Below are 105,124 nucleotides of genomic sequence, written 5' to 3' on the forward strand. Positions count from 1 at the left end.
TCAGGCCATCCTGCCAGAGGGTTTATTGTTGCTGGAGTAGTCCGGTAGCGATGCGTTTTAACAGGTCGTTGAAAATCTATCTGCGTTGCCGAATACCGCGTCAAAAACAGGCTCACAGCCAAAGGCTGAACGTGCTTTAGCACGGCCCCGAAGGGGCGAGCGGAGCGAGTCAAATGCTCATTTAGTTCACTAAACTCCGCTTTTTCGCCTGTTTTTTCCTTGTCTCGGCTGCCTCGATAACGTTTTTCAACAGCCTGCTAATGGATAGTCTCAACCTGCGGTGCACTTTCTCTGTTGTTCTCCTGCTGAGCCTGCCACAGCCCCGCATAGCGTCCTTTGCGAGAAAGCAGCTCGTTATGTGTGCCCTGTTCAACCAGGTGGCCATTTTCCATCACCACAATCAGGTCGGCGTCGGCGATGGTTGAAAGTCTATGAGCGATGGCCAGGCTGGTGATGCCAACAGATATTTCACGCAGTGCCTGCATGATGCTTTGCTCTGAATGGCTATCGAGGGATGAGGTGGCTTCATCAAAAACCAGAATAGATGGTCGCTTGAGAATTGCGCGGGCAATAGCAATGCGCTGTTTTTCACCTCCACTCAGCTTAAGCCCCCGTTCACCCACCAATGTGTCCAAACCCAGAGGAAGTTGCTGAATGAAGTGCTGTAGATGGGCTAAGCGCACCGCTTCCATTATTTCAGCATCACTGGCCTCTGTGTTGCCATAGCGAATATTGTCTTTGATGCTGGCATTAAATAGCACCGTATCCTGTGGCACGATGCCAATGGCGCCTCGCAGACTGTGTTGTGTCACTTCTCTAATGTCCTGACCATCTATCAGGATGGCCCCGGCGTTGACGTCATAAAAGCGAAACAGCAGTCGCACAAGGGTTGATTTGCCGGAGCCGCTGCTACCAACGACAGCTAACTTTTTACCCGCCTGAAGAGTGAAGCTTATGTTCTGCAGAATGCTTCGCTCTGCGGTATAGGCAAACTCTACATTTCTGAACTCCACGGTGCCGGCCTGCACAGCGAGAGGCTTGGCCATCGGTTTGTCCATAATGGCGGGGCGTTGATCGAGCAGGTCAAACATACGTTCTATGTTGACCATCGCGCCACGCATTTCCCTATAGACAAATCCCAGCAGATTGAGGGGAAGGAACAGCTGCATCATAAATGCATTAATCAGGACAAAATCGCCGATGGTCATCGCACCCTGTCGTACATAGTTGGCGGCGAGCAACAACATTGATGTCATTGCAATGGCAACGATGAGCGCCTGACCACCATTCAGAACAAACAGTGACAGGCGGTTCTGCCGTCGGGCTGTTTCCCAGCGCTGCAGGTCGAGGTCATAGTGACGTGTTTCGTACTCTTCATTGGTAAAGTACTTCACCGTCTCATAGTTCAGCAGGCTGTCAACGGCCCGGGCATTGGACTCTGAGTCTGCTTTGTTGGCTGCACGAAGATACTGCGTACGCCAGTGTGTAGCCATGACCGAGAAGCTGATATAGGCAACTACGGCAGCCAGGGTGATCAGGGCGAAACTGGTTTGATAATGCAACAGCAGTACGCCTGTCACCATGGCGATCTCGAACAAGGTCGGCAAAATATTGAAGACCATAAAGCGCATGACAAAGCTAATACCCGATGTGCCTCGCTCAATATCACGCGAAAGTGCCCCTGTGCTGCGACTGAGATGAAAGCCAAGGTCAAGGTTATGGAGATGTTTGAATACATCCAGACCTATCTGGTGCATCGCTTGTTCAGTCACACGGCCGAAGAGTACATCCCTTACTTCACCAAACAAGGTGTTGGCCAGTCGTACCAGACCGTAAGCAAGCAAAAGGCCCAGGGGAAAATAGGCCAGGTCAGGCTGGGAAGTGCTCCCGGCCAGGGCGTCAACGACATGCTTGAGCACGAAAGGCATGTACACACTGGCCAGCTTGGCTGCAATAAGGCAGGTCAGCGCCAAAGCAATACGGCCCTTGAAGCGCATAAGGTAGGGCCAGAGCTTTCTCATTGCCCGAAGGCTGAAAGCTACATCTTCATTGTCAGAAAAGCTGTGTCGTGAACGCATGGGAAAGTGTCGTGAATAGCTGAGGAGTGATGCACCCATCAGGCATAGTTGATTGATTGAATAGCGCCTATGCTATGAATGGTACTCATAATAAAGATAGCAAGCAGAGTAGACCTATGTTTATTTCCGAGCGAATCGGCTATTGGCTGGCGAGGTACTTGTCCAAACCCCGTGATGAAGCAGTCAATATCGCCACCAGCCGTCCTGAGTTACTGCGTAAGACGTTGCGTAAGGGTGATGTGCTACTGGTGGAAGGGACCAGCAGAATCAGCACCACCATCAAGTATCTGACTCAGTCTACGTGGTCGCATGCTGCGCTTTATATTGGCAAGGAGGAAGCCACCGCCATCCACAGTGCTTCCACATCCGCTGATTACTCCGGCGAATTGCCTGTGTTGATCGAGGCTGATGTACTGGAGGGTGTCAGGGTAGTACCGCTGAGCATGTACTCGCATCTGCACACACGGATTTGTAGGCCTGTGGGGTTGAGCGCTGAAGAGATCGATGAAGTGGTGCGTTTTGCCCGCAGCAGAATAGGCCAGCACTATGATCTGAAGAATATTTTCGATCTGGCACGTTATCTGGTTACCGTCCCACCTATTCCGACCTACTGGCGGCGATATTTTCTGCAACTGGGTAGTGGTGATCCCACCAAGGCCATCTGTTCTTCCCTGATTGCTCAGGCATTCCAGAGTATGAATTATCCCATCCTGCCACGTGTCTCCAAGATCACCTGGCAGGACAAACGCGGCAGGGTAAGGACCGAGGAGGTGCTTCACCGACGGGATCCCAGTCTTTATGTGCCGCGCGATTTTGACGTTTCACCTTACTTCAGAGTAGTGAAGCCCGCCATAGAGCAAGGGTTTGATCCACACAACCTGACCTGGGCGCGTTCTGAGCAGGGTGATCGTCCTCTGCCTGAGTTTGATCTGGAAAACTGACTTTGCTCGGAAGGTTTCGTCAGTCCTTTATTAATTCTGCTGAAACATTGGCTGTAGCCTGATAAGGCTGATGCCTGATCCGAAGCGTCAGCAACTGATTTCCAATCAGGCTCAAAAGGACCAGTGTCATGCCGCACCATTGAACAGGGCTGAACACTTCGCCCGCCAGCACCTGGCCCAGCGTGACGGCAGTCACTGGGCTCATCAAGCCAAGAAACGCCAGTTGAGTGGTCGTTAGCCTGGTTATCTGACTGAACCAGATGAAATAGGCCAGCCCCGTATTCATCACTGCAAGCCACAGTGCACCAAGAGTGACCGATGAGGTAAAGGTCGGCGGCTGGCCCTCAAATACCAAAGCCATAATCAGCAGGACCACACCCCCTCCCGTCAATTGCAGACCTGTGTAGGTGTGTACGCCCATATCACTGGGTTTTCCCCACTCTTTACTCAGGAATGTGCCCAACGCCAGTGAAGAACAGGACAGCAGCGCAGCAACAAGGCCGACAGGATCAAGGTGTGTGGTCGGTGCAAGCACCAGCAAACCGATACCGGGGATGGCCAGCAGCGCAATAATCAGCTGGGCAGGGCGAGGCTGCTGCCCTTTGGCGATCCACATCAACATGATGGCCTGTACGGGCATGGTTGCGCCCAGTGTGGCGGCAATGCCCCCGGGCAGGCGGTAGGTTGCAATAAAAAGCAGGGCAAAAAACAGCCCGACGTTGAGCACACCAGCAGTCATAATTCGCAGCAGCCATTTCGCTGAAGGAATGCGTGCCGTCAGTAGCATCAGTAAACCGATGGGAAGTGCCCTGAGAGTGGCTGTCCACAAGGGCATATCGGCAGGCATCAGATGTTGAGCAACGAGGTAGGTAGTTCCCCATAGAACAGGGGCCATGGCTGCGAGTAGAATAGCGTTCATTGTCTGCAGGCTAATAATCTTAACGTTGAGACGAATGCTAACGGCAGATATTCTTTTTATCAAGAATCTTAATGTGAAGATAAATATGCAGGAAGATCATATTGACGCCATTCTGGCGCAGTGGGCTGAAGAGCGTCCTGACGTCAATGTTGCATCAATGGGCATTCTCGGGCGTATCTCACGCATTTCGGCCTTGTCAGACAGGGCAGTCAAAGATAACCACGGTCGCTATCAGCTGCACCCCGGTGAGTTTGATGTGCTCGCGACACTCCGTCGCAGTGGTGCGCCATATCAGCTCACACCAACAGCCCTCTTTAAAAGCGCACTGCTGACCTCCGGAGCCATGACTAATCGTCTGGATAAGCTGGAGAGAGCCGGGTTGGTCGAGCGTACGATGGATCCTGCTGACCGGCGTAGCTTGCTGGTCAGGCTGACCGGCTCAGGTATCGAGCTGATTGATGAGGTGTTGCTGAGCCATGTAAGTACACAGCGAACCCTGCTATCAGGCCTGTCTGAAGAAGAGCAGTCACAGCTGGCTGCATTGTTGCGTAAATGGTTGATAGCACTTGAAGGCAGTGATCCCCACTGCAGTAAGTAATAAGTAAGTTGTTTGAGGTACGTTCTATGTTTATCCATGTGGAGTCCACTCCTACGGAAGAAGACCGCGAGTGGGTCCATCAGCGCCTGATTGATTTTAATCGTGCGCGTTTTGAAGTCAGTCAGAGTTTTCCGGTGGCGGTTTTTGTTGATGACGATGACGGCGTACGCCAGGGTGGGTTAACGGGCAGGACATTTGGCAACTGGCTAATGATCGAATATTTCTGGCTGGCCGAAGATACGCGTGGTCAGGGATATGGCAGCAAGTTGCTGGCAGCATTGGAGCAAGAGGCTATCCAGCGGGGATGCCGCTTTGCCATGCTTGATACACTCGACTTTCAGGCCAAGCCATTCTATGAGAAGCAAGGGTATCGTGTGGTATACACCATGGATGCCTATCCTCAGCTGGGCAAGCGTCATTACATGGTTAAAGAGTTTGCTGTAGAGGGTGCTTGCTAGTTACACAAGTGATGACATCGCTCCTTAGCATGCGCTGACGATCAGAGTGGAATAAGGACTCACCCGTTCTGGAGCTTCCGTTGCCCAGCCTGAAGCGTGACAGCAGCAATGGCTGCTCATGTTTTAACGCTTGGTATTTTAATATTTAAACGATATCGTTTAGATATTGTGATTTAAATGAATGTATAACGGAGCGATGTAATGCTTAGGATGATTGATTTACGCAGCGATACCGTAACGCGTCCTACCGAGGCGGTGCGCCAGGTAATGGCCAAAGCGGATGTCGGCGATGATGTGTACGGCGAAGATCCCAGCATCATTCGTCTGGAAGCCAGGGTGGCAGCCATGCTGGGCAAGGAGCAGGGGTTGTATGTTGCTTCTGGTGTGCAGAGCAACCTGCTTGCGTTGTTGTGCCACTGTCAGCGTGGAGACGAATACATCGTCGGGCAGGATTATCACACCTATAAATACGAAGGGGGCGGTGCGGCCGTGTTAGGCAGCATCCAGCCTCAGCCAGTTCAGGTGGAGGCAGACGGCTCCCTTGATCTGCAGCGAGTCGAGTCCGTCATCAAGCCCAAGGATCTGCACTTTGCCCGCTCCAGGCTGCTGTCACTGGAAAACACCCACGGAGGCAAAGTGATTGGGCTCGACTATCTCAGTCAGGCGCGTGCGCTGAGTGACCGCCGTCAACTAGGGCTGCATCTGGATGGTGCGCGGATGATGAATGCGGCTGTTGCGCTCCAGTGTGAAGCGATTGATATCGCTACATATTTTGACTCTGTCTCCCTTTGTCTGTCGAAAGGTTTGGGAGCGCCTGTCGGGTCTGTGCTGTCTGGTAGCAAGGACTTCATCGAGGAAGCCAGACACTGGCGGAAAATGCTCGGTGGCGGGATGCGTCAGGCCGGTATTCTGGCTGCTGCAGGGGAATATGTGCTGGATCATCATGTTACTCGACTGGCTGATGACCATGCTCATGCGCAGCAACTTGCAGAGGGGCTGGGTGAGCTGGAGGGCGTCAGTTTGCACGGTGTGGCAACCAACATTCTCTACATCGGCTTTGACCGTCATGATCCTCAAGTTGTGGCTGCTGCGTTGAAAGAGAAGCATATTCTGATCAGCCCGGCGGCTAAAACACGACTGGTGACCCATTTAGATGTGCATGCGGAGGATGTTCCCTATGTGGTGCAATGCTTCGCTGAAGTGATGGCAAGTCTGGCTGTATGAGTCGTTCGTACCTGACACGTGGCAATATGCGGTGGAAGTAGTGTCTACAGAAACCGCGGTGCTGTGGTGGGTCTACATCATAGAGGCTGCTGACGGCAGCCTCTATACCGGTATCACCAATCATTTATTACGGCGCTGGTTGGCCCACTGTCAGGGGAAGGGGGCCAAGTATCTTCGTTCGCGCCCTCCCAAATGTCTCGTCTATGTGGAGCTTCAACCTGACCGCTCCATGGCCAGCAAGAGGGAGGCTGCTATCAAGCGCCTGACCCGGCAGCAGAAGCTGACGCTTATCCAAAGTGGTCTCACACGATAAGCAACCTTGCTGTTTAGATGCCGTTACCCTGCGCATTGCTGGTGGTCTGGGCTATACTTGGCGCCATCCTTTCTCAAATATCCTGTGCACATGCCCATCTTTGATATTGAATCCGTACGCCGCGACTTTCCGTTGATCGTTAACGAAACTCTGGAAGGTCGGGTGTATCTGGATAATGCCGCGACCAGCCAGAAGCCCAAGTGTGTTCTGGATACCATCAACCACTATTACGCTCAGCAGAATGCCAATGTGCATCGTGCTTCCCATCACTTGTCCACGCAGGCAACGCTGGCTTATGAAGAGGCGAGGGAAACTGTCAGGCACTTTCTCAACGCACGCAGTCGTGAAGAAATTGTCTGGACCAGTGGCGCGACGGCAGCCATCAATCTTGTAGCGAATAGCTACGGGCGCCGTTTCCTTCAGCCGGGTGACGAAATTCTGCTCAGTGAATGTGAGCATCACAGCAATATTGTCCCCTGGCAGTTACTGGCTGAAGAGCGCGGACTCACCCTGCGTTATATCCCTGTCTTGCCTACTGGCGAACTGGATCTGTCCGAGCTTCCCACCTTGCTTAATGAGCGAACCAAGCTGGTTGCTCTGGCCCATGTATCAAACTCACTGGGTATGCCAATGCCTGTTGAGCGGGTGATCGCAGCTGCCAAGCGGTATCGGGCGCGGGTGCTGATTGACGGCTCTCAGGCAGTGGCGCATGACAATGTGGATGTGCAGGCGCTGGATTGCGATTTTTATGTGTTCTCGGGGCACAAGGTGTTCGGGCCGAGTGGTATCGGCGTTCTTTACGGCAAGTACGAGTTGCTGGAAATCATGCCTCCCTGGCAGGGCGGCGGGGAGATGATCGAACAGGTTTCCAAACGCGGCGCGACCTTCACCCTGCCACCTCTGCGTTTTGAAGCGGGTACTCCGCATATTGCTGGTGCGATAGGTCTGGCCAGTGCACTGCGTTATCTGTCGACGCTGGATCGTCAGGCGGCCGCTGAATATGAGCGTTATCTGCTGAACGGCATGGAGCGTCTCTGTGCCGATATTCCGGGCTTTCAGCTGGTCGGCGGTCAGGGGAGAACCAGTATCATGTCCTTTCTGGTGAAGGGAATGCACCCGCAGGACATAGGCACACTGATGGATATGCAGGGTATTGCCGTCCGGGTCGGTCATCACTGTGCGATGCCTATGATGGAGGCGCTGGGTCTGTCAGGTACGATTCGTGCTTCTTTGGCTTTCTACAATAACCTTGATGATGTTGAGCGCTTTGTCGATGCCTTGCGCAAGGCCGTAACGGAGTTCTGAAGATGCAGCAGGTCATTACTTTCCCCGAGCTGGTCACCATCATGGAGCAGCATCCCATCAGCATTGCCAGTCGTGATGACGTGCTGGGCGGTGTCTATGCAGCTCAGGGGTGGGAAGGGCGCTATCGGGAGTTGATGAGGCTCGGGCGCGACTTGCCTGCGTTGCCGGAAGAGCTGTACGAGTATTCCTGTCCCGTCAAAGGCTGTGAAAGTGAAGTGCGGTTGCTGTTGGGAATCACGCCAGAAGGAGGTTTCTGGTGCTGGGCGCATAGTGAGGCGCGCATTATCAGTGGCCTGATTGCATTACTGCTCGGACAGGTTAACGGCCTCAGCGCCGCACAGGTCTGCGGGCTGCATCTCGAAGCGGAAATGGAAGAGCTGGGGTTGATGCGTCATCTGAGTCCATCCCGTGGGAACGGTCTGAAAGCCATCATTAACGCTATTCAAAGCCATGCCTGCTGTTTGAGCCAGCAGGCATGAGGCAGTGTTACTGAGCCGTCTTGCTCGCCAGTTTGTTCAGGATGCGAGACACGGCGACCATACCAAAGGTCGATGTCACGACAGTGGCGGCGCCGAAACCGCTGGCACAATCCAGTTTTACCGGTCCCTCTTCTGTTGAAGGTTTCTGCAGGCAGACGCTGCCGTCCGCCTGCGGGTATTTCAGTTGCTCGGTGGAATAGACGCAGTCGATACCGAATTTGGCTTTCGGGCCTTTCGGAAAACCATATTGCTTGCGCAGCTGATTGCGTACACGTGCTGCCAGCGGGTCATGCGTCGTTTTGGTCAGGTCGGTAATACTGATTTGCGTGGGGTCGATCTGACCTCCGGCACCGCCAGTGGTAATTACAGCGATCTTGTTACGTTTGCAGTAGTTCAGCAGTGCAGCCTTGGCGCGTACGCTGTCGATGGCATCCAGCACATAGTCCAGTGACGTCGGCAGACACTCTGTCAGGTTGTCTTCACCGATAAAGTCTTCAATCACATTAACCCGGCATTCCGGATTGATCGTCTTTACCCGCTCCGCCATGGCATTCACCTTGATCTTGCCGATCTGGCCGTCCAGAGCATGAATCTGGCGGTTGACATTGCTGATGCAGATATCGTCCAGATCGATCAGCGTCAGCTGGCCGATACCGCTTCTGGCCAGTGCCTCCACCGCCCAGGACCCGACACCGCCAATGCCAATCACGCAGACGTGACTGTTATGAAAGTACTCCAGCGCCGCACGGCCATAGAGGCGGGCGATTCCGCCGAAGCGTAACAGGTAGTTTTCACTGAGGGGGGAAACGTCTGACATGGTTCGAGGTCTTGCGTGGATTCAGATTGAGACAGGCGCGTGAGCTTAACGAAAATCGCCTACTGATTAAAGCTGAAACGGCCCCGGCAAACGCTTCAGGCATCAGTTTGGCTCACTGATCTGATATTAATAAATCTTATGAAGTGCCTCGTTGTATCAGGGTATAGTGTCGCTCGTAGTCCATATCGAAGATTGCATGCAATCAAGCCTGCGTGTGAGTACTCGAGTGCAACATCAGAGAGTCAACGGCCCATCATGAGAACCAGTACACTTCGTGCAGACATTCTGCTGCTTATTACCGCCGCTATCTGGGGTACGGCATTCGTTGCCCAGCGCGTAGGAATGGAGCATCTTCAGCCTTTTACCTTTAACTTTGCCCGCTTTCTGTTAGGGGGGCTGTCTCTGCTGCCTCTGGTTTTCTGGTTCAGCCGCAAGCGCGCAAAGACTGAGCAGGAGTCTGCTAACCTGGGGTTTCTGTTGCTGGGTGGGATTGCTGCTGGTCTGATTCTGTTTGCTGGCTCTTCTCTACAACAGGTGGGCTTGCTTTATACCACCGCAGGCAAGGCAGGATTCATTACCGGCTTATACCTGATCTTCGTGCCCATTCTTGGGCTGTTCCTCAGCCATAAAACCGGTGCAAATACCTGGTTAGGCGCGGCGCTGGCGCTGGTTGGCTTGTACTTCTTAAGTGTGACCGAGGATTTCACGCTGGCTTACGGCGATGCACTGGAGTTAATCGGCGCAGTATTCTGGGCGGGCCATGTACTGATCATCGGCTGGCTGAGTCGTCGTACCGATCCGCTGGCATTGAGTGTGGTGCAGTTGTTTACCTGTATGTTACTTAGCCTGGCGACAGCACTGGTGACCGAGGATATCCAGCTATCTGCCATCAAAGAGGCCTGGTTCCCCATCGTCTATGCGGGTCTGTTTTCAGTGGGTGTTGCCTACACGTTGCAGATTATTGGCCAGAAAGAAGCACCACCCGCACATGCGGCAATTATCCTCAGTGGTGAGGCTGTATTCGCCGTTCTGGGTGGCTGGCTGTTGCTGGACGAGTCGCTGGGCATGCGGGAACTGGCAGGTTGTGCGCTGATGCTGGCGGGCATGTTGTTGTCACAGTTTACCTTTCGCTGGCTGCGTCGGCGCCAGCAGGGTGCTGTTGCCTAGCTCATATCTTTTGTAACCTGATCCCAGGGCCAGCTAAATGCTGGCCTCGTTGTCTTACCGTCCCCTCACTGTTTTCTGTTTGCTTCTTTCATGTGAATCTTCCACGTATATCCTGTTTTTGCCTTCTCATGGGGCAGAATTTTGTCATGGCATAAAAAATGCTTATTCGTGGTGCGAAATATCAAATAAGCGAGTCCACACGTATGGGCTTGCGCATTTTGCCCTAGTCATGATCTTAACTGGTGCACCGTTGGTGGGTGTGGTGTTTTTATGCCCGATATTGGTGCTCCATTGGGAGAGGAAGAGCTGTGGAAGCCATTAATAGTGCTGTGGCCACTCTGGTTACCAGTACCAATACCTTGTTCATCTTACTAGGCGCCATCATGGTGCTGGCCATGCATGCCGGTTTTGCCTTCCTAGAGGTTGGAACAGTAAGGCATAAGAATCAGGTCAATGCGCTGGTCAAAATTATGACTGACTTTGGCTTTTCAACATTGGCCTACTTTTTCGTAGGCTACTGGATTGCCTACGGTGTGAATTTTTTCGACAGTGCCACCGTGCTGGCCGAGCACAATGGGTATGCTCTGGTTAAGTTTTTCTTTTTATTGACCTTTGCTGCTGCTATTCCCGCTATCGTTTCTGGTGGGGTGGCTGAACGGGCCAAATTCTGGCCCATGCTGATCTCTGCCATGTGTTGTGTAGGGCTGGTCTACCCGCTGTTTGAAGGCATCATCTGGAATGGTAACTGGGGGGTGCAACACTGGTTCGCGACCCAGTTTGGCGCATCTTTTCATGACTTCGCCGGTTCCGTTGTGGTGCATGCGGTGGGAGGCTGGATTGCGCTGGCGGCAGTCATGTTGCTGGGTAATCGAAAAGGACGTTATCGCGGTGACAGGCTGATAGCCTTCGCTCCCTCCAATATTCCTTTTCTGGCGCTGGGTGCGTGGATTCTGACCATTGGCTGGTTTGGCTTCAATGTCATGTCGGCACAAACCCTGGACGGCATCAGTGGTCTGGTAGCGGTAAATACACTGATGGCAATGGTTGGCGGGATTATCACGTCTTCGCTTGCAGGTAAAAATGACCCCGGTTTCATTCATAACGGGCCACTGGCAGGGCTGGTTGCTGTCTGTGCGGGCTCTGATTTGATGCATCCGATTGGTGCGCTGGTGGTGGGGGGTATTGCTGGCTGGTTGTTCGTTTGGGTTTTCACTCTGGTGCAAAACCGCTGGCAGATTGATGACGTGCTGGGTGTGTGGCCTTTGCATGGTTTGTGTGGGGCCTGGGGAGGTATTGCGGCGGGCATTTTTGGCCAGCAGGCTCTAGGCGGACTAGGAGGGGTATCCCTGCTCACTCAGGTGCTGGGCACATTGCTGGGGCTGGCAATCGGGCTGGGTGGCGGCTTTATCGTTTATGGTCTGATGAAGAAGCTGGCGGGTATCAGATTGAGTGAAGAAGAAGAGTTTAACGGTGCCGATCTGTCCATTCACAAGATCAGTGCCAACAGTATTGAGTGATCCGGTTTCGTAAGTGCAATGCAACGCAGGCTCTGAGCCTGCGTTTTTGTTTCTGTTTGACTGAACCTGCAGGTTGAGGTTGTGCACGGTCGCTGGCGCTTTGTGCAATTGCGTAACCTTTGCTTGGAAAAGCGCCATTCTTTACCTATGTTTCCCCATGTCTTTCCAAAAAATGTGCGCGGCATGGCGCACAGTTATCGATTATGTCAACGCCAAGAGGATTGCAAAATGAGTAAACCATGGGTGCTGGTAACAGGCGCGGGTAGTGGCATTGGTCAGGGTATTTCTGAGGTGCTGGCCAGCAAGGGGTTTCCTGTTCTGGTGACGGATCTCAACGGCGAAGCCGCTGCAGCAGTCGCCGAAGGTATTGTTGCAAAGGGCGGCAAGGCAGAGAGCGGTACGCTGAACGTGGGTGATGCCGCAGCGATTGATGCCTTTGTCAGTCAGCTCAATCTGCCAGTCGGTGCCGTGGTTAACAATGCCGGTCTGCAACATGTGGCTAAGCTTGAAGAGTTTCCCCCAGAGCGCTGGGCGTTGCTGATTCAGGTCATGCTGACTGGGGCTGCCATGCTAACCCGGGCCTTGCTGCCCGGAATGCGTGAACGTGGCTATGGCAGGGTGATCAATATCGGCTCAATTCACTCTCTCGTGGGCTCACCATACAAAAGCGCCTATGTCGCTGCCAAGCATGGATTGCTCGGTTTCAGCAAAGTGATGGCGCTGGAGACCGCTGATACTGACATTACTGTGAACACCATCTGCCCGTCTTATGTGAAGACGCCATTGGTAGATAAGCAGATCGAAGCCCAGGCCAAAGAGAATGGCATCTCCCCGGAGGAAGTGGTTTCGGAAATCATGTTGAAGCCGATGCCCAAGGGGGTATTTATCAGTCTGGAAGAGTTGGCCGGTATTACCGAGTTCCTGATGAGTGATAGTGCTCGAAACATTACCGGTCAGGCAATCACGGTTGATGGTGGTTGGACTGTTCGATAACTAATTAATTTTAAGATGTCTTTCTGACTCTGCTTTCTCTTGATGTCCCCTAATAATCAATAAAATGGCCGCTTAATGCGGCCATTTTTGTTTCTCGCTCTCTAAAAATAATTTCGATCATTAAATATTAGTTGACATCTGTAAGGTGGCAACGGTAAGTTTTATTTAAATGGACGTTCAATCAAAAAAGAGGGTCGGTCATGCCAAAGCTCGGTATGCCGGAGATTCGTAAGCCTCAGCTTATCGATGCGACGCTGGAAGTGATTGGTGAAGTGGGGCTGGGTAAGACCACGGTAGCCATGATCAGTAAAAGAGCGGGAGTGTCCGCCGGCATCATCAACCACTACTTCGGTGGGAAGGATGGGCTGCTGAATCAGTCGATGCGAACCATCCTGCGCGAGTTGAATGATGGTGTGCGCGAGCGACGTGAGGCTTTGCCTGCTGACTGGCCTATCGAACGGGTTCGGGCCATTGTCGGTGGCAACTTTGATTCACGTCAGCTGGATCCGCGCGTCATGAAGACCTGGTTGGCATTCTGGGCGCAAGCCATGCACGACGAGGAGCTGGCAAGACTGCAGCGGGTTAACGAAAAGCGTCTGCTGTCCCATTTGCGCTACGAGTTGCGTAAGTGCCTGTCACGAGAACAGGCGCGGGAAGTAGCAACCGGCATTGCGGCGCTGATTGATGGCATCTGGTTGCGCGGTGCGTTGAGCGGTGGCGTAGAGCAGGCTGAAGCAGTGAAGTTGATTGACTCATTTATTCGGGGACAGTTGGGCTTGTGGCACAGCACCAGCCGGGTCCAGATAGCGTCCAACTATTAATTTACGATTTTAGTAACCCAAGATTATTGAGCTGATGACCATGTCTGATAAACAACCTCTGTTTCCACTTTCTGCAGGACAGCTGTTCATCAACGGTGAGCGTTGCATGGCAACGTCTGGCGAAACCTTTGAGTCCGTCAATCCCGCCAATGGTGAGCTGTTGGCCCTGGTACAGCAGGCTGCTGCTGAAGATGTGGAGCGTGCTGTTGCTGCGGCAGAGGCTGGCTTCAAGGTCTGGTCGGCCATGTCGGGCATGGCGCGCGGACGGATCCTGCTGCGTGCAGCGGCCATCATGCGTGAGCGTGCTGAAGAAATTGCCCGTCTGGAAGTCACCGATAACGGCAAACCATATCAGGAAGCAATTGCTGTCGACGTGCCTACCGGTGCGGATGTGATCGAGTATTACGCCGGTCTGGCAGGTGCCGTGCAGGGTGAGCATCAGCAGCTCAGCCCCAACCAGTTTTTCTATACCCGTCGTGAGCCACTGGGAGTATGCGCTGGCATTGGCGCCTGGAACTATCCATTCCAGATCGCATGCTGGAAGTCGGCTCCGGCGCTGGCTTGTGGAAATGCCATGATCTTCAAACCGTCAGAGGAAACCCCTCTGTCAGTGTTGCTGCTGGCCGACATCTATAAAGAAGCAGGACTGCCTGATGGCGTGTTCAACGTTATTCAGGGCGATTATCGCGCGGGACAGTATCTGTCACGCCATCCTCGCATCGCCAAAGTGTCTTTCACCGGTGAAAGTGGCACCGGCCGCAAAGTCATGGCAGATGCTGCTGCGTCACTGAAAGAAGTGACCATGGAGCTGGGTGGCAAGTCACCGCTGATTATTTTTGAAGACGCCAAACTGGCGAACGCCGTGACCGCAGCGCTGATGGCCAACTTCTATACTCAGGGCGAAGTGTGCACCCACGGTACCCGTGTCTTTGTTCATCGCAGTCTGTATGCCGATTTTGTAAGCGAAGTGGTCGAACGCACCAAGGCGTTGAAGATTGGTGACCCGCAGGATCCTGAGACGCAGATTGGCGCACTGGTTTCGGCCAAGCACATGGAAAAAGTGGTCAGCTACCTGGAGAAGGGCAAGGCGTCAGGCGCTACGCTGGCCGTGGGCGGCAATCGCGTTACTCGTGACGGGCTGGATAAAGGCTGCTTTGTCGAGCCAACGGTATTCACCGATTGCACCGATGACATGCCGCAGGTAACGGATGAAATCTTTGGTCCGGTGATGTCCGTGCTGGTCTTCGATGATGAAGAGGAAGTCATCCGTCGCGCTAATGGCACGCCTTATGGTCTGGCCGCAGGCATCTTCACTCAGGACCTGTCACGTGCTCATCGGGTGATTGCTCAGATCGAAGCCGGGATTTGCTGGATCAATACTTATGGTGGTTCGCCAGCGGAGATGCCTGTCGGTGGTTACAAGCAGTCTGGTATCGGCAGAGAAAACGGAATGCAGACCATTCACCACTACACCCAGCTGAAAAGTGTGCTGGTTGAGCTGGGTGATGTCGAAGGCCCTTACTAATTCTGGTTGTCCAGGCGGGCTAACCAAACACGATTGCAACGAGGCAAGACCATGACCAAGGCGAGCGCCTACGACTACATCATCATCGGCACCGGCTCTGCGGGATGTGTGCTGGCTAACCGACTCAGCGAAGACAGCGATTCCAGGGTGCTGGTACTGGAAGCCGGGCGTCGGGATGACACCTGGAAAATCCATATGCCAGCTGCCCTGACGTACAACCTGATGGATAAGAAGTACAACTGGTACTACAGCACTGAGGAACAGAAGCATCTTAATAACCGCAAGATGTACTGGCCACGCGGCAAGGTGTGGGGTGGTGGTTCTGCACTGAACGCCATGGTTTATATCCGTGGCCATGCGTTTGACTATGATCGTTGGGTCCAGGAAGGCGCCGAAGGCTGGAGCTATGCCGAGATTCTGCCGTACTTCCGTAAAGCGGAAACCCGTCAAGTGGGTGGCAATGCCTATCACGGTGACAGCGGCCCGTTGCACGTGCATACCGGTGATTTCCCCAACCCCCTGTTTAGTGCCTTTATTGACGCAGGCAAGCAGGCGGGCTACCCCTACACCGAAGATATGAATGGCTATCAGCAGGAAGGTTTCGGCGTGATGGACATGACCATCCGTGACGGCAAGCGCTGGAGTACAGCACAGGCCTATCTGCGTCCGGCGCTGGAACGCCCCAATCTGACGGCGGAAGTGGGGGCGCATGTCACCCGCATTCTGTTCGAGGGGCAACGTGCAGTGGGGGTCGAATACATTCAGGATGGCCAGACGGTGCAAGTGCGTGCCGAACGGGAAGTCATCCTCAGCGGCGGTGCCATCAATTCGCCCCAGACCTTGCTGTTGTCTGGTGTTGGCCCGGCTGACGAGCTGCAGGCGCTGGGGATCAAGGTAGTCGCAGATCGCCCAGGAGTGGGGCAGAACCTGCAGGATCACCTCGAGATCTACATCCAGCAGGCCTGTAAAAAGCCGATCACCCTGTTTGATTCCACCAAGATGCACAAGCAGGTGGCGTGGGGCGTCGAGTGGTTCCTGACCAAGAAAGGCTGGTGCTCAACCACCCATCTCGAAGCCGGTGGTTTCATCCGTACCGAAGCCGGTGTTAAGCATCCCGATATCCAGTATCACTTCCTGCCCGGCCTGGTGAATGATCACGGTCGGGATCAGGGAGATTGTCATGCGTTTCAGGCGCACGTAGGGCCGATGCGTCCTACCAGCCGCGGCTATATCAAGCTGCGCTCGGCCGATCCGTTTGAATACCCTGAAATTCAGCCAAACTATCTGGAAACGGAGCGTGATCTCTGGGAAATGCGGCAGAGCATCAAGCTGACCCGTGAGATTTTCGCCCAGTCAGCGCTGGATAACTTCCGTGGTCATGAAATCCAGCCCGGAGAAAAGGTGCAGTCGGATGCCGAAATCGACGACTTTATTCGTCGCCGTGCAGACAGTGCCTACCATCCTTCATGTTCCTGCAAGATGGGCAGCGCTAATGATCCGATGGCCGTCGTTGATAGCAACGGCAAGGTGTTTGGTGTTGAAGGGCTGCGCGTGGTGGATGCTTCCATCATGCCCAGTATTGTCAGCGGTAACCTCAATGCGCCCACCATCATGATGGCGGAAAAGCTGTCTGACGCTATTCGCGGACGTAAGCCACTGCCGCCCAGTGATGCGCCGGTATGGGTTCATCCGCACTGGCAAACCGAGCAGCGCTGAGGATATGAAACACTGACTTTGAAGAATGTCGTGAGCATGTCCGCCAGCGGAGGTGCTCCGGCCTGTGCGACAGCGCAGAGCAGGACGGGGAGCAGTGCAAGGCATGGCTGCTACCCGGGTAGTAATCCGGTTGCGCAGCTTGCTGCGCCACTGGCGATAACAACGAATAACAAATAATCAGCTACTAACTGACAACCCCCTGATCAAGATAGAGAAAATGAGCTTGCCCTCTCAGTCGCCGCGACAGCGGCGCACCGAAAGGGACTGAGTCACTTCATACTTGGACCCGCCTGATGCGGATGTCCAGGGCTTACCCAGAGCTGTCTGCTGGCGTGTGGCGTCACAGACAGGAGCAACCAAGTAGAAGGACATCGATATGGCAAAAGCACTCGTCAATCTCACTCTGGCTGTCGGCCTTTCGGCAGTTGCAAGCGTTAGTCTCGCTGCAGGTTCCTGCGAAAAGGTACGTTTTTCAGATGTTGGATGGACTGACATCACCTCAACCACAGCGCTGGCCAGCGAAGTGCTGACCGGTATGGGCTATTCGCCCACCACTCAGCTGCTGTCGGTTCCCGTGACCTATACCTCACTGGCCAACAAGGATATCGATGTATTCCTGGGCAACTGGATGCCAACCATGGAAGGGGACATCAAGAAGTATCTGGATGCCGGTACCGTGGTCAGTCTCAAGGCCAACCTGCACGGCGCCAAATACACCCTGGCGGTACCCAAATACGTCTATGACGCAGGGGTGACCAGCTTTGCGGATATCGCCAAGAATGCCGACAAGTTCCAGGGCAAGATTTACGGTATTGAGCCAGGCAACGACGGTAACCGCCTGATTCAGGACATGATCAAGAAAGATGCCTTTGGCATGAAGGACATGGAGCTGGTTGAGTCCAGTGAAGCGGGCATGATGTCGCAGGTGGCTCGTGCGGTCCAGCGCAAGCAGTGGATTGTATTCCTTGGCTGGGAGCCGCATCCCATGAACAGCAAGTTTGAAATGGCTTACCTGTCTGGTGGTGATGACTACTTCGGTCCGGACTTCGGTGGTGCGACGGTATACACCAACGTGCGTAAGGACTATGCCGCCGACTGTCCCAACCTCGGCAAGTTCTTCAACAACCTGGACTTCAGCCTGAAGATGGAAAACGAAGTCATGGGCTCCATCCTTGATGACAACATGCAGCCCAATAATGCGGCGCAGTTGTGGCTGCAGAATAACCCGGATGTGCTGAACAAGTGGCTGGAAGGTGTAACGACCCTGGATGGCAAACCTGCTCTGCCCGCTGTTAAAGCCTATCTTGGCCTGTAATTTAGATTGGAATTGAGGTGTCCGCATGGACTGGCTAACTGGTCATAAACTCCCGTTGGGTCACTGGATTGAAAACGTCGTCAATTGGCTGATTGCCAACGGATCGAGCTTTTTTGATGCAGTTTCCTGGTTACTTGAGGGCGTGATCATGGGCCTGGTGGGAGTGCTTAATGCATTCCCGCCACTCGCCCTGGTCGCAATCGTTGGTGTCTTTGCCTGGTGGCTGCAGCGCCGTGTTGTTCTGACAATTTTTGTAGTGGCATCCTTGTTGCTTATCCTCAATCTGGGGTACTGGCGCGAGATGCTCGATACGCTGGTGATGGTGCTGATGGCAACCTTCCTGTCGGTGTTGATTGGTATACCTATCGGTATTGCCGCTGCTCACCGGCCATGGATGTATCAGTTCCTGCGTCCGATTCTGGACCTGATGCAGACCATTCCCACGTTCGTTTACCTGATTCCTACTCTGATCCTGTTTGGTCTGGGGGTGGTGCCAGGTCTGATCTCGACCATTATCTTCGCGATACCCGCGCCGATTCGCCTGACCTATCTGGGTATCAGCAAGGTGCCTGGTGAGTTGCTGGAAGCGGGTAAGGCATTTGGTGCCACACCAATGAAGCTGCTGTTCCGTGTTGAGCTGCCTGCGGCGATGCCCAGCATCACTGCCGGAGTGACACAGTGCATCATGCTGTCATTATCGATGGTGGTGGTTGCGGCGCTGGTAGGAGCTGATGGTCTCGGCAAGCCAGTGGTGCGTGCACTGAATACGGTCAACGTTTCGCAAGGCTTTGAAGCTGGTCTGGCAATCGTATTGCTGGCCATCATTCTGGATCGTCTATGCCGTCGACCCGGAGCATCGGAGGAGTAAGCATGGCTACAGTGGAAATTCGTGATCTGGATGTCATTTTCGGCAAGAACAAGGCTGAAACCCTGAAGCTGATGGATCAGGGGCTTAGCCGCTCCGAGATTCGCAAGCGCAATGGTGATGTGGTCGGGGTAAAAGGCGCCACCATCAGTGTCGAGTCAGGTGAGATATGTGTACTGATGGGCTTGTCTGGCTCAGGCAAGTCCAGTCTGCTGCGCACGGTCAATGGGTTGAACGACATTGCGCGTGGGGAGTTGTGGGTTGAGGATGGCGATCGTCGTGTCAACGTCGCCAGCTGTGATGAGGCGACCTTGCGTCACCTGCGCACTCACCGTGTTTCCATGGTGTTCCAGAAGTTCGCTCTGATGCCCTGGCTGACGGTGGCGGAGAACGTCGCCTTTGGTCTGGAAATGCAGGGTATGAGCCGCAAGGAATGGACCAAGCAGGTGGAGGAGAAACTGGAGCTGGTCGGGCTGTTTGAGTGGCGAAACCTCAAACCCAATGAGCTGTCCGGTGGTATGCAGCAGCGCGTTGGCCTTGCCCGTGCGTTCACTATGGATACCGACATCCTGCTGATGGATGAGCCTTTCTCGGCGCTGGATCCGCTGATTCGCAGCCAGTTGCAGGATGAGCTGATCACCCTGCAGAAGCGCCTGAACAAGACCATTCTGTTCGTCAGCCATGATCTGGATGAGGCGCTTAAAATCGGTACTCACATTGCCATTATGGAATCTGCACAGATCGTCCAGGCGGGTGCGCCTGAGGACATCGTCCTGCATCCCAGCAATGACTATGTGAAGAACTTCGTTGCTCATACCAATCCGCTGAAAGTGCTCAAGGGCAAGAGCCTGATGACACCGCTGGATCGTCTGGCCGAAGATCCGGTTAGTCATCAGATCGACATCGGCTCTGCTATGTGTCTGGTCAAGAACGAGCAGGGCAAGATTGTTGCCCTGAAGAGTCATACAGCCACGGTGCCTTTTACCGACTGGCAGTGTAACGGCAGTATGGACGACATCCAGAAAGGGATGGCGGTGATGGCGCCTGCTGAAATAGGCATGCGCGAAGCCATGGAGATTCGCTATCGCACAGGCCTGCCGGTCTGCCTCGAGCAAGAGGGTAACTGTGTTGGTGTGCTGACGGATGAGGATTATTACGAAGCGCTGATTTGATCCGGGTCAGGCAAGGGACGTGTCACCTTTGCCTGCAGGATGCTCATGGGTGGTGCTGCAAAGGCCAGTGGGAAGATGGCGCCCACTGGCCTTTGTTTTATCTGTTTATGCGTTACGGGTCGCGAGATAGCGCTCGATAGTATCGACGATGGTTTGTGTGGAGGGATCAATCTCGAGATTGATCTTGTCACCAGCCTTGGCTGAGCCAAAGGTCGTGACGCCCAGCGTCTCAGGAATCAGGAATACAAAAAAGCCCTTCTCGGTAAGCCCGGCGATAGTCAGGCTGCAACCATTCAGTGCAATGTAACCTTTGTCCATCAGATACTTGCGATAGACATCAGGCACTTCAAAAGTGAGCTTGCAGTTGTCGGGGAAGTCTTCACGGGCACTGATGACGGCCAGATCGTGAATATGCCCGGAGGTCTGATGGCCGCCTATTTCATCGCCAATGCGCGCCGCGCGTTCAAAGTTGGCGACGCTGCCGACATCCAGCTCGCCCAGATTGGTTATGCGGAGGGTTGAGGCAATCACATCAAAGTGTGCGTCATTGCCGTGAATTTCAGTTGCTGTCAGGCAGGTGCCGTTGATCGCCACGCTGGCGCCGGGTACCAGTCCAGCTGTTTTGCCCTCAGGAAAACTCAGTACCAACGTACAGAACTCTTCTTTGCGAATCAGGCTTTTAACCTTGATCAGGCCTTGCACTATACCGGTGAACATGGAGACTGCTCCGTCAGAAATTGAGTGCCGACATGATAGGGCAAAGGGCGAAATGAATGTAGCCTGGAGCAGGCAGCGACCGACGTCGTCGGGCTGCCTGAGTGGCGAATGGAAGGGGTTGAGTTACATGGCAACGAAGCCGGGTGTCTGGGTAACGCGTTCAATCCAAGCTTGGATGGCCGGATAGCGACTCATATCAAAACCGCCTTCATGGGCGATATGGGTGTAAGCAAACAGCGCATTGTCGGCAATGCTGTAGTGGGAATTGACCAGATACAGGCTCTTTTCCAGCTGGCGCTCCATGATATCGAGGGCTTTGTAGCCCTTTTCCTGCAGCGTTGGTAGTTCTGCGCGGCGAGCATCGTCTGCCCCCAGAAACTTGTTGATAAAGCGAGCGGGGGCCAGATAGGGCATATGGCTGCTCTGCTCGAAGAACATCCATTCCATGACCTTGGCGTGAGGGAAAGCCGGATCAGGCCAGTAGTGTGTACCGCGGGCAAGAAAGGTCAGGATGGCGTTGGACTCATACAGATATTCCCCCGGTGCTATCTCCAGTACAGGCACCTTGCCACAGGGGTTCTTGGCGAGAAATTCAGGAGTACGGTTGTCGCCGTTGCGGATATCGACTTCCACCCAGCGGTAGGCAATGCCTTCCTGTTCCAGCATCAGTTTGACCTTGTAGCTGTGGCCGGAGGCAGACATACCATAGAGAGTCATCATAGTTGCAATCCTTCGTTATTGTTCTTGCTGGTTGATCGGAGCAACCCCGTTGTATTTGCCCCGATGCGTTCTAACTGTGGGCTATAGATTGATTCTTTTCCAGTTCAGCCTATGCTTGTCCGCTTTCTTTAGCGGTCGGCCAAGAGGCAAAGAGTAAAAAGTGAATCAAGTGACCATGCCGCCTCATTCAGCAGGTCGTATTCTCCTGGCTCCCATGGAGGGGCTGGTTGACCACATCATGCGCGATATGCTGACGCAGATTGGCGGTATTGATGAGTGCGTGACTGAGTTTTTGCGCATTACTGATCAGTTACTGCCTGTAAAGGTGTTCAAGCGTATATGCCCCGAGATTGATAATGCGTGGCGTACGCCGGCCGGTACACCGGTGGTGTTGCAGTTACTGGGAAGTGATGCCGACTGGATGGCAGAAAATGCCCAGCGGGCCGCCCGTTTGGGTGCACCAGCGCTGGATATCAATTTTGGTTGCCCTGCCAAAACAGTTAACCGGCATCGTGGTGGTGCGGTGCTGCTTGAAGAGCCTGAGACACTTTTTGCCATTGTCCGGGCAGTGCGCCAGGCAGTGCCAGATAGCATTCCTGTGACGGCGAAAATGCGTCTGGGTTACAAGGACCGCTCGCTGTTAATGGAGAATGCCAAAGCCATTGAAGAGGCTGGGGCAAGTCAGCTGGTGATTCATGCGCGCACCAAGGTTGAAGGGTACAAGCCACCTGCACACTGGCAGGAGATTGAGCCTGTCCGGCAGCAGTTGGCTATTCCTGTGGTAGCGAATGGCGATGTCTGTACGGTGGAGGATTATCATGCCTGCCGTCTGGCAAGTGGTTGTCAGGATGTCATGATTGGTCGTGGACTGGTGGCACAACCCTGGCTGGCGCTACAGATTCGTGCGTCCTTGAGTGGACAGGAGAGGGCGGCACCGCTGCTGGTAGAGGTAGCACCCTGGCTGGAGTGGTTTCTGCAGCGAAATCAGCAATTAATGCTCAGCAAGTTTGCACCCGGTCGGGTCAAGCAATGGCTGAAAATGCTGGCTGGAGCCATGCCTGATTTACGTCAGTGGGTGGAGTTGCTGCAGTCTGAGCGTGACCCGGAGCGTTTTGCCGAGCGTGTGCACGCCGTAGTGCAGGAGTTGTCGGCAGCAAGCTAGGCAGATGGCGATGGCTGCTTACAGAAGCAGCCATCGCGAATCTCCATGCCATCGGGCGAGTCTTAGGTTAGCGCATTGAACTGCAGCATAGCGTCGGTTTTGGCGCGAATAATCCGATGCCGAATTTCGTTCAGCATCTGCAGTAGCAGGTCGCTGTGCCACTCATAGGGTGTCCGCTCTTCTGCAGCAATGAGCGCCGACTCCAAATCTTCAAGAACGTAATTGAGCGTGGGGTGCTTGGCATGCTCACGGATGTCTTGCAGGGTAGCAACTCCCTCGCCGGGCCAGACGCATTGCCCCCATTCGATCAGCTTTAGTTTGGCCAGCTTGGGTTGGTTCGCATGGCATAGTAGCGCCAGTTCTTCGTAAATTTCGCTTTCGTTGGCGATCTGCTTCTTTTCTTCCTGTTGCTGCTGCAGCTGATCCAGATAGCCTTCCAGACGATGTACCTTCCGACTTAACCACCAGGCGCGACCTGCCACCAGCAGGGCAAGCATTAACGCCAGTGCTGCCAGTGCAGGCCACAACAGGCTGGAGGGGTTTGCTGTTGGCTGATTGCTCTGCAGTGGGATCTCGGTGGTTTGTCCGTCAACACCGGGTGGAGCAAGACGGGTTGTGATAGCACCTGAGGTGGTGTCAGTGTTCTGATCACTTGCTGTGGCAGCTCCCGGCGTCTGAACGTCTGCTGTCTGCGCTGGCAGGGGCAGGTTATCCATGGCAGAGGTGTTGATATTCCACCAGTTCAGTTGCCAGTCGGGCAGGGTGAAACGTCCCGGTTTGTTAAAGGTAAACCGTTGCACGACACTCAGGGTCGATTCAATGCCATCAGTGCTGGTGATGTCGTTGTGGCTGGCAATGCCCTGATCAATGGTGACGCCATCAATTTGCGGTAGGGGCGGCAATTGCAAGCTGGCGGAAGGTAAACCGCTTATCTTGATATTGAGTGTCCGTTCGCGACGATCACCAGGTTTCAGATTGGTGAGAGGTTGATTCCAGCTGGCATCCATCTGCAGGTCGTAGGCTGGGTTCAGTGGGCTGGCTGCCGCTTCCTGCAAATTGAAGTTATGCGGTGCGGTTGAAAGTGATGCTGTTTGGGCGTTGCCATCTTCGGTCTGAACGTTGCCCACAAAGTTGAAGGCAGGCAGGGTGTAAGTGCCCGCGGTATCGATATAAAGCAGGTAATTGCGCTGTACATGGCGAATTTTGCGTCCATCCAGCGTCTCGTCCACAAAGGGAGCAGGATTGTTCAGCTCCACCAGTCTTGCATCGCCAAGATCAGGAGGGATGATGCGAGCTGCAGGCAGCAGAGAGCCCTGATGGTTCAAATGCAGCATGACTTTTATCGGCATGCCGGGCATCAGATGAGGAGGCTCTTTGAATTCGATATCGAAGGAAGCCAGCGGTACAGCCGGAGCAGTGGTGGTTTTTCTGGTCTCCTTGTTTTCGCTGAGCGCGGCCTGCTGTTCTTCGGTCAGTGCCGCATCTTCAGGCTTATTGGCATCGGAGCTACCGTCGCTGCTGTCACTATTCCCATTGCTGTCGGCGTAATAGCCACCGGTCTGTTGTACCGAGTCACCGTTATCAGAACTGGTCGTGCCAGTGACTTCATTGCCAAAGGTCACGGAGGCGGAGGCATTAACATTCAGCTGCAGCGACTCGCTGCTTTCATTGCCAACTTTAATGGGAGGGATATTGAGCGCACCGGTCTGGCGCGGCTTAAGTTGCACCTGCCAGCGTGTCGTCTTCTGCATGCTGTTATTGGCATAACGAAAGACGCTGTTAGCCCGGCTACCGAGCACATCGAAATCACGGTTCAGCGAAGCGAGTTGTGGTGGCTGATCAACGACGGCACCACTGACCATCAACGTCAAAGTAACGGTTTCACCCAGGCGGACATTGGACTGCGCCAGCTCTGCTGTCACTTCCGCGAATGCTGAGGCTGAAAACATCCAGATGCCAGAGGCGAACAGCAAAGCCTTACGAGACATCGACTTCGTCCTTCCCAAACACATGTACCGGCATCTTACTGAATGCGGCCGCCGCTGGGTAGCATCGCAACTCATTCGATTCAGCCGATAACCTGGGTACGAAATAAAGGTAGATATTGAAGGTCGGGCAGGGCAGTAGAGCGCTATGGTCCATCGATTGGCAAGGTGGAATCGAAGTGGGGTAATTTTGAGGCGGCTGGGTATAATAGCCGCGCCTTAGAGAGGAGGGGTTATGGTGTATTCGTTGGTGCGTCCGTTACTGTTCAAACTGTCTGCTGAAACAGCACATGAATTGACACTGGAGTGGCTGGCTGCTGCGGCTCGCCTGGGTTTGACTCGGCTGTGCGCAGACACGGATGCCAGCAAACCTGTACAAGTAATGGGGCTGCGTTTCCCTAATCGCGTCGGTTTGGCTGCCGGACTTGATAAAAATGGTGCGTGCATTGATGGGCTGGCTGCCCTGGGTTTTGGCTTTCTGGAGATTGGCACTGTCACTCCTCGTCCTCAGGCAGGCAACCCCAAGCCCAGACTGTTCAGGCTGCCAGAGCGACAAGCCATCATTAACCGCATGGGCTTCAACAATCACGGTGTTGAACAGCTGATCCGTAATGTAAAGTCGTCCTCATTTGACGGAATTCTGGGTATCAATATTGGTAAGAACGCCGTCACCCCAGTGGAGAATGCGCTGGATGACTACCTGCTGTGTCTGAATGCGGTCTATGCCCATGCCAGCTATATCACGGTCAATATTTCTTCTCCCAATACGCCCGGGCTACGTACGTTGCAATATGGCGAGTCTTTGAAAGCGCTGCTCGGTCCCTTGCATGAGCGGCGTCTGCAGCTTGCGGCGGAAGTGGGGCGCAATGTGCCGATTGCTGTGAAAATAGCGCCCGATATGACGGCCGATGAATTCCGGATGGTCGCTGATACGCTGGTCGAGTCAGGAATGGATGCTGTCATTGCCACCAATACAACCCTATCGCGCGATGCTGTGGCGGGTGTGCGTCATGGTAACGAAGCAGGTGGACTGAGTGGACTGCCGGTTCGTGAGGCCTCGACCCAGGCCATTCATGTCCTGAGTGAGCACCTGAAAGGGGCGATACCTATCATCGGTGTGGGCGGCATCCTCGAAGGTAATGATGCACTGGAAAAGATTCAGGCAGGTGCAAGCCTGGTGCAGCTGTATTCAGGTTTAATTTACCGTGGACCTGCACTGGTGCGTGAGTGTGTTGATACATTGAACGCGGTGGCGGTCTGATAGCGAAAGCGCAGCCGCAAGCGTAATTTCGTCAAACTGTAGATACAAAAACGCCAGCTAAACAGCTGGCGTTTTTGTATCACTAGTATCTGCTGTTACAGATCAGAGCGCATTGGCCTGTGCATCGGCATTGCCGATATAGCTGGCCGGAGTCATGGCTTTCAGATCGGTCTTGACCTGCTCTGGCAGCTCCAGCCCATCGATAAAGGCTTGCATGGCAGCCTGATCGATCACCTTGCCGCGAGTCAGGGCCTTGAGTTTTTCATAGGGCTCAGGGATGCCATAGCGACGCATTACGGTCTGTACGGCTTCGCCCAGTACTTCCCAGCTGTTGTTCAGGTCATCGTTCAGACGCTGAGCATTCATTTCCAGCTTGCTGATGCCTTTCAGACTGGCTTCATAAGCAATCAAACTGTGGCCCATGCCTACGCCGAGATTGCGCAAGACGGTGGAGTCAGTCAGATCACGCTGCCAGCGAGAGATGGGGAGCTTGCTGGCGAGATGCTGAAATACGGCGTTAGCGATGCCCAGATTGCCTTCGGAGTTTTCGAAGTCGATAGGGTTAACCTTGTGCGGCATGGTGGAAGAACCCACCTCACCGGCAATGGTGCGCTGCTTGAAGTAACCAAGGGAGATATAGCCCCAGACGTCACGATCAAAATCAATCAGGATGGTATTGAAACGCGCGATGGCATCGAACAGTTCGGCAATGTAGTCATGCGGTTCAATCTGGGTGGTATAAGGGTTGAAGGTAATGCCAAGGCTTTCGACAAAAGTCTGGGCGTTGGCTTGCCAGTCAACCTCAGGATAGGCAGCCAGATGAGCGTTGTAGTTGCCTACCGCTCCGTTGATCTTGCCCAGGAATTCGATTTTACCGATCTGCTCAACCTGGCGATGCAGGCGATAAGCCACGTTAGCCATTTCCTTGCCGAGGGTAGTCGGCGAGGCTGTTTGGCCATGAGTACGAGACAGCATTGGCTGGGTGGCGTACTGTTGAGCCAGTTTGCTTACCGCATCAACAATCTGCTGCATTGAAGGCAGCAGCACTTTGTCGCGACCTTCCTGCAACATCAACGCATGTGACAGGTTGTTGATATCTTCGGACGTGCAGGCGAAGTGAACGAACTCGCTGATCGCGTTCAGTTCTGGTACGTCTTGCAGTTTTTCCTTGATGAAATATTCGACAGCTTTGACATCGTGGTTAGTGGTACGTTCGATGTCTTTGATGCGCTGAGCGTCTTCCAGACCAAAGCTGTCAACCAGGCGATCCAGAAACGCATTAGCTTCTGTGCTCAGTGGTTTGACTTCGTTGATCTGTGGATGACTGGCAAGGCGTTGTAGCCAGCGAATTTCTACAGTAACCCGAAAACGGATCAGGCCGTATTCACTGAAAATGGCGCGGAATGGTGCTGTTTTGCTACCGTAGCGGCCATCAATGGGCGATACAGCGGTGAGGGCGGATAATTCCATCAGAGCGTCTCGCAGCTTCCTGATTGATGATTTAGAGGAGGCGGCATTATAGCGGAACTTTGCCTGCGTGGCTCAACTAAATGGGGGCTGGGTATGCTGTCAGGGGCTGTGTGACGGTAGCCAGCACTGAGGCTGGCTACCGATATTTACAGGATGACTAGTAATGGCTACCTTGCAGTTTTTTGCAGGCATCAAGCAGTTTGCTGCGAGAGAATATGAGTTGCCAGCGGCGGCCGCCCAGCTGGCGCCACTGGCGTGCCGCTCTGATACCTGCCAGAAGCAAGGCACGAATGCGGTTAACGTTCTGACTGTCGCGAAGGTTCGCCGGATTACCAGCCACCTGAATACGGAATGTAAAGGTACTGAGCGTATCCTGATAAAGCCCCGCAAGAGCAGCTAGCACATTGGCATGGCAGTACTTCTCTCTGGCGCTCTGTGCTTCATCGTCAGCAAAGAAGCTCGCTTGACGTTCAATGTCTGGCATTTTGGATGCAATAGCACCGAGCATGTCCCCGCGTTTATCCAGCTTGCGCTCAAGATGTAGCAGGCTGATGGCATAGCGGATAATGTCCCGGTTCTGATCAGTATCCTTTTCGAGCATGGCACGCAGTTCTCGTAAGCCGGGGGCCAGCGAAAAATGTAACTCATCGTAATCGCCATACACATCGCAGGCCTTGTCTGGATTCATCACAAACAGGCTGCCGATTGAGGTCTCGAAGGGGCCGGGAGAAAACGAGTTACGCTTGGCAATATCATCAACCAGTCTTGCAACCTGAAAGACGGCAGCCAGGGCCATCGCCTGGGACTCATAGGGCGTTGCCATGGATTACTGGTCCTGATTACTGAAAGTGAACTCGATGACACCCCCGCCTAGGCAGCGGTCATCACTATAGAACACAACAGACTGGCCGGGAGTTACTGCACGCTGAGGCTGATCAAAAGAGACTCTGTAGCCTACGCCGTCTGGATGGCGCTCTATTACGCACTCCTGGTCAGGTTGACGATAACGGGTCTTGGCTTTGCAGCGGTAGGGAAGCTCTGGGCCCTGACCATCAATCCAATAGATTCTGCTGGCATCCAGACCTTGGCTAAACAGCAGTGGATGATCAGACCCTTGAGTCACTACGAGTACATTTCGCTCCAGATCTTTTTGAGCAACATACCAGGGGGCGTCACCAAAATCTTTCAGGCCGCCGATCCCCAAGCCCTGTCGCTGGCCAAGAGTGTGGTACATCAAGCCCTGATGTTGGCCAAGAACCTGGCCCTCGGGCGTTTCAATGTTGCCAGGTTGTGCTGGTAAATATTGTTTAAGGAAGTCGCTGAAGCGGCGCTCCCCAATAAAACATATTCCGGTACTGTCCTTTTTATTGTGCGTGATCAGCTCGTGCTGCTCGGCCAGTTTGCGTACTTCAGGCTTTGGCAATTCGCCTACCGGGAACAGGCATTGCGACAGTTCATCCTCGCCAACTGCATGCAGGAAGTAGCTTTGATCCTTATTAGGGTCAAGGCCTTTTAGGAGTTGTGTATGGCCACTGCTGTCATCTCGGCGTACGTAATGGCCGGTGGCAATCAGATCAGCGCCCAGCATGTGTGCATAGTCGAGGAAGGCTTTAAACTTGATTTCGCGGTTGCAGAGTATGTCCGGATTAGGGGTGCGACCTGCTTTGTACTCTTCGAGGAAGTGCTCAAACACGTTGTCCCAGTATTCGGCGGCAAAGTTGGCCTTGTGCAGCTTTATACCAAGCTTGTCACAGACAGCCTGTGCGTCGGCCAGGTCATCCATGGCAGTGCAGTATTCAGTGCCGTCATCCTCTTCCCAGTTCTTCATGAACAGGCCTTCAACCTGATAGCCCTGTTGTAACAGCAGAAGTGCAGATACAGAGGAGTCTACGCCTCCAGACATGCCTACGATGACTTTGGTTTGAGCTGGGTTCATTCGTTTTCTTTCAATATAAGAGCGGACTTGCCGTATCGGATCTGTTTGCTGATGCAGATCGGCCAGGGAGGTCTAGTCAGACTGAATAGTTGAAGGGTGACAACATAGGGTCTTCCTGCACTATTTCCAAGGGGTAGCGCTTGCCGTCCAGATAGTCTTTGATTGCCCGACCCACCAGATGTGAACGCCAGCAATCTGGTTGCTGGAGAACGCTCCGAGGATCAAGCCAGTCGGCGCGCAGTATATCAGGATCAAGCCGGGAGCTCAGCTGTTGTATGGGCTTGGCGGCAAAGCAAATTCTGCAGTAGCTGTCTCCATTGGGGGCAGCGAAGGTATAAATGCCGAGAAGATACGTAATTTCTACCTGCCAGCCGGTTTCCTCGAGTGTTTCTCGTTGTGCCGCTGCTATCAGGGATTCTCCGGACTCCCAGTGCCCGGCAGGCTGATTCCAGACAGTAGTGCTTCCGTCAGGCTCTGTGGCTCGCTCTTCAACCATCAATACTTTGCCATCGCGCTCAACGACGGTGGCTACGGTGGTATGCACTGCTGCGTTTGCTGGACTCATGTGATTGCTTTCCAGAATGGCCAGTTGCTGTTCTGTTTTTGGGTGACTGACGTTGATTTTTGGTCGTGCATCCTGTGGGTACACTAACTTCCAGGCATTTCAACTGTCCCGGTAATAGGTCTTCAAGCTTCCATTCACCGATGGCTGCACGAACAAGCCTTAAGGTTGGGTAGCCGACGGCAGCCGTCATACGGCGAACCTGACGGTTTCTCCCTTCCTTTATGGTGATTTCAAGCCATGACGTGGGGATGTTTGCCCGAAAGCGCACAGGAGGGGTCCGCTCCCAGAGATTGGGGTGCTCGATACGGCTTACCTGAGCGGGCAGAGTGGGGCCGTCCTTGAGTGTTACTCCCTGCCGCAGCGTATTTATCGCCTCGGCAGGAATATCTCCTTCAACCTGAACCCAATAGGTCTTCGCCATTTTGTTATGAGGGTTGGCAATAGCGTGCTGTAGAGGCCCGCAATCTGTCAGGGCCAATAGTCCTTCTGAGTCATAGTCCAGTCTGCCCGCGGGGTAGATGTCGGGCACATCTATGTAGTGCGCCAGCGTTTGGCGCTCTCCTTCGTCTGTGAACTGGCACATGACTTGGAATGGTTTGTTGAACAGATAAAGGGTGGCCATCAGCTGATTTCGCACCGGATCGTCGAGGTGAATGTGGCTATGGTAAGAGAAAGGCCAGCCCATGCAAAAACATTATGTTCATCTTCGGCGACTACATGACTCCAGTCAGCACCGTTGCTGGTTATTTGTTCAGCAGGTAAGCAGGATTTTCGACTAAAGCGGTAGTATTACTACAAAAATAAGCCTACTGCGATCTGGCTAACAGGCGTATACTTCCGTCTCCCTCTTGTTCTACTAAAATCATCATCACGGAGCTGAGAATGGGATACCAGAAGATTCAGGTGCCTGAGAACGGTCAAAAAATTACCGTAAATGCGGACATGTCATTGAATGTCCCCAACAACCCCATTATCCCCTTCATCGAAGGTGACGGTATCGGTGTTGACGTTAGCCCTGTAATGATCAAGGTTGTCGATGCTGCCGTTGAGAAAGCCTACGGTGGTGAGCGCAAGATCGCTTGGATGGAAGTATACGCTGGTGAGAAAGCTACTCAGGTATATGATGAAAATACCTGGCTGCCAGCCGAAACTCTCGAAGTCGTTAAAGATTACGTTGTAAGTATCAAAGGCCCTCTGACTACTCCAGTAGGCGGTGGTATTCGCTCTCTGAACGTAGCTCTGCGTCAGGAACTGGATCTGTACGTTTGTCAGCGCCCAGTGCGTTGGTTCACTGGTGTACCCAGCCCCGTAAAAAATCCTGCTGATGTAGAAATGGTGATCTTCCGTGAAAACTCAGAAGACATCTACGCTGGTGTTGAGTGGAAAGCAGGCTCGCCAGAAGCCGAAAAAGTGATCAAGTTCCTGACCGAAGAAATGGGCGTCAAGAAGATCCGCTTCACTGAAGGCTGTGGTATCGGTATCAAGCCTGTATCTGAACAGGGTACCAAGCGCCTGGTACGTAAAGCGCTGCAGTACACTATCGACAATGATCGTTCCTCACTGACCCTGGTTCACAAGGGTAACATCATGAAGTTCACCGAAGGTGCCTTCAAAGAGTGGGGCTACGAAGTTGCTCGCGATGAGTTCGGTGCTGAGCTGTTGGATGGTGGTCCATGGATGACCATGAAGAACCCCAGAACTGGCAAGCAGATCGTCATCAAAGACGTAATTGCTGACGCTATGCTGCAACAGATTCTGCTGCGCCCAGCTGAATATGATGTAATTGCAACTCTGAACCTGAACGGTGACTACCTGTCTGACGCATTGGCTGCAGAAGTGGGTGGTATCGGTATTGCTCCTGGGGCAAACCTGTCTGATGATGTAGCCATGTTTGAAGCTACTCACGGTACTGCTCCCAAGTACGCAGGTCAGGACAAGGTTAACCCAGGTTCTGTCATCCTTTCTGCTGAAATGATGCTGCGTCACATGGGGTGGACTGAAGCTGCAGATCTGATCATCAAGGGTACAGAAGGTGCAATCGCTGCCAAAACTGTTACCTATGATTTTGAGCGTCTGATGGAAGGTGCCAAGCTGCTGAAATGTTCAGAGTTTGGTGACGCTATCATCGCTAATATGTAATTGGCTTTTCTGCTCAATGTACACTCAATGTAATTGAGTGGAGATAACTGAACTTAAACGCCCGCGCTATTCAAATAGCGCGGGCGTTTTTGTTTTAGTAGATTGCAGATGTGTAAAGTCGTCTGAAGTAATTAGTCGGTGTTGGGTAAGGTTAAAAAGTTGTCTCTAAGTTGACATAAAAGACGTGAGCGAATACTAAATAAAGTGTTGGTGGGAGGTTCTCCCACCTTGTCATCTCAATGCTGAAGCCCCACAACATACTCAAATAGAGTGGGTAGGTTGTAGGTTCACGAGACTGATTCTAATGAAGACGGGTCGTGAAGGGGGCGGATGTTGATGGCGTGCGTACCTTTAGGTCCTGGAGCAGTTTCAAACTGTACTCTCTGACCTGCCTTTAACGTCTTGTAGCCCTCCACTTGAATAGCGGAGTAGTGAACGAACAGATCTTCGTTGCCACCGTCCTCGGCCAGAATAAATCCGTAACCTTTGGCATTGTTGAACCACTTTACTTTCCCTGTGTGCATGACAACGTCTCCTACATGACTGACAGTTATTCGTTATGCGGCCACATCATAGCAGATGGCATTGCATCCTGTAACAAGATGCAAGCTCGATAAAGTTTTGTAAGTTGTGTTAAGGCAGTCTGGCACAAATTCCCATGGTCTGCCAGCGTTGAAGTTGAGAGTTTTTGTACTCACTAATTAGGGTGGAGTCACACCAGAACCAGAAGTATGATTCCAGAGGGAAAACTTAAGGAGAAGCGAGAAAACATGAGTATTTGGCTCTCGGGAGATCATGATCCAGATTCGGGTCATGGACTCGTTGTTCAGCCTGCCAAGCCTCAGCTTAAAGCGCCGCCTATGTATCAGGTGGTCATGCTGAACGACGATTACACCCCGATGGATTTTGTGGTCCATGTATTGCAATACTTTTTCAACATGGATGAGGAAAGTGCGACTCAGGTTATGTTGGCTGTGCATCATCAAGGAAAAGGAATCTGTGGCGTGTTTCCCAAAGATGTTGCTGAAACCAAAGCGCAGCAAGTCAATCAGTATTCGCGCCAGAGTCAGCATCCACTGATGTGTGAAGTGGAGCGGGTTGGTTAAACCTGAAGAAGGGCAAAGCTATGTTAAACAGAGATCTTGAGTTCTCCTTGGGGTTGGCGTACCGCGTTGCACGTGAGAAGCGGCACGAGTTCATGACCGTTGAGCATCTGCTCCTCGCTTTATTGGACAACAAAGATGCCGTGCAGGTGTTGAAGGCATGCGGAGCTAACTTTGAGAATTTGCGCAAAGGGCTTGCTGAGTTTGTCGATGCTACCACACCGTTGATTCCAGATTCAGATCCCGAAAGAGAAACGCAGCCTACCCTCGGTTTTCAGAGGGTGATTCAGCGTGCCGTTTTTCATGTTCAGTCTTCGGGTAAGAAAGAAGTTACGGGGGCAAATGTTCTTGTTGCCATCTTCAGTGAACAAGAAAGTCAGGCAGTTTATATCCTTCATCAGCAAGGAATAGAGCGCCTTGATATCGTTAATTTCATTTCTCATGGTATCTCGAAAGTGACGGAAGACCATGATTTTGAGGCTGAGTCCGAGCAGGAGGAGCGCTCCGAGCAGGCTGAGGCTCAGCAAGGCAATCCGTTATCGAATTTTGCTACCAACTTAAATGAACTTGCTCTTAAGGGGCGAATTGATCCCTTGGTTGGGCGTGCGTCCGAAGTTGAAAGGGTTGTACAGATTCTTTGCCGCAGACGTAAAAATAACCCGTTGCTTGTCGGGGAGGCCGGAGTTGGTAAAACGGCTATCGCGGAAGGATTGGCAAAGCTGATCGTGGAAGGGCAGGTGCCTGAGATTATCAAGCAGAGCGTTATCTATTCTCTGGACTTGGGCGCATTGCTGGCTGGTACCAAGTATCGCGGAGACTTCGAGAAGCGCCTCAAAGGCTTGCTCGCACAGCTAAAAAAGCAAAAGCATGCAGTACTCTTTATCGATGAAATTCATACCATTATTGGAGCGGGAGCCGCATCGGGTGGGGCAATGGATGCATCCAATTTGCTGAAGCCTTTGTTGAGTTCAGGCGAGTTACGGTGCATCGGCTCTACTACCTTTCAAGAATTTCGCGGCATTTTCGAGAAAGACCGGGCTCTCGCACGTCGTTTTCAGAAGGTGGATGTGCTCGAGCCGAGTGCCGATGATACCTACCAGATACTACTTGGTCTGAAATCACGTTTCGAGGAGCATCACGACGTGTCCTACACGGACCCTGCACTTCGTGCTGCGGCAGATATGGCTGCGCGTTACATTACTGACAAGCACTTGCCTGACAAGGCGATTGATGTGGTGGATGAGGCCGGTGCATTTCAACGTTTGCAAAAGGATGATGTGCGTAAATCCATTATCGACGTGACCGAAATAGAAGAGGTTGTGGCGAAGATCGCTCGTATTCCTCCAAAAAGCGTATCTGCTTCAGACAAGGAGCTGCTGCGCAAACTAGACAATAATCTCAAGATGGTAGTCTTCGGTCAGGACGAAGCCATTGATACCCTGAGTGCTGCCATAAAGCTGTCTCGCGCTGGCTTGAAATCCCCCAACAAACCTGTGGGCTGCTTCCTGTTTGCTGGTCCTACCGGTGTCGGCAAGACGGAAGTAACCAATCAGCTCGCTACGATGCTCGGTATAGAGCTTGTGCGCTTCGATATGTCTGAATATATGGAGCAGCACACGGTTTCTCGTCTGATCGGCGCTCCTCCTGGATATGTGGGTTTTGATCAGGGCGGCTTACTGACCGAGGCCATCACTAAGAGTCCTCATTGCGTATTATTACTGGACGAAATAGAGAAGGCCCATCCAGACGTTTATAACTTGCTATTGCAGGTTATGGATAACGGTACTTTGACCGACAATAATGGACGGACAGCTGACTTTCGTCATGTGATTCTGGTGATGACGACTAATGCTGGAGCTGAGCAGTTAAGTAAGCGCTCCATTGGTTTTTCCAGTCAGGACAACAGCACAGATGGAATGGAAGCGCTGAGGCGAACTTTTACGCCCGAGTTCCGTAACCGTTTGGATGCGATCGTTCAGTTTAAACCACTGAATCCGGATGTGATTAAACATGTCGTTGATAAGTTTCTGGTCGAGTTGCAGGCGCAACTGGATGATAAGAAAGTTGTCATTGATGTGGATGAAGATGCCCGCGAATGGTTGGCCAAGCATGGCTATGATGAAAAGATGGGCGCGCGTCCAATGTCTCGCCTGATTCAGGACAAGATGAAGCGTCCTCTGGCAGAAGACATACTATTCGGAGCCCTGAGTGAAAAGGGTGGGCGTGTAAATGTATCTGTAGAAGAGGACGATCTGAAGCTGGAGGTGGAAGCAGCCTAAGGGCTGCTCCCCTGAGTCCTCGCTGCCGGAATCAGCGGGAGCGGTATACGATACGGCCTTTGGTCAGGTCGTAAGGGGTCATTTCCACCTTGACTTTGTCGCCAGTCAAAATGCGGATGTAGTTTTTGCGCATTTTTCCAGAAATATGAGCGGTCACAACGTGGCCGTTTTCAAGTTCTACGCGAAACATGGTGTTAGGCAGGGTGTCAACCACTGTCCCTTCCATTTCAATACAATCTTCTTTGGCCATTCAGCCTTCCTCGTTGATGAGTAAACGGGTTTGATTTTGCGGGCGCTATTGTGCCTTAAGCGAGGGCAACAGGCAAAGGATCAATCTGTCCCTCGCAGATAATCCTGTGATTTCGTTTAGATTTTGTGGCTTGTGGAGGTGTCATTAAGGGGTGATGATGTTTGTAAAGCCTGAGTCTTTTGATTTATCGCGTAAAAATCACTAATGGATAGAGTTAGGGCATCAACTTGGTTATGCAGTTTTGGAGATTAGTTGCACTGCAGCCACTGACCATCCAATAGCAGCTGTAAGGGGCGGTATTCAAGCTTATAGCTCATTTTGCGACAAGATTTGATCCAATATCCCAGGTAAACATAGGGCATGTTCAGAGCCTTGGCTCTTTCTATCTGCCACAGGATGGAATAAACACCTAAGCTTGCTTTGCTTTCAGGATCATAGAAGGTGTAAATCGCAGACAATCCGTGATCGAGTTTGTCCACTACTGAAACCATGATCAGTTGTTCACCCTGCCGAAATTCAACGAACTGTGTTTCAGGGCGTCCGTCAACAAGGAAAGACCTATACTGCTCCACTGATGGGGGGTACATGTCACCATCTGCATGTTTGCCATTGATATAGTTTTGATACAGTAAATAATGTTCTTCGCTGTACTGAGCATTTAAGACTCTGGCAGTTAAACCTGAATTTTTGCGATAAACCCGCCGTTGGCGTTTGGTTGGGTTGAACTCACTGGCCGGAACTCTGACAGATATACAGGCACTGCAATGATCGCAATGAGGTCTGTACAAGTGTTTGCCACTGCGTCGAAACCCCAGATCTGATAGGGAGCTATAGGTGTCTTTGGTGATAATCAAATCAGGATCAACAAACAGTGTTTTAGAGTGCTGTCCTGGTAGATAGCTGCACTCGTGCTCAGGCGTGGCGTAGAATCGCATTCGTTCAAGTTGCATTGCTGATGTCCTGCGCCAAGAGGGCGATGCCAGTCAGTGGCGATATTCTTTGTTTTAAGTAACTAGGCTCTTTCTTCGTGGAAATCAATAGAGCTTCAAAAGCTTTTCTGGTAACTGCTTGCCCTCCGAATTTCTGCATGTGTTCTGTTTTCATCTGGCAGTCAATCAGTTCACAGCCCATTTCAAATAAAAGTTGTGCCCAGAGAGCGAAGGCTACTTTTGAGGCATTGCTCTGCAGCGAGAACATGGATTCGCCATAGAATACTCTGCCAATTGCCATACCATAGAGACCTCCAACCAGCTGATCTCCTCTCCATGCTTCTACGGAGTGTGACCAACCCTGCTGGTGCAGGGTACAATACGCTTCGACCATTTCTGGGTGGATCCAGGTGCCGTTCTGGTCTTCACGTTTTATTTCGGCACAAAGTTTTATCACTGATGAAAAGGCACGATTTATGCTGATTGTGAATGGCCGGTGGCGGATGACTTTATTCAGGGTTCTGTTAATGTACAGTTGCTTGGGTTGGAGCACGAAGCGCGGCGCCGGACTCCACCATAGAATGGGCGAGTCGTCGTTATACCAAGGAAATATCCCGCGTTGATAAGCATAGATCAATCTTTCAGGGCGGAGGTCACCTCCCGCTGCCAGTAATCCATCGGGATCTCTCATCGCTTGTGTGGTTGGAGGGAACCAAAGTCTTTCATCCAGCCAGTGCAGCATAGATAATCATCCAGTTTCATTTGGTTATAATACAAGTCTCCTGACATGTCACAGATAAAGGACTGATTTTGCAAGCGAAAAAAATGCACACCCTCAGTCGGGAAAGGTTTGTTGATACAATTGTTCAGCTTTTCAAAGAAGGCCTGATCTTACTTGCTGTAGGTTTCAGTGCCTTTATTTTGCTGATATTGCTTACTTTTGATCCGGGTGATCCGGGTTGGAGTCACTTGGGCTGGAACCCTGAAATCAAGAACAGTGGTGGTATATGGGGCGCTTGGTTAGCTGATTTGATGTTTTCCGTCGTCGGCGTCGGTGCATTCATGCTTCCAGTGCTGTTTTCCATGAAAGCTTACTGGGTGGTGAAATTCTGGTACCGCCCCAGTTGGTATAGCCTGGGTATCCTGTTAATTCGTTTGTTAGGGCTGATTTGTCTCGTCATCAGTGCGTCTGTGCTGGCCAGTTTTCATCTTGATCCCACTACTCTGCATTATCCCTATACCGCCGGCGGCCTGGTGGGTCAAAACCTGGCGCCGTATGTACTGAAAGCGTTAAAGCTGGAGGGGGGCAGTCTGGTAATGACGTTTGTGTTCTTTATCGGCATTTCGCTCTTTACCAATTTGTCGTTACTCCAGGTCGCTGAATGGATTGGTCGTCAGCTTTGCTGGATATGGGACAAGACAGCGGCGGTACGAGCTGAGCGAGCTGAAAAAAACAGAAGAAAAGACGACTTTGCTCCCTTGCCTCTGGCTGGTGAGCCAGAGTCTGCTCGTGGGGCTAAAGAAGACAGCCGCACTGCCACAAAGTCCCTAGCACGAGCAGGCCAACAGCGGATAGAGCCTGACTTTGCTGAGTTCCTGGCCAATGCCCGGGCACAACATAAAAATACCACTGCTGACACTAGTAAGAAGCCGGCTGCACCAGTAGATAGCATGCTGTCTGATGCTTCTCGCATGACTGATCGCACTGTTACTGGACAGGAGAACATGGACCGCTTCTCCAGCCAGGAGCAGTTCAAACCAGGCAACGCCAATGCTGAGCGTGGTTCTGCCGATGATGACCTGCCCATTCTTGATCATGTCATTGAGCCGCACTCCTCCCCATCCGTGCACTTTCAGAATGACTCAGCAGGGGAGGGGAGAGCAGAAGAGCATTGGACCGGAACTCATCAGCTTGAAATTGACGATGATGATTTGCCATGGGATGAGCCATCCCCCGTCAATCCTCAAGGTCAGCCCTACGGTGTGCAGTTGAATGCAGCTGATGATGAGCACCATTACCATCGTGACAGCCAGCCTGCACCAGTGATGAAAACCGGTATTGAGGTTCAGCCATTGGGTAAACAGATGCTGCCTGATGAGGAGGATCTGGACGCGCCGAGACGCAGTGTCATACCTCGTCGTCCTGCACTGTCTGCTCTGCCTTCATTGGATGTACTAGACCCTGCAGACGAAAATAAAGGGCCTGGATATAGCCCTGAGCGGTTGCAGGAACTGTCGGGCTTGCTTGAAAGCAAACTACTTGATTTTGGTGTAAAGGCGCAGGTCGTTGCGGTTAACCCAGGCCCGGTAATCACCCGGTTTGAAGTTCAGCCTGCCCCGGGCGTCAAAGCCAGCAAGATTACCAACCTGTCCAGAGATCTGGCGCGTTCGTTAGCTGTGATGAGTGTTCGTGTCGTGGAGGTAATTCCGGGTAAATCTGTCATAGGACTGGAAATTCCTAATGAGCGACGCGCCACAGTTCGTCTCAGTGAGGTACTTAAAGCTGACACCTATCAGCAGACCAAATCACCGTTGCCCCTGGCTTTGGGACACGATATTGGTGGTTTTCCGGTGGTTGCTAACCTGGCAAAAATGCCTCACCTGTTGGTTGCAGGTACCACGGGGTCGGGTAAGTCTGTTGGTGTCAACGCCATGATTCTCAGCCTCCTGTTCAAGTGCACACCAGAGCAGGTGCGCTTGATCATGGTAGACCCCAAGATGCTGGAGTTGTCCATCTATGACGGTATTCCGCATCTGCTTTGCCCGGTTATCACCGATATGAAGGAAGCGGCCGGTGCACTGCGTTGGTGTGTTGGGGAGATGGAGCGGCGGTACCAGCTGATGGCATCAGTTGGGGTGCGTAATCTGGAAGGCTTCAATCGCAAGTTGGAGGAGTCTGCTGAACGTGGAGAGTATTTCCCTGACCCGTTGTGGAAAGCAGAGCAGTCCTTCGAGCCTGTTGCCCCCAATCTGGAGCCTTTGCCTTACATCGTAGTGATCATCGATGAGTTTGCCGACATGATGATGATGGTCGGTAAGAAGGTAGAAGAGCTGATCGCTCGCATTGCACAGAAAGCGCGTGCGGCAGGTATACACCTTATTCTGGCGACACAGCGCCCTTCAGTGGACGTCATTACTGGCTTGATCAAGGCGAACGTGCCTTCTCGAATCGCATTCCAGGTGTCCTCCAAGATTGACTCCCGTACTATTCTCGATCAGGGCGGAGCAGAGAGCCTGCTGGGTAACGGCGATATGTTGTATATGCCTGTTGGTACAAACCTGCCTATACGTGTACATGGTGCCTTTGTGGATGATGACGAGGTGCATCGTCTGGTTGAAGAGTGGAAGCAACGCGGAACTCCAGATTATATCGAAGATATACTCAACACACCGGAGGAAGGTAGCGGTCCCGTTGATACAGGCGGAAACTACGAGGAAGAACAGGACCCGTTATATGATGAGGCGGTTGCATTCGTACTGGAAACAGGCCGTGTCTCCATTTCTTCGGTACAACGCAAGCTGAAGATCGGCTATAACCGGGCTGCACGTATGGTAGAAGCCATGGAGTCTGCCGGCCTGATCAGTGCCCCGAATCACAACGGCACACGTGACATTCTTGCTCCTAACTCAACGAGAGATTATTGATGAAGTCCCTGTTTCAGCGCCTGTGCGGCGTTGCCTTGCTGACAATGAGCCTTGCAGCTCAAGCGGCAGAGAGCCCTGTTGAAGCATTTCATCGCCTTCTGAGCATGCATCAGACCTTGTCTGCTGATTTTGTCCAGGTGGTGGTTGATGCCAACGGTCGGCCGTTGCAGCAGACTACTGGCAAGATTGACCTTAAAAAACCAGATCTGTTCCGCTGGGAGACTGATGAGCCATTCGCCCAGTTGTTGGTATCAGATGGCAAGCATCTCTGGCTATATGACAAAGATCTGGATCAGGTCACTCGTCAGCCACTGGATCGCCGGGCTACCGCGACGCCCGTCTTGCTTTTGAGTAACGATGTGCAGGCTATCGAGAAGTCCTTCGATGTGCAGGGACGTACTGATGGCTCCGGGCTGTGGTTCTTCTTGTTGAAGCCAAATGACAAAGAGAGCCTGTTCACTGAGCTGCGTATCAGTTTTAAGGATAGCCATCTGATGGAAATGATGTTTGCTGATACGTTGGGTCAGCAGACTCGCATCACCTTCCGTAATCTTGAGGAAGATGTGCTGCAACCTGCTGACCTGTTTACCTTCACCGTACCTAAAGGCGCTGATCTTATAGAGCAAAACTGATGTCTGGAGACTTGTTCAGTCAGGACGAACCTCAAGGCTGGCAACCTCTTGCCAGCCGTATGCGGCCCAACCGGCTGGCTGACTATGTTGGTCAGCAGCATCTTCTAGGTGAAGGCAAGCCTTTGCGTATGGCGCTTGATCAGGGCCGTCTGCATTCAATGATCCTGTGGGGGCCACCGGGAGTGGGTAAAACGACCCTCGCAAAGTTGGTAGCGGAAAATGCCAGCGCCCACTTTGTTACATTGTCTGCAGTGCTGGCAGGCGTAAAAGATATCCGCGATGTGGTAGAGATGGCACGTCAGCGTCAGATGCAAAGTGGCAAGAAAACTTTGCTGTTTGTTGATGAAGTGCATCGCTTTAACAAATCCCAGCAGGATGCCTTTCTGCCGCATGTGGAGGAGGGCTTGCTGATCTTCGTGGGTGCTACCACTGAAAACCCCTCCTTTGCACTCAACAACGCCTTATTGTCCAGAGCACGTGTTTATCTGCTCAAGTCTCTGACGGAAGAGGATCTGGTCCTGATGCTGCGTCAGGCGTTAGTGCAAACGAAAGGACTGGCCGATCTTCAGCTACAGCTTTCCGATCAGCAACTATGCAAGATTGCCAAAGCAGCTGATGGTGATGGGCGCACCGTGCTGAACCTGCTTGAACTGGTCTCGGACATCGCCGAGCTGCGAGCAGATGGCAGTAGAGTTGTGGATGAAACAGCACTGGCAGAAGTGCTGATGCAGGGTGGCAGGCGTTTTGATCGACAAGGGGATATGTTCTACGACCAGATATCGGCTTTCCACAAGTCAGTTCGTGGGTCATCACCCGATGGCGCATTGTACTGGTTCGCGCGGATGTTGGATGGTGGTTGTGATCCACTCTATGTTGCCCGTCGTTTGTTAGCTATTGCTTCTGAGGACATCGGCAATGCCGACCCGAGGGCGCTACAGATTACTCTGAATGCCTGGGATATTTTCGAGCGAGTAGGCCCGGCAGAAGGCGAGCGGGCTATCGCCCAGGCAGCGGTTTATTGTGCCTGTGCACCCAAAAGCAACGCAGTCTATTCCGCCTGGAAAGCTGCACAGCAAATCGTCAGGGAAACTGGTTCGCTGGAAGTTCCCCATCACTTGCGTAATGCTCCCACAGGGCTGATGCAATCGCTTGGCTATGGTGCTGAATATCGTTACGCCCACGATGAGCCGGACGCTTATGCGGCGGGTGAGCGTTACCTGCCTGAGGAAATATTTGAGCAGCGCTTCTATCAACCGACCGAGCGCGGATTGGAGCGCAAGATTGGTGAAAAGCTCAGCTATCTTCGTCAGTTGGACGAACTGAGTGATTTAAAACGCTACGAGGAGAGCTAACACGGCATGCAGACGCTTCTATTCATTGCCTGTGGTGGTGCGGTGGGGGCTTTGTCCCGTTTTGCGCTGACCGGCTGGCTGGCTCCCTTCTTCAAGCCAGGAATGCCATGGGCCACCTTCGTGATCAATGTCTGCGGCTCTTTTCTGATTGGCATTAGCTATATTCTCATTACTGAAAAGGGAATACTCCCGGAAACTTGGCGGCCGCTGATCATTACCGGATTTTTGGGGGCGCTAACGACGTATTCTTCTTTTGCTCTGGAAACGGTGGCGTTATTTGAGCGTGAGTTGCCGCTTCATGCTCTGCTTTACATGTTATCCAGTGTATGCTGTACCGTCATCGCAGCTGCCCTTGGTATTGGGCTTATGCGCCTAGTCTTCAATTCACTCTGATAGAAACAGTCTAATCATGCTTGATCCTAAACTCCTTCGTACCCAGATCGAAGAAGTCGCCAAGCTGCTTCGCAAGAAGGGCTTTGAACTCGATATTGATGCGTACAATGCGTTGGAAGCTGCTCGCAAAGAAGTACAGATCAAAACTGAGCATCTGCAGAATGAGCGTAACGCCCGTTCCAAGGCTATTGGTAAAGCTAAGGCTTCGGGTGAGGACATTGCTCCGTTGATGGCCGATGTAGGCCGTCTTGGTGAAGAACTCGACCAGGCTAAAACTGCGCTGCAGGAGATTCAGGACAAGCTGGATACTTTCCTGCTGGCCTTACCCAACCTGCCAGACAGCAGCGTTCCTGAAGGTTTGAGTGAAGACGATAACGTGGTAGTCCGCGTATGGGGAGAGCCTACCCAGTTTGACTATGAGCCACGTGATCATGTTGATATTGGCCAGCCATTAGGGCTCGACTTTGCCATGGCAGCGAAGCTGACCGGTGCACGTTTTGCCACCCTTAAGGGCCCGCTGGCCCGCATGCACCGTGCGTTGATTCAGTTTATGCTTGATACCCATACAAGTGAGCATGGCTATTCCGAGACCTATGTACCGTATATGGTGAACGCCGATTCATTGTACGGTACAGGCCAGTTGCCCAAGTTTGCCGAAGACCTGTTCAAACTGCAGGGCGAGCAGGAGTATTACCTGATCCCTACCGCAGAAGTACCCCTGACCAACTTTGCCCGCGATGAAATCATCAATGCCGCAGAGCTGCCTGTGCGTCTGACTGCCCATACCCCTTGTTTCCGCAGTGAAGCGGGAGCCTATGGTAAGGACACACGTGGCATGATTCGCCAGCACCAGTTCGAGAAAGTGGAAATGGTGCAGATGGTTGAACCCGGCAAATCCTTCGAAGCACTGGAGGAAATGACAGGACATGCGGAGAAGATTCTGCAGCTGCTAGGTTTACCGTACCGGGTCATCATCCTCTGTGGTGGAGACATGACTTTCGGGTCCGCGAAGACCTATGATCTGGAAGTCTGGCTACCCGGGCAGCAGAAGTATCGCGAGATCTCCTCCTGCTCCAACATGACTGACTTCCAGGCCCGTCGTATGCAGGCCCGCTGGCGCAATCCCGAAACTGGCAAGCCAGAGCTGCTGCATACTCTGAATGGTTCAGGTCTGGCCGTTGGGCGGACGCTGGTGGCGATTCTGGAAAACTACCAGCAAAATGATGGCAGTGTCGTGATTCCAGAAGTGCTACAACCCTATATGGGCGGTTTGAAAGTGCTGAGTATCTGATCAGTCGGGTCAGTACCTGAAGAAGGGCAGAATGGTGACATTCTGCCCTTTTTTGTTTTCTGACATTGGCATAGACCATGATCGGCTGTTAGTTCTAAAAAATAAAAAGCTGTTTTGAATAATTTGACACTGCTTTCCTGCATTTGCAGAATAACCCCACTCTAACTGAAGTGGACAGGCCAACAACAATGTCTTCAGCTCAACGTTCTGCCAGTCGCTCGCCAGGCGATAACCCGCTGCAAGTAGCCATTATTGGTGAGTGCATGATTGAGTTACGCCATACTGAAACAGGTATTGTCGAAGGGTTTGGTGGTGACACCCTTAACACTGCGGTTTACCTCATGCGTAGCGCACAGCACCAGCTTGGCATCAGTTACGTCACTGCTCTGGGTACAGATGGCTTCAGTGACAATATGCTGGCGGCGTGGCAGCAAGAAGGCATCGACACTTCCCTGATTCAACGTTTTGACAACAAACTGCCTGGGCTTTACGTCATTGAGACAGACCCCAATGGTGAGCGTCGCTTCCACTATTGGCGCAGTGATGCCGCAGCACGTTACTGGCTTGATACTGCTGAGACAAATGCCATTCTTGAAGCGCTGATGAAGATGGATGTGCTGTATCTGAGTGGTATTAGCCTGGCCATTCTGGCACCAGCGGCGCGACAAAAGCTGATTGATGTACTGATCAGTTATCGCTCCCAGGGTGGCAAGGTGATTTTTGATAACAACTACCGGCCACGTTTATGGGAGAGCTCTGAAGCAACACAGCACTGGTATCAGCAGATGTTGCAGGCAACTGATATTGCCTTCCTTACTTTGGATGACGAAGACATGCTCTGGGGCTCGCTTCCGGTGGCTGACGTCATCTCGCGAACACAGGCTGCGGGAGTCACAGAGGTCGTGATCAAGCGCGGAGCAGAGTCTTGTCTGGTGATGTCGGATGGACAGTTGTATGAAGTCCCGGCAGTAAGGGTTTTGCCGCAGCAGGTTGTTGATACCACGGCTGCCGGTGACTCCTTCAGTGCGGGCTATCTGGCAGCCCGGCTTTGTGGTGATTCTGTTGAGCAGGCTGCAGCAGCAGGTCATCGTCTGGCCTCGACCGTAATTCAACACCGTGGTGCGATTATTCCCATGCAGTCGATGCCTCAGGTTTGAAGCCGCGCTCATGATCTGTGTTGAGGGGCATATTTATCGAAGCCCCTCCGACATTTTCTTTCCTGTCATTCTGAATATACTGAAAGGCCGTTCTACAAATATTAAAACTTGGCGAGGTGCGGCCGGACTATGAGCAATCCTGATACCCAACCGGATTCCGTTTCTTCCGTGATGAAAGTCTTTGGCATCCTGCAGGCTCTGGGTGATGAACACGAGATTGGTATCACCGAGCTGTCGCAACGTGTATTGATGTCCAAAAGCACGGTCTACCGTTTTCTGCAGACGATGAAATCGCTGGGCTACGTCAGTCAGGACGGCGACAACGACAAATACTCCCTCACGCTGAAGTTATTTGAGCTGGGAGCCAAGGCGCTCCAGCATGTTGACTTGATCAGGATCGCTGACAAGCAGATGCGACAGCTGTCTGGATTGACCAGAGAAACCATTCATCTGGGCGCCTTTGAAGACGACAGCATTGTTTATATCCATAAAATCGACAGCCAATATCATCTGCGCATGCATTCACGTATCGGTCGACGCAATCCGCTACACAGTACGGCGATCGGCAAGGTGTTAATGGCATGGCGTGATCGTGAAGAGGCTCTGACTATTTTGCGCCGCTGTGAGCTGCGTACTTTTACAGCGAATACCATTACTGACCTGTCCCAATTGGAGTTGGTGCTGGATACCGTGAAAGCTCAGGGCTTTGCTGAAGATCGAGAGGAGATGGAGGAGGGCGTCTACTGTATTGCTGTGCCGATATTTGACCGCTTTGGTCACATTACAGCTGCACTGAGTATCTCCTTTCCGGCAGTGCGTTTTAATGATGCTCAACAGGCAGAGTATGTGGCTATGCTGCATAGCGCAGCGAAGGCGATCTGTATTGAGTCGGGTTTTACCGGCTATCCGTTCTGAATAAAGCGTAGAGCAGCAGTGTACCGGCAGTCCCTGTCTAAGCGGCTGCCGGTATTATTTTCAGGGCCGGCGGGCCCAGTGAGCCACCGCACGGATATCTGCGGGAGATGTACGGCAGCATCCGCCAATCAGCGATGCGCCGCATTGATGCCATTGCTGTGCTTGTTCGGCGAACTGTTCTGAGTTGGCTGGCCCATGCCAGCATTTGTTTTCAGGGTCATAACTCTCACCGGAATTGGGATACACCATGACTGGCTTACTGGTAGCGGCCCGTGCAGCCTTCACTAACGCTGGGATGAACTGCGGTGCTGTGCAGTTGATACCTACCGCCGCTATTTGTTCAGCACTTTCCAGTGCGGCAACGCAGTCACTCAAAAGCTCACCTTCACTATTATGTGCTTCGTCCTTGCAGCTGAAGCTGATCCAGGCGGCAATGCCGGGGAACTCAGGCATCAAGCGGGCGATAGCCTGGGCTTCGGTGAGGCAGGGGATGGTTTCGCAGGCAAGCAGGTCTGCTCCGGCATCTACCAGCACTTGCATGCGTGGACGATGGAACGCCATAAGCTCTTCTTCAGATTTTCCATAATGGCCCCGGTATTCTGAGCCGTCTGCCAGCATGGCACCATAAGGGCCTACAGAAGCTGCGACCAGCGGGCGAGGGCGTGATGCTTGCTGCACAGCTGAAAGACTATTCCAGAATTCATCGCGTGCTTTAGCTGCCAGAGCGATGGCCTTTGCCATCAGTTCGCTGGCTTGTTCTGCATTCAGGCCACGCTTGGCAAAACCTTCAAAGGTAGCCTGATAACTGGCGGTAGTAGCCACATCGGCCCCCGCTGCAAAGTAGTCGTAATGCACGGCCTTGATCAGCTCGGGCTGCTCCATCAACACTTTGGCAGACCACAAGGAGTCGTTCAGGTTACAACCGCGTGCTTCTAGCTCGGTAGCCAGGGCACCATCAAGAATCATCACAGGATATTGCGCCAGAATGGCCGCGATAGGGTTTGCAGACATAACCACCACACCTGAGGCATCGCCTCATTACTGAGTGACACGTACGTCGAGTTTGCTGACGTACCGAAAGAGTGCTGCAGACTACCACAGCTCGCTATTATTGTGGGGCTGGAGCTGGCCTAGAGCACTTCAAGATCAGGAATATGCAGTATGCCGTCCTCCATGGCGTCTTCATCCAGCTCCCGAATAACCTGATAGATACGTGCGACATAGCGCAGAGTTTCGCGCGGGATGTATCGCCCTGTATCTTCGCGGTATAGCGTGCGGGCCAGCCAGACAAAGCGAATAACAGGAATGTTTTTGGCCTTGGCTTCCTCAATCAGCGCCAGTGCATCGTCATCCATACCTTTGCAGACAATGCGTGGCAGTGGCGTGGTTTCGGCGTGATAGTACAAACCGACAGCAAAGTGGGTGGGGTTGACCACCAGTGCATCGGCATCTTCCAGTTTGGGCTGAGGTTTGGGCGCCGGACCGCCCCCCATGGCAATCTCTCGTGCTACCTGTCGGCGATGGCCTTTAGTATGGGGGTCGCCTTCGGAGTTTTTGTGCTCCTGCTTGATGTCATCCTTGCTCATCATCAGGCCCTTGATATGGAAATACTTCTGCATGCCAAAATCGATGGATGCCAGCACCAGCAGTACCGTCAGACAGGTACGTTCAATCTTGATAAACAGCAGCGTAATGCCATGCCAGGTGGTATTGAGATCGGTCAGTGGTAATTTGATCAGCGTCTGGAGCGCAGGTTTCAGCAGCAGATAGAGGATGAAAGTCAACGCCACCGCCTTGACTACGCTATTGAACAACTCAAACAGTTTTTTGCCGGAGAACATATTCTTCAGCTGGTTAAAAGGGTTGAGTTTGTTGAAATCGAGCTTGAGAGCTTCGGGAGCGAACAGAAAACCAAACTGCATCCAGCCACCGATCAGTCGCATGATCACGGCAATGCCCAGCACTACGATCATCATAGAAGCTGCTATTGTCAGGCAGTGCACTACCACGGCTTTGGCGGCATAGCCAAAAGGTTGTTGCAGCAAGGTGAGAGGGATGGCAACCAGATTTTCCATATTGGTCATGCCGGACTCTACCGAAGCGAGCACCACTTCCAGTAACGCTGCAGCAATCAGCAGCTTGGGCACATCCTGACTCTGACCGACCTGGCCTTTCTTACGCGAGTCCTGCAGTTTTTTGTGTGTGGGTTTTTCTGTCTTTTCGCTCATGGCGCGACTCCGTTATCGGCTCATAGAGCCACCTGCTCAGGGCGAGGAGAACAGCAACTGCAAAGTGTGCTTGAAGCCGACCAGCTGCAGATTACGCTCGCTGGCCAGATAGAAAAGTGTCGGCATATAGATGATCAGAAATCCCATACCGATCAGACACTTGAGTGGCATGGATAGCACAAAAGCCTGTAGTTGGGGGCTGTACAGGCTGAGAATGGCCATGCCGAACTCAATAAACAGCAGCAGGGCGACCAGAGGGGCGGCATACAGCACCATGTCGGAAAAAGTCGTGGAGAGGATATCCAGATAGACATCCATACCGTCGGCTGCGGGGGCTGGAAACCACTGGGTTGGCGGCCACACCAGATAGCTGTCCCAGATGACCTGCAGGAGGGTGAGAAAGCTGCCCGACAGCACCATCATCACAATCAGTGTCTGTTTGAACAAAAAGCCTAATGGTGTGAAGTCCTGACCTAGGCTGGGGTTGAGCTGGCCGCCCATCAGGGCGCCTCGCTGGTTATCAAACAGGGCTCCGACGGATTCAAACAGCCAGAAAGGCATCGACAGTAGAATGCCGAGCAGCATGCCGAGCACGGCTTCCTTGAAGTACAGGGCAAATATCGTCCACCACGAATGGTCGGTGGGCAGTGCAGCATGAATGCCGGGGGATACCATCAGGGCCAGGATGACGACGACGGCGTAGCGCATCATGCCTTTCAGTTCGTGAAAGGAAAAAATCGGCACCAGCAACAGACAGGGATACAGTCTGGCCATGGCCAGCGTGATAGCCAGCACCCAGTCATTGAGATGCAGAATCCCCTTGTAAACCATCTCAGCGCCCGGTGGTGGCGATCAGGTTGAACATCTGTGTGGTGAACTGAATGATTTCCACCCCCAGCCAGCGCCCGGTCAGCGCCAGGGTAATGCCTACAGCAACCAGTTTGATGGCAAATGGCAGCGTCTGGTCCTGTACCTGCATCAGTGCCTGTAGCAGTGATACGATGACGCCAACCAGCACCGCCACCAGCAGGGGCGGGGCAGACAGCATCACCACCAGCACCATGCCTTGTTTGAACAGCGTCAGCGCATCCAACAGCGGCTCCTTCTCGTCAAATTGTCGTTACGACACATAGGTATAGAACAGACCATCCAGCAGGCGGCCCCAGCCATCCACCAGAACAAACAGCAAAATCTTCAGGGGTAGCGAGATGGTCATCGGCGATACCATCTGCATGCCTAACGCCAGCAGAAGGTTCGAGACGATCAGATCAATGACGATAAAGGGGATATAAATCAGGAAGCCTATCTCCAGACCCGCCTGCAGCTCCGACAGCATGAAGGCCGGAATGGTAATCAGCAGGTCGTCCTTGCTGACTTTTTCTGACATTTCTTTTGGCCACAGTTGCACGGTGTTGCCGATCAGATGGGTCTGCACATCCGGCTTGGAATTACGCGCCATGAACTGTTGCAAAGGGCCGATCAGGTGGTTGACGCTGCTCTGCATCTTGTCCAGAGAGCTGAAGTCAGGCGGTGTTTCCTTGATCTTGACGCTGATGTCCTTGAATACCGGCGCCATAACAAACAGGGTGGCGGCCAGGGCGATACCGTAGATGGCCATGTTCGGCGGCACCTGCTGCACGCCCATGGCATTGCGCGTGATCAATAGCACCATGGATATCTTCAGAAAGGCACTGCAGACGATCAGCAGGATGGGGAGCAGCGAGAGTGCGCCCAGAAAGAGCGCAAAAATCAGCGGATCGACCTGTCCCAGATTCATCAGAACGCTTCCGGTTCAGTGTTGTCAGCTAACATTCCCGGTAGTAACACACTGCTGATCTGTACCCCCAGGCGGCCTTCCACCTCGACCAGCTCGCCCCGGGCGACAGGCTGATGGCGATGATAAAGGGTGGCATAGCCCAGCGGTTCACCGGTCGCTATCAGTACGTTGCCTACCTGCAGCTGGCCAAGTTCTTTCAGCGTCATGGCGATCTGTCCTGCTTGTAGAGTCAGGGTGACAGGTGCATCACTCTCAAGCAGTGCGTCATGAACGCTGGACGGTGCGTTGTCATCGTATTGGTCGTACATGGATTGATCTTCTGCGGTGACTTCACTCAGATAAGTGATCTGGTAGGCGGGCAGGGTTCCTTCCTCGACATAAGCCAGTTGCAGACGCTTTCCTCCCAGTTGTACCGAACCTTCGCCATGAACCGTAAAGAACGGTGTTGTGGGTAGCAGAATATCGCCCGCACACAGTCTGCTGATCTGAGTCGCTTGTAGCGTTAACGTGCCCAGTAACAGCGGACAGCTGCATTGCAGCGATGACAGGTCAAGCCGGGAAAGCGGTTGCCATGGGCCGCGGTCAAGCAGCTGGTCCAGCGTCGAATCCGGCAGGGCAACAAGCAGCTGGCCGCTGCTCTCTGCAAACTGCCAGCTCAGTACATAGCAGGGCGAAGTGGGCGGCGGCGAAGCAACCGGCAGCAGATGCCCGAACAGGGCTCGGGCAGCGGGGCACAGTAACTGGTTGTAGAGCTGCAGATACCAGGGCGCTTCTGAGCTAGTGGATTCCGCCGTGGTGCTGGCAAAAGGGGCTGCTGATAGCTGATTGAGAAAGCGCTCGGCTTGAGTTCGCGCCAGACGCATCGGGCCGATGCCTGTGAGCACGTCCAGCCAGTCGCTCTCAGCGCTTTCCGGCGCCAGACTCAGGGTCAGGCTGCCCATCACTCCATCAATGGCCGCAAACTTCAGCTTGCGGCCATGACCCAGCTGTCGGCTGCGTAGCGCCTGTTGCAGCGATACGGTGCGCAGAGAGGCCAGCAGACTAGTCGTCATAGTCAGTGTCCTCGCGCAGAAATAGTCCCAGCGTCACAGGCCGACCAAGGCGTTCGCTGAGACGCTGGCTGATATGCGGGTGAGTTCTGCGTGCGTAGGCGAGTGCAGCCGGTTGCAGAAAGGTCAGGTCAATCTGCCATTCATCAGCAGACTGGCAGGCATTGAGTTGTACTTCACCCAGATGCGGCAGCAGCAAGGTGCATTCAATACTGTCAGGCGGTAAAGGCCCAAGCTGGTCAGCGATATGGTTTTCCAGTGTCGTCAGCACCAACGGTTGTTGTTGCCAGTCGCTGGATATGCAGTGCTGTGCGGTCTGTACTTTCTCTTCCTGAGGAAAAGGAGTAGTGACCGCGAGCGAAGCGAACAGCATCGCATCTGCACTGCTGAACGTTTCTTGCGGTGAAATGGGCTCATCAGTGGTGGATGAATCGCTGGCATGAGCAGCACGGAAGGTCGGTAGCTCCTGCTGCTGAGAAGGTCGGGCCTGGGCTTCATGGTTACTGAAGGTCGGTGTCATGTGGCCTCCTCAAGTTCATGGGTGAATATCTGCAGGCGTTCGTTTTCCAGCTGTAATACGTCTACCTGCCGCTTTGCCTGTTGTACCTTTTCCTGCTGTTGCTCCAGTGCCAGATGCAGTTCATTCAGCTCACGATTGATATCTTCCAGGTCGCGCAGCAATTGCTTTTCCTTGCCCATCCAGTCCTTCAGGGCTTCGTGGCTGATACTGCGTGACTGGTGCTCGGCAGCCAGCGTGGCACGCCGTTGCAGATGTTCTTCACGGCGCTGCTGTAGCTGCACTTCCTTCTCGTCTATGCGGCGCTGAATCTCTGCCAGGGCCTGTCTGGCACGGCGCCAGTGACGCTCGCTGGTATGCAGGCGATGGGCACGGATGGGTGTGAGTACCTTGAGATTGGCTTTGAGGGTGGCCAGTTCCGGGTCGGTCGGCGTGCTCTCTTCGCTGATAAACCTAGAACGGCGCATGGCTGCTCAACTGCTGCAGAACATGCAGGGTTTCGTCGTAGTGCGTGGGGTCATGCATGTCTTGCTGCAGAAAGCGATTGATGTCGCCCTGCAGGGCGACGGCAGCATCGGTGACCGGATCGTGCCCCTGCTCGTATTCGCCCAGGCGGATAAGCATTTCGACTTCTTTATAAGCGGACATCAGATTGCGCAATTTGCCTGCGGCCTGAATATGGGGACGCTCGGTGACGTTGGTCATGGTGCGGCTGATACTGCCAAGGACATCGATAGCGGGGTAATGATTTTTCTCGGCCAGCTTGCGTGACAGGATGATATGGCCATCAAGCAATGAGCGCACTTCGTCAGCCACCGGGTCACCGGCGATCACGTCGCCTTCAATCAGGACAGTGTAGAGCGCAGTAATGGAGCCCGCGCCTTCCATATTGCCTGCCCGCTCCACCAGCCTTGGTAGCATGGTGTACACCGAGGGTGGGAAGCCTCCACGGCCGGGAGGCTCGCCTGCTGCAAGGCCTATTTCACGCTGGGCGCGGGCAAAGCGGGTGAGGGAGTCGATCAGCAGCAACACCCGCTTACCCTGAGCACGAAAGCCTTCGGCAATGGCGGTCGCGGTAGAAGCCGCCCGGGCACGTTCCATACTGGTACGGTCGGATGTCGAGCACACCAGAATGGCACGCTGACGCAGCTCGTCATCAAGCTCATGGTCGAGAAACTCCCTCAGCTCCCGACCTCGCTCACCAATCAGGCCAAACACGATGACATCACAAGGCATGTTGCGCGCCAGCTCTGCCAGCAGGGTGGTCTTGCCGCAGCCTGCGCCGGCAAAAACGCCAATACGTTGTCCTTCACCGATGGTCAGCAGGCCATCAATGGCCCGCACGCCTGTCGGCATCGGCGAGCTGATACGGGGGCGCTGCGTTGGTGCCAGAGCGTCAGCAATCACTGGGTAGGTAAATTCATCACGCTCCAGAGTGAAGGCTTCTGATGGCCCCTGCAGATGACGACCGAAACCGTCGAGTACGCAACCGAGCAGGCTGTCATTAATACGAATGCGATGTTCCTGATAGTAGGGCGTTATACGGGCGCCCGCCTCGATGCCGTCCAGCGCGCCCAGCGCCGATAGCAACGCCGTGCTGTCACTAAAGCCGACGATTTCCGCCAGAACCTGTTTGTCGTCCTGACCTTCAATACTGCACAAGTCACCGATACGGGCGAAGGGCAGGCGGCTTTCCAGCAGGATGCCATTGACCTGTACCACCTTGCCCTGTACCTCCACTGCATTGACCCGAGCCAGACGCTGCTGCTGGCGCTGAGCCCAGGCGCGCAGCTGTGCGGGACATGACATTACCAGGTGACCTCGTAATCCTGCTTGCCTTTGAAGGTGACCTTGCTGGCCTCAATCGAGACCAGACGGATGCCGTCCAGCTCATCCCCCACGAACAGACGTCGGCCATCGCTGGTAACTACATGTCCCATGGGGCCGGACGTGATCTGTACGATCTCGAACGGTAACGTGAGTGACAGGGTGCTGATCTGATTATCGACCAGCAGGGGGGTGGTAAAGCGCTTCTGAAAGCGGCTGAGCATACGCTTGACGAGATCCTGTTCGTCGCGGCTGAGTGCCCCCGTCAGCAGTACCTGCTGGCCATGCACCCTGACTTTGACCTTGTCGCCCAGTTCCCGGTCATTAAGCATCTGCTTCAGTTGCTGTTCGACATCCGTCGAGGATGAGAGCGACATCTTGTTACTTGCGTTCTGGCTATTCACTGCTGGCCGCTCTGGTGCGGGGGAGAGTGCTGCCCAGGTGCTGGTGGCGACAATGGCTGCCGCACTGAGAAAGCCCAGTACAAAGGGAACAACCGAGCGTCGGGCCTGGACGGGGGCCGTAGCTACCGGATTGGTGGCGGCAATAGGCTCATCATCTTCGACTGGCCAGGGGGTATTGGCATCCACTACGGTCAGCCAGATACCGTTGATGGCAAATGCCACATTGGCGCCCAGTGCTTCGATACTTTCCAGTCGGTGCCCTTCGGCATCAGTGACCTTGCCCTGCAGCGCTGTCAACGCCCAGTTGCCTTCCTGCCATTGCAGACGGCAATGCTCGGGTTTGATGCCTGGATCAAACAGCACCAGATCGGCATTTTCATCGGCACCGATGAGCCACTGTTCGCCAATCAAAGGTAAGGCAGCGCCACGATGTAAGCCGGTAAGAACACGTAATTCATACATGATGACTGTCCCTGTGACTGCGCCCTTAGGGCATGTCAGGTGGTCATAAAACACATTGCTGGTTTGCCCTGTTATGCAGAAGCCAGGGCGGGTAAGACTCTGTGCCACTCAGTGATGCGGCAACTGAGTGCCTTTGCTGCTTAAGTGGGCTGCCCGGCAGTGGAGTTCCCGCTGAAGTGTGGATAGCCGATGCGATCACGGCCTTGCTCCTTGGCGGAGGTCAGGGTGCCAGCCGCTCTGGACAATAACGAGCGCAGGTCATCGCGGCTGGTGAGGGTAGCGACACCGATGCTCACCGTCAGACTCACTGCTTCGCCGGAAAAGTTGAACTTCTGCTCAGCCACGCGCGAGCGCAGCTTCTCGGCCACCAGTAAGGCGGTGTCGGCAGGTGAGTTTTTCAGCAGTACGATGAACTCATCGCCGTTCCAGCGACAGAGAATATCGGACGCACGCAACGTGGTACGTAACAGCGAGGAAAGGTGCTTGAGCAGGGTATCGCCAGCGTGGGTGCCGTAATTCAGATTGACTCTGGCAAACAGGTCAAGGTTGATCAGCAGTACCGACAACTCTTCCTTGGTGCGTTTGGCCTCCTTCAGCCCCTGACTGGCCAGTAGTTCAAAGCCGCGGCGATTGGGGAGCGTGGTGAGCGGATCAATGATGGACTGCGCCAGACTCTGGCGCTGCCACTCTTGCAGTGCTTTGTTACTGATACGCCAGACCAGCAGCACCAGAACGATGCCTGCCAGTGTCAGCATATAGGCAGGCGAGCTGAGGTCGCTGTACCAGCTGGGTGCGCTCATATCTGCAATGGCAATCAGGCGACCATTGTCCAGCAGCCGGGCAACCAGCAGGTGTTTGCCATCGTGATCCTGATAGTTGGCGTCAGGAGCGCCCTGTGCCAGCTGTTCCACCGCACTTTTCAGGCCCGGCAGCTGCTCTAGTGATTGGCCGCGCTGGGTTTGCATCGGGCCGCCTTGCGGGCCCGTCGCCAGCAGATGTCCCACGGCGTCAATGATATAGAGGTTGCAGTTCAGGCTTTGCAGCACCTGCGTTTGCAGGGTGGTGAGAAAGGCATAGTCATGAGTCAGGTCAGTGGACGCAGACGGCTGGCGGAGGTGAGGTTCCATGGCCTGTTCCAGCAACCATGCCGACATGTGCAGATGTTTGCTCATCTCTTCACTGTTCTGCTCATGTTCACGCTGCACAAGGCTCCAGCTCAGGGCAACAAAACACACCAGCAGCAGAGCGGCCAGTTTGAGGGGCAGGGTGGAGGATGAGCGAGCAGAGGGCATAGGCAGGTCTAATCCATAGTCTTCAGGCTTCAAGTGAGATGCGTCCCAGTACGTTGACTTGTGAAGTACTTTGTAGCTCAGAAAACGACAGCACGGGGACATGGTTGAACTCATCCTGCAGCAGGTTACGCAGAATCCGGCGAAGATCCTGTGCTACCAGCAGGATGGGTTTGGGCGCGGCGAGTACCGGGAAGGCTTCACGTAACTGCTGCACCAGCATATGGCTGGCTTCCTGTGACAGTGCAAAGAACGACTCGGTCTGGGTCTGGCGCAGCGAGTCGCGCAATAGCTCTTCGGTTTCTGGCGTCAGCAGCCATACATGCATACCGGTCTGCGTGCTGTACTGATGGCATATCTGGGCTTTGAGGCTGATGCGGATAAAGTCCGTCAATGCACCCACATCACGCTCATACTGACCGTGCTCAATTAGGGCTTCAGCGATAGGCCGAATGGCACGCAGTGGAATGCTTTCTGCCGCCAGACGCTGAAGTACGGCAGCAAAGCGCGAAGTGGGCACCACGCGCTGCAGCTCCTGCGCCAGTTCTGGCTGTTCGGCTTCCACCCAGCTGAGAATGGCCTTAGCTTCCTGCAGCCCGATGAACTGGGGGCCGGTTGCAAAGAACAGACGCTCCAGGCGTTCTATCACCAGTGTGGCGGGGGTAATAGGGTTCAGTTCTGTTGACTGTGCCAGCGCATGGCTGGCGGGATACCAGAACCAGCGTTCTTCGTCACGGTCCAGCCTGCCTTCCTCTCCCTCTGCCTGCTGCTGCTCAGACAGCAGGCTGCGATCTATGGCAACGCGATCTGGCGCGTAAGTCGCTTTGAGCGTGGGCACTTCATAGACACAGAAGCGGAACTCGTCCTCCGCCAGCTCTTCGTTATAGTCGATGTCGAAGGACGGTAGAGTGATGCCGTACTGGTTAACGATGCGGTTGCGGCAGCGGCGTGACAGGCGGATCAGCTCTACGGTGAAGGGATCATTTGGTGTGCTGCGACAGGGGGGGAACTGCAGCATGTAGGCGCGTGCCGGATTGAAACGACGGATATCTTCATCACCATTCATCTCCGGTGGGGTGTCTGCCGAAAGCCGATTCGCTTCGCGCATTTGTTGGATGCGCTTGGCTTTGAACAGCTGGAAGATGCCGCTGGCCAGCGACAGGCTGGCGAGAATGGTGAAGATGGTGGTGGGCATCCCCGGTAGCAGAGCAAAACCGAGCATGCCGAAGGAGGCTATGATCCAGGCTTTGGGCTGGCTGGTGATCTGTTCAGCCATCTCCCGGCCGATGTTGGCATCCAGCGCCTGATTGTCTGGTGCTACACGGGTAATGATCATACCTGCCGTCAGCGAGATCAGCAGCGCAGGAATCTGGGCAATCAGGCCATCACCGATCGTCAGCACCGAGTACAGATGCATCGACTCGGCAGCCGTCATGTCGTGCTGCAGGGTGCCGACGGCAAAGCCGCCAATCAGGTTGATGGAGACAATCACCAGACCGGCAATGGCGTCCCCTTTGACGAATTTCATTGCACCGTCCATGGCGCCAAACAGCTGACTTTCCTTACCTAACTGTTCACGACGAAAGCGTGCGTCACGGGCATCGATCAGACCTGCACGCAGATCACTGTCGATTGACATCTGCTTGCCAGGCATGGCATCCAGTGTGAAACGTGCCGCCACCTCCGCTACACGTTCGGAGCCTTTGGTAATGACCAGAAAGTTCACCACGGTCAAAATCAGGAAGATGACCAGACCCACCGCCAGATTGCCACCGACCACAAAGTTACCGAAGGCCTCAACGATATCTCCGGCGTCCTGCTCCAGCAGAATCAGGCGGGTAGTGGAGATCGATAGCGCCAGCCGGAACATGGTGGTGAGAAGCAGAACGGCAGGAAAGGAGGAAAACGCCAGTGGGCCGGGCAGATACATGGCCAGGGCAATCAGCAGTGATGACAAGCTGATGTTGATGGCAATCAGCACATCCACCAGCCCGGTGGGCAGCGGGATGATCATCATGAATACGATGGCGATGACGAAGGCGGCACCGACGACTTCGGAGCGTTTCATCGCACTGATGGCGATACGATTCAACAGCAAAAATAACTGGTTCATCAACGAGTCCACGAGTGTTCAGCGCAGGCTGAGACCGGATGGGTGCAGGGTGATGTACGGATCAGGCACGGATCACACCGGCGAGGAGCAGGGCCGTACAGCTTCTGAGTGGTGAGGTGCTGGCAGTGGTTCCGCGCTGTAGGGTAGTGGACGCGACAGCTTCAGCTCGAATTCCGTCTTGTATTCGACGGTGAAGCCATAGCGTTGATAGAGCTGTAATGCAGGATTGTTCTTATACACATCCAGCGCGATAGAGCGGCAGCCAGCCTGACTGCACGTATGCAGCACGCGCTCCAGTAACAGGGCGCCCAGCCCCTGACCCTGGGCGAGGGGGGAAAGCTGCAGATCCCACAGCAGCGCCGAATGCACATTGAAATGCAGCCGCACCAGCCCGATACGAACTTCATTGTTGTCGCTGAGGGCAAAGGGCTGCAGCGCAATATTAGGTGGTAACTGGGCGAAACGTTCGTCATCACGGGCAACGACCACCATGCTGTTATAGGTCTGTTGCCAGTAGTGAAGGAACAGCTCCTCACTCCATTTCACTCCAGCCTGAGTGTAATAGCTAAGCATGTTCGCGCGAGTGAGGCTGGAGGCGAAGGCAAGATCGTTGTCACAGGCATTCCTTAGTCGTGCCAGAGCACGAAGGGGGCTGTGCGATGCTGGGCGGGAGGTGCTGATTTGGCTGTTGGACATGTCAGTATCGTTCAGTGAGATGATGGCGGTTGCTACGCTTGCTGCTGAGCTGCCAGTTGCTGGCGTTCGAAGTGTGCATATTCGGTCATCATTCGTAGCATCAGATTGAGTGTGCCCTGACGCGACTTACCATCTTTCCAGATGGCCAGCGGCATTTGCTGGATAAGGGGATAGAGCGCGTTGAGAAACTGCAGATGATGCAACGGTGACTGGCCCACGGCGTCATCACTCAGGGTTTTGATTTCCCTTGGGTAAATATTTGACTGGGTAAACTCCACCAGTCGGCGGGTCAGGCGGGCTGCGCTCATTTGTCGGGCCATGTGTTTGGCCGCCATTTTGTTAAGCAGCTCACGGCTGCCATTAAGAATGTTGCTCAGCTGCTGACTGGCTGTCAGGTCACGCAGTAATACACGCAGCTGATTGACGGGGAGAGAGGGGAATTGTGAGCGCAGATCATCATCCATGGCGCGCATCAGCGTGTGGATGCCCTGGCTGAAATGATGCTCATCGAACTGGCTGAGCAAAGCATCAAAAATCGCAGCCAGTGACGCCTGGCCAACAATATTGCGGTAATAAAGACTGCGGATGTTTTGCCGTTGTTGCGGGTCCTGACTGAACATCGCCAGCGCTTCTGCGGTATTGATGCCTGCCTGTACTTCCGCGCCGTGTTCGCTGTGCAATGACTGCACAACTTGCTGAAGGTTATTGAGTAGCGTGCCGTTGCCCTGTGCCTTGGCTCGGTGCATGGCGTGTTGAGCCAATACTTCCGCCTTGGCAGGGTCACCTCCTACCAAGTCTAGCAATTGATCCAGCGAGAACTTCTGCTGTCCCATTGCCAGTAACTTGCGAACATCTTCATCCAGCCTGCTGTCAGCATGGCTGTTCAACAGGGTGTAAAGTGCTTCCAGCTTTTCAATGCGCAGCAACGTTCGCGGTTTAACCGAGCGCTCTTCCAGTGATTTGCTATGGCGCTCCACGCTTTCGCTGAACTTCATGGAGATTTCTTCCATGGAGTCTGCCAGTGCATCTTCAGCAATACTTTTCAGATCAACCTTTTCCGCCGGGGTGGAAGACGTCACCGGTGGGCTGTAGAAAGAGGTATCCAGTGTAGTGGCATCGGGCGTGGGGGTGATGCTCATGTTCATAGGATGATCTGCCATTGCAAGGTTCTGTCAGTGTGGGTGGCCATCCCTCAGACTGAGTTCCTCAGTGGTCTTGGTTGGAAAATTTTTTACTGCGATATGCAATCAGTAAGCGTATAACAGCCACTCACTTCTGGGCCCCTTCATAAGGTGATGGGGCTGTTGCTGGGTGGGCATACCATGTTGACGCTGAAGGTGGGGCAAAAATTCTGGCTGGGCAGTGCAGTTATCCTGGTGGGGTTGTTGGTGCTTAGCAGTGAGCTGTTGTTCCAGCAATGGCAGCGCTGGCGCAATCTTGAGCTGAGCAGACTTGATCTCGCTGACTTTCACTCGGCAATGCTGGCATTCAATGCGGTGTCTGCAGAGCGAGGCCCAGCCAATAATCGTCTGACCGCTGCAGGTCGGCAGACGGAAAGTCAGTTGCAGTTGGATCAGTCTCGACGGGAAACTAATCTGGCATTTGATCAGTTGGAGGTAGGGCTGCGTGAGCAGTCCTACCGGTTTGGTCTGGCGGAACAGTTTCAGTACGCGCGCCACAATCTGACGGTGGCGCGAGCGCGAGTGGATGAAGTTGCGACGATAAACCCTGGTCAGCGTCAGCCGATGACCATCCAGTCGGCGATCGATGCCATGTTCGGTGTGATCAATGTGCTTCGCCCGCCCATCAATGAGCTACAGACAGCGATACTGCAGCGCAATCCGCATCTGACTCAGGCTATTCTCACCGCACGTGTGATGACGGAGCTCCGTGATTACTACGGTCGGCTTGGTTCTGCGTTGATTGTTCCTCTAAATAGTGGCAGTGCTATTGATCAGCAGCGGCAATGGACCCTCTTTCACTTGAAGGGGCGCATCAGTCAGCTTACCGAGCAGGTCGATGTGCTGATCAAGCCCTATCAGGGCGGCTCACAGCGTTACGGCATTAACCGCGAGCAATTGCGCAATGGTCTGCAGACTGCGCTGGCTATGGTCGATAAGTTGATGACCGAGGGCTTGTTGGCGGGGCGTTACTCTATGACGGCGCGTGAGTTTACCGATACCTATGTGCCTAATCTGAACATGTTGGAACGATATCGTGATCGGGTGATGCTGCTCAGCCAGCGTGACGTCGTTGCTGCCACCGAAGTGGCACTAGGGCATCTGGTGACTTCAGCTGTCCTCTCTGTTGTGGTGACGGTGATCCTGTTGCTGGTGCTCTGGCGCCTGAACAGTGCCGTGCTCTTGCCGCTGCTGCGTGCCAGGAATGAGCTACTTGCGCTGGCAAGCGGAGAGCTCAAGGAGCCTCCGGCCATTCCGCGCAGCTATCGGGGGGAAATTCGTCAGCTCTATGTGGCACTGGATATTCTGCGTCAGGAGTTAAAGATCCGGGCGCGAGAAGAGGAAGAGCGTGCGGCCTTCAACGTCATGCTTAAGGTGCAGGCAGAAACGGATCCGCTCACCGGGCTATTCAATCGTCGGACGCTGGAGATTGCCGGGCGCAGGCTGGCCGACTACACCATGGATGATCGTGTGGGGTTGATACTGCTGGATATCGATTGCTTCAAAAGGGTCAATGATGATCATGGCCATCTGGCTGGAGATGAAGTGCTGAAGGAAGTTGCCCGGCGCCTTCGTCAGCGTGTCCCGGCATCCATGACACTGGCCCGTTACGGTGGGGAAGAGTTTGCCATCCTCTGTGATGACGCGGGTAAGGACACCTTGTTGAAGCTGGCCGATGTATTGCGACTGGTCATTGCCAGTGTACCCATTGACCTGCTGAAAGACGTGTCGCTGACTGTGACCGCCAGTGCGGGCGTTGCGATGAAGCGCGCTGATTTGCGCACCTGGCATGACCTGTTTGCCGAGGCAGACCGGGCGTTGTATCAGGCCAAGGCTAAGGGACGCAACTGCGTAGTCATCGCTGAACTTGAACAAACAGTCTGAGGGAGGGGCTTAACTCTATAAGCCCCTATACAAGGAAAGATTCAAAGGGAAAGATCCGGCAAGCCCAGGTCTGTTCAGTTCTTGCGGCCGCTGATGATGTCGGCGATATGTTCAATTACGCGTGCAGCCGTCAGCGCTGCATCCTGCTGTAATTCATCCAGCCCCTTGGCGTCATTAACAAAGCGCTCCTCCATTTCGCCGATGTAACGCGAAAAGTCGAATCGGTCTGCCTGTTCTGCCGCCGTCGGTGCTTTGCCCAGTGTGATCTGCAGGCGTTCGATCACCATGGCAATGGCAGTCTCAAAGGCGGCACGTTGAGCAGGAGTAAGGTAGCCATCGCCCTTGTCGAGTAATTCCTGCCAGGAATCTGGAGTGCTGGTTGGTGTGCTGGAGGCTGCAGTGCTGTTGTCAAAGCCCAGCAGATCGGTGTTGCTCATGGTTGTGTCCTCTGACGATCCCTGCTGAAAAGATAAATAGCAGGGTGATTAGCAGTGGTGGTGAATATGTTGGCTCGTGTCGTCGGTACTTCCGATGTATACGTTTAACTTAGCCGATACCTTAAACCTGCTGATGCCTGTAGGCAGGCGCTGAAAGAAAGTGTCAAACCACTGAGTGCAATTGCTCGGTTCGACAAACCGGCATGAAGTAAGGGTCAGTGATCCCGGCGACAAGGGGCAACCTGAGCGAATTCAGGTTGCCCGTGTGAATGGGTGACAAAATCAACTCATCTGAATCGATAGTTCAATGTTGGGACCGTTTTGGCCGCCCAATCCGCCAAGGCCACCGCCCATACCACCACCGGCCTGACCAAAGGTGCCGGAGTTGTTGTCCATCATTTTGGCAACCAGCTTCAGCAGGTCTTTCAGCAAGTCCTGAATCTGACCGCCACCATCCTGAGTGGGGGAAATGGCGTTGCTGAGTGAGTTTTCGCCGGCGCCTTTCATAAGTGAGTTGCCAATGTCGACCAGGCTCTTGCCGAGGTCTTCCGAGCTCAACCCTCCCAAGCCACCGGCGCCGCCCAGGCCGTTCCCGCCGCCCAGTCCACCCGCTCCACCCAGACCACTGTTGCCGCCGACACCGCCTGAACCGCCACCCGTGCCTCCACCTGAGCCAATGCCACCGACACCGCCCTGACCTCCACCCATGCCGGAGTTGTTTCCACCCTGGCCGCCGTTCATCATCATTTGCATCATGGCCATCAGCAGCATCTTCATCAGGTCTTCCATATTCATCTGACCGTCTGAGCCGCCATTGCTGCTGCCACCGCTGCCGGAACCGCCCTGACCGTTGGCCTGATCAGTGCCGCCGTTCTTCTGCATCTTGTCCATGAGCTCCTTGAGCATGTCGCCCAGCTCTGAGCCCTGACCACCTTGCGAATTACCCAGCCCGCCATTCTGGCCACCGGATTGTCCGCCCTGGGCACCCTGGCCCTGCGCCATCTGAATCAGCGCCTTGACCAACAGCTCGACCAGCTTTTCCAGGCCGTTGCTGCCCTGACCTGAACCTTGCAGGCCCTGGTTCTGACCGTTCTGGCCAAGGCCTGACGAAAAATCGGAATTACCCAGCGGGCTGAAGCCGCCAATGGAGTTGGACTGTATGCTCATCGTGGACATAACGTTTCCCTTCCTGTTCGTAATCAAATGTCCGGCCCTGTATTAAGGTCCGGGATAGATGATGGTAGGGAGCGACCCTTGTCACGGTCGCTGGTCTGAGGTGCTGCGGGATAAGAGGTTGCTCCACGCCATTCCGCTGAATGAGTGGTATGCACTTTGCTGAGGTTCCCCTTAGGAGCAGGGTAAGGTCGAAAAAGCGCAGCAATTACGCAAATCTAGTCGGTAATAACGGTAGGGGGATAACTGACAGCGGATCAGGGAAATGTGCCGGCGAGTGCCTGGGATTGATTCACCGGCCACACAGAGGGCGTGAGCTATCTGATCAGGTTGTGGGCGAGGGCATAACGCACAATTTCTGTATGGCTGGAAAAGCTCATTTTTTGCATCAGCCGGAATTTATGGGTGCTGACTGTTTTGTTGCTGATGCACAGTTCTTCAGCGATTTCATTGACGCTGAGGCCGCGTGCCAGCAGGCAGAAAATATGAAATTCCCGCTTCGACAGACTGTCATGTTTGGGTGTATCGATCGCCTCGTCAAAGTCGAAGGCGAGTTTTTCGGCCACATCGGACTGGATATAGCGGCCTCCCTGAGCCAGCTTGCGAATCCCGGCGATCAGGGTGTTGGCATCGCAGTCCTTGCTGAGATAGCCGCGTGCCCCTGCGCGGATGGTGCGGCGGGCAATCTGCGTCTCATTGTGCATGCTGAGTATCAGAATCGGCAGCTCAGGATAGCGCTTGGCGATAGTTTCAATCAGGGGAATGCCACTGAGTCCTGGCATCAAAATATCCAGAGTCAGAATGTCAGGCTGCTGCTGCTCCAGAATGGTCAACAGATGGTCGCCATCGACTGCTTCGGCCATCAGTTCAATGTCGTCATACAGTGCAAGCAGCTGTTTCAGTCCCTCACGCACAATGGAGTGGTCATCTGCAATCAACAAGCGAATCTTCATCGATGCCTCTTCTAGTGTTGCCAAGGGGAATATGGAGTTCAATATAGGTGCCTTTGTTGGGGGCACTGAACAGATAGAGTTCACCCCGGATCATGATGGCGCGCTCCTTAATGCCCATCAGGCCAAAGGATTCACTGTGCTGACGTTTGCTGTCGAAGCCGCAACCATTATCGCGAATGCCCAGAAGCAGATGAGAATCCAGCTCATGCAGCAGAATGTGCACCTGACTGGCATTGGCATGGCGGATAATGTTTGTCAGTGATTCCTGTACGATACGGAACACCGCTGTCGCAATGTCTTCTGGCAGACTAACGTCAGCACAGTTCAGGGTGAGCCGGCATTCACAGCTGCGATTGCGCTGCTTGAAGTCTTCTACCAGCCATTCCAGCGCGGCAATAAAGCCCATATCCAGCGCGCCAGGTCGCAGGCGTGATACCAGATTACGGGTAAAGGAGATGGTGTGTTGCAGCTGTTTGCGAATACGCCCCAGTTGCTGAGTGAAGGCTTCATCGGATTTTCCGTAGCGTACACTCATGCTCTGAATTTCCATACTCAGGGCGGTGAGCTGCTGACCCAGCTCGTCATGCACCTCGCGTGCAATATGCTTGCGCTCACCCTCGCGAGTGCGTTCACGGTGAGCCACCAGTTCCCGCAGCTGGCTGCGTGAATACTCCAGATCCTGGCGAAAGCGCTTGAGCAGGGTGATGTCGCGGCCGATGGCCAGCACGCTGTTGATACGGCCATCAGGGCCGCGTTCGGGCACCAGATTGATCAGCGAGCAGGCCGGACCTTTGATCGACATCCAGTTCAATTCAAATTCGAGGTTTTCGCCGCTGCAGATCACTTCCTTGATCTTGTTATGGTACATCAGGCCTTCTTCGCCACCAGGATACTCCAGCGGGGAAGAGTTGATGATGACCCGCGACAGACCGCCCGACATTTTGATGATCTTGGGGTTGATGTAGATACGGCGGCCATTGAGTTCGTGACGGCAAATCGTGTCCGGGGAGTTCTCCACCAGAGTGCGGAATTCCTGTTCTCGCTTTTGCAGCGCCAGTTCGGCATGGCGACGCTGGGAGTAGTCACGACCAATACACAGTACGCTGCAAACATGCTGTTGATTGTCGAACTCGGGGATAAGATGAGCTTCGTAGCAATACTCGATACCGTCATCGGTCCAGATGATGTCCAGCTCCTGCGCAGTGCCAGAGTCCACGACGTTCTTGATCTTATCGTACAGGGCCTGATCATTGTGCTTGATCACAGAGTCGTCAAGTGGAGTCTTGTTTAGCACATCTTCCATCTGGCTGGCATGGGCGATCTTCAGGTAGGCCGGGTTGGCATAGGTTCTGCGACATTCAGTGTCATAACGGATCACTACATCGCGCGAATGCTCGACCAGGGCTCTGAATTCCTGTTCCCTGAGCAATTTCTCCATTTCCTGTCGTTTCTTCTCGGTAATGTCGCGGGATATACCGGCAATCCGATACACCTCGCCCTGATCATTAAAGATAGGAATGATGGTGGTATCGAAGGTGCATAAGGTTCCATTGAGCAGCACATTTTCTTCGTAATGATAGGGCTGGCCGGTGTCGGTGCAGATGAGTTTCTGTGAGTAGCAGCTGGCAACTTTCTCCGGCGGCAGGAAGGTATCGAGATAGCGTCCGATGATCTGTTCAGCGGGTAAGCCCAGACGTTGGGCTGAGACTTTATTGACATCAACAATCAGCAGACGGCGCTCGGGAGTGATATCCAGCAGATAGAAATCATCAGTCAGGTTATCGAAAACCTGTTTGTGCTGTTGCTCGATTTTGAATCGCTGCTGCAGGACATGTTCAGCACGGCGGCGTCGTTCTTCCTGACGGCGTTCGGATATGTCACGGAAATAGCCCACAATCAGGCTTTTACCGTTGTGCTCGAAGTAATTGACGATGATCTCGACGGGGACATGGCGCCCGCCTGGCAAAACATGCTCAGACTCGAAGGTGTGAGTCTTATGTATCGCCAGATAGTTTTCCAGCTGCAGTAGCTTATGGGGATCGTAATGAGGGTCGATATCTGCCGGGGTCCAGGTCAGCACGGTTTCCCGGCTGACACCAAAATGACGGCAAACCGCCTCATTTACCAGAATAAAGCGATAGCCCTGGTCAGGGTCAGTGACAAAGATGGCAGGATCACGCATGGACTCGATCAGTGCGCGCAGCAGGCTGTTTTCCTGTAGCAGAGTATCAGCACTGATGTTCGGGAAGACGAGAGTACTAAGGTTTTCCATCGTAAAGGCTTGCCCGCAATAAACCTCAGAAAACAGCGTATTAGCACTGCTAATTAAACGGTTAAGTTACTTGATTGGCTGGTCTGGTGCTAGTGGTCGCGATTTGATGAAGACACAGGTTGTCAGTAAAACGTGACAATTGGGCGCAGCTGATGAGGCTTTTAGCCTTCGGGGGCAGAGGGCGTGTTGCTTGTGTGGGAATACAGGCGGCCAGCACGGCGGCTGGCCGAACGGGTGGAGTGCAGGCTGAAGGTATTCAGAAGTTGATACCCTTGCCACTTTGAGTGTTAGCGTTGTTCGCCTTGTTGGCTGAATCCACATAGCCATTGGAAATAGCGTTTTTAGTATCGACTATCAGTTTTTCAGACTGAGCAATGCTGGCTTGCACAACTGTCTCGGCAATGGTGTGCTCCATCATCTCGAGCGCATCAAGATTGTCCTTTAACATGCGCTGGCTGAGCTGTTCCAGATCACGGTTGATGCTGTCGAAATCGTTATTGCCAGTGCCGCCGGTGCCGCTGTTGCCTTGTGCATTACCACTACCGCCGGCATTGCCCAGAGGAGCGCCGCTTGGGTAGTGGCTCTGGTTGCTGCCATTCCCTCCACCTTGTCCGCCATAAAGATGGCCATCGTTAAATGCCAGTGGATTACCCTGCGCATCGAACAGACTGCCCCCGCCAGCCCTGCTATTGCTACCGCCCTGAGAGCCCTGACCCCGTGCAGAACGAGGGTCGTCATCAATAGTTATACTCAGGGTTATCTCCAGCCTTTTTTCTCTGGGTGGACTCCGAAATCCGCCGTCGGCTATGGGCTGTTGTGGCGGGAAAGACCCGCTGTGACAGCTGCCTGAAATTGCCATCCTTCATCTCCTCTTGCGTTGCAATCCTCAACGATGTTGCCCGCATAAGAACCGCTATGTCAGCGGTATGCCGAAGCTGAGTGGGAGGGCATCAGGGGCTGGTTCCGCAGTTTTTTCACCTGATCTGGGGACGGAAAAAAGTGAAAAAAGCGGCGGAACCGGAGTCGGGTGACCACCACTTAACCAGCGAGACATGCATCGGCGTGTCCGAAATCCAGAACACATTCTTCTGACTTTAGATAGGTGAAAATTATGAGTTCAGTTCTAGGTAGTCTAGGTGGTCAAGGTTTGCAGGCTTCTCAGGATGCTTTGCAGCTTCTGGATAAAACCTCTGCAGAAACCACCAAAATGAATGCGGCGGCGCAGTCTGACAAAATGAAGACTGACACCGTCAACAGTATCATGAACGGCTATGTTGACTCAGCTAACAAAGCCAACAACGCCGCTACTCAGAGCGGCAAGGCGATCAACTACTAAGATTGGTTTACGTTTCCAGGGATGGCAGGGGTCCGGTCTGGACGTGTGTAGTGGCTCCTGTCATTCGTGGTAATGCTCCGGAGATAGTTTCCCGAGGCTTACTGGTCGTGGTTGCTATCTGCCGACTTTGAAGGAGAAAAGTGAATGATCAATGCAACCCTGACTATCAGTATTCCTCTTGATAACTCCGGCGGATTGCTGCAGGGCGACACCAACAAAGGTGCCGCACCGTCGCAGCAAGGTTCCCAGGGTGGCAGCACCAATCCGCTGGCAGATATGCTGGCCGATGCGCTGACACAGGCGCTGTTTCAGAAACAAGGTGATGGCGCCACCTTTAATAACCCCGGCAACAATCCTTTGATGGATATGATTGCCAAGTTTATGGATCAAAATAAGTCCAACTATAGCGGGCCAGATGATGCCACCGGTAATGTGCGCAACTGGCAGGACGAGATGAGTGAAGATAACTATCTGGATAAGAATGAGCTACAGGAATTTACCAAGGGCCTGAAAGATGCTTTGTCCAGTGTGTTGGGCGGTGGCTTGCAGCAGATGTTGGGTGGTGCAGGTGGCATGGTGAGTGATGTAGGTAATACCATCAGCGGTCTTGGCGGTATGGCGGGTAGCGTGGCAGGCGGAGCCCTGGGCGGCCTTGGCGGTAGCATGATTGGTGGTGCGCTGGGCGATGCACTGGGTTCGGCCATCGGTGGCTCGATCAGTGGTCTGGGCAGCCAGATTGGTGGTCTGGGAGGTGGTTTCGGCGGCGGCTTTGGTGGTGCGGGCTTTGGTAGTGCGTCTCCTCAAAGTACAGGCTTTGGCGGCGGCAGCACGCTGGGTAATATGAGTCCCGCTATGCAGTCAGGTGTTGCTACAGCTGGCAGCTTTGCTTCCTATGCCGGTAAGACCGCATTGGACAGCATCGGTACTCACAATGATAGCGACACACGCTACTTCGTGAATAAAGAAGACCGGGAAATGGCAAAGGATATTGGTCGTTTCATGGACCAAAACCCTGAAATTTTCGGTAAGCCTGAGTATCAGAAAGATAACTGGGACAAAGCAAAGACGGATGACAAGTCATGGGCTGATGCACTGAGCAATCCTGATGATGATGGTATGTCCAAAGAAAGTATGGACAAGTTTAAGCAGGCGATCAGCATGCTGAAAGACACTATGGATGGTAAGAGCACTGGCAACCAGCAAACGGATATGGATGCCATGTTACTGGCGAACAGTCTTGTCAATCAGGCAATGCATAAAGTCGCTGCCTGAGTCTGGAAGGCGATGATGGCGGGTGATCACCGGGAGGTCATCCGCCTCTTTTCATTGTCGTCGATAGTGTTGGCAGGAGGTTCTCATGTCAGTGAAAGATATTCAGGGGCTGGGACAGGTCAGTATCCCTTCCGCGGGCGAGTCGGGTGAACAGAGCAAGATAAAGGCACCTTCTCAGCAGGACGTGCATTTTTTCAGTGCGGCGATGCAGGCTCCCCAGCAGGACCAGAGCAATACCAACGTGGCCGAGCGCATTGTTGATCAGCTATCTGGCTCATCAGAGCACTTGCAGGCGCTGTCAGACAAGGCTAACAAGGCGTTACGTAAAGCCTCCAAGTCTTCCAGCCCGGAAGACGTGATAGCGGCTAACCGCTCGTTATCCTCTTTCTATCTGGAAAGTTTGCTGACCACCAAGCTGATCAGCAAAGGTTCGCAGGCAATCGAAAAACTCACCAGCCTGCAGTAAACGGCCGGAGGCTGTTAAATAAGTACTGAGCCGCAGAGCGGGAGAAAGTATGGGGCGCTACCTGATAGTGGTATTACTGACGGGCATGCTGGCGTTGCTGGCTGGCTGCCAGGAACAGGTGGAGCTGAATCGTAATCTGACTGAAGCGGATGCCAACGAGGTGATTGCTGAACTGGCATCGAAGCACATCGAAGCGGACAAGACCATCACCAAGGAGGGTATCACGGTTATCGTTGATGTGCCGGACATGGCTCGAGCTGTTCGCATTCTGGATGCTGCCGGATTGCCGCGTAAGTCCCGCGAAAATATGGGTGAGGTGTTCCGTAAGGAAGGCGTGATTTCCTCACCGCTGGAGGAGCGGGCGCGTTATATCTATGCCCTGTCGCAGGAGCTGGAGTCGACGCTGTCGCAGATTGATGGTGTGCTTGTCGCCCGGGTCCATGTGGTGCTGCCTGAGCGGGTAGCGCCGGGAGAGCCGGTGCAGCCAGCTTCGGCAGCCGTGTTTATCAAGCATCGGGCTGATCTTGATCCTGATGTTATTCGCCCCCGTGTTGAACGTCTGGTGCGCAGCAGTATCCCAGGTCTTACCGACAAAGAAGACAAGCTGGCAGTGGTTTTTGTGCCTGCAGAGGAGTATCACGAGCAGCAGAGACTCGTTAGCTTTGGTCCGTTCTTGCTGCCTGTGGAGTCCTTGCGTTTCTGGCAGTGGAGTCTGATCACTGGGGTGCTGTTTCTGCTGCTGTCGATGATTGCCCTCTGTTTGTGGCTGAAGCCGGAATGGCGCAACGCCTTGTTGGGGCGCGTCGGTCTTGGCGCAACAGGCAAGGCTCCCGGACGATGATCCTTTTCACCCTTTGCCATTCCTTGAGCCGGTAACCGTTCAGTATGACCGCTACGGCTGAGCAGTTATTGCCATGGTTGCAGTTCTGGCAGCAACCCTGGCAGCAGATGCATGACTCCTGGATAGAAGTGTGTATACCGTCCAGCCTTCGTTGTCTTATCAGGGGTCAAAGGTGTGCGCTATGGCAACAGCTGGATGAGGTGCAATTACGGCAGATGTTTGATCTTGCCGACGAGGCACCCTCCATGCCGGGTGATGTGTTGCTGCAGTGGGTGGTGCTGTCGCATGACCAGCGGCTGCAGGTACTCAATCTGGCGGCAGAAGTAGCGGTTCGGCAATCCGGTGCCCATGGCATATCGCCTTCGGATGTCAGCTGGTGCCGGCACTTGGCCAAGGCGTTAATGCCGGGCAACTGGTCGGTAGCCCAGCACCCGCACTTGCCCGGAGAGCAGGTAGGACTGGCGCTGTTACAGCAGTGGATGTCAGTCGCTACCTGGAGTAGGGCAAAGCTGTGCTTTCCCAGTGACTGGGTACTGTCGTTACAGCATCTGGAGCCAGTGCCGGCCAATCGTCTCAATCAGCTATGGCATGCGGTAATGTGGCGAATATCCAATAGTCATACGGAAGAGGTGGGAAATGTCGGTTGACCGCATGCCTGCCACCCTTACCGCTGCCAGCTTGTCATCCATCTTCAGGAGTGAAAGTGTCCATGTTCGTTAGACGACGGATCTCCCTGCAGAGCGCTGAAGATCTCGCATTGCTACCCGTCATCACCGCCCGGCAGTTACAGTTATGTACTACGGTAGAGCAGATCACTGCACGTGCTGAGCAACAGGCGGCATTATTACTTGAGCAGGCGGAGCTGCAGGCTGAGAGTCTGTTGGGTGAGGCCCGGGCGCAGGCCGCTGTACTGGCTGAGCAGGCCCGGGCACAGGCACAGGAAGAGGTCTGGCAGGAGGCGAATGGATTATTGCAAACCTTGCAGCAACAGCGTGATGCGTTGTGGGACGAGGTGGAGCAGGTTGCAGAGCAGCTGGTGCAGAGTGCATTGCAGGCGGTATTGGGGGACATGTCAGCAGAGTTGCGAGGCCAGAGTCTGGTGCGCCAGCTGGTGGCCACACAACGGCAGGCCGTACCTGCCGTGCTACGCTGCACCACGGCGCTGCAACCCGTGCTGGAGCAGGCGTTACAGCAACAGAGGGTACGCCACTGGCAGTTAGAAACCGACCCCTTTGTTGCTGATGACAGCGTCATTCTGGAAACAGACGCCGGAGTGTTCCGCTGCTCCTGGTCAGCTATCTGTGAACAATTGAACAGTACGCTGAATACCCATACCGAAGACCATTAATGTAATCCACGGGTGTCAGTGTCCTGCCGGTGTCACTGGGTCTGGCGTGATGTTGCGTGACTTTCCCCGCTTTATCGTCTAATCCCCCTTCCTGTCCGGGGTGATTCCGGGAACCTTCAGACATGCTGAACCACCCATAGATTACTGATTACATGCTAATGGGAGGTTCCTATGTCTTCGGTAGAATCCGTTCGTCATCGCCTTGATACCCAGTTCGAGCGCAGTCAGAAAAACATGGATGACATTGCCACCAATCTGGAGGGGGCATCGCTTGATGACATCTATGCCTTTAACTCGGCCATGCGACAAAACGCCACTGCCAGCTGGGCAGTGAATCAGGAGCTGCAGGTCAAGCATAATCTGGCCAAAGCGATCATCAACGAGATTCGTTGAGATGCCTGCTATGCAGGAAACCAGGGAAGGCATTGCCCGCTGGCTGGCAGCGTCAGATCAGCAATTGCGACTGGACATTGACCGCTTCAGCTGTGTCCTGAGCAAACAGCATGGGGGGGTTGGCTGTGCGTTCGAGTTTGGTATGTCTCTGCACGACGCCGGTTTCAATCCCCGCTTGTTGTTGCAGCTGGCTTCTGCCGGTCTGGGGCGCTTTGTCGGGGCACTGGCACTGAATCCCGACGATGGACAGTGTGTGCTGGTGAAGTGGGTTGCCTGCAATGGCGAATCCGCTCAGCAGGACAGCACAGATGTGCTTAGTGTCGTGGAGCAGCTGGCCAATCAGGCCGAGGTGTGGCATGACATGCTGCTCAGCTATCAGTCACGTCATCGAAGCGGCCGCAACCAGAGTGTTGTGCCGCGCAGCCCCAGTGTTTTACCCCTTTCTCTGTCTCAGCAGTTACGAGGCTTTCGTTAAGCAAAAACAACAACTACAACTACTAGCAGCACCTGCGGCTGAGTCGATAGCGACTTGGTTGAGCCTTCTCTACCCTGCGGGAACGATGAACAGTACGAATAACATGAGGGTGTTATGCGTAGAATTACCTTGATTTTGTTGTTGCTCGGCCTGCTGTACGGCGGTTCATCGTACGCAGCGGTTCCCGAAAGCTGGAAGACCACCGCCTTCGCCTATGATGCGCATGACACTCCACTGGAGCTGGCATTATCGGATTTTGCCCGTACCTTTGGGGTCAAGCTCGATATGGGCAACGTCTCCGGTACCGTCGATGGCAAGCTGCGCGCTAACAATGCGTTGGAATACCTTGATCGGCTGGCGCTGGAACACCAGTTCCTGTGGTTCGTCTACAACGGTACGCTGTATGTCAGCCCGCAGGATGAGCAGACCTCTGTCAGTCTGGATGTGTCGGAAGATGCGGTCTCTGATCTCAAGGATGCACTGACGCACGTAGGTTTGCTGGATGAGCGTTTTGGCTGGGGTGAGTTGCCCGACGAAGGTGTGGTGATCGTGTCGGGCCCTAAACAGTACGTGGATTTCGTCAAAGCGCTGAGCAAGAAGAAAAAGAAGGGTGACGATAAGCTGGAGGTCATGGTTTTCCCGCTGAGATACGCTCTGGCCGATGACCGCTCTATCAAGTATCGCGGGCAATCCATTGTGGTGCCTGGTGTGGCATCCATGCTTAGTGGCCTGCTGGAGAAGAAAGGTGGCAATGAGGTGCCCCTTGGCTTCAATACCGCCGACATGACCATGCAGAGCAGTCTCAATGCACTGGATGCCATGCAGGAACAGGCCACCACCCGTATTCAGGACAGCGTAAACAACCGCAGCCTGACGCAAGAAGAAATCAACCAGAAGCTACAGAACAATCGCAAGAAAGGCGGATCGAAAGTCAGCGCTGATATTCGTAATAACGCTGTGCTTATTCAGGATGATCCGGAAAAAGAGCCGATGTATCAGGCGCTGATCGACAAGTTGGACCAACCGCGCAGCGTGATTGAGATTGATGCCATCATTCTCGATATTGATCGCAGTAAAGTTGCTGAGCTGGGTATTAACTGGCGTATTGGTAGTGGCAGCACTGAGGCGACGTTCAATGCTTCAAGCGCTGATCCGTTTATTGCCAGTGGTTCCTCCGCCACGGTCCTGATTCAGGATTTTGGCCATTTCTTCACACAGATTCGTGCGCTGGAAAGCAAGGGCGATGCGTCACTGATTGCCAATCCGTCGATTCTGACCATTGAGAACCAGCCAGCCGTCATCGACTTCAACGATACCGCCTATATCACCGCCATCGGTGAGCGGGTGGCCAATATTACCCCCGTTACCGCGGGCACCAGCCTGCAGGTGATCCCTCGTTCCATTGGCGAAGGCCCGCAGCGACTGATTCAGCTGTCACTGGATATTGAAGACGGTAGCATCGAACAGTCAGATGGCAGCACTGCCCCCAGCGTCAACCGGGGCACTATCAGCACTCAGGCGGTAATTCGTGCTGAGCGTTCACTGGTGGTGGGCGGCTTCAATGTGGAGCAAAGCCAGAACCAGAACAGCAAGATTCCGCTGCTGGGCGATCTGCCGGGGGTGGGTAATCTGTTCAAGTACAAGAGCACCAGTCATTCCAACCGCGAGCGGCTATTTATCATTACGCCGCGTCTGGTCGGTACGGAGGTCAATCCGATCAAGTATGTCTCCGATGAGAATCGCCACGAGGTGGATCAGGCACTGCGCAAACAGAAGGGGCGCAGCAGCAGTGCGGAGCATCATGTCACCCGTGGCGAGGTGGAGGATGCCCTCAGTGCCTTTGCTGACCATTACGTGCCCAAGGGTTTTCAGGCTGCGCCACCTGTCGCGGTCTATGGCCCGGAGCAGATTTGTCATGCGGAAAATATGCTGTTCCTCAAGGACAAGGTGCAGTGGTACGCCAATGACCGCTTTGCTGTGGTGATCGGGGCGGTGCGAAATAACAGTGCTGAGAGCCGTCGATTTGATGAAGCCAGTTGCGATAGCCGAGAGACACTGGCCGTTGCCGTATTGCCTGGCGCAGCACTGAAGCCCTGGCAGCAGGCGGAGGTCATGGTGGCGGTCAGGATTCCTGATCCTGATCGTCTGCAACGGCCGTCACTGATTGAGCCTGTCGCATCATCTACCCCTCCCGTCACGCCCTGAGGAACTCGTCATGCGTTTATTCATTCTGATCGCCGTGGTGCTAGGGTTGGCCGGTTGTGCTGCTGCAGGTAATAAGTCATGCACCACAGACAGTTGCTCTCGGCCGCTGTCTACGCCGGAAAAACTGGTGATCTGGTGGTCGCCTTCCATGCGTGATGGCTTGCCGCAGGATCAGGACACCACCTCTCACTCGTTCACTGATTGACGGGCAGCATGCTGAGCGAACGGGAGCCTGTTCTCTTTCTGCAAGGTGGTTACAGCACGCCTTCGCTGTCTTGTCCGGAGACGGGCGTCATATTGAGGGAGCATACCGATGCTAAATAACACTGCGCTGGAGCAGCTATTACAGCAGGCCATGATCGGTCGCTCCATGTCCGTGCCTCTTGCCATGGGGGTGATTCTGGCCTATCGGGAGGACCAGCACGGGCGAGGGCTTGAGCTGGCGGTGTCGCGTGCCGAGCAGAGTCCGAAGTTACTCAAGGCGGTGCTGGAAAGGCGCTTTCGTGATATGGCTGTTTATGAAAACTGTTTCCCCTGTACCAATGACAAGGGTGACTGGTTGGTGTGGTTTCCCCTGCAGGGTAGTGATCAGGCCATTCAGTACAACCAGCTGGCTCATGGGGCAGAGCAGTTACTGGCGTTGGTTGGGCTGGAGTCTTCGCGGTAACGATAGAGGTAAGTGACGGCAGGCTGGGGCGGGGCAACCAGCCTCCTCATTGGCTAAGTCTTGCGATGAGTGAGATGACTCACACGCGATCTTATGATGGTCTCTTGATGGGTTCCGTGCTCAGGAAAGTATCAGCTGTTAGGCGGCATCAACCTGACGCAGTAGTTCCTGAATGAAAGCGCGAACGTCTTTGGTTTGCTCGATAAAGCCAGTCAGGCTATTGCTGAAATGTTGTTCATCGGATTTATCCAGTGGTAGCACATGACACAGGCAGAGGTTGTCGCGTTCATCGACTGCCAGCCAGCAACCTTGCATGGCGCTGATTTCAAAGTTCAGTAACAGTAACTTGCGCAGTATCTGAGGCGAAACGTCACTCGATAGCGTCAACAGAGAGCAATGGAAAATAGCACTGTCACTGTGATCGGGTACTTCAATTACCGTCACTTCCTGATCCTCGGCGTCGTACAGGGCACAGACGCCGTCCTTTAACTGCAGTGAGGCACGGATACTTTTGCCGAAGTGCTGAATAAATTGGTTGGCTTTGAGTTGGTGAGGAGTCATGGTCAATCCCTGCCAGTGATGCTGAAGAGTGAGTGACGGTTTATGGTCACTGTCATTCTGAGTGGACTGTGGCATCAGGGAAGTTCCCTGACCTTTTCAGGTGGATGTCAGGCGAGATGACGAATCACTGCCGCTTGTAAGACTCAATCAGCTTGCGGGTATCGTCATTGTGATCAATCACCCCCTGATGTTGCTGCTGCCACTGCGCTGCGCGCATTTCCTGTGTCTTTTGCTGATGCTTAAGCGCATCTGCCAACAGCAGAATCTGATGCAGCTGGAGCTGTCGGCTGCCATGGCGTTTGTCGGCGGTCAGTGTGGTGTGCTGCTGTTGTTGCAGGCATTGCTGATGAAAACTGCGCAACTGATGCTGGAGCTTTTCCAGCTCGGCGCTGCTGAGGTGTTGGGGCACCCTGATTTTACCGGAGTCAGTACGAAACAATCCCATGGCGGCATTAAAGAAACGCTTGATGGGATCTGTCACAACACTGGTCTGATTTAGCAGCCTGACCCCCATGGAGCCCAGCATGCCCATGCTGCTTTTGGCCTTTTGTGTGCCTGTTAGAGGGCTGCTGTCTGCTGCCGGGCTGACCGGCGTATTGGCTGACGTGGTACGCATGGTGTGTACTCCCGCTCCGTGGGGCGTGATGATGTGCGATCTCTGTAAAACGCTGGGCTCAGCGTCATCCTGTGCTGGGTGGCGCGGAATAGATGGCAGTTCCGCGATGCGGCCATGCGCTGGATTTAACCGGTACGCTCCAAGGGAACCCGAGTCGCCACAGTGCCACTGACAACCTGATTGTCTGGCTGTTGGGGCGGTAGTAAATGCAGTGGCTAAAGCCGATTCAGTCTGTCAAAGGGAAGGGCAGACATTTTGTACGTCTAACGGGGATCATCTGGGTGCTGCTGATGGGGTGTCAGCCTTTGTCTGTCCGGGCGGCACTGGCCAGCAAGCCCTTTGCCAGTCAGGTATCTGCCACACCCAAGGTCATGCTGCTGTTATCCAAGGCGCATGAGCTGTTCAAGAAAGCCTATCCCGATTACACCGATCTTAATGGTGATGGTGCACTGGATACTACCTACGACAACAGCATCACCTATGATGGCTATTTCAATTCCGCTCTGTGTTACAGCTACGATGGCAACATGTTTGTGCCTTTCGCAGCCGCCAGCAATCATCTTTGCACAGGTGCCTGGAGTGGCAACTTCCTCAACTGGAGCACCATGTCGAGGATGGACCTGATTCGTAAGGTGCTCTACGGCGGCCGTCGCTACAGTGACCCCAGTGCCAAAGGATCGTACACCGTACTTGAGCGTGCTTTTCTGCCGGACGATGTACACGCCTTCGCTAAGGTATTCCGCAGTACCACCAGCGTTACGGTCAGTCAGGTATCGCCGTACTCTCAAACTGCCATCACCCTGTGTAACGCCTCTCAGGTGTCGACGCTGGAAACACGCGGCAGCAAAAAGTATCCACCCGCCAGTAAGAATGCCCCCTTGATCCATGTGGCCAAGGGCGCATGGCCATTCTGGGCGACACAGGAAGGCCATCAGTGTCAGTATGCCGGGGGGGAGCAGCCTAGCAGCAGCGACAAAATCAGCAGCAGTTCGCCCTTCAAGGCCCGGGTGCAGGTATGTAATGGCGGGCTGGATGACCGCAGTGGATATTGTGAGCAGTATCCTGCCGGGACCCTCAAACCGGTGGGTTTACTGCAACGCTACGGGGAAACCGGCAAGCTCGATTTCGGCCTGATCAGCGGCAGCTACTACAAATACAAAAAGGGCGGGGTGTTGCGTAAGCCGCTGGAGGCATTCAACACCACCGACAGTAGTGGCACTGAAACGGATACCGACACCGGCGTGCTGCTGAAGACAGACAACAACACCAGCATGGGGACGAATGACCGGTCTATCATCGGCATTCTCGACAGCCTGCAGATTATCGGCCGGGACGATAGCTCGTATGTGACGTACAGCTGTGGCTGGAACGGTGGCAAGGACAACGACGGTGATTGTGTCGACTGGGAGAATCCGCTGGGTGAAATGTATCTGGAGGCGCTGCGCTACCTGACCATTGATGATGAAAGCCAGCGTACACCCTCATCTGACTTTGCCATTGGCAGCAATGACCAGGCCTACTTCACCCTGAATCTGTTCCGTTCCACCAGTTGGGGGGCAGACCCCTGGCCCGCCAAAGAGCGTTGTGCCAGCTGCTCGATCCTGATTCTGTCATCCGGGGTGAATACCTACGACGCTGACCAGATGTTTGAGGATGGCAACTATGCCGGGTTATCCATCAACGCTACAGATCTGAAAACCTATATCGACAAGATTGGTACTGCCGAGGGTATCAATGGTGGAACCTATCTGATCGGCGAAGCCAGCGGTGGCACCAGCAAGCGTTGTGACAGCAAAACCATCACTGCCTTGTCGACCGCCAGAGGCATTTGCCCCGATGCGCCAGCGGCTCAGGGCAGCTATGGGCTGGCCGGGCTGGCGTACTATGCCCATACCCAGGACTTGAAAACGGCAACAGGCTTTGACGAAAGCCAGACGATCAAGACCTATGGTGTGGCCCTGTCCGAAGCGTTGCCGCTGTTTTCTTTTAAAACTGATTCGGGCTCTATCACCCTGGTGCCGCGTTGCTATAACCAGACCGGCGCTAATGACTGCAGTATGAATGATGTGGTGATTGCCGAGCAGCAGTTTGATGGCAAAGGCAATATCAGCCATATGCGCTTTTTCGTTGCCTGGGAAGACGGCGTCAAAGGCGGTGATTATGACATGGACATGGTTGAGGAGTTTGATGTGTGCGTCGGCAGTGCCTGCGATGATGGTGAGACTGCCAGCAATCAGTTGAAGGTCACGGTAGGAGTACCGTATCGGGTGACTTCGCAGACACTGAGCGCCGGGTATCTGGTGATTGGCTCCACAGCCAGCAGTGCTGAGCAAAATGTGGTGACGGTCAGCACCACCATCAAAGATTGGGTCAACCTCAACAACTACACCAGCAAGTATTCCGATGGTGACGCATCGACTACACCCACCTATGCCTACGGTACGTCACGCTTTGTGGCCGCCGCCTCCAGTGCCATTACCACGCCACCGGCACCACTTTATCTGGCCGCCAAATACGGCGGCTTCAATGACCACAATGGTGATCTGCTGCCCGGTAGTCGCGACGAGTGGGATAAAGACGGTGACGGCTCACCGGACAGCTATTTCAAGGTCAACAACTTCAGCGAGCTGGCAGATTATCTGAATGACGTCTTCTCCAGTGTCGCTACCAGTAACGGCTATACGCCACCGATTTCCAGCAGCAGCGCGGTGCGTGATGGCAGCTATATCTTTGTGTCTACTTACGACAATACCTATTCATGGAATGGCGATCTGGTGGCCTACCAGTTCAATGACAGCCTGACGCTCAATAAACAGTGGAGTGCTGCTACCCAGCTGGAGAATATGAGCGAGTCCAGCCTGTCCAGCTCGCGGCAGTTGTTGAGCTGGGACAATGAGAACCTCAAAGGTGTGGCGTTCCGAGCGGGGAATACCACCTGCAGCAGTGATCAGACGGTGCTCAACTGCGCTCAGCTGACCCGGTTGATCGCGGGGCTTAGCGTGTCTGATGCTGAAGTTGCGCAGCAGCAGGCCATTGATTACCTGCGCGGTAGTCATACTCAGGAAGCGGATCAGGGTGGCGTGTTTCGCAACCGGAAAACCAAGGAAGGCAAGGCGACACGACTGGGGGATATCGTTGACTCGGTGCCGGTCTATGTGGGCAGCCCCAACTTCGGTTATGCCGATGCCCTTGAAGGCAGTCATCACCTCTACAGCAGTTTTCGTAGCAGCCACAGTAACCGCAGTGGCATGGTGTACGTCGGCGCCAACGACGGCCTGATGCATGGATTCAGTGCGGCTACGGGCAAGGAGGTGTTCGCCTACGCACCGAATGCCGCTCTGGATGCCATGGCCGCTATGCTGGATCCTGACTATGACAGTGATCACAGCAACGATCAGCATCAGTATTCGGTGGATGGTTCGCCGACCATCGTCGATGCCTTCTTCAATGATGACTGGCATACAGTGCTCACCGCCGGGATGCGGGCGGGCGGCAAAGCCGTGTTTGCACTGGATGTCAGCTCGCCCGCGTCAGTTAAAGAAAGCAGTGCCAGCCAGCATGTGTTGTGGGAATACGATGAGGCGGTCGATAAAGCATTGTTCGCGGATGCCAGCTCTCCCTCCACGCTGGGATACACCTTCTCCAAACCTGCGGTGATCCGCCTTAATAACAACCGTTGGGCTGTCGCTTTTGGCAACGGCTACGAAAGCAGTGCTGGCAGTGCCGTGCTCTATCTGGTGTATCTCGATGCCATGCAGGATCAGCACTGGAGCAAAGCAGATGTAGTCCGCATCGATACCAGTAAGGTCAGTGGTATCGCCAGTAGCGCCAAGACGGGCAATGGCCTGTCGAATATCGCTCCGGTGGATTACGACGGCGATGGCAATGTGGACTACATATACGCGGGGGATCTGAAAGGCAATCTGTGGAAGTTCGATCTGAGTTCGTCTGACAGCAGTGACTGGCAGGTAGCGCAGAATGCGCCGCTGTTTGTTGCCACCACCACCGCCACAGCTGGCACTGTGCAGCCGATCTATGCGCAGCCAGAATTGGGCTTCACCCGGCAGGGCCTGATGATCTATATCGGCACCGGCAAATATCACGATGTCGGCGACAATCTGGTGAGCAATATCGTCGCCAACAGCCTCTATGGCATTCGGGATGACAGCATGAGCAATAGCAGTTTCAGCTTTCCTGTCAGCCGCGCCAGCCTGACAGCACAGACCTTCACCAGCTACAGCGAGAGCGGCACTACTTACCGGCAGATCAGCAACAATACGGTGGGCAGCTATGGCTGGCGGCTTGATCTGGACAGCAGTGCAGGGGAGATGGTGATCAATACGCCACTGTTGCGGCGTGGGCGCATTATCTACTCCACCCTGATTCCCAATCCTAATCAGTGCGGTGCCAAGGAGTACGGCTGGCTGATGGCCTTGAAGGCCAAGACTGGCGGCGGGCATAACTCGCCCATCATGGATACCAACGGTGATGGCGCCATAGACAGTCATGACTCCAATGCGGCAGGGGTATTGAATAAGGACTCGACCGGTGCACTGATTATGGACAGCGGCAAAGGCGCCGTGTCGGCCTACGCATCGGATGGCAATGGCGGCCTGAAGGAATACAAGATTGGTGAGGAAGCATACCGCACCGGGCGGGTGAACTGGAAGGAAGTGTATCCCGGCCAATAAGGTGGGCACTGGCCAACGGATACCTGTGCTGAATTGTTGTGCCAACCTGGACTGGGAACTGAACAGCTCATAGGACACTTAATACCTGGCAGTCTGAGCAGGTTCTGCGTCAGCTTGGTAAAACTGATCCGGGTGACAAAGGGTTAGTGAGCCTGTTTCAGAGCTAGTAGCAGAAAGGTGACTCACCCTATGACAGCAGGAATCCATTGGCTTCAGGCAGATGCACTGATGGCTGCACTGGTTTTTGTACTTGTAGCTGGCCAGGCAGAGTCCTGGCAGGACTGGCACCCTCGGCGGTGTTTATCACCATGAGGATGGCCTTTTGTATCGCCGTGATGTGATACAGCCTCATGGTGCCCAAAGCGGCAAACTTGACCAGTCAGCCGAATCCAGTCTGGGCGGACAGCTCAGTGGCCCACTCACAGACAGGCTGTCAGCCGCCTTGCCGCTGGTCAACAAACTCAACGACAGCAACAGTAGGAATCCCCGGTTCACCTGGGCTTTTCTCAAGTGTCAGTTTGAGGGGGATAGCAGTGTCCTTGTCAGGCGGCTGTTACTGGATTGGCAGGCGGGCAGCGACAGCAATGGTATCGGCTATGCCAAACGCCCATTCGTCCGGCACTGGAGATGTGCGGCAATATCCGACCGGAGGTGTAAACGGTGTTGATGTCACCCTGGTGTGTTCGCTCGGACAGGGTCTTGGCCGCGATGACCCGGGGTCTTTACGGTGGACCCTGGCACCCGGTGCCGTACTTGATATGCGCCACAAGCCCTTCATCAGCGGCTATCTGGGATGTCAGCACGGGCCCATCCGGCAATGGGAGACGCTACTGGTTTGGCTGCTGTGCTCGACAGCACTAACCAGACCATCAACTTCTATGGCCTGGGAGTGTATGGCCTGGGAGTGGCCTGTGATGAAGGTAACCTGCAGGGCTGCACACCGTATTCAGTATGGGTAACAACACTCATCTTGGTGGATCTACCTGATCGCTGTTCATGGAAAGCAGATACCGACTACTTCGAAGTAAAAGACCCGATCGTACTGCTGGAAACCGAGCCGAGTCTGTCCCGGCGCCGTTGCAATGCCTACAGTCTGTCACTTGATTTTGTGTTCTGAGGGGGGCTGGAGCATGTTGATCAAATCATTCGCGTTAGCCTGCCTGTTGTGGACTACCACGGCAGCGGCAACCAGTGCTGTCGAACAGTCTGCGGGGGATGGACTGGTGGTGGTCGTCAGTGCTCAGGCGGCCATCACCCAGCTCGACCGCTATCAGCTCATTAATATTTTCATGGGCCGCTATCGTCAGCTGCCCGGCGGTGGTGAAGCTATACCTTTGGATATCGGTAAGTCTGAACAAAAGGCGCTGTTCTATCAGCTGCTGGTCGGTAAGCCGCTGGCAGATATCAATGCCTACTGGGCACGGCTGATCTTTTCCGGCAAGACCCGCCCGCCGCGCCAGGTGGACAGTGCCGAACAAGCGTTACAGCAGGTGGCGGCCAATCCCACCATGATTGCCTATGTCCAGCGTTCGCAGGTGGATGCCCGCTTCAGGATCGTCTATGAGTTTTAAATTATCCGCGTTGCGCAACGCCTGGCGCAGTATTGCCATTCGCACCACCATCGTCATTCTCAGCTTGGGGGTCATTCTGTCATTTGTATTTGCCTGGCTGGGAGCGCCACTGCTGCTCAGCTATGAGCAAAAGCGCACCCATGACCAGTTCGACGACATTCTTTCCACTGTACAGAGCACGGTCAGCATTGCCTGCTTTACCGGTGATACCACGTTAGCTATGGAAATTGCGCGGGGGTTGATGACCAACAAACCGGTGGCTGCCGTTCGTGTGCTCAGCGATGACAAGGTCATTGCGGCGCTGCCTGAGCTACAGGCAGGAGAACGCTGGCCACGGGCAGAGCCAATCAGCCGGGTGGTTTCGTCGCCCTTTGATGACCGGCAAATGGTAGGGCGCATTGAGCTGGTGCCGGATGAAAGCTTTATCCGCTATCAGGCCAGTATCTACAGCGGCTACATTACCAACTTTCTTAAACTGCAGATTGTGGTGGTGTCGCTGATCGTCGCACTGGTGGTGGTGCTGTCTATTGTCAGGCCGATTAAGCGCATCTCTGATGAACTGCACCATCTGGAAGCGGATCATGGCGAGAGACTGGCGCTGCCAGCAGGCAACGAACACAACGAAATCGGCCGACTGGCCGAAGATGTCAACGGCCTCATAGGTAAGCTGGTGGGGTTGCTGAATTCGGAGCAGGATGCTCGTCGTGAACAGGCGCTGAGCGAGCGCAAGTTCCGGTTGATTGTCGAGAACGCTGAACTTGGCATTCTGGTGCTCAACCAGCAAGGGGTAGTGGAGTCCCTGAATCCGGCAGTGGAGCGTATGCTCTGCTCCAGCCATATTGGTATCGGCAGCCAGCTGCCGCTGGATGATTTCATCCGTCAGAAAATCAGGGCAGGCCAGTCGCACCGGGAAGATATCCCGATTCAGGGCAGTGATCGCTGGGTGCAGCTGGTACTGCACGCACTGGGTGACGGGCTGACGCTGGGTATCCTGATAGAGATCACCGAGCGCAAGCAGAAAGAAGCCCATGCCCTGACCATGGCCGAGAGGGATTTGCTGACCAACACCTATAACCGCCGTGGCATTGATCATCGTCTGCAGTGGATGTTCAGTCAGTACAAGGTGGCCGTAGGAGACTGGCAGGTAAGCCATAATCAGTTTGCCTTACCAGAGCCGCCGCCGTTTGCGGTCATGCTGATTGATCTCGACCGCTTCAAGTACATAAACGATACCTATGGCCATGATGCCGGGGATGAAGTGCTCTGTCAGGTGGTACGTCGCCTGGAGCTGCTGGTCAGGCAGGGTGATGTGATTGGTCGACTGGGCGGTGATGAGTTTGTCCTGTTACTGCCTGACATGCGCAGCATGCAGGCGGCGGAACAGCTGCGTACGCTGCTGGTGGCCGGGATCTGTGAGCCGATGGAACTGTCGTCCGGTGTAACCGTTGCCATTGGTGCCAGCATCGGTATTGCCATCGCCTCGGTGAGCGATGACAGTTCCGCTGTCGTGTTGCAGCGTGCTGATCAGGCCATGTACGGTATCAAACATCAGCACCATGCTACGGACGGTGTGTGAGCGGCGTGCCTTACAGCAGCCAGATGGCTGATCAGGCTTGTATCTGCAGGCGGCCGATGCCATGCTCGCCGCGCTGTATTTCACCGAATTGATAAGGACTCATTATGAAAGGTCATCCTGCTGTCATTGCTGCCCTGAATCGCCTGCTGGCCAGCGAACTGTGTGCGATGGACCAGTACTTTATCCATTCACGCATGTATGAAGACTGGGGGCTGACCAGGCTGTTCGAGCGCATTGGTCACGAAATGGATGATGAGAAGGGTCATGCCGACGTGCTTATCAAGCGTATTCTGTTCCTGCAGGGTGTTCCTGATCTGGCGACCCGTGATCCGATACGTATTGGCCACGATGTTCCTACCATGTTGCGTAATGACCTGTTGCTGGAAGAGGAAGTGGGCGCTGCCCTGAAAGACGCTATTGCTCTGTGCGAGCAGGTGCGCGACTACCAGACCCGCGATCAGCTGCGCCCCTTGCTGGAAGATACCGAAAACGACCATGCCCACTGGCTCGAACAGCAACTGCGTCTGATCGATATGATGGGGCTGGAGAACTATCTGCAGGCGCAGCTGTAGAACTATCCGCAGACGTAGCTGTAAGGCATATCAGCTGATAGCAGGTTGCAGGCAGAGCAAATGGGGTGGCCGTGGTCACCCCATTTTTTGTTTCAGGCACTGTGTGCAAAAGCGAGCTGCTGTTTCCCATAGTGGGAAACCCTCCGTTGTTTCGCTCAACCCATGCGATGGACTCAGCGCGTCACGATACGCACATAGTTAGACTGGATGTAACGGTCCAGCGTTTGCGATGGCCCTGTACCTCGTGCGGTGATCCGGTACTGCTCGGCACGATCCTGCTGGCCATGGCCGGTTACGGCACTGTTTTCTTCCTTGAACTGTTCCGGTTCCGGCAGCTCTTCAATGATGTAGAGCGGCGCTGTGCTCAGGCGCTTGTCGATGTCAGCCACATCCTTGCCATAGGTGATGGTCTTGCCGTCTTCCTGCCAGAGGTTTTGAGTCGTGGTGACCTGCCACTTGGCGGTATCGCTATCTGTTACCTTGTAGACGCCATTGTTGAGCTTGCTGGTCATTATGGCGTCGTCACTGGAGACAGCCTGTTCTGCCTCACGCAGAGCAGACTCTGCGACGATGCGGGCCAGATGGCTGTCCTCTTTGTTGGCCTCGAGCTTCTGGCTGAAGCTGGCCAGCTTGAAGCTGCTCAGACCTATCACCACTAGCAGCGTCATCAGTACCAGACTGACCAGCAGTGAAGCACCTCGCTGTTTTACCATGGAGCGGTCGGGAGCGGGCAGTGTTGCCATCATAAGATCACCTCTAGTCTTCAGTACTGAGGGCTACGTTGGGTAACCAGTAGCTGGATTCAAAGCCTTGTCGCAAACGGGAGCTGCTGCTGGTACTCACCGTGGATTCCAGCAGGGTAAAGTCAGGCGCACTGGCACTCAGGGACACAGCGGTGATGGAGCTGATCACCAGACCTACCCGTACACCCACGACATAGGGTGACAGCAGCGGGGCGATCTGCAGTTCGGCCGGTGTCAGCCATTGCTCGATACTGCGATCCTGATCAGCATCCACACCAAACAGCAGATGCATATTTTCCACCCCTTCCACCAGCGGCTGTGTGCTGTTGCGGGCAGCGTCGCTGTGGCCCTGCGTCTGGCAATAAAGCGTGCGGCTGGCATCGACAAAGAAGCGCATGGTCACCGTCTCGCTGCTTGAGAGGGAATAGCCGAGGCAGTCGAGCAGGGTGTCTTCGCTGCTACCCTGCAGCCGCAGATACAATTCATCCGGTGAGCCGCTGATGCTGGTATTGGTGCTGACATTGATAACCTGACCAGCCTCCCAGGCCGGGCTGGCACTGCTGTCAGCACTGAACTCACTGCTCAGGGCATTGAGTGGCTGGTCGGTATAGCCTGCATGTTCAATCTGCTGGCCGAGGATGTTTTGCACATAGCGGGCGGTGTCCTGCAGCTCACTGCTGGCGGTCACGCTGGCGTAGGTCTGGCGGCCGCTGAGCAGCACATCGGTCGCTGCCAGCACCAGTACCACACCCAGAGCCAGAGAGATCATCAGCTCAATCAGGCTGACCCCTGTCTGGCGATGGATTGTCGGTGAGCGCAAGGCGGAGTTCATAGCTGCACCACCAGCTGATAGCAAGCCAGGCGATTAGCATTACTGGTGGTGAAGTCGCAGTCGGCAGTGGTGGCACCGTTGCGTTCTTCATCCCACAGCACCTGTATCAGGTAGAGGCCATTGGTGTCCTTGCTGAGCAGAATCCGTCCTGAAGGCAGTTGCTCTGTCACCGTACTGCGCCAGGTATTCTGTGCCATCTGGACGCTATTGCAGCTACTGCTGCACCCTGACTGGCTGCTGTCGAACAGGTAACTGCTGACGTTGGCACGATCCATCTGCAGGCGGCCAGCGATATCGTCAGCGAGCGCCGATGCATGCAGGCGCTGATTGACCAGCTGAGATTCGCGCAGGGTGCTGAGATGCAGTGCTGCGGCACCGAACATGCCGGCAGCCAATACCAGCAGGGTGATCAGCACTTCAATCATGCCGACACCGCCCTGATACGCAGGTCGGCGAGGTACTGCTCGTGAGGTGTGCAAGTGAATACAAGCCAAGGCTGTGCACCTGAATCTGACGACACCGTATCCCGGCCATGTTGTACGTTACTGATGGGCAGACCGTGCGCTGACAAGTTCGATTACAGCAGCGACCGGCTCGGACAGGTCAGGGCAGTAGACGTTGCCCTTTTCGTATATACATGGCAGAAGACGATGCTCCGGGAATCTTACTGTCCAGCTGGACATGCGCCGATGCTGGCAGTGACATTGGTCAGGGCAGCCAGCAGGGCGGCCCTGACCAGATTATGGGTGGGAGGAGTCGTGAAGCTGGTTCCGTTACAAGTAAAGGTTCACGATCTGTTGCGCGTCAGCCAGACTGCGTTGCAAAGAACTTCGGCATGTTCTTTTGGGCCTGCTAACCTTGGTTATGCGGGTAAAAGGCGCTACATCAGTGCTTTGCGCCTTGTTTGGCGCTGGCCCGCCAGATGGTGAGCGCGTTCTAAGCCGGAGGGGATATTGCCCGCCCCTGCTTTAACAACGGTGCTTGCATCAACTTGCCTGGAGTGCACGGCCGAGCACCTTACCGAGTGCCTCGGCCAGTGCACCTGTGGCATTGCTTGATCCGTCAGTGCTACGCCAGCACACAACCCTGTCAGGCCGCACCAGTACGGCTCCCTTCGCTGAAATTCCCCGGAATTGAGCCCAAGCTAAGCGGGTGTCGAACAAGTCACCATCAATATGGCCAATACGCAAGACGTCCACCGGCAGATCGTTTACGGCAGCGAGCGTCTTGGCGGCAGAGCACCAGTCCTGGCCGTCTTCACCAGCGATCAACAGGAAACGGCCGGGTACGACGAGGTTCTTGAGCGCTTGGCGATTACCAGATTCATCATCAATCCAGGCATGTGGCAGTGGGCAACCTGGGCGTGTGCTGGGCTCATAAAGGCGAATGTCGTCAATCGGTTTAGGGGCAGGAGACTCGTCTGGCACGATGGCGGCTGAGCGATAGCTGTAGCCATATTCGACGTTCAGCTCGTTGGCTTCCATGCTCAGAAGACGAATGGCGCGTAGCGCGCGGTGCCGGTGTTCTGCGTCTTCGGGCTTATCACTCCAGATTCTCTTAAACTGGGCCCAGTTCTGTTCGACAGGTGCGCCGGGAATCAAGCCGAAGGCGCGGCCTGCCTCCATATGGGCTCGAGAATTTTCCAGAGAGCGTGTGACATTGCGAGCGTCCACCGGGCGACGTTCTGCCTCGTAGGTATTAAGTAAGCTCTCATCGGCCTGCCCCTTAAGTACGGCAGCGAGTTTCCAGCAAATATTTTGCGAGTCCTGAATACCGCTGGTGAGGCCAAGCCCCCCGGTAGGAGGATGACGGTGTGCTGCATCTCCAACCAGAAATACGCGTCCAGAGCGGAATTTTTCGGCGAGTACGCCTTCCAGTGTCCAGCGGGTTACCTTGTGAATTGTCATTGGCGCATCACTGATACCGAGTGCCTGGCGCATATTGGCTTCAATTTGCTCATTGGTAAGATTTTTTGGGCCTTCTCCCTGATAAGTCACATGGAACACCCATTCCTCACTGTCAGGTCCCCAGTGGTCCGGTCCCATAGGAACGAGCACAGCCATTTCACCAATGCCGGGGCACCAGATCCAGCGAATCAGCACATCCGGGTCTTTGGCTAACTTTGAGAGGTCGGCTGTCACATGGGCTGTGGCGATCTGCGCAACAACGCCCAGACCGTCATAAGCGATGCCGAGCATCCGGGGAACCGAGCGTCCCCCGTCACAGCCCAGCACATAGCGGGCACGTACACGGTATTCTGTGCCATCGTCATGGTTCTTGATCCAGGCAGTGACGCCATCGCTGTCCTGCTCCAACTTGACCATCTCATGGTGGAAGCGAACAGCCCCTGGACTAAGCTCTTCGGCGCGCGCTTTCATTATGGGCTCAAGGCGAATTTGAGGGAGATTAGCGCTGCGGCAAGGGCTTGCTTGTACCCAGTTCGCGCTGGTGTAGCCTGCTCCCCAGGTCTCAAGTTTGGCAATCAGACGACCGTAATCGGGATCAGCCCCTGCAAAGCCACCATACCAGCCCATCGCTGCCATGTTCTCGGCAGGTGTACTCTTGGCATAGATCGATTCGGCGATACCGACATCGTCTAGAATCTCCATGGTGCGTTGGTTCAGCACATGGGCTTTGGGAAGAGTCGAGGTGGTTGGTAAGGCGCTTACCAACAAGCTCTCAATGCCAAGTTGTGCCAACAGCATCGAGCAGGTAAGGCCCGCGCCGCCGCCTCCGATGATCAATACGGGTACTTCGATTGTTGTTGTTTGTACCGCAGACTCGATGCTCATCTTGAGACTCCTCCATGGAGTGGTCAGGTTGGGGTAGGCCAGAGAATGGCTCCTGCCTACCGCTTGTTTGCGTAGGACGCTACGCAGTAACTCGGTTCCTCAATCCTCCAGCGGAATAAGGGGACTACAGGCCAGTATGGCTGCCTCGTCAGCACTCAGGCCCAGCGCGCGGAGTGTCAATTCGGAGACGTTTTCGCCAGCACGTAGCGGCGTTTCAACGCCTGATGTGATTAGTTTCATTGCAGCCAGTGTTGCCCCTGACAGCAGTGCCAGCGCCCCCATAGCCTGATCTTGCCGCAGATTGAAACGACCGGCAGCGATGCCACTTTCGATATCCAGCAGCGCTGTTTCACGGATGGCCAGTTGTAATGTCTCTGTACACAGTCCGAAGTGGGCGAGGAATAACCCCCAATCGCGCTCCTGATGAGCACGTAAGCAGAAATGGCGGACACCATTTGATATACGCACAGCGGCATCATCATGGCCGGAAAGGCGAGAGTGAACGCGCTCACCCATGTCTCGCGCCATCTCAGCCGCGACATGCTGAAAGAGCTCGTCGATAGTGTGAAAGTAGTTGTAAAAGGTACCGCGAGAGATGCCTGCAATAAGCACCACATCATCAATCTGGGCTGCTGTACCTCGCTCGGAAAACGCACGTCGAGCGGCATCGTGAATGCGCTTACGCGTGCGGGCTGAACGGCCTGCCTGTTCCTGCAACGGTACTGTTTTTGGTGGCGTCATCTAAACCAGACCTACTTGTCTTTCGCTGTAAAGTGGGTGTAGAGAGGTTTTCTCATGAAATTGACATTAATGTCAATAACAGGATATTTAATCCAAAAATAAACCAAAATGACATTTTAATGTTAAGAAACATGCGGACTTTCGCATTGGTGGGCTGATTATGTCTGTGCGACTCGGCGCGAACGCGAAGCCGCACTGGTGAAGCTCCGCACACTGGGGGGCTACCGCTGGCGCACTTTAGTGGTGGACACGGCCTGTAATACGACAGGCTTCGTGGCAGCCAGTTGTATGCTCGGCGTGACACTCCATGTAGCGCAGAACACCGGAGGTCGACATAGTACGATTGAAGGTCTTACCGCCCGCCAAGCAGGCTATGGCTTGAGCCTGACGATCCGCGCCTGGATCGAAACCCACTTCGAATGGCTCAAGGCAGCGGTTGGAGAAGTAGCGCGGGCTGGTCTGTTGACGGCTGAAGGTGCAGCGGCATGAGCACGTTCATGGGGAAGAAATAGCGCAATCTGATCTGCTCTACGCCCTGAAAAAGGGCTAATTTGACTGCGACCACTGCCACTACAACGCAGTGCTCGCAGTTATCTCTGCGAACTCCAACAGGCTGCTAACTCGCGAGATCGTGAGCAGGTTCCAAGTGCTATCAGACCTTAAAGCGGCTGATTAAGGTATCAAGGTTGGTGCTCAGGTGAGATACCTGTTCACTGGAGCGGGCAATCTCCGCAACCGCCTGTTCCGTCTGCAGAGAGCTGGCGCTGAGGGATTCCAGATTCTGGCTGATTTCCTGTGCGACCTGCGCCTGCTGTTCGGAAGCCGTGGCAATCTGCAGGGTCATGGTGTTGACCTGCTCCACCAGCGTCATGGATTCACGCAGTTGAGCGGCCGTCTGACTGGCCTGAGTTGAGAGCTGTTCGGTGTTGCGCACGCTGGCCTGCATTTCGGCCTGTGCCTCCTGTGCACCCTGTTGTAATGCGGTAATGATGGTCGTGATGTGCTCAGTCTGGCGCTGGGTATTTTGTGCCAGCGAGCGTACTTCATCAGCCACCACCGCAAAGCCCCGGCCGCTGTCGCCCGCTCGTGCAGCCTCGATAGCAGCATTGAGGGCCAGCAGATTGGTTTGGTCGGAAATACTCTGAATACTGACCACCACCGTGGAGATATCGTTGACCCGCGAGGTGAGGATATCGACTTTCTCACCGGACTTTTGCATCACGTCTGCTACTTCGTGCAGTACCGCAGCGGACTGGCTGACCTCGGCGACACTGCGGGCCACCTGTTTACTGGTTAATGAGGCGGTGGAGGCCACCCGCTGAATATCGGTGGAGACCTGCCCGGCTGTCGCGGTCAGCTGCTGCACAGCTGTGGCGATCTGGCTGGTGTTAGCATGCTGCTCATGCATGGTTACGGTGGTCTGCTCAGAAATGGAGGCCAGTTCCTGAGCCGTCGCCGCCTGAGTGGTTGCCGCCTTGCTGATCTCACAGACGATCAGTTTGAGATTGTCAGCCATGCGTGCCATGGCACCGTACACACTGGTGGGCCGGGCACCGCTGAAGTGAACGGACAGATCATTATCGGCAATGCGGTTGGCAATGGCGCGCATGACTTTCGGCTCGGTGCCGAGCGGCGTCAGTATCATGCGTGAGGCGCCAATGGCAGCCAGTGATATGGCGACAATGGCGAGGAGCAGTACCAGCGCACAGAGTTTGATCAGGGTGTCGCGGCTGGCCAGCGCTTCTGCCTTGTCGATCTCGGCAACGATAGCCCAGCGCAAACCTGCGAAAGAGAAGGGGGCATAGGCAGACAGCACCGGGTTGCCGTTGTAGTCGCGGATGATCTCCGTACCGCTCTGACCCTGCAGGGCGTTGTCCGCAGCACGGGTGTTCACGCTGCCTTTGTCAGGGTTGAGGAACGAACCGCTGACGCTGTGATATTGCTGATCCAGATAGGCATCGGAGCGCATCAGATGATCGGGACCGACCAGATAGGTTTCTCCGCTTACGCCTAACCCCTGACGCTCGGTCATGATGGCGTTGAGCTGATCCATGGGAAACTGCACGGCCAGCACGCCGAGCTTTTTACCCTGCGCATCAATAATCGGCGTTGCCATAAAGCCTGCCGGTTCGTCATAGGACGGGGTGTAGAGCGCAAAGTCAGTCACCGCGTACTGGCCCTTGCTCATAGTCATCGCCTGATGAAAGGCCTCAGCGAGGCCAGACTGGGCATAGGGGCCAGACACCAGCGACGTGGCGAAGTCGATCTCTTTGAAGACGGTGTAGACCACATCACCCTGAGGGCTGATCAGGAAAATGTCGTAGAAGCCAAGGCGTTGCTGAGCGCTCGACAGGTAGGGGTGGATCAGCTGGTGAATCTGGTTGTAGTCGGACTGGCCAGCGGCGGTGAGCAACTTGTTTTTCTCGCCCACCGGGTTGGGATTGCTGGCGATGTAGTTGAACTGCAGCCAGGAGGTCGTCGGCGACAACTTGCTGAAGAGAGTATCGACGGCCTGCTGGCTGACATGCGGATTGTGCTGCTGCCAGAGGTGCAGAAACTGGGTTGAGTAGAACTGCTTCAATGCGTTCTGCGATGCGCTCAGCTCATCGGCTGTGGGGGTTGCAGCCTGATAGGCTTTGTCGAGCAGGGGATATTCCTCCTGCACTTCGTAACTGTCTGCAAGCAGCAACATATTGGCCACCAGTGCCTGCAGGTAGTCCTGTGCGGCGGCTGCTTTGCTGGCTCTTATCGAGGTTAACTGCTGGAACGTTTGCTGTTGCAGGGCATGGGCGGAATACCAGCTGGCAATGCCGGTCAGCAGCAGGCATGGAATCACACCTACGAAGAAGAGAATAAGCGTTATCTTGCGTTTGAAGCTCATCGTTATTGTCTTGCTCAGTTTCTTTTAGTGATGTTAAGACCCGACAGGTAACCAGATTGCTGTGCTGATACTGCGGTAGCTGCCTCACAGCGGCGGCAAATCGGTTACAACAAGGTGCTGAGTCTCTGCAGAAGCGACGGGCATTCACCCCGGTTGGGGTAAGTGCCCCTAGGGTGAGCAAAAGAGCGGACATCCATGATCTGCACCCTAAGGTGCGTCAGTGTGGTTTGCCAGTTGTCAATACTGCCAAGGTCCACAGGGTTTACATCCCAGTCGCAGCTGAGTGGCGACTGGACGTATTGGGTTCCGGCTGCGGTTAACCGCGCATTTCCAGCTCCTCCTTCTTCAGCTCATGCAACGCTGTAGTGAGGGGAAGACGATCATGTGCGACGCCTCCTTCGATACTGCCAATACGGCGGTTATGGGGACTTGCAGCAGTGCATGGCTGTCTTCGCTTTCCAGGGCGCCATCAACCTGGACCTGCTCGGCGTTTTCCTGTGCCGCTCTATCGGTTTGTGCTGCTCCACCATTCAAGCTCTTCCATCCTGTTTCTTTCACTTTTTGTATTTTTTTGGGCGAACTAAAGTCGCTTAATTTTCACCTATAACGATTAAGAAACAGACCTCTGCTAGATGGCCCCGCGTATGTAGATAAATCAGGAAGACATTCATGCAAGCTTCAGCCAATAACAATACCGATAGTATCCATGCCGTAACTCAGCCCCTTGATCAGAAGAATGCTGACTATCTGCAGAAGAGTGCGCCCGCACAGCAGCGTGGTACGACCTCATTAAGCAGAGAGGGGCAATCTAGTCAGAGCAGAATAGACGTGCAGCAGCGACAAGCTGATACAGCAGGAGAGTCGCCCAAGAAGCACAAACACAGAGCAACCAGCCTTAAAGGTATCAAGGAGCGATGGTTTGGGAGCAAAAACAACCGAGTCGCGGATCAGGGGGGGCACACAAAGATACCAACCACAGCAGATACTTCCCGTCCGGCATCCCCTCTGTCGCATGGGCAGCTGCAGGAGCACAGCCCGAACATCAGACAAAGTGGTGCAGGGGGGCGTGATCATGTTGTGCGGGAGCACTTTATCGAGCGTCTGAAGTCACCCGATTTACGTTCCTCAGCTCAGCAGAAACTGAACTTAAACGTTATGGGTGAGGTGGGTGTCAACGCTCAGCAGAAACCCCCTGTCAGTCATATTGCAGGGCCGGAAGGCTTCTTCTATTTCGTCAATCAGCAGGGTGATCTGCATCGGTATGATCCCACTGTCAACGAGGTTTTGCATACCGGCCTTACAGGTGTAGATCAGATATCGCTCGGTGCTGATGGGCAGGTATATGCACGTATGGATGATCAACTTTGTACCCTGGAACGCAGTGGCAAACCTCGTGACGATATTCCAGTACATCAGATGGACGTTCCTGGTGACGTTCAGGACGTTGCGGTATCAGGCAGTAAAGACCGGTTGTTCGTATTGAACAGAGGCGGTGAGCTATTTCAGCGCGATACTGATGTGGGAAACCCTGCTGCAAGCCAGACGCAGCCTGTTTCTTTGCCAATGGAATTAATGGCCGCTGAGCCACGTTCCATTGCTTGTGATGCCAACAGTGCGTTGTGGCTGATGGATGCCAGCGGAACGGTTTGGCATGGTGTTACAGGTGATGACGGCAGGCAATGGCAGAAACTGCCAGACACAGATCATCACTTTACCCGGCTGGATACGCTTCCGGATGGCAGCGTCGGAGCAAAGGATCTGGACGGAGGATTGCATCGTTTTGAAAAGGCATCCAATAGCTGGCACAAGGTCGCGATGACGGAGGTCAATCAATCCTTGTTCGGGCGACTGCATGGGGCATTGCCGATACACAACAAGGCAGAGCTGATCACCTTTCTGGGCGGTGTGGCAACGGCACGTCCTGCGTCGTCTAACCCGCTCAAGCACCCGATACAAAGCCTGAGCCGTGTCGCCAAGAGTATTCCTAAGCTGTACAAGGACCTTAAGCACTTCGATTACAGCAAACAGCAGCAACACCCGATGGCGCGATATGACGCCCAGGTTGCGTCGTTCTTTAAGCTCCTGGCACCGGAGAACCTTCGTTCAGTGGATCGCAACGCCATCGGCAGTGATGAAGGTATCGCTCAGTTTGCTCGATTATTGGATGACGGCCTGGGCAGTGCAGCTACGTCTCGTTGCAAGCAGTTACTTGAGCAGATCACGAAAGATAGAAGTGACCCGAAATTACAGAAAGAACTGCGCATGCCCAAAGGTGCTGCTTCGACCGATAACGTTCTGGAGCGCATCAAGGGGGTCAGAGAAATGCTTTATGGCAGTAGTGATGAGGTTGTACAGCAATTGAATACGCTGCTGGAGCAGGGTACCCATGTGCCGATGGATGCATCCCGTTACCGTGCAGCGTTGTCAAGCCTGGTGGTGGATCATGCGGTGATGGCAGAGCTTGCACACAAGACCCTGAATCAGGGGGTGCCCATGGAGGATGCCCTGGCTGAGGCGCAGAGTATCAGAAATCAGGCGTTGCCCAATCTGGTTGCCAGGTCGGGGATAGCGGAAACGGATCCTTTTGGCAATGCCGCTAAGGGCTTTGATGCCATGCAGACCATTCTGCGTCAGGAAGGTGACATGTTGCCACGCATGATCAAAAACTATGCGCCTGCCATGGGGTGGAAGCTGGAGCGTCAGCCGAGTATGGCTGAGGCTGCAGAGTTGTTTGGTCGCCTTGCTCACACCATGAAGCCGGGTGACAGCATTAGCATGGGCAAATCCAGTGACAATGGTTTTAACACTGAAAACTTCAGGGTGGTATTGTCCGGTGCCTGGGCCAAGATGACGGGAGGTGTGGCCGTTACCTGGCTGATTCCTATTCTGGATGTTGGCAAGCTGAAAGGCGCAGGAATGAGTATTGCCAAGACGGACGACGGTATCCGTGTGGAGATGAATAGTTCACGTGGTAGTTACATGCAGGCAGGTTTAAGAACGGGCTTGGGGGCGGTGGGGTTACCGCAACTGATGCCTGAAAAGCATGGAGCTACATGGGCGTTTGGTGGCTGGGAGATTGCTGTTAAAGGCAAGAAGACAGACACCGTTAATGACAGTATCGCCTTCACGATCAAGGATGATGGTCAAGGTAATATCGGGCGTGTTATTCGTGATGTGATGACAGGCCATGCAGACCTGTTTGATTTGATGCGTCAGTCTGAGGAGGTGGACTCCGTGCACGGCAAGGGACGCAATTGGAACGTAGGGGTTGCAAACGTATTGGTCGGGGCGGGAGGAACGGATCAGCCAGGGTGGGGAGCTTTGGATGCACCGAAAATACCTGGCACAACGGGAAAAATACTGGGAGCGATAGTGCCAGAGTTGGCGTTAGATTTTGGAAGCAAGTCAGCGCAGTCTACCTCCACCAGTAGTACCGGGCAGACAAGCAGAAGCAACATGCAGCAAGGGTTTGGTCTGCAAAGTGTACGGGGCAACCTGATCGGTGTCGGCGTATTAGAAAGTGACTATCTGAAAGTGCCTTTACCCGGTGACATGATGTTGGGCAGCGGGCCGGACAATGAAAGTGCTCCTGGCCTGACGGGCAGGATGGGGATACCAAGCTTGTTGCCTGGCGTTATTCTGGGTAAGGGGTTTGACCGACTTTCTCCCACCGCAAAGACGGTGACATTGACCTCCGACAGCAGGGGGGAGCCTGTTAACATTGATGTGCAGCTGTCTGTCAATCGCACCAGCAAATTGCTGAAAAGGATCGACAAATACGGCGAGCTGCAAAAACAGATTCCCGGTCTCAAGCAAGCGCTTAAGCAGATTACTCATCAGCAGGGAAATACGTGGATCAACAGCAATAAACCTGTGTCTGTCAGTATGGAGTTGAAGCCGGATGTGCTGGAGCGAATAAATGCAGATACGCCCCAAGGTGGTGCAAGTCGACTAGAGGCCATGAAAGCGGCAGCAAAAGACCTGAAAAACTTCCGTCTGAAAGAGCTGAATATCTCCCATAGCCATGAGGCAAAGAAAGGCAGCCCACTGGTCATTCCCGCCCGAACCCGAGCTATCAACGCGTCGCTGGGTGCCACAACCCCTTTCGCCAATCTGAAACTGGTATATGACAAAGACACCGTGATGAAGCATGGTGAGTCACTTATCCGCTCTATAGGCTCGTTCGACGACGGCGCGTGGGGAACGTCTGCCCGGCAGTTCCGTTTGACGCGTTTGACGCATCAGTTGGAGAACATGGTTGATGCGCTTGGGCAACCTCCAGAGAAATGGGATCATGGCGATAGCCTTAAACAGGTGTATCAACAGCAGCGTAATGCATTAAAGGACGACTTTACTCAGACATTGCGTAAGCTCATGACAGCCAAAGCTACTCCAGAAACGCTGACATCGGTTGAAGGGGCATTTCATGGATTGGTGGCAAAGCTCGACAGCCTCAAAGAGCAGCACGGTATCGGTTCATTTCTGAGCCCAGCCGTGATCACCCACGGACCTCTGTTTGACAAGCCTGACGCTGGGAAGCTCAATCATCTTGATGACGGTTTGCAACCAAAGGATGACATGCTGTGGACCAAGGCCATCAAGTTGATTGATGAGCTGGCAGAGATGGACCTTTCCGCACTCAATGCAAAGAAGCTGGGTAAACAGAAAACCGAGGCCCAGGAAAAGGTAGATGGTATCAAACGTGCTGTTAGTGCTGTTGCAGATGCCGTGCCTGAGTTTAAGCAGGACTTGTACGCACGTCTTGATTTACTGGCCGCGCGACCGACGGAGCGGGAGCTGTTAGCGGAAGTGAAGCGGATGCTGGTCAAGATGAATATGCCTGGCTAAGACAGCAAGTGCCGCAGGGAACAGCAGTGGTTTTTACTAAGCCACTGCTGTTCGGGCACTCTGCTCACACCTGTTTTCTGCTCACACCTGTATTTTTCTGCTCACACCTGCGTGTTGTCTGCTCGCGTCAGTGCTGGTGAAGGCGCTATCAGTGTTTGCGTACCTCCAGACCCTCTTTCTTTAAGCTGCTCATAGCCGTCACCAGCTCGGTGTCGGGGGTGGTGACCTGACCTGCCAGGGTGTAGCTGCGGGGGATATCCTGATCGGCTCCGTACTTGAAGTTGATGGTGCCAGCGGCACGCTCCATGTAGACGTTGGCATTACTGGCTCCGCCGACGAACAGAGTCGGTGTGGTGAAGCCTTCCTTGTGCTGTCCGGTTTCAAAAATAGTGATGGATTTGATGCGACGGCTCTCTGGGTTTTCCAGCGCCTGTTTAACCTGATCCAGACCGGCTTTGCCTTTGACAAAGTCTGCCTCCAGCTTCATCCGTGGCTCGTCCTTCAGCTCCAGAGTGACCCAAGTGTAGCAGTTGGGGCGATTGCGGATGTCATTCAGCACGCCAGCAAAGGCGGGATCATCTTTCATCATCTGGCTGACCTGACTGGCCAGCGCATCCTTGCGTGATGGCGCAACCGCCGCTGTCAGCATATTGAGCACACCGCCATGGTCCAGATGCCGGGTGTTATAGTGAGCCACCACGGCCTTGGCCACGGACATTACATCGGTCTTGTTGGTGGCGGCTTCATGCTGAATTTCAGTTGCGCCTATGCTGTTGAGCGCCGCGTACTGCTCGTCATTGGTATGGGTAACCACACCCGACTCGACAAAGTGGTTCTTCAGCAGCTGCAACTGCTGCTTGATATCAGTCATTTCCCTGGCGACCTTCACGACTTCCTGACTGGCAGCATCTTTAAATGCACTGGCCAGACCGCTGAACAGCTTGTCCATGGTGCCAGAGGTGACGGCATCGGCCTTTTTCGACTGCATCTCACCACGCACCTTGACCGCGTTGTCTACCGCCACCGTGGCAGCGGTACGCAGGTTGGCAAAGGACGATAGCGTCGTCTGCTTAGCCTCAGTGGTTGTGGTGGTTTCCCCGGTGTCCGGGTGGGTGGACGTGGTTGTGCTGTGGCCAGTGGTGAAACCCTTTACAAAACCCAGGGTCGCGGCAAGGTCAAACCCGGCGTTAGCTGTATTGAGCACACCGCTTTTGTCGTTGGTGCGATGCTTGGCTTTGTCCAGTCCTTCATACATCAGCTCGTCTTTGTTGATGGAGACCAGATTGAGTCCGCCTGTCAGGCCGCCCCCCAGACGCGCACCCACGGTGGGATTACCGTCTTTATCGGTGAGATCCAGCCGGGCGCGGGCGGTGAAGTTCAAGCCAAGATCAATACTGAAGTTGGTCTTGGTGCCGTGCATAGTGACGTGTTCCATGCCCTTGTTGAACAGCTCATCGGGGGTAATCTTGCCGCTGGTCAGACCATCGACAAAGGAATCAATGTCCTTACCACGCACGTTAAAGATGAATTCGTTGTGCTGAACCTGGCCGCCGCTGATGGTCAGGCCAGCACCTGCGACGACGTCAGGCTTGAAGGTCATATGGTGGTCGTTAACATTCACCGGCTTGCTATTACTGTCCTGGCCGGTCATGGCAGGTAGCGCGTTCTTGCTGATACCGATATTGCCCTGAATGCTTGGCCCGAGGTTTCGGCTGATAGTCACTTCAACCCCGTCTTCCAGCCCATAGAACTCAAGATTGTAGTTGCGTTTCTGCTCGGCACCGGCCCCGGGGAAGATGTCAACGGCTTTACCCTGCAGAGAGTGGGGAATCACACTGGCCGATGCGCTGGCGTTGTAGCTGCGGGTGAAGATCACGTCATCCAGAGGTTTGAGGGAATGCAGCATGCTTTTCATTTCCTGATTTAGCTGCTGCTGATCCCTGGTCTGGGTGACGGCACGGGCAATCAGGTTGATGCCGTGATCCTCCTGACTGAAGGCACTGATCATGACTTTGGCGGAGTCATACATGCCTTCCACATCTTTATGACTGAGCATGCCGCGGTCAGTGAGATGCTTGACCTGATTCTTCTCATACTGGTCATCGCGCAGCTGGTTCAGGTCATGGCGCAGCATGCTCAGCTGATCGGCATCGGGTTGCCTGCCTGACAATACCTCGGCTTTATCGATCAGCTTGTCGAGCTTCTGCAGTATCAGGGTGTCCAGCACCAGACGGGACTTCACCAGTGCCATCTTGTCACTGGGATCACGCTGGCGGCCCATCATGATCTCGGTCTTCTGATGGCTCATATTGACGTTGAGATCGGTAAAGGCTTTCAGCAGATGCCCGACATTGCTGTCGGCTGAGGCGGGCGCGTGCTTCCAGGTGTTAAGCACTTCCGCACTCAGGGAGTGGCCGGAGCGATTGGGGTTAAAGCTCTGCTTGAAGTCTTTCAGTTTGGACGGCTTGTAGTCCAGCTTCAGCTCACCCCCCGCGTCCAGTACGCCCTGATGTTTACCCAGCTTGATCAGCTGACGCTCGGCACTTAGCTCCAGCTCATTACGTAGCGACTCTAGTTCGTCTTTTAGCTGCTGACCTGCTTCCCCGAGGTCCAGGCGCTCAAGGCGGGTTTTGATATCCATCTTGTCACGATCCGGTGCAAGGCCCGATTTCAGCAGGGTGTTGTTGGCCTCCAGTTCCTTGAACAGGGCATGCTCCTGTTCATATAGCGGCTTCAGACCTTCTCGGCCCTGCCATTGATGCTGCATATAGTTGCCAGCCGTTTTAATGGGGCGCGGTATTTCCAGACTGGGTTTGAATACGTGGGCTTTGAGCCGATCAGTGAACTTGCTGCTGATCTTGTTGGTTTCCATACCCAGAACACCACCGACCTGCGCGGTGACCACGTAGTTGGCGCCCGCCATCCCCAGCTTCATACCTTTGGTGGCCAGGGCAAGGTTATCGAACAACTTGTCACGACCGGTTGTCCCTTCCGCCGCAGGTTGTGGCGGCTGACGATGCCACCCTTCGGCACTATGACGCAGCTTTTGTCCGTCCGCGGTGATCAGCTGTAATTCATGCTGCTCACTCATGGACAGCCTGGCGCCGTGCAGTTCTTCGGGCAGCTCACGGTGCCGGACTTCATGCCATTCGCTGTTGAGTTTGCTGCTTTTGGGCGTCATCCAGGCTTCTGCTGGCAGACGAAACAGCTTTCCTTCGTCAGTCAGCGCAAACAGGGTGTGGTCCTTATCCACCTGCAGGTGCGTTATTTCACCCTGCAAACCGTTCTGGCGGATGGGCACATCGGGGTGCATGGCGCGGCTGGTATTGGGGCGAACCGAACTGAACTTGAACTCACCGGCATGAGTCAGGGTGACAGCCTGATAACTGTTGAGCACTGCTGCTGTCTTGATATTGCCGTCGGGGGCGCCCTTGGGGCCACTGCCAAGGGCAGGTTGACCACGAGTCTTGGTCAGAGAAAACACATTGTCGGAGCCGAAGCTGATACTGCTGCTGTTTTCATCAATAGTGATCTTTTTCAGCTTACCGCTTTGCAGGGCATAGGGCTGACCATCAAGACCACGCTGCAAGTCTTCAATGTTGTCTGCTCCCTTGGTCCACTCCTGGGTGAGCTTGTCCTTGAAGTAGAGCGCGCCTTCGTAAGTGGCAAGTGTACCGTTCTTGCCAAAGTCTTGTTCCTGAGTGCGTAACTGCGCCTCCAGCAGACCGGGCTCAGTCTTGTTCAGACCAAGAGTGTTGTCGATATGCAGGACATCAGACAGGTTCCAGCCGGGTTTGAAGGTCTTGCCGGATTCGTTGAGTGGACAGGCGTGGCGCTGATTACTGTGATCTTTGACTAACAGGTGCAGTTCGCCCGTCGCTGAGTGGGTAAATCCTTCAAACTTGGCATCTTTGCCAAAGGCGTTCTGTAACTCATGCTGGGGCACAATGGTAAATCGCAGCTCGTTCTGGTCGTGCTCCGGCACGGTTGCTTTCAACAGGCGATTTTCCTGGTCGACCGCGAATAGCTCCTTGCCATGGAGTCCCACGCTGGTTAACTGTGCGGCGTCGGTGTCCTGCAGACCGACGATGTCGCTGCCTGTGGCATAACGCGGCTGGAAGTCTCGTGCAGATTCGATATTTTCAGACAACGAAGGGAGCAGGCAGAGGGTTGCCGGAACATCGTTGGTGGATAGACCGGTAGTACCCTGGGTTAGCAGGGCGGCTTCACCCTGCTGGTTGACGCTGAAAGAGCTGATCGGACTTTCGGTAACAAAGCTGCTTTGCCCGGAGGCGAGTTCAATCAGCTTGTTGCCGTCCTTGATTCCGTAGACACCCTGATCCGCACCGGTGTTGAGCGTCGTCACTCCACTCTGGTCCTCTTTCCAGATATCCAGCCCTGTCAGCTTATGCAGCTCACCTTCGTGTATGCGCCAGTGGTTGCCGTTGGCATCTGCATGAATGCCGGTTGCCTGGGCGAGAATGTTGGTGTCTGCGGGGGCATGGCCGGTTTCGCTAAGCTGAGCAAACAATGACTGCGGTTGGGCAGTGGGGGCTGTTTGGCGTATCCCATGGTTTTCCTGAATGCCAGGGAACAATCTCGACGTCCTGCCTGGGTCGGGGATAGGTTGCCCTATTTCATCCCGCAGTGTTGTGGGTGGTTTGGTAAGCGGTGTCGAGCTATGCAGCGCGATAAAACCAGAATGGGGATTGGTGCTGAGTTGAAACACTTTACCCTGTTTGTCCAAAAGCAGCTGGTCGTGGCCCTGATTGCGGCTTTCATGGGCAGCATAGCTCTGAAACGGGCGACCTATGGTCTGCTGCAGCATGGTGGCCAGATGAGGGGAGGATTCCTTGTCGATGGAAAGCTTGCCGTTGTTGAGCTGTAACTGCGGAGGTTGTATGACGTCACCAGCGCTGGAGTGAGCGGGAGAAAAAGGATGACTGAACGAGGGCGAGTGGCTGGGTGGGGTGTTGGGTGGGGTGCCACCAGCTACCTGGGAGCTCTCACCTCGCTCCAGATTGTGCAGATTTTGCCGAAACTGGATAGGCTGCAAGATCGCAGAGGACATCGGTTCTTTACCCGGACGACGACTAAACACAGTGGATTCTGCTTCGTCTTGATCTCTCTCGGAAAAGTGGCTGCTGGTACTTCTGAACGAGTCCGACTCACCCAATGTTGAAGCGGCGGAATGAAATGACTCTTGTCTGGATGACATGTCATCTTCTTCTATCCCTTCATTGTCCCCTTCGGGAATGGTGTACAAGTTACCGATGTCATTCTGGTCCTGCATAGAAGCCTTTGCATCGTCCTCTGAGAGGGGCTCGGTCTCAGGGGCTGAGGTCTCGGGCGGAACTAAATCCTCAGGTATCTGGAATACGTCTGCTGTGGCAAAGGCTGAAGCACCCCGGGCGCGCATAGCATCCAGCGCTTGCTGGACCTCCTGATCCTCAACGTCGGAGTCGGATTCAGAAGCACTGTCGTCTGGTAGATGAAATACATCCTGAGTGGCGAAGGCGGATGCACCCCGAGCGCGCATCGCATCCAGCGCCTGTTGTACATCCCGATCTTCCGGCTCTTCAGTGCGTGTCTCAGTGTTTTGCTGGCTTGCGGTGGAATGGCTGTCAGAAGTGGTATTGAGCGAGGTCAGTACGCGGTTTCTGGTCGTTTTCCATTGCGCTGCCTGCTGCGCCTTCATGACGTCTGAAACGTACTCATAGCCTACTTGATCTTCTTCCCGCATCCGCGCCAGAAGTGAGTCAGCGGGGTATGGATGTGACGATGTGCTGGTGGATGACTCGCCCTGCTGCTTAGCTGCAGTATGACCAAAGCCCATGCAATGCATCATTTTAGAGGTGAAAGACGAGCTTGGTCTGTGCTGCCCGGCTGTCGTATTCCGTTGCTGTGTCTGCTGAGAGGCGCTGCTCGACTCGCTTTTCTTGCCAAAGCCAAACTTGCCTTTCAGAAAGCCGGGTTTCTTGTGCTTATGTTTACCAACGGGCTGGCCGTCGGGTGTTTCGGTTTGCTGATGCAGTTGTGAGGGTTGCGTGGCCTGACTGCCCTCATGGGCCAGACTGATGGTCATTCCCTGAGAGCCGCTGCTACTACCCTGACGCAGTGTGGCTGGATTCTGATGCTGATTGCTGTTTTGAATACCATGGATTTCGTGACTGGAACTACCAGGGATTCTCGTACTCATGTTCAGTACCATCAGTTGAATTTTGATGCCCATGCCCTTGTGGCATATTTTGTTAGAACGTGTTTGGTGTCATCAAACGCCATTAACCGGACGTCTACAGAGTCTTAGTGACGCAGTAAGCTATCCGGTTGCGTAGAAATGATGGAAAGATCAGAAAATTTTCAGCACTGCTGACTGCGGCAGTACCTACAGTTCCTTGACGCTTGTAGTTCTGACGTTGTTGGCGTGCACCTTGACCGCGTCTCAATCGCCCAGCACTAGTGGGTGTTTGCCATTGGTGGCGTTGCCTTTTCATGGCCGCGGCATTCTCACCGACATGGGTGCTGCACGTTGTCGATCCGGCATCGCCTTTGGTGCGGATGCCGTCCGCTTCATTATCTACCAGCACGGCATTCTGTGGACTGGCGTCATCTTCGATGAGTAAACAGCGGCTTCTGAGTCTATGACTGATCGTCACCATCAAAGGATTCATCAGCTTTCACTGCGATAGATTCGTCCTGCACGAGAGCGTCGAAAGAGGCTTTGGGAGCATGATGTTGGCCACATTGCTGGCGCCTGTGCCGGAGCGGGGCATGGAGGAGCTGCTCAGGCTGCCGAAGGATTGTGGATAGTTGTCCGCCACCTGCCGACATCGCGACTGACTGAAGGGGGCATATCCGATAGCTGGTCATCGTTGGTATAGGGGTTGAAGAGGTTGTTGAGCTGCTGCTTGCCCAGATCCAGCATCGTCTTGTTACTTCTCTCCTGGCTGCTGAAGGCACTCTGCTGTGAAGAGGTATTACCACTGCCCTGATTTTGCCCCATCTCCTGCAATGTTTGCATCACTGCTTTCAGCCGCTGATCGAACAGGTCGTCTCCCCGGTTTTGGCCTGTTGTCCCGTCTGGCCATACTTTCCTCCGCTGTGCGCAGATAAGTTATGCCGAGGCCGTAAGATGACGGCAAATAACCCTGTCTGATGGTTTGGCTTCGCTCAGAGGAGTGCAGCTCTGGGATAGCCTGTAGAAGCATAAGGTAGGTGCTACAAGCGAAGCGACAGTTCCGCTTTCTTGTGCACTTATCGCTGTACCTGGCGGGCTGTATTGCTGCCGCTTGGCTTTGTTGCATAAATAGA

General features: G+C 54.2%; 92 protein-coding genes and 1 pseudogene. 48 read left to right on the plus strand and 45 right to left on the minus strand.

The window, feature by feature from the left end; genetic code table 11:
* Positions 1-257 precede the first annotated feature (257 nt).
* On the minus strand, positions 258-2,021 hold the full coding sequence (locus WH50_RS04985; protein ID WP_243410002.1) for an ABCB family ABC transporter ATP-binding protein/permease: 1,764 nt from the start codon (positions 2,019-2,021) through the stop codon (positions 258-260).
* A 173-nt stretch (positions 2,022-2,194) separates the two neighbouring features.
* Between WH50_RS04985 and WH50_RS04990 the strand changes: the two genes are divergently transcribed.
* The gene (locus WH50_RS04990; protein ID WP_110186330.1) at positions 2,195-3,019 is read left to right on the plus strand and encodes a YiiX/YebB-like N1pC/P60 family cysteine hydrolase; all 825 of its coding nucleotides are present in this window, start codon (positions 2,195-2,197) and stop codon (positions 3,017-3,019) included.
* Positions 3,020-3,038: 19 nt separating this feature from the next.
* Here the strand turns inward: WH50_RS04990 and WH50_RS04995 are convergent, their stop codons facing one another.
* Positions 3,039-3,938, minus strand: a complete 900-nt coding sequence (locus WH50_RS04995) for an EamA family transporter (protein WP_110186331.1) — start codon at positions 3,936-3,938, stop codon at positions 3,039-3,041.
* Positions 3,939-4,011: 73 nt separating this feature from the next.
* Here WH50_RS04995 and WH50_RS05000 point away from each other — a divergent pair, with 73 nt between their 5' ends.
* The 6 genes from WH50_RS05000 (at position 4,012) to WH50_RS05025 (ending at position 8,315) form a co-directional block, all read left to right on the plus strand.
* Positions 4,012-4,536: a MarR family winged helix-turn-helix transcriptional regulator gene (locus tag WH50_RS05000; RefSeq protein WP_243410003.1), complete on the plus strand. Its 525-nt coding sequence runs from the start codon at positions 4,012-4,014 to the stop codon at positions 4,534-4,536.
* A gap of 26 nt (positions 4,537-4,562) precedes the next feature.
* Positions 4,563-4,994: a GNAT family N-acetyltransferase gene (locus tag WH50_RS05005; protein WP_110186333.1), complete on the plus strand. Its 432-nt coding sequence runs from the start codon at positions 4,563-4,565 to the stop codon at positions 4,992-4,994.
* A 201-nt stretch (positions 4,995-5,195) separates the two neighbouring features.
* Positions 5,196-6,218: a low-specificity L-threonine aldolase gene (gene ltaE, locus WH50_RS05010; protein ID WP_243410004.1), complete on the plus strand. Its 1,023-nt coding sequence runs from the start codon at positions 5,196-5,198 to the stop codon at positions 6,216-6,218.
* Positions 6,219-6,258: 40 nt separating this feature from the next.
* Positions 6,259-6,531 carry a GIY-YIG nuclease family protein gene (locus WH50_RS05015; RefSeq protein ID WP_243410006.1) on the plus strand — a complete coding sequence of 91 codons (273 nt, stop codon included), beginning with the start codon at positions 6,259-6,261 and terminating at the stop codon, positions 6,529-6,531.
* Positions 6,532-6,621: 90 nt separating this feature from the next.
* Positions 6,622-7,836, plus strand: coding sequence for an aminotransferase class V-fold PLP-dependent enzyme (locus tag WH50_RS05020; RefSeq protein WP_110186336.1), 1,215 nt, complete (start codon positions 6,622-6,624; stop codon positions 7,834-7,836).
* Positions 7,837-7,838: 2 nt separating this feature from the next.
* On the plus strand, positions 7,839-8,315 hold the full coding sequence (locus WH50_RS05025) for a SufE family protein (RefSeq protein WP_110186337.1): 477 nt from the start codon (positions 7,839-7,841) through the stop codon (positions 8,313-8,315).
* A gap of 7 nt (positions 8,316-8,322) precedes the next feature.
* On the opposite strand, the gene tcdA is transcribed toward WH50_RS05025, so the two are convergent.
* Complete coding sequence (gene tcdA, locus WH50_RS05030; protein WP_110186338.1) at positions 8,323-9,132, minus strand: tRNA cyclic N6-threonylcarbamoyladenosine(37) synthase TcdA; 810 nt, start codon at positions 9,130-9,132, stop codon at positions 8,323-8,325.
* A 255-nt stretch (positions 9,133-9,387) separates the two neighbouring features.
* Between tcdA and WH50_RS05035 the strand changes: the two genes are divergently transcribed.
* From WH50_RS05035 to choV, 9 genes are all read left to right on the plus strand, one after another.
* Positions 9,388-10,299 (plus strand): DMT family transporter, encoded by a 912-nt coding sequence (locus WH50_RS05035; protein WP_110186339.1) that lies wholly within the window; start codon positions 9,388-9,390, stop codon positions 10,297-10,299.
* Positions 10,300-10,607: 308 nt separating this feature from the next.
* Positions 10,608-11,816: an ammonium transporter gene (locus WH50_RS05040; RefSeq protein WP_110186340.1), complete on the plus strand. Its 1,209-nt coding sequence runs from the start codon at positions 10,608-10,610 to the stop codon at positions 11,814-11,816.
* A 228-nt stretch (positions 11,817-12,044) separates the two neighbouring features.
* Positions 12,045-12,809, plus strand: a complete 765-nt coding sequence (locus WH50_RS05045) for a 3-hydroxybutyrate dehydrogenase (RefSeq protein ID WP_110186341.1) — start codon at positions 12,045-12,047, stop codon at positions 12,807-12,809.
* Between the two features lie 200 nt (positions 12,810-13,009).
* Positions 13,010-13,630 carry a transcriptional regulator BetI gene (gene betI / locus WH50_RS05050; protein ID WP_110186342.1) on the plus strand — a complete coding sequence of 207 codons (621 nt, stop codon included), beginning with the start codon at positions 13,010-13,012 and terminating at the stop codon, positions 13,628-13,630.
* Between the two features lie 40 nt (positions 13,631-13,670).
* Positions 13,671-15,155: a betaine-aldehyde dehydrogenase gene (betB, locus tag WH50_RS05055; RefSeq protein ID WP_110186343.1), complete on the plus strand. Its 1,485-nt coding sequence runs from the start codon at positions 13,671-13,673 to the stop codon at positions 15,153-15,155.
* A gap of 51 nt (positions 15,156-15,206) precedes the next feature.
* A complete protein-coding gene (betA, locus tag WH50_RS05060) occupies positions 15,207-16,871 on the plus strand; it encodes a choline dehydrogenase (RefSeq protein WP_110186344.1) in 1,665 nt (554 codons plus the stop codon).
* A gap of 376 nt (positions 16,872-17,247) precedes the next feature.
* The gene (locus tag WH50_RS05065) at positions 17,248-18,186 is read left to right on the plus strand and encodes a choline ABC transporter substrate-binding protein (protein ID WP_104154029.1); all 939 of its coding nucleotides are present in this window, start codon (positions 17,248-17,250) and stop codon (positions 18,184-18,186) included.
* A gap of 25 nt (positions 18,187-18,211) precedes the next feature.
* Positions 18,212-19,054 (plus strand): choline ABC transporter permease subunit, encoded by an 843-nt coding sequence (choW, locus tag WH50_RS05070; RefSeq protein ID WP_104154028.1) that lies wholly within the window; start codon positions 18,212-18,214, stop codon positions 19,052-19,054.
* Positions 19,055-19,056: 2 nt separating this feature from the next.
* Positions 19,057-20,223 (plus strand): choline ABC transporter ATP-binding protein, encoded by a 1,167-nt coding sequence (gene choV / locus WH50_RS05075; RefSeq protein ID WP_104154027.1) that lies wholly within the window; start codon positions 19,057-19,059, stop codon positions 20,221-20,223.
* Positions 20,224-20,328: 105 nt separating this feature from the next.
* On the opposite strand, the gene WH50_RS05080 is transcribed toward choV, so the two are convergent.
* Together WH50_RS05080 and WH50_RS05085 are read right to left on the minus strand one after the other, a co-directional pair.
* On the minus strand, positions 20,329-20,940 hold the full coding sequence (locus WH50_RS05080; RefSeq protein ID WP_110186345.1) for a riboflavin synthase subunit alpha: 612 nt from the start codon (positions 20,938-20,940) through the stop codon (positions 20,329-20,331).
* Positions 20,941-21,063: 123 nt separating this feature from the next.
* Complete coding sequence (locus WH50_RS05085) at positions 21,064-21,660, minus strand: glutathione S-transferase family protein (protein ID WP_110186346.1); 597 nt, start codon at positions 21,658-21,660, stop codon at positions 21,064-21,066.
* 160 nt (positions 21,661-21,820) lie between these two features.
* Here WH50_RS05085 and WH50_RS05090 point away from each other — a divergent pair, with 160 nt between their 5' ends.
* Complete coding sequence (locus WH50_RS05090; RefSeq protein ID WP_243410007.1) at positions 21,821-22,822, plus strand: tRNA dihydrouridine synthase; 1,002 nt, start codon at positions 21,821-21,823, stop codon at positions 22,820-22,822.
* A 62-nt stretch (positions 22,823-22,884) separates the two neighbouring features.
* Here WH50_RS05090 and WH50_RS05095 read toward each other — a convergent pair whose 3' ends face one another.
* A complete protein-coding gene (locus tag WH50_RS05095) occupies positions 22,885-24,810 on the minus strand; it encodes a BatD family protein (RefSeq protein ID WP_165838307.1) in 1,926 nt (641 codons plus the stop codon).
* A gap of 232 nt (positions 24,811-25,042) precedes the next feature.
* Here WH50_RS05095 and WH50_RS05100 point away from each other — a divergent pair, with 232 nt between their 5' ends.
* On the plus strand, positions 25,043-26,068 hold the full coding sequence (locus WH50_RS05100) for a quinone-dependent dihydroorotate dehydrogenase (protein WP_207780185.1): 1,026 nt from the start codon (positions 25,043-25,045) through the stop codon (positions 26,066-26,068).
* A 102-nt stretch (positions 26,069-26,170) separates the two neighbouring features.
* Here WH50_RS05100 and purB read toward each other — a convergent pair whose 3' ends face one another.
* From purB to WH50_RS05125, 5 genes are all read right to left on the minus strand, one after another.
* A complete protein-coding gene (purB, locus tag WH50_RS05105; protein ID WP_110186349.1) occupies positions 26,171-27,538 on the minus strand; it encodes an adenylosuccinate lyase in 1,368 nt (455 codons plus the stop codon).
* 157 nt (positions 27,539-27,695) lie between these two features.
* Positions 27,696-28,361 (minus strand): high frequency lysogenization protein HflD, encoded by a 666-nt coding sequence (hflD, locus tag WH50_RS05110; RefSeq protein WP_110186350.1) that lies wholly within the window; start codon positions 28,359-28,361, stop codon positions 27,696-27,698.
* 3 nt (positions 28,362-28,364) lie between these two features.
* Positions 28,365-29,489 (minus strand): tRNA 2-thiouridine(34) synthase MnmA, encoded by a 1,125-nt coding sequence (gene mnmA, locus WH50_RS05115; RefSeq protein WP_279305905.1) that lies wholly within the window; start codon positions 29,487-29,489, stop codon positions 28,365-28,367.
* A 61-nt stretch (positions 29,490-29,550) separates the two neighbouring features.
* A complete protein-coding gene (locus WH50_RS05120) occupies positions 29,551-30,039 on the minus strand; it encodes an NUDIX hydrolase (RefSeq protein ID WP_110186352.1) in 489 nt (162 codons plus the stop codon).
* Positions 29,990-30,661 carry a pseudouridine synthase gene (locus WH50_RS05125; RefSeq protein WP_110186413.1) on the minus strand — a complete coding sequence of 224 codons (672 nt, stop codon included), beginning with the start codon at positions 30,659-30,661 and terminating at the stop codon, positions 29,990-29,992. The genes WH50_RS05120 and WH50_RS05125 overlap by 50 nt, the downstream gene beginning before the upstream one ends.
* Before the next feature lie 260 nt (positions 30,662-30,921).
* Between WH50_RS05125 and icd the strand changes: the two genes are divergently transcribed.
* Positions 30,922-32,178 (plus strand): NADP-dependent isocitrate dehydrogenase, encoded by a 1,257-nt coding sequence (gene icd / locus WH50_RS05130; RefSeq protein WP_110186353.1) that lies wholly within the window; start codon positions 30,922-30,924, stop codon positions 32,176-32,178.
* A 287-nt stretch (positions 32,179-32,465) separates the two neighbouring features.
* On the opposite strand, the gene WH50_RS05135 is transcribed toward icd, so the two are convergent.
* Positions 32,466-32,702 carry a cold-shock protein gene (locus WH50_RS05135; protein ID WP_110186354.1) on the minus strand — a complete coding sequence of 79 codons (237 nt, stop codon included), beginning with the start codon at positions 32,700-32,702 and terminating at the stop codon, positions 32,466-32,468.
* A gap of 246 nt (positions 32,703-32,948) precedes the next feature.
* On the opposite strand from WH50_RS05135, the gene clpS reads away from it, so the two are divergent.
* The gene (gene clpS, locus WH50_RS05140) at positions 32,949-33,284 is read left to right on the plus strand and encodes an ATP-dependent Clp protease adapter ClpS (protein ID WP_110186355.1); all 336 of its coding nucleotides are present in this window, start codon (positions 32,949-32,951) and stop codon (positions 33,282-33,284) included.
* Positions 33,285-33,304: 20 nt separating this feature from the next.
* Entirely contained in the window at positions 33,305-35,560 is a 2,256-nt protein-coding gene (gene clpA, locus WH50_RS05145) for an ATP-dependent Clp protease ATP-binding subunit ClpA (protein ID WP_110186356.1), read from the plus strand.
* Between the two features lie 31 nt (positions 35,561-35,591).
* On the opposite strand, the gene infA is transcribed toward clpA, so the two are convergent.
* From infA to aat, 3 genes are all read right to left on the minus strand, one after another.
* Positions 35,592-35,810: a translation initiation factor IF-1 gene (gene infA / locus WH50_RS05150; RefSeq protein WP_027313218.1), complete on the minus strand. Its 219-nt coding sequence runs from the start codon at positions 35,808-35,810 to the stop codon at positions 35,592-35,594.
* 248 nt (positions 35,811-36,058) lie between these two features.
* Complete coding sequence (locus tag WH50_RS05155) at positions 36,059-36,760, minus strand: arginyltransferase (protein WP_110186357.1); 702 nt, start codon at positions 36,758-36,760, stop codon at positions 36,059-36,061.
* Positions 36,750-37,481: a leucyl/phenylalanyl-tRNA--protein transferase gene (gene aat, locus WH50_RS05160; RefSeq protein WP_110186358.1), complete on the minus strand. Its 732-nt coding sequence runs from the start codon at positions 37,479-37,481 to the stop codon at positions 36,750-36,752. The genes WH50_RS05155 and aat overlap by 11 nt, the downstream gene beginning before the upstream one ends.
* 68 nt (positions 37,482-37,549) lie before the next feature.
* Between aat and WH50_RS27220 the strand changes: the two genes are divergently transcribed.
* The 7 genes from WH50_RS27220 to kdgR all read left to right on the plus strand — a co-directional run bounded on the left by WH50_RS27220 (position 37,550) and on the right by kdgR (position 46,124).
* A complete protein-coding gene (locus tag WH50_RS27220) occupies positions 37,550-40,384 on the plus strand; it encodes a DNA translocase FtsK (protein ID WP_133251244.1) in 2,835 nt (944 codons plus the stop codon).
* Complete coding sequence (gene lolA / locus WH50_RS05170; protein ID WP_110186360.1) at positions 40,384-41,016, plus strand: outer membrane lipoprotein periplasmic chaperone LolA; 633 nt, start codon at positions 40,384-40,386, stop codon at positions 41,014-41,016. Before WH50_RS27220 ends, lolA begins: the two co-directional genes overlap by 1 nt.
* Positions 41,016-42,368, plus strand: coding sequence for a replication-associated recombination protein A (locus WH50_RS05175; RefSeq protein ID WP_110186361.1), 1,353 nt, complete (start codon positions 41,016-41,018; stop codon positions 42,366-42,368). Before lolA ends, WH50_RS05175 begins: the two co-directional genes overlap by 1 nt.
* A gap of 6 nt (positions 42,369-42,374) precedes the next feature.
* On the plus strand, positions 42,375-42,761 hold the full coding sequence (gene crcB / locus WH50_RS05180) for a fluoride efflux transporter CrcB (protein ID WP_110186362.1): 387 nt from the start codon (positions 42,375-42,377) through the stop codon (positions 42,759-42,761).
* A 16-nt stretch (positions 42,762-42,777) separates the two neighbouring features.
* Positions 42,778-44,052, plus strand: coding sequence for a serine--tRNA ligase (gene serS / locus WH50_RS05185; RefSeq protein WP_110186363.1), 1,275 nt, complete (start codon positions 42,778-42,780; stop codon positions 44,050-44,052).
* A gap of 188 nt (positions 44,053-44,240) precedes the next feature.
* A complete protein-coding gene (gene kdgK / locus WH50_RS05190) occupies positions 44,241-45,209 on the plus strand; it encodes a 2-dehydro-3-deoxygluconokinase (RefSeq protein ID WP_110186364.1) in 969 nt (322 codons plus the stop codon).
* Positions 45,210-45,338: 129 nt separating this feature from the next.
* Entirely contained in the window at positions 45,339-46,124 is a 786-nt protein-coding gene (gene kdgR / locus WH50_RS05195; RefSeq protein WP_110186365.1) for a DNA-binding transcriptional regulator KdgR, read from the plus strand.
* A 60-nt stretch (positions 46,125-46,184) separates the two neighbouring features.
* Here kdgR and mmuM read toward each other — a convergent pair whose 3' ends face one another.
* The 14 genes from mmuM to sctW form a co-directional block, all read right to left on the minus strand.
* A complete protein-coding gene (gene mmuM / locus WH50_RS05200) occupies positions 46,185-47,135 on the minus strand; it encodes a homocysteine S-methyltransferase (RefSeq protein WP_110186366.1) in 951 nt (316 codons plus the stop codon).
* A 119-nt stretch (positions 47,136-47,254) separates the two neighbouring features.
* Positions 47,255-48,352, minus strand: a complete 1,098-nt coding sequence (gene sctU / locus WH50_RS05205) for a type III secretion system export apparatus subunit SctU (protein WP_110186367.1) — start codon at positions 48,350-48,352, stop codon at positions 47,255-47,257.
* 36 nt (positions 48,353-48,388) lie between these two features.
* A complete protein-coding gene (gene sctT, locus WH50_RS05210; protein ID WP_110186368.1) occupies positions 48,389-49,183 on the minus strand; it encodes a type III secretion system export apparatus subunit SctT in 795 nt (264 codons plus the stop codon).
* Position 49,184: 1 nt separating this feature from the next.
* Entirely contained in the window at positions 49,185-49,445 is a 261-nt protein-coding gene (gene sctS, locus WH50_RS05215) for a type III secretion system export apparatus subunit SctS (protein ID WP_104154002.1), read from the minus strand.
* Between the two features lie 27 nt (positions 49,446-49,472).
* Positions 49,473-50,129: a type III secretion system export apparatus subunit SctR gene (gene sctR, locus WH50_RS05220; protein ID WP_110186369.1), complete on the minus strand. Its 657-nt coding sequence runs from the start codon at positions 50,127-50,129 to the stop codon at positions 49,473-49,475.
* A complete protein-coding gene (locus tag WH50_RS05225) occupies positions 50,129-51,181 on the minus strand; it encodes a FliM/FliN family flagellar motor switch protein (protein WP_110186370.1) in 1,053 nt (350 codons plus the stop codon). Before WH50_RS05225 ends, sctR begins: the two co-directional genes overlap by 1 nt.
* Positions 51,171-51,698 carry a type III secretion system HrpP C-terminal domain-containing protein gene (locus tag WH50_RS05230; protein ID WP_110186371.1) on the minus strand — a complete coding sequence of 176 codons (528 nt, stop codon included), beginning with the start codon at positions 51,696-51,698 and terminating at the stop codon, positions 51,171-51,173. Before WH50_RS05230 ends, WH50_RS05225 begins: the two co-directional genes overlap by 11 nt.
* Entirely contained in the window at positions 51,695-52,162 is a 468-nt protein-coding gene (locus WH50_RS05235; RefSeq protein ID WP_110186372.1) for a hypothetical protein, read from the minus strand. Before WH50_RS05235 ends, WH50_RS05230 begins: the two co-directional genes overlap by 4 nt.
* On the minus strand, positions 52,149-53,504 hold the full coding sequence (locus WH50_RS05240; RefSeq protein ID WP_110186373.1) for a FliI/YscN family ATPase: 1,356 nt from the start codon (positions 53,502-53,504) through the stop codon (positions 52,149-52,151). Before WH50_RS05240 ends, WH50_RS05235 begins: the two co-directional genes overlap by 14 nt.
* Positions 53,504-54,388 (minus strand): FHA domain-containing protein, encoded by an 885-nt coding sequence (locus WH50_RS05245; RefSeq protein WP_110186374.1) that lies wholly within the window; start codon positions 54,386-54,388, stop codon positions 53,504-53,506. Before WH50_RS05245 ends, WH50_RS05240 begins: the two co-directional genes overlap by 1 nt.
* A 140-nt stretch (positions 54,389-54,528) precedes the next feature.
* On the minus strand, positions 54,529-55,680 hold the full coding sequence (locus WH50_RS05250; RefSeq protein WP_165838308.1) for a GGDEF domain-containing protein: 1,152 nt from the start codon (positions 55,678-55,680) through the stop codon (positions 54,529-54,531).
* A gap of 22 nt (positions 55,681-55,702) precedes the next feature.
* Positions 55,703-57,790 carry a type III secretion system export apparatus subunit SctV gene (gene sctV, locus WH50_RS05255; protein ID WP_110186376.1) on the minus strand — a complete coding sequence of 696 codons (2,088 nt, stop codon included), beginning with the start codon at positions 57,788-57,790 and terminating at the stop codon, positions 55,703-55,705.
* A gap of 72 nt (positions 57,791-57,862) precedes the next feature.
* Positions 57,863-58,486: a GNAT family N-acetyltransferase gene (locus WH50_RS05260; RefSeq protein WP_110186377.1), complete on the minus strand. Its 624-nt coding sequence runs from the start codon at positions 58,484-58,486 to the stop codon at positions 57,863-57,865.
* 32 nt (positions 58,487-58,518) lie between these two features.
* The gene (gene sctW / locus WH50_RS05265) at positions 58,519-59,646 is read right to left on the minus strand and encodes a type III secretion system gatekeeper subunit SctW (RefSeq protein WP_110186378.1); all 1,128 of its coding nucleotides are present in this window, start codon (positions 59,644-59,646) and stop codon (positions 58,519-58,521) included.
* Between the two features lie 162 nt (positions 59,647-59,808).
* Between sctW and WH50_RS05270 the strand changes: the two genes are divergently transcribed.
* Positions 59,809-61,551 carry a GGDEF domain-containing protein gene (locus WH50_RS05270; RefSeq protein ID WP_165838309.1) on the plus strand — a complete coding sequence of 581 codons (1,743 nt, stop codon included), beginning with the start codon at positions 59,809-59,811 and terminating at the stop codon, positions 61,549-61,551.
* A gap of 74 nt (positions 61,552-61,625) precedes the next feature.
* Here the strand turns inward: WH50_RS05270 and WH50_RS05275 are convergent, their stop codons facing one another.
* The 5 genes from WH50_RS05275 to WH50_RS05295 form a co-directional block, all read right to left on the minus strand.
* Positions 61,626-61,988, minus strand: coding sequence for a hypothetical protein (locus tag WH50_RS05275; RefSeq protein WP_207780186.1), 363 nt, complete (start codon positions 61,986-61,988; stop codon positions 61,626-61,628).
* A gap of 282 nt (positions 61,989-62,270) precedes the next feature.
* Positions 62,271-63,164 carry a type III effector protein gene (locus WH50_RS05280; protein ID WP_133251245.1) on the minus strand — a complete coding sequence of 298 codons (894 nt, stop codon included), beginning with the start codon at positions 63,162-63,164 and terminating at the stop codon, positions 62,271-62,273.
* A gap of 314 nt (positions 63,165-63,478) precedes the next feature.
* Positions 63,479-64,114 carry a response regulator transcription factor gene (locus WH50_RS05285; RefSeq protein ID WP_110186381.1) on the minus strand — a complete coding sequence of 212 codons (636 nt, stop codon included), beginning with the start codon at positions 64,112-64,114 and terminating at the stop codon, positions 63,479-63,481.
* A complete protein-coding gene (locus WH50_RS05290) occupies positions 64,086-66,386 on the minus strand; it encodes a PAS domain-containing sensor histidine kinase (RefSeq protein ID WP_110186382.1) in 2,301 nt (766 codons plus the stop codon). Before WH50_RS05290 ends, WH50_RS05285 begins: the two co-directional genes overlap by 29 nt.
* Positions 66,387-66,642: 256 nt before the next feature.
* Complete coding sequence (locus WH50_RS05295) at positions 66,643-67,245, minus strand: type III secretion system major pilin HrpA (RefSeq protein WP_110186383.1); 603 nt, start codon at positions 67,243-67,245, stop codon at positions 66,643-66,645.
* Positions 67,246-67,497: 252 nt separating this feature from the next.
* Between WH50_RS05295 and WH50_RS05300 the strand changes: the two genes are divergently transcribed.
* From WH50_RS05300 to WH50_RS05350, 11 genes are all read left to right on the plus strand, one after another.
* The gene (locus WH50_RS05300; protein WP_110186384.1) at positions 67,498-67,722 is read left to right on the plus strand and encodes a type III secretion system major pilin HrpA; all 225 of its coding nucleotides are present in this window, start codon (positions 67,498-67,500) and stop codon (positions 67,720-67,722) included.
* 144 nt (positions 67,723-67,866) lie between these two features.
* Entirely contained in the window at positions 67,867-68,994 is a 1,128-nt protein-coding gene (locus tag WH50_RS27110) for a hypothetical protein (RefSeq protein WP_116453718.1), read from the plus strand.
* An 85-nt stretch (positions 68,995-69,079) separates the two neighbouring features.
* Positions 69,080-69,460 carry a type III secretion system inner rod subunit SctI gene (sctI, locus tag WH50_RS05310; protein WP_110186385.1) on the plus strand — a complete coding sequence of 127 codons (381 nt, stop codon included), beginning with the start codon at positions 69,080-69,082 and terminating at the stop codon, positions 69,458-69,460.
* 49 nt (positions 69,461-69,509) lie between these two features.
* Positions 69,510-70,301 (plus strand): type III secretion system inner membrane ring lipoprotein SctJ, encoded by a 792-nt coding sequence (sctJ, locus tag WH50_RS05315; protein ID WP_110186386.1) that lies wholly within the window; start codon positions 69,510-69,512, stop codon positions 70,299-70,301.
* Between the two features lie 44 nt (positions 70,302-70,345).
* Positions 70,346-70,948 carry a hypothetical protein gene (locus WH50_RS05320; RefSeq protein WP_133251246.1) on the plus strand — a complete coding sequence of 201 codons (603 nt, stop codon included), beginning with the start codon at positions 70,346-70,348 and terminating at the stop codon, positions 70,946-70,948.
* Positions 70,949-71,010: 62 nt separating this feature from the next.
* The gene (locus WH50_RS05325; protein ID WP_110186388.1) at positions 71,011-71,649 is read left to right on the plus strand and encodes an HrpE/YscL family type III secretion apparatus protein; all 639 of its coding nucleotides are present in this window, start codon (positions 71,011-71,013) and stop codon (positions 71,647-71,649) included.
* A gap of 171 nt (positions 71,650-71,820) precedes the next feature.
* Complete coding sequence (locus tag WH50_RS05330; RefSeq protein WP_110186389.1) at positions 71,821-72,042, plus strand: serine kinase; 222 nt, start codon at positions 71,821-71,823, stop codon at positions 72,040-72,042.
* 1 nt (position 72,043) lies between these two features.
* The gene (locus WH50_RS05335; RefSeq protein ID WP_110186390.1) at positions 72,044-72,517 is read left to right on the plus strand and encodes a hypothetical protein; all 474 of its coding nucleotides are present in this window, start codon (positions 72,044-72,046) and stop codon (positions 72,515-72,517) included.
* 114 nt (positions 72,518-72,631) lie between these two features.
* A complete protein-coding gene (gene sctC, locus WH50_RS05340) occupies positions 72,632-74,722 on the plus strand; it encodes a type III secretion system outer membrane ring subunit SctC (protein ID WP_110186391.1) in 2,091 nt (696 codons plus the stop codon).
* A gap of 10 nt (positions 74,723-74,732) precedes the next feature.
* Positions 74,733-74,927, plus strand: coding sequence for an HrpT family type III secretion system protein (hrpT, locus tag WH50_RS05345; RefSeq protein WP_110186392.1), 195 nt, complete (start codon positions 74,733-74,735; stop codon positions 74,925-74,927).
* Between the two features lie 108 nt (positions 74,928-75,035).
* Positions 75,036-75,389 carry a hypothetical protein gene (locus WH50_RS05350; protein ID WP_110186393.1) on the plus strand — a complete coding sequence of 118 codons (354 nt, stop codon included), beginning with the start codon at positions 75,036-75,038 and terminating at the stop codon, positions 75,387-75,389.
* A gap of 138 nt (positions 75,390-75,527) precedes the next feature.
* Here the strand turns inward: WH50_RS05350 and WH50_RS05355 are convergent, their stop codons facing one another.
* Positions 75,528-75,950, minus strand: a complete 423-nt coding sequence (locus WH50_RS05355; RefSeq protein ID WP_110186416.1) for a type III secretion system chaperone — start codon at positions 75,948-75,950, stop codon at positions 75,528-75,530.
* A 124-nt stretch (positions 75,951-76,074) separates the two neighbouring features.
* Positions 76,075-76,566 carry a hypothetical protein gene (locus WH50_RS05360; RefSeq protein WP_110186394.1) on the minus strand — a complete coding sequence of 164 codons (492 nt, stop codon included), beginning with the start codon at positions 76,564-76,566 and terminating at the stop codon, positions 76,075-76,077.
* 206 nt (positions 76,567-76,772) lie between these two features.
* Between WH50_RS05360 and WH50_RS05365 the strand changes: the two genes are divergently transcribed.
* The 5 genes from WH50_RS05365 (at position 76,773) to bfr (ending at position 84,976) form a co-directional block, all read left to right on the plus strand.
* Positions 76,773-81,257, plus strand: a complete 4,485-nt coding sequence (locus WH50_RS05365; RefSeq protein WP_110186395.1) for a pilus assembly protein — start codon at positions 76,773-76,775, stop codon at positions 81,255-81,257.
* Positions 81,258-82,050: 793 nt separating this feature from the next.
* Positions 82,051-82,374: a hypothetical protein gene (locus WH50_RS05370; protein WP_133251248.1), complete on the plus strand. Its 324-nt coding sequence runs from the start codon at positions 82,051-82,053 to the stop codon at positions 82,372-82,374.
* A 13-nt stretch (positions 82,375-82,387) separates the two neighbouring features.
* The gene (locus tag WH50_RS05375; protein ID WP_110186397.1) at positions 82,388-82,828 is read left to right on the plus strand and encodes a type 2 periplasmic-binding domain-containing protein; all 441 of its coding nucleotides are present in this window, start codon (positions 82,388-82,390) and stop codon (positions 82,826-82,828) included.
* Positions 82,818-84,404 (plus strand): diguanylate cyclase domain-containing protein, encoded by a 1,587-nt coding sequence (locus WH50_RS05380; protein WP_165838310.1) that lies wholly within the window; start codon positions 82,818-82,820, stop codon positions 84,402-84,404. The genes WH50_RS05375 and WH50_RS05380 overlap by 11 nt, the downstream gene beginning before the upstream one ends.
* Before the next feature lie 104 nt (positions 84,405-84,508).
* Entirely contained in the window at positions 84,509-84,976 is a 468-nt protein-coding gene (gene bfr, locus WH50_RS05385) for a bacterioferritin (RefSeq protein ID WP_110186399.1), read from the plus strand.
* A gap of 173 nt (positions 84,977-85,149) precedes the next feature.
* Here the strand turns inward: bfr and WH50_RS05390 are convergent, their stop codons facing one another.
* From WH50_RS05390 to WH50_RS05415, 5 genes are all read right to left on the minus strand, one after another.
* Positions 85,150-85,722 (minus strand): pilus assembly PilX family protein, encoded by a 573-nt coding sequence (locus tag WH50_RS05390; RefSeq protein WP_110186400.1) that lies wholly within the window; start codon positions 85,720-85,722, stop codon positions 85,150-85,152.
* A gap of 10 nt (positions 85,723-85,732) precedes the next feature.
* Positions 85,733-86,551, minus strand: a complete 819-nt coding sequence (locus tag WH50_RS05395) for a PilW family protein (RefSeq protein WP_110186401.1) — start codon at positions 86,549-86,551, stop codon at positions 85,733-85,735.
* Positions 86,548-87,045, minus strand: coding sequence for a type IV pilus modification protein PilV (pilV, locus tag WH50_RS05400; RefSeq protein ID WP_207780187.1), 498 nt, complete (start codon positions 87,043-87,045; stop codon positions 86,548-86,550). The genes WH50_RS05395 and pilV overlap by 4 nt, the downstream gene beginning before the upstream one ends.
* Before the next feature lie 492 nt (positions 87,046-87,537).
* On the minus strand, positions 87,538-89,343 hold the full coding sequence (locus tag WH50_RS05410) for an FAD-dependent monooxygenase (RefSeq protein WP_110186404.1): 1,806 nt from the start codon (positions 89,341-89,343) through the stop codon (positions 87,538-87,540).
* A 99-nt stretch (positions 89,344-89,442) separates the two neighbouring features.
* The gene (locus tag WH50_RS05415; RefSeq protein ID WP_110186405.1) at positions 89,443-90,084 is read right to left on the minus strand and encodes a TetR/AcrR family transcriptional regulator; all 642 of its coding nucleotides are present in this window, start codon (positions 90,082-90,084) and stop codon (positions 89,443-89,445) included.
* Positions 90,085-90,264: 180 nt separating this feature from the next.
* Between WH50_RS05415 and WH50_RS05420 the strand changes: the two are divergent.
* A pseudogene (locus WH50_RS05420) lies at positions 90,265-90,546 on the plus strand (IS5/IS1182 family transposase); the annotation flags it as partial.
* A gap of 190 nt (positions 90,547-90,736) precedes the next feature.
* Here the strand turns inward: WH50_RS05420 and WH50_RS05425 are convergent.
* Entirely contained in the window at positions 90,737-92,965 is a 2,229-nt protein-coding gene (locus WH50_RS05425; RefSeq protein ID WP_110186407.1) for a methyl-accepting chemotaxis protein, read from the minus strand.
* A 345-nt stretch (positions 92,966-93,310) separates the two neighbouring features.
* Positions 93,311-93,499 (minus strand): hypothetical protein, encoded by a 189-nt coding sequence (locus tag WH50_RS05430; protein ID WP_110186408.1) that lies wholly within the window; start codon positions 93,497-93,499, stop codon positions 93,311-93,313.
* Between the two features lie 135 nt (positions 93,500-93,634).
* Between WH50_RS05430 and WH50_RS05435 the strand changes: the two genes are divergently transcribed.
* Positions 93,635-97,813: a hypothetical protein gene (locus WH50_RS05435; protein ID WP_110186409.1), complete on the plus strand. Its 4,179-nt coding sequence runs from the start codon at positions 93,635-93,637 to the stop codon at positions 97,811-97,813.
* 148 nt (positions 97,814-97,961) lie between these two features.
* Here WH50_RS05435 and WH50_RS05440 read toward each other — a convergent pair whose 3' ends face one another.
* Positions 97,962-104,012, minus strand: a complete 6,051-nt coding sequence (locus WH50_RS05440) for an AvrE-family type 3 secretion system effector (RefSeq protein ID WP_165838311.1) — start codon at positions 104,010-104,012, stop codon at positions 97,962-97,964.
* A 277-nt stretch (positions 104,013-104,289) separates the two neighbouring features.
* Between WH50_RS05440 and WH50_RS26570 the strand changes: the two genes are divergently transcribed.
* A complete protein-coding gene (locus WH50_RS26570) occupies positions 104,290-104,436 on the plus strand; it encodes a hypothetical protein (protein ID WP_207780188.1) in 147 nt (48 codons plus the stop codon).
* A gap of 161 nt (positions 104,437-104,597) precedes the next feature.
* Here the strand turns inward: WH50_RS26570 and WH50_RS05445 are convergent, their stop codons facing one another.
* On the minus strand, positions 104,598-104,834 hold the full coding sequence (locus WH50_RS05445) for a hypothetical protein (RefSeq protein WP_133251251.1): 237 nt from the start codon (positions 104,832-104,834) through the stop codon (positions 104,598-104,600).
* Between the last annotated feature and the right edge of the window lie 290 nt (positions 104,835-105,124).

This window comes from Pokkaliibacter plantistimulans, from assembly GCF_003194385.1.
GTDB classification, from domain to species: domain Bacteria; phylum Pseudomonadota; class Gammaproteobacteria; order Pseudomonadales; family Balneatricaceae; genus Pokkaliibacter; species Pokkaliibacter plantistimulans.

Bases quoted from the DNA above. Each gene is read 5' to 3' on its own strand.
- WH50_RS04985 (WP_243410002.1), bottom strand. From the start codon at position 2,021: ATGAGAAAGCTCTGGCCCTACCTTATGCGCTTCAAGGGCCGTATTGCT.
- WH50_RS04990 (WP_110186330.1), top strand. From the start codon at position 2,195: ATGTTTATTTCCGAGCGAATCGGCTATTGGCTGGCGAGGTACTTGTCC.
- WH50_RS04995 (WP_110186331.1), bottom strand. From the start codon at position 3,938: ATGAACGCTATTCTACTCGCAGCCATGGCCCCTGTTCTATGGGGAACT.
- WH50_RS05005 (WP_110186333.1), top strand. From the start codon at position 4,563: ATGTTTATCCATGTGGAGTCCACTCCTACGGAAGAAGACCGCGAGTGG.
- ltaE (WP_243410004.1), top strand. From the start codon at position 5,196: ATGCTTAGGATGATTGATTTACGCAGCGATACCGTAACGCGTCCTACC.
- WH50_RS05020 (WP_110186336.1), top strand. From the start codon at position 6,622: ATGCCCATCTTTGATATTGAATCCGTACGCCGCGACTTTCCGTTGATC.
- WH50_RS05025 (WP_110186337.1), top strand. From the start codon at position 7,839: ATGCAGCAGGTCATTACTTTCCCCGAGCTGGTCACCATCATGGAGCAG.
- tcdA (WP_110186338.1), bottom strand. From the start codon at position 9,132: ATGTCAGACGTTTCCCCCCTCAGTGAAAACTACCTGTTACGCTTCGGC.
- WH50_RS05035 (WP_110186339.1), top strand. From the start codon at position 9,388: ATGAGAACCAGTACACTTCGTGCAGACATTCTGCTGCTTATTACCGCC.
- WH50_RS05045 (WP_110186341.1), top strand. From the start codon at position 12,045: ATGAGTAAACCATGGGTGCTGGTAACAGGCGCGGGTAGTGGCATTGGT.
- betI (WP_110186342.1), top strand. From the start codon at position 13,010: ATGCCAAAGCTCGGTATGCCGGAGATTCGTAAGCCTCAGCTTATCGAT.
- betB (WP_110186343.1), top strand. From the start codon at position 13,671: ATGTCTGATAAACAACCTCTGTTTCCACTTTCTGCAGGACAGCTGTTC.
- betA (WP_110186344.1), top strand. From the start codon at position 15,207: ATGACCAAGGCGAGCGCCTACGACTACATCATCATCGGCACCGGCTCT.
- WH50_RS05065 (WP_104154029.1), top strand. From the start codon at position 17,248: ATGGCAAAAGCACTCGTCAATCTCACTCTGGCTGTCGGCCTTTCGGCA.
- choW (WP_104154028.1), top strand. From the start codon at position 18,212: ATGGACTGGCTAACTGGTCATAAACTCCCGTTGGGTCACTGGATTGAA.
- choV (WP_104154027.1), top strand. From the start codon at position 19,057: ATGGCTACAGTGGAAATTCGTGATCTGGATGTCATTTTCGGCAAGAAC.
- WH50_RS05080 (WP_110186345.1), bottom strand. From the start codon at position 20,940: ATGTTCACCGGTATAGTGCAAGGCCTGATCAAGGTTAAAAGCCTGATT.
- WH50_RS05085 (WP_110186346.1), bottom strand. From the start codon at position 21,660: ATGATGACTCTCTATGGTATGTCTGCCTCCGGCCACAGCTACAAGGTC.
- WH50_RS05095 (WP_165838307.1), bottom strand. From the start codon at position 24,810: ATGTCTCGTAAGGCTTTGCTGTTCGCCTCTGGCATCTGGATGTTTTCA.
- WH50_RS05100 (WP_207780185.1), top strand. From the start codon at position 25,043: ATGGTGTATTCGTTGGTGCGTCCGTTACTGTTCAAACTGTCTGCTGAA.
- purB (WP_110186349.1), bottom strand. From the start codon at position 27,538: ATGGAATTATCCGCCCTCACCGCTGTATCGCCCATTGATGGCCGCTAC.
- hflD (WP_110186350.1), bottom strand. From the start codon at position 28,361: ATGGCAACGCCCTATGAGTCCCAGGCGATGGCCCTGGCTGCCGTCTTT.
- WH50_RS05120 (WP_110186352.1), bottom strand. From the start codon at position 30,039: ATGAGTCCAGCAAACGCAGCAGTGCATACCACCGTAGCCACCGTCGTT.
- WH50_RS05125 (WP_110186413.1), bottom strand. From the start codon at position 30,661: ATGGCCACCCTTTATCTGTTCAACAAACCATTCCAAGTCATGTGCCAG.
- icd (WP_110186353.1), top strand. From the start codon at position 30,922: ATGGGATACCAGAAGATTCAGGTGCCTGAGAACGGTCAAAAAATTACC.
- WH50_RS05135 (WP_110186354.1), bottom strand. From the start codon at position 32,702: ATGCACACAGGGAAAGTAAAGTGGTTCAACAATGCCAAAGGTTACGGA.
- clpS (WP_110186355.1), top strand. From the start codon at position 32,949: ATGAGTATTTGGCTCTCGGGAGATCATGATCCAGATTCGGGTCATGGA.
- clpA (WP_110186356.1), top strand. From the start codon at position 33,305: ATGTTAAACAGAGATCTTGAGTTCTCCTTGGGGTTGGCGTACCGCGTT.
- infA (WP_027313218.1), bottom strand. From the start codon at position 35,810: ATGGCCAAAGAAGATTGTATTGAAATGGAAGGGACAGTGGTTGACACC.
- WH50_RS05155 (WP_110186357.1), bottom strand. From the start codon at position 36,760: ATGCAACTTGAACGAATGCGATTCTACGCCACGCCTGAGCACGAGTGC.
- aat (WP_110186358.1), bottom strand. From the start codon at position 37,481: ATGCTGCACTGGCTGGATGAAAGACTTTGGTTCCCTCCAACCACACAA.
- lolA (WP_110186360.1), top strand. From the start codon at position 40,384: ATGAAGTCCCTGTTTCAGCGCCTGTGCGGCGTTGCCTTGCTGACAATG.
- WH50_RS05175 (WP_110186361.1), top strand. From the start codon at position 41,016: ATGTCTGGAGACTTGTTCAGTCAGGACGAACCTCAAGGCTGGCAACCT.
- crcB (WP_110186362.1), top strand. From the start codon at position 42,375: ATGCAGACGCTTCTATTCATTGCCTGTGGTGGTGCGGTGGGGGCTTTG.
- serS (WP_110186363.1), top strand. From the start codon at position 42,778: ATGCTTGATCCTAAACTCCTTCGTACCCAGATCGAAGAAGTCGCCAAG.
- kdgK (WP_110186364.1), top strand. From the start codon at position 44,241: ATGTCTTCAGCTCAACGTTCTGCCAGTCGCTCGCCAGGCGATAACCCG.
- kdgR (WP_110186365.1), top strand. From the start codon at position 45,339: ATGAGCAATCCTGATACCCAACCGGATTCCGTTTCTTCCGTGATGAAA.
- mmuM (WP_110186366.1), bottom strand. From the start codon at position 47,135: ATGTCTGCAAACCCTATCGCGGCCATTCTGGCGCAATATCCTGTGATG.
- sctU (WP_110186367.1), bottom strand. From the start codon at position 48,352: ATGAGCGAAAAGACAGAAAAACCCACACACAAAAAACTGCAGGACTCG.
- sctT (WP_110186368.1), bottom strand. From the start codon at position 49,183: ATGGTTTACAAGGGGATTCTGCATCTCAATGACTGGGTGCTGGCTATC.
- sctR (WP_110186369.1), bottom strand. From the start codon at position 50,129: ATGAATCTGGGACAGGTCGATCCGCTGATTTTTGCGCTCTTTCTGGGC.
- WH50_RS05225 (WP_110186370.1), bottom strand. From the start codon at position 51,181: ATGACGACTAGTCTGCTGGCCTCTCTGCGCACCGTATCGCTGCAACAG.
- WH50_RS05230 (WP_110186371.1), bottom strand. From the start codon at position 51,698: ATGACACCGACCTTCAGTAACCATGAAGCCCAGGCCCGACCTTCTCAG.
- WH50_RS05235 (WP_110186372.1), bottom strand. From the start codon at position 52,162: ATGCGCCGTTCTAGGTTTATCAGCGAAGAGAGCACGCCGACCGACCCG.
- WH50_RS05240 (WP_110186373.1), bottom strand. From the start codon at position 53,504: ATGTCATGTCCCGCACAGCTGCGCGCCTGGGCTCAGCGCCAGCAGCAG.
- WH50_RS05245 (WP_110186374.1), bottom strand. From the start codon at position 54,388: ATGTATGAATTACGTGTTCTTACCGGCTTACATCGTGGCGCTGCCTTA.
- WH50_RS05250 (WP_165838308.1), bottom strand. From the start codon at position 55,680: ATGCCCTCTGCTCGCTCATCCTCCACCCTGCCCCTCAAACTGGCCGCT.
- sctV (WP_110186376.1), bottom strand. From the start codon at position 57,790: ATGAACCAGTTATTTTTGCTGTTGAATCGTATCGCCATCAGTGCGATG.
- WH50_RS05260 (WP_110186377.1), bottom strand. From the start codon at position 58,486: ATGTCCAACAGCCAAATCAGCACCTCCCGCCCAGCATCGCACAGCCCC.
- sctW (WP_110186378.1), bottom strand. From the start codon at position 59,646: ATGGCAGATCATCCTATGAACATGAGCATCACCCCCACGCCCGATGCC.
- WH50_RS05270 (WP_165838309.1), top strand. From the start codon at position 59,809: ATGTTGACGCTGAAGGTGGGGCAAAAATTCTGGCTGGGCAGTGCAGTT.
- WH50_RS05275 (WP_207780186.1), bottom strand. From the start codon at position 61,988: ATGAGCAACACCGATCTGCTGGGCTTTGACAACAGCACTGCAGCCTCC.
- WH50_RS05280 (WP_133251245.1), bottom strand. From the start codon at position 63,164: ATGTCCACGATGAGCATACAGTCCAACTCCATTGGCGGCTTCAGCCCG.
- WH50_RS05285 (WP_110186381.1), bottom strand. From the start codon at position 64,114: ATGAAGATTCGCTTGTTGATTGCAGATGACCACTCCATTGTGCGTGAG.
- WH50_RS05290 (WP_110186382.1), bottom strand. From the start codon at position 66,386: ATGGAAAACCTTAGTACTCTCGTCTTCCCGAACATCAGTGCTGATACT.
- WH50_RS05295 (WP_110186383.1), bottom strand. From the start codon at position 67,245: ATGGCAATTTCAGGCAGCTGTCACAGCGGGTCTTTCCCGCCACAACAG.
- WH50_RS05300 (WP_110186384.1), top strand. From the start codon at position 67,498: ATGAGTTCAGTTCTAGGTAGTCTAGGTGGTCAAGGTTTGCAGGCTTCT.
- WH50_RS27110 (WP_116453718.1), top strand. From the start codon at position 67,867: ATGATCAATGCAACCCTGACTATCAGTATTCCTCTTGATAACTCCGGC.
- sctI (WP_110186385.1), top strand. From the start codon at position 69,080: ATGTCAGTGAAAGATATTCAGGGGCTGGGACAGGTCAGTATCCCTTCC.
- sctJ (WP_110186386.1), top strand. From the start codon at position 69,510: ATGGGGCGCTACCTGATAGTGGTATTACTGACGGGCATGCTGGCGTTG.
- WH50_RS05320 (WP_133251246.1), top strand. From the start codon at position 70,346: ATGACCGCTACGGCTGAGCAGTTATTGCCATGGTTGCAGTTCTGGCAG.
- WH50_RS05325 (WP_110186388.1), top strand. From the start codon at position 71,011: ATGTTCGTTAGACGACGGATCTCCCTGCAGAGCGCTGAAGATCTCGCA.
- WH50_RS05330 (WP_110186389.1), top strand. From the start codon at position 71,821: ATGTCTTCGGTAGAATCCGTTCGTCATCGCCTTGATACCCAGTTCGAG.
- WH50_RS05335 (WP_110186390.1), top strand. From the start codon at position 72,044: ATGCCTGCTATGCAGGAAACCAGGGAAGGCATTGCCCGCTGGCTGGCA.
- sctC (WP_110186391.1), top strand. From the start codon at position 72,632: ATGCGTAGAATTACCTTGATTTTGTTGTTGCTCGGCCTGCTGTACGGC.
- hrpT (WP_110186392.1), top strand. From the start codon at position 74,733: ATGCGTTTATTCATTCTGATCGCCGTGGTGCTAGGGTTGGCCGGTTGT.
- WH50_RS05350 (WP_110186393.1), top strand. From the start codon at position 75,036: ATGCTAAATAACACTGCGCTGGAGCAGCTATTACAGCAGGCCATGATC.
- WH50_RS05355 (WP_110186416.1), bottom strand. From the start codon at position 75,950: ATGACTCCTCACCAACTCAAAGCCAACCAATTTATTCAGCACTTCGGC.
- WH50_RS05360 (WP_110186394.1), bottom strand. From the start codon at position 76,566: ATGCGTACCACGTCAGCCAATACGCCGGTCAGCCCGGCAGCAGACAGC.
- WH50_RS05365 (WP_110186395.1), top strand. From the start codon at position 76,773: ATGCAGTGGCTAAAGCCGATTCAGTCTGTCAAAGGGAAGGGCAGACAT.
- WH50_RS05370 (WP_133251248.1), top strand. From the start codon at position 82,051: ATGTCAGCACGGGCCCATCCGGCAATGGGAGACGCTACTGGTTTGGCT.
- WH50_RS05375 (WP_110186397.1), top strand. From the start codon at position 82,388: ATGTTGATCAAATCATTCGCGTTAGCCTGCCTGTTGTGGACTACCACG.
- WH50_RS05380 (WP_165838310.1), top strand. From the start codon at position 82,818: ATGAGTTTTAAATTATCCGCGTTGCGCAACGCCTGGCGCAGTATTGCC.
- bfr (WP_110186399.1), top strand. From the start codon at position 84,509: ATGAAAGGTCATCCTGCTGTCATTGCTGCCCTGAATCGCCTGCTGGCC.
- WH50_RS05390 (WP_110186400.1), bottom strand. From the start codon at position 85,722: ATGATGGCAACACTGCCCGCTCCCGACCGCTCCATGGTAAAACAGCGA.
- WH50_RS05395 (WP_110186401.1), bottom strand. From the start codon at position 86,551: ATGAACTCCGCCTTGCGCTCACCGACAATCCATCGCCAGACAGGGGTC.
- WH50_RS05410 (WP_110186404.1), bottom strand. From the start codon at position 89,343: ATGAGCATCGAGTCTGCGGTACAAACAACAACAATCGAAGTACCCGTA.
- WH50_RS05415 (WP_110186405.1), bottom strand. From the start codon at position 90,084: ATGACGCCACCAAAAACAGTACCGTTGCAGGAACAGGCAGGCCGTTCA.
- WH50_RS05425 (WP_110186407.1), bottom strand. From the start codon at position 92,965: ATGAGCTTCAAACGCAAGATAACGCTTATTCTCTTCTTCGTAGGTGTG.
- WH50_RS05435 (WP_110186409.1), top strand. From the start codon at position 93,635: ATGCAAGCTTCAGCCAATAACAATACCGATAGTATCCATGCCGTAACT.
- WH50_RS05440 (WP_165838311.1), bottom strand. From the start codon at position 104,012: ATGAGTACGAGAATCCCTGGTAGTTCCAGTCACGAAATCCATGGTATT.
- WH50_RS05445 (WP_133251251.1), bottom strand. From the start codon at position 104,834: ATGCAAACATTGCAGGAGATGGGGCAAAATCAGGGCAGTGGTAATACC.